The organism is Hymenobacter crusticola, assembly GCF_002154225.1.
GTDB classification, from domain to species: domain Bacteria; phylum Bacteroidota; class Bacteroidia; order Cytophagales; family Hymenobacteraceae; genus Hymenobacter; species Hymenobacter crusticola.
In genome coordinates this window covers 1-115,343 of the sequence record NZ_MTSE01000014.1, presented here as the reverse complement: position 1 = coordinate 115,343, position 115,343 = coordinate 1, and the positions used below count along the sequence as shown (strand labels likewise).

Below are 115,343 nucleotides of genomic sequence, written 5' to 3'. Positions count from 1 at the left end.
GTCGACCCTAGGGTACGGGTGTACGCGCCGGCCGGCCCCGACGTGCAGCTGCACCTCGACCGCATTGCGGCCTACAACACCCGCGCCGAGAGCCCTACGCGCTGGCAGGAGCAGGTGTACACCGGCCCCGATTTTTTTCAGAAGATGCTAGCCGAAAAGGCGGGCAACGTGGTCGTCATTGCAGGGAACAACCAAAAGAAAACCGAGTACATCGCCGGGGCGCTTCAGGCGGGCTTCAATGTGCTGGCGGATAAGCCCATGGCGATAAACGGCAAGGAATTTAAAACACTCGAAACAGCCTTCGCGACGGCCCAGCAGAAAAACTTGCTGCTGTATGACATCATGACGGAGCGGTTTGAGATAACCACCGTGCTGCAAAAGGAACTGTCCCGGCTGCCGCAGGTGTTTGGCACGCTCGAAAAAGGAACGCCCGAGAACCCGGCCGTCACGAAGGAGAGCGTACACTACTTTTATAAGTACGTGTCGGGAAACGTTCTGACCCGGCCGCCGTGGTTTATGGATGTGCGGCAGGAAGGGGAGGGCATCGTGGATGTGACGACGCACCTAGTGGATCTGGTGCAGTGGGAATGCTTTCCGGGGAGAGTTCTGGACTATAAGAAAGATATTCAGGTGCTGGCGGCCAAGCGCTGGACCACCGACATGAGCCTCGGTCAGTTCAATACCATCACTAAGCTGAACGGTTTTCCGGGTTATCTGAAGCGCGACCTAGCCAACGACACGCTGCTAAAGGTGTACAGCAACGGCTCGATTACCTATAAGCTGCTCGGGGTGCACGCCAAGGTGGCCGTAACGTGGGCCTATAAGGCGCCTGAAGGGGCCGGCGACACCCATTACTCCATCATGCGCGGTACGAAAGCTAACTTAGTTATTCGGCAAGGCGCTGAGCAACAGTATAAAACGGCGCTTTACGTAGAGCCTACGGTAAACAACCTAGCTTATGAAACCGCCTTGCAGAATGAGCTACTGAAGCTTCAGGCGAAGTACCCCGGCGTCGCGCTGAAAAAATCGGCGAAAGGCTGGGAGGTGTTGATTCCGGATAGCTACCGCGAGGGACACGAGGCGCATTTTGCCCGCGTAACGCAGCAGTTTTTGGAATACTTGCAAAAAGGCAATATGCCCAAGTGGGAAGTGCCCAACATGCTAGCGAAATATTACACTACTACCAAGGCTTTGGAGCTAGCTTCGCAAAGTTCAGGTGAATAACAAAACGTCGTGTCGACCAGCAGGAGATATGACGTTCTTGCAACGGTCCGCGAGACTCCTCGCTACGCTTAAATGACGTGTTAGTACTCTCCTACAAGTAAAATCTTCTTCCCCTCACCCAGTTGACTTCCCCCACTTTTCTATGAAAACGCCTTTGCTTACCGTTGGAGTTCTTGTTGTGTTTGGCTTTGGCTTTCAGACGGATACATTGTTGCCTTCCGCTGTTTATAGTGGCACTGCCCAGGCGGTGAAAAGGGATGGCGGGCGGGAAAGCCAGCAACTAGCCAAAGGCAGCACCCTCGACCTGGCGGAGCTAGCTATTCATACTTCCACGCTCGGGCCGGGGCAAACGAACCATCCGTTGCAAGCCTACAACGACGCGGAAGAACTCGTGGTGGTGAAAGAAGGCACCCTGACGGCCACAGTAAAAGACTCGACCAAGACCCTAGGTCCGGGTGGGCTAGCGCTGATTGTAGCGGGCGATAAGCAGAGCTTCAAAAACACGACGAAAGCGCCCGTAACGTATTATGTGCTAAAGTTTAAGGCGAAAGACCCCGTAGATATCCAACGCGGGCAAGCCGGTGGAGGCTCTTTTGTGAAGGACTGGAGCAAGTTCAAGATGACCAAGACGGACAAGGGCGAGACGCGTCCTGTGTTCGACCAACCCTCGTCGATGTTCAAGCGGTTTGATGTGCACGCAACGGTGCTTAATCCGGGGAAAGCTAGCCACCCGCCGCACACCCACCGCACCGAAGAAATCATCCTAATGACGAAAGGCAGCGGCGAGATGCTCATTGACAAAACCTCACACAAAGCCACCGTCGGGGATGTGATTCTGCTGCGGTCGAATGTGCCCCACGCTTTTACGAACACAGGTACTACCCCGTGTGGCTACTTCGCCATTCAATGGCACAGCAACGCCGAAAATAACGCGGCTCAGCACTAACGCCGTACGATGAGGTAGCATAATGCACTGATTTACAAATAAGTATTTGTCCTGTAGTGCCTAGCTTAGCCGGGTTGTTGGCGACGCTCTGGTTCATCAACCAGCTTCTCCGGGCGTAGGGGTAGCTCCCGCACGCGCTTGCCCGTGGCGCGGTACACCGCATTGGCCAGCGCGGCGGCCGTCGGACCTTGGGCCGCTTCGCCGGCGCCAAGAGGTGGCTTGTTGGGGTAGTCAAGCACCGTCACGCCCATGATGTAAGGCACTTCATCGAAGCGGTAGATGGGGTAGCTTTCCCACTGCCGACTGCGGACGCCGTGCGCATCGAAAACTACTTCTTCAGTGGTGGTCCAGCTAGCGGCTTGAATGAGGCCCCCTTCCGTTTGGTTTTTGATGCCGTCGAGGTTGATGACTTCGCCGGAGTCGATAACGGCCCAGAGTTGGGGGCGGTACACGGTACCTTCTTCCTTAATGCGCACTTTGGCGACTACCGCCACGTAGGCCGCCTTGTTTTTGTACTGGGCAAACGCACCACCTAGGCCTTCGCCCTCAGCTAGCTGTTGTTGGCTTGCAATTTCCTGCGCTTTTCGCACTACCGCTTTGGCGCGCTCATCCTGTAAGTGCGCTAGCCGGAACTCCCACGGGTCCTGCTTGGCTTTCTCGGCCAGCTCATCCATAAACGACTCAATGGCAAATACATTGGCGTAGGCACCTAGGCTCCGCAGGGCCGACACGCGCAACGGACCTTCAAAGAAATACGCATCGACTTTGAGATTCGGCACCACGTAAAGCGGCTCGGCGTTGCGGTAACCACCGGCGCTAAAGTCGGCGGCGCCGTCGTTCTTGGGCATCCGAGGCTGGGCTAGGTATTGGGTAGGCAGGAGCTTATCGGCCTGACCGTTAGGGCGGGAGCTGTGCGTATCAGTCCAGACCTGCTGCTGCCAGTGGGTGATGCGGCCACTTGGGTCGAGGCGGGCGCTGATGTCGATGACCATGGCGCTGCCGTAGGGCTCCCAGGCGTGCTCGTCTTCGCGGGCCCACTGCACGCGCACGTGGCGGCCAGGGGTGGCCACGGCAAGTAAGGCCGCGTCGGCGGCGGCATCGTCGGCGCCGTTGTGGCCGTAGCAGCCCGAGCCGGGCACGCCTTTCACGTGAATTGTTTCCATGGGCAACTTCAGCAAGTCGGCCAGCGATTCGCGTAGCGGGTACACGCCCTGGCTGTGCGTCCAAACGTGCAACTTGCCTTGGTCGAACAGCGCTACCGCGCAACTCGGCCCGATGGAGCCGTGCATGAGGTAGGGCTTGAAGTAGCTGGCTTGCAGCGTGGTAGCGCCTGCCGCGGGTGGCGTGTCGAAGCTGCCCTGGTTGGCTACTGGCTTAGGCGTGTTGGGTAGCTTGCGCAAGTAATCGGGGAGGGGCTGCCCAGTGGGCAGGGTGCGGCCGGGCGTCCATTGGGCGTGCAGCTTGGCGTAGTCCTGGGCTAACTTGGCGTGGTATTCCTGCTCGGCCAATAAGCCCACGAAACTGCCATCAATGTGCACTTTCAACAGGCCCGGCACGAGGCGCTTGAGCTCGGCCTCGTCGAGCTTCACGAGCTTCGACTCATAGTTAGCGGGACGTAACACGCGGGCATGCAGCATGTTCGGGAACCGCAGATCCTGCACGTACCATTCTTCGGCCCGCACCATACGCTCAATTTCTTGGCGGTGCACCGCCTTGCCAACGTAGCGGTACTGGTTTTTGGGCTTAAGCTTGATGGGCAGGCGCACCTCATCGGTGAGCTGGGCGCCGTTCAGCACTTGCGCGAACGTAAGCTGGCGCTTCTTGTCCTTGGTTTGAATGAGGCCGTCGGCCAAGGTCAGCTGCGTAAGCTTGGTACCTAGCTTCTGCGCCGCCAGCGTCAGCAGCTTCTGCCGGGCCGCCGCCGCTGCGTAGCGCACCGACATGGCGCTTTGCTCAATGGAGGCGCTGCCGGCGGTGTAGCGCTCGTCGGGCGTGCGGTCGGTTTCAGCAAGGGCTACTTCTACCTTATTCAGAGACATATCCAACTCCTCGGCCGCTACTTGCTGCACGGCTGTCCGGATGCCTTGGCCGAGTTCGATCTTGCCGGTGAGCACCCGCACCCGCCCGTCGCTCAGTACCTCCAACCACGCATTAATGCGGGGATTGTCTTGGAGGCTGCCAGGTAATTCATCCGCCAGCGGACCGCCGGTAGCTTCGGTAGCTAGGCCTAGCAGAGCAAAGCCAATAGTCAGACAGCCAGCGTTCTTGAGAAAATCACGGCGGGAAGTAGGAGGCAGAGAAAACACGAGGAAGCTAGGTTGTGGCACGAAGCGGAAGCTACGCGCATCGATGAATAGGTATTGTCGTTGCGGAGTTGATAGACGTCGTGCAACAGGAGCGTCGCGCTACACCTCTGAAGCCCGCTTAATGGCCTTGATAGCGCGACTATGCACGCTGCACCGGCACAGTACCCGGTAGAGGCTATTGCGAATCTCTTCTTCGTTGGGCTTCGCATCTTGGGCCAACAAGGCCGCCCCGCACATCACCATACCGTTGAGGCAGTAGCCACACTGCGGCACTTGCTCGTCGATAAAAGCCTGCTGCAAGGGATGCAAGGAGCCATCGGGGCGGGTAAGGCCTTCTAGGGTTGTCACGGTCATGTGCAATACTTCCGAAACGGGCAGCTGGCAGCTTGGCCACGCCAGGTTGCCGTTGAGCACCACCATGCAGGCGCCGCACTGTTGGAGGCCGCAGCCGAACTTGGGCCCGTTGAGCGCCAATTGGTTGCGCAGCACGTAAAGGAGCGGCGTGGCCGGGTCGACGCGCACGGCGTGCGGCTGCCCATTGACGTGCAAGGTGAGATCTGCTTCCATCGCGGTTGAGTTTAGAAGAACATACTCCGTAAGCTAGCAAAAGGATACTGCTTCTAGGCAGCTCGGCCGCCGAGCTTCGCAACCTAATCTGCCAGCGGGTACGTACCACCTAGCATCACCCGCAACCAACTCCTATGAATCCGACCCAACTGAGCGAAGAGCTCCGCTACAACCAAGACCCCAACATGAAACGTCGTCGCTGGATCATTGGCCTATCCCTGCTTGGGGTAGCCCTCGGCCAGATCGTGACGCTGTACCAAACCGGCATTATTCACCACCTGCCTGATCCGCCCGTAGGGCCCTTCGACTCGGATAAAGTCGACGCCTCCGACTATGGCTACAAGCGCCTCGATACCCCCGACGCGGTAGGCATGATTTCCACCTACGGCATCACCACGGCCCTGGCTGCGGCCGGTGGGGCAAATCGTGCTGTCGATAATCCTGCCTTGCCGATCAGTCTGCTTGCCAAAAGCTTGGGCGACGTGGCTACTAACCTGCTGCTGGCTAAAGAAGAATGGAAAGAGAATAAAGCCTTGTGTTTCTATTGCCAGACGGCCTCTGTTGTATCTATAGCTACTGTGGCACTGGCTGTGCCAGAGGCTGTTGCAGCTGTGAAGAATTTGCTAGGTAAGAAGAAAGAAGCTTAGGTCGAGAAGTGATAAACCAGACCGTCATGCTTCGACTAACTCAGCATAACGGTCTGGTTTAAGACCAATCTAACCTTACTTAAAAATAGCTTATTCTGCTAGTGCCGCATCTGCGGGCACGCCGACCACTGGCTGCGTATAGGTGGCCAACGACCGCATGGCTAGCCCCACGCTGATGAGAATCAGGATGGCGCCCGTCAGGAAAGCCGCACCAGGAAAATGTACGGGTGCTTTCGGGCCGGTGAAGAAGGAAAAGATATTGGTCATCAGTGGCGGCCCAATGATGGACGTGAGGCTAACCAAGCTTGTCAGCGCGCCCTGCAACTCGCCCTGCGCGTTTGGTGGCACCTGCCCCGCCATGATACCCTGTAGCGCTGGTCCCGCAATGCCACCTAGGCAGTACGGAATCAGGAAAACAAACATCATCCACCCTTCGGAAGCAAAGGCAAAAAGCAGAAAGCCAAACCCGTATAGAGCAAACCCGATGAGCACAGAGCGTTTGTTGCCTAGCTTGGGATTAAGGTAACGAATCAGCACGCCTTGCACCAACGCCGTGAGCAAACCAATAACACCCAACGAATAGCCCACATACGCCTCGCTCCAGCCAAAGCGGTACATCACGAAATACGACCAATTGCTCTGTACCGCGTGGGCCGCAATGTAGAGTAGCACCAGTGAACCGACCATACCCAGGATAACTGGGTAGCGCTGCAACTGCCGCAAAGACCCCACTGGGTTGGCTCGCTTCCAATCGAACTTGCGCCGGTTCTCTACCGGCAACGATTCTGGCAGAATAAAGAAGCCATAGAGCCAGTTAATGAGCGTGAGCCCGGCCGCCGCCAGAAATGGGACCCGTGGCCCGAATTGCCCGAGCAAGCCACCGATTACAGGGCCAATGATGAAACCTAGGCCAAACGCCGCCCCAATCATCCCGAAGTTCTGCGCCCGTTTCTCCGGCGTGCTGATGTCTGCAATGTAGGCCGAGGCCGTCGTGAAGCTAGCCCCCGTGATGCCAGCAATAATGCGTCCCACGAACAGCCACGCCACTGTGGGCGCAAATGCGACAAACAGATAATCAAGCCCAAAGCCAAAAAGCGCAAACAGCAGCACCGGCCGCCGCCCGTACTGGTCGCTCAGGTTGCCGAGCACCGGCGAAAACAGAAACTGCATGCTGGCAAACGCAAACCCCAACCAGCCGCCGTACTTAGCGGCATCGCTCATGCCCTCCCCAGTAAGCTGACCAATGAGCTTCGGAACGACGGGAATGATGATGCCAAATCCAATGACATCCAGCAACAACGTGATGAAGATGAAGCCGAGCGCGGCCTGGCGTTTATCAGACATAGTCCTCCGTTTTTAAGTGACGTGAACAAAGACGTTGGCAGCGGTAAATGTATTATTTTTTCTAAATAAGTTAGTATGTGGCTAAGATAATTAGATGTTATGTGCGTTCATACCACTACAAAGGCCCCACCGGATGACTTCCTACCAAAAACCAGTTGCCATAGAAGCAAATGATTATGAGCGCGTAGAGACACTTAGGTAGCTCAGCTCAACAAAATGGGGAGATAACTCTACCAGATTCTGTTTTTGGATACGAGCGCAAACGGGCTAGAACGTAATCACTTCCTCTGTTCCAAAATAGTATAGCACGCACTGCACATCCGTATACCCTAGCTGCCGAAACAAGTTCGCGTATTGCTGCAACTGCCGCCGGTGCTGCTGCTCAGGCGGCGGAATTTTAAAATCGAGCAGCGTAACGCGGCCGGGCGCTTCGCCCACATTCGGCTCGAACATGATGCGGTCGGGTTTATAGTCCTGGCGACGGGTGCCGCCCACCAGAATTTCCCGCTCGGTTTCGGCCTCCACGGCTTGGCTGAAGTAGTGCGCCATGTGTGGATTTTCGACTACTTGGTGCAGCTTCTCAACCAGTTCCGCTCGTTCGCGGGAACTCACTAACCCCTCCGACACCAGCTGCGCCGCCACCCGATCAACCTCAATAGCTAGGATGGTGCGGCGCAGGGCGTAGTGGAGCTTGCGGTTCCATTCGCCCTGGGCTTGTTGGTCGCTAAAGTCGAAGAGGGTGTTGGCGTGGCGACGTAGGCGCAGGCGCTCTTCCCAGGGCGTGCTAGCTAGGTTGGTAAGCTGCCAGTTGCCGGTGGCTTGTTGCTGGCTTTTGAGAACCGGAATTTTGTTGCGGGCGTCGGCTAAGATGTAGGCCGTGCGCTCATCGTCCCACTGGCCAGTGGCCAACAAGTAACGGTGCAGCAGCTCCGCTACCGTCTTAGCTTGCTCCGTGGCGGCTGTGGCGTCGATTTCTTTCGTGACTTTGCTCGCTTTCGGTCGTCGGCTGATCACGTAGAGGCGGTGGCGCGGGCGCGTGAAGGCCACGTAGAGCATGTTGAGGCCTTCCAGGAAGGTTTTTTCCAACTCCTCCGTGTATTGGTCCGCCAAGGGCGTGCGGGTAAGCGCCTGCGTCTGGTTGACGACGGCCACGGCAGGCATTTCTGCTATCGGCTTCTCCGCGTCGGCCAAACGGCCCCACAGCAAGGTGCCGCGGTAGGGCGTCAGCGACCAATCAGCAAAGGGCACAATGACTACTCCGTAAGCTAGGCCCTTGGCCTTGTGTACGGTCGTGATGGTAATAGCGTCGCGGCCAGCAGGGGCGTTGATGCTCAGGTTGCTCTTCTTTTGTTGCCAGTAAGCGAGGAAGTTGTTGAGGTTGTTGCCGAAGCGCAGGCTGTACTCTAGGGTTAGGTCGAGGAAGCGAAAAAGGTATTCGCTTTCCGCATTGCGACCCAGCAGCCCGAAGGTGCCAATGAGGCGCTCAGTGAGTTCGTACAGACCTAAGTTACCGGTTTCGCGCTCTTGCACGTCGTAGCCAAGGGCGCGTAGTTCATCGAAGAAGGGAAGGGCCAGGGCATCGTTCGCTAGCTCGGCAATGCGACGGGCGCGGTCGGGGGCAGGAGCCACGCGGCGCACAACTTTATCTACCAGCAGCAGGGCCTCGGCGCGGGCCAGGGTATCGGCGGGCTGATTGAGCACCCGAAACACGGCCACCAGCAGGTTGACCACCTCTGCAAACTCCAACGACAGCGAATCGGCCGAAATAATGGTGTAGCCGCGCTCCTTTAGAAACTTTGCCACGCGCCGGCTACTGTCGCGGCGCCGGCACAGCACAGCAATATCTTGCAGCCGGAAACCGTTGTGCACGGCCTGCTCCACGAGTTGCAGCGTGAGGTAAAGCGTGCTTTCGTCGTAGTCGAGAACGTGCGTAGGGGGTAGCCCAGGAAGAGGATCTTCGGTATATACACCAAGAGTTGGGTCGTAGCGAAGGGCTGGGGCGTCATCTTCAGTAAAGAGCAGCTCAACGTGGCCGGTGGAAGCTCCATTTTTGGGAGTGGAAGCCGCAAGAAGGGTGCTAGGTACTTCCTGCTTAAAGTCTTCATCAAAAATCCCTTGCACCAGCGGCAGCTGCGGGTGCGACTGACTCACCTGTCCAAAGAAGTCATTATTGAACCCGATGATCTCCGCTGCCGAGCGGTAGTTTACGTTCAGGTTGGCCGGCTCCAGCGCTTGATCTAGGGTGAAGTAGCGGCCTTCCAGCAACTCCCGCAATTCTTCATCCGCCACGCGGCCATAGAGATATTGCGTTTCATTCTGATAGAGACGTAGAATTTGCTCCATCTCGCCGCCGCGCCACCGGTAAATGGCTTGTTTGGCGTCGCCCACGGCTAGGGATAAGCCGCCGTTAGAAACGGCGTTTTCGACCAGCGGCAGCAGGTTGTTCCATTGTAGCACCGACGTATCCTGAAACTCGTCGATGAGCAGGTGGCGGTACCGCTCGCCCATGCGCTCGTACAGAAACGGCACCGGCTCGCGTAATACAATCTGGGCGATGCGGCGGTTGAACTCGGCAATGAGTACCACGCCCCGTTCCCGGCTAAGCAGGTCCACCGACTTGCTCAGCTCACTCAGCAACGATACGTGGAAGAGGTACGGCAGCATGCCCGTCACCAGCAGGTAGTCGGGTAAAAGGGTAGTGCGTAAGGTCTCTAGCTCAAGGTATGCTTCTGTTACGTCAGGCTTCACGGCATCTACGCGCTGCTTGTCGGCAGCTGTTTTTACCTTGCCGCTGTACCATTTGTCCTGTTCGATAGTAGCGCGCACGTAGCTGTTGGCATCCTTGTCGGGCAGCAGGCGCTCCTCCCACTTCGTGAAGTAGCCCATAATGCCGCTTTTTCCCTGGTAGAGGTCGGCTTCCGTCACGTTAGCCGCCTCCAGAGCACCTAGAGCCCGTTCAGCTATGGTCCGAAACGTCTGCTCTATCTCTTCTTTGCGCTTCTTTAGGGTCTCGTGCAAGCGGCGATAGTCCTGCAACGACATCTTCTGAAGCTGGGCCACCGCCTCGTGCACCGGCTCCGAGAGCAGGAAGCGCCCAAACTGCACCAGCTCATCGGCGAGGTTATTCCAGCTGCGGCCTTCGTCGGCTTTACTCAGAGCATAATCGGCCAGAGAGCGGGAGAGGAGCTTACTGTTTGGGTCGCGGTTTACTTTGTCGAGTAACAGAGCCACAGCGTTTTGCAGCACCGTATCACTATCGAGCTCTACCTCGAACGTAGCCGGCAGACCTAGCTCCCGCGTGAACGCCTGCACGATACGCTGCACAAACGAATCGATGGTGCTGACGGCAAAATCGGCGTAGTGGTAGAGTACCAGCCGAAACGTAGCTGCCGCCCGTCGTCGCAGCTCTTGTTGTTTTTCTTCAGGCGTTTGGGCGTGGCGTGGGAGTAGGCCGTCTTCGGCCAATTCCTCTGCAATGTCGCATAGCAGTGGGTCGTCCTGCACTTGTGTGGCCTCTGGGTACGCAAACCGGCGCAATGCTCCAATAATGCGCTCCTTCATCTCCCCGGCCGCATCGTTGGTGAACGTAATAGCTAGGATACTTTTGAAATACGCCGGATCTTCCGCACCCAAAGCTAGCTTCAGGTATTCCTTGGTGAGCTGGTACGTTTTGCCGGAGCCGGCGGAAGAAGAGTAGATGCGGAAGGTAGAGGACATGAAACTTAGATAGCAGTCTACAAAAGTAACGTGGAAGTAGTGGCAATGCAGTTTGGTGAAGTAGGTTACTGCAACGCTTTTCAAGCAGCAACGTGCTTCTTTGCAAGGCCTACTAAACTAAAAGCCTCTTACTACGCAAAATAATAGTCTACATGAATGCTGAAATAGTAATAGATCTAGCTAAGATCTTCTTTGATAAGGGTGTACTAGCAATGGCTCTGCTAGTAGCAGGATATATTGTTACAAAATCAATAGAGAAAATAAAAAGTAATGAGGCTTTCAGAAATGAAATAAATAAAAAACGCGTTGAACGTATCTCAAAATTTTATGACTTATTCTCTGAGTATGAGCACTGGGTGAATAGATTAGCAAACCATTTTTACTGCAAACTTGAAGAGAATAAAGTGTATTTAACGGCAGAAGAGTTTGATGAAGCCAAAAAGAAGTCTGATGAGATCGGGAAAACGATAGGATTCGAATTGAATCAGATGAGGTTCTGGATTAATGACGATATATACTATCATACTGTCGCCCAATTAGAGCTATTTAAAAAGATAAGTATAGAAGTTTTATTGAACAATAATTTTGAACGCATCAAAGAGTATAGACTTGAGCTTGATACAATAAGGATGAATATTGATAAGCTTGCTATGTATTTGAAACAGGATCAAAATTTAAAATTAATGAAATACGATAGGAAATTTATGTATAAGTAAATGGTAGATTTTGAAACGATTAATCAAGTATGTTTTCTATAAGTAGGTTACTGTTATCTGTAGATGATAGATTTCAACCTGCGCAGTTAGGTAAACTGTACTTTTTCACCCCACTGGTCCCCAAAGCCGCTTTACTACTGCTTCCTCAATCCGCTTGGGCCGTTGCGACTTAGGGTCCAGTAGTACCCATTGCGTTTCCGCCTCGCACAGCAGCACACCATCCGACACCCGCTCGATGCGCACAAAACGCTGGCATTGCGCCCCGCGGATTTCGCCAATCCAAGTGATGCCGCGCAATTCCTCACCCGCAAAGCTAGGTCGATGGTAGCGGACGCGGTGTTCTAGCACCACCCAGATATAGGCTTCCCGCTCGCCAAGCGGGTAGGCCGTAAGCCAGTGGGCACCGGCCGTGTCCTGCACCCAGCGCACGTATTGCACGTTATTGGCGTGGCCTAGCTCATCGATGTCGGCCTCGGTAACGGTGAAGGTGCGGGAGAAGCGAAAGGCAGGCGTAGAATTATTTTCCATCAAGAAGTAAATAGTTGCGGAGGGTGTTTTGTTGCGAATACAGCATCTAAAGCGTGTTTCTTGTACGTAAGCTCAACCGTAAATAGGAGTAGGCAAGCTAGAAGCTAGCTAGGTCACGACAACTCCTAACATAATAAGTCGTACCATTGCTTAAGTTTAAGAGAATGTGTCTCAGCCCGCTTTAGCATTACCGATACTATTTCGTGTGACCACTTAGCTTAAATGACATCCGTATAAACGCTATCATGCAGACAGGAACAGTAAAATTTTTCAATGAAACCAAGGGTTTCGGTTTCATCAAGAACGACCAAACCGGCCAAGACATCTTCGTGCACGTAAGTGACTTAGTGGACGAAATCCGCGAGAATGACAAGGTGCAGTTTGACGTTGCGCAAGGCAAGAAAGGCCTGAACGCCGTTAAAGTGTCGCTTGTATAGTTCAAGCCTCACTTCTCAAGTGAAGCAAAAAAGACTTGCCAATCGGCAGGTCTTTTTTGTTTATACCCATATCTGCGTGGAACGATTTAGAGGGCCACATTGTAGGTAAGTAGCTAGCCCAAAGAGCCTGATAACAACCTACTACAGCAGTTTCTGGTGAGCCCTGCAACGACCCGTGTGAGACGCTACCTCTCAGCACGATGGGCTTTGGATAGCCGCTTACTCCTTGAGTGGGCGACTGGCTGGCAGGAGGGCCAAACCGGCTTTCTAGCTTCCTAATAATGTTTTTAGCTTCTTGCCTTCATTAGCAAATACAAAATACTCTTTGTACCTTTGCACCCGCATTTGAGAACGGCCATGTTCTGCGCAGCGCTAGGCTGCCGTCATTTGTAATCGTCATCGATTGGCCTCCTGTTTCCCGTTTGTTGCTTCCGTCACTTGTCGTCGTTGTAGAGTGGGAGAAGTACGTCGCTGAATCTGCTGTTTTCAGAGCTTTTGTTCTCCCATTCCTAAATCCGACATGGAAAAAGTAAAATTTGAAGAGCTGCACCTCTCCGAGGAAATGCAGCGCGCTATCAGCGACCTTGGCTACGAGGAAGCTTCCCCTATCCAGACTGCTGCTATTCCCGTATTGATGGAAGGCCGCGACGTAATCGGTCAGGCTCAAACCGGTACCGGTAAAACCGCCGCCTTCGGCATTCCCGCTATCGAAGGCCTTGACCTCGACAGCCGCGCCGTACAGGTACTGATCTTGTGCCCCACGCGCGAACTAGCCGTGCAGGTATCGGGCGAAATCCAAAAGCTAGGTAAGTACAAGCGTGGCTTGGCCGTCGTGCCAATCTATGGTGGCTCCAGCTACGAGCGTCAGTTTCAGGCGCTTGAGCGCGGTGTACAGATCGTAATCGGAACGCCCGGTCGCGTGATGGACCACTTGGAGCGCGGCACGCTGAAGCTCGACAAGGTGACAAAAATCATCCTTGACGAAGCCGACGAAATGCTCGACATGGGCTTCCGCGACGACATCGAAACGGTGCTGGCCAAAATGCCTGAAGAACGCCAGACGGTATTTTTCTCGGCTACCATGAGTAAGCCCATCATGGAGCTTACCAAGAAGTACCAGAAAAACCCGCAGGTGGTAAAGGTCAATCATCAGGAGATGACCGTTACCAACATCGAGCAGATGTACTACGAGGTGCGCAACCCTATGAAAAAAGAGGTGTTGTCGCGTATCATTGATATGTACAATTTGAAGTCGACTATCGTGTTTGCCAACACCAAGCGCATGGTTGATGAAATTGTGACTGACCTACAGGCCCGTGGCTACTTCGCCGATGGTCTGCACGGCGATATGGGCCAGGCTCAGCGCCAGAACACCCTCGACAAATTCCGCAAGAGCACACTCGAAATCCTGGTGGCTACCGACGTGGCAGCCCGCGGTATCGACGTGGAAAATGTGGAAGCCGTTGTAAACTACGATCTGCCTGCCGACGAAGAGTACTATGTACACCGCATCGGTCGTACGGGTCGCGCTGGCAAGCTAGGCAAGGCCTTCACCTTCGTTTCGGGGCGCGACATCTATAAGCTGCGCGACATCATGCGCTTCACCAAGGCGACGATCAAGCAAGAGCGTATCCCGTCGTTTGAGGACGTATCGGAGGTGAAAACCACGTTGTTCCTGAGCCAGATCAAGGAAATGATCGAGAAGGGCAACTTGGAGAAATACGTAGGCCGCGTACAGCGTCTGCTCGACCAGGAAGAAGAAATCACTTCGCTCGACGTTGCGGCGGCACTGCTCAAAATGACGATGAAGGAAGACAAGCAGGCCGAGAAAAGCTTGGAAGCTGGTCGGGAGCGGGGTGCCGCTCGCCCAGGCTTCACCCGTCTCTTCGTCACGATTGGCAAGAAGGACCGCGTGCATCCACGCGATATTGTGGACACCATCGCCGAGAATACCTCGCTGACGGGCAGCAAAGTGGGCGACATTGCCCTCTACGATAAGTTCAGCTTCGTGGAAGTACCGAACGAGTTCGTAGAAGAAATTACGAGCAAGCTAGGTCGCACGACGATTGCAGGCCGTCCCGTAGCGTTCAACATTGCGACGCCCCGCCAGGAAGGCGATGCGCAACAGGAAGGTGGCAGCCGCGAACGTGGCTTCAGCGCCGACGAAAATCGCCCTGCTCGCCGGAGCTTCGGCGGCAACCGTGAAGGTGGCTTCGGTGGTAACCGGGGTGGCTACGGTGGCGGCAGCCGCGAAGGTGGTAACCGGGGTGGCTATGGCGGTGGTAGCCGCGGTGGCAGCAGCTACGGTGGTGGCTACAAAGGCAACCGCGATGGTGGTGGCAGCAGCTACGGCAACCGCAGCGGTGGTAGCTACGGTGGCGGTAACCGCGAGCGGGAAGGCGGCTTCCGTGCCCCGCGCCGCGACAATCAAAGCTTCGACGAGTAGGCCGGAACCACGGATTCCAGCGGATTTTTCGAATTCCACGGCTTTTGTGGTCGACAAGCTCTGAAAAATTTCAGCCCAACAACAAAAAAGGCGCTCTATTTAGAGCGCCTTTTTTGTTGTTGGATTATTGCTAACCTAGGGGTTAGCAGCATCTTTGAGCTACCAGAAGGTTGGCGTTTTTGCTAGTCTGAGCAACGTTAGTAGATCTATTTATTGCTAGGGTTAGGCAAAGCGGAGAATAAAAGCGCGTAAGCATTCCATTACCTAGGATGCTGTTCGGCTGTTTTATTAGAGAGCAGCTGCACTTTTTGAACGTATCACCATGAAGTTAGTTAGGCGTTTTGTCCTGCGGAGGTTCAGCCCCATCTCCTGCTCTACAGATTTCAATAATACTTCCGGCTTGCTATTATCGTAATCAAAGTTGTAGTCATAATTGCCGCTGAGGTTAGTTGCATTCACAACAGGTGTGGCTAGCACATCTTGCAAGGTTTTAGCCAGTACATCTACGGATACATTGCTACCTGCCAGAGTTCTGTCCTCTGAACTTTGATGGCTAGCCCTTTCGTTGGCATCCGCTTTTCTCAAGCGCTGCTCAGCCGCCGGCGATACAGTTAGCTCATACACCTCTACTTCCTTGTTTTCGGGCTGCACCATAATTCCCCATACATCTTGCAGCATCTGCTGTAGCTGTGCACGCCATGCCCATTCGGGCGAATCTTTCGTTGGGTTGGTTGCTACAACGTCGAATCTTCCTTCTGGCAACGGAGCAGTGATTTCAATCGGTTTCAGCGTAGCGTCAAAAGCAACTTTCAGCACATCCAAGGCAGAAGCACCTGTTGTTTTATAAAAAGTTGTGCTTGTTATGATAAGCGTTTCTTTGCCGGTTGAGGGACGTATGCTTAGCTCATAAATAGGTTTTGTCGCCTCAGGATTAGCAGGGCTAGCCGCGACTTTATCCGATAAAACGGAAGGCGCTGATAGCTTTTTGCCGGCTAGTACTTGCTCTAGCATTGCCTCCGACAGCTTACTGCCTTCCGAGTAGCCTGCTACCAAGCCGTCGGCGCCAATTATGACAGTAAACGGGATAGTAGTGACTTCATAGGCTTTGTACATCGTTCTATCGGTATCGAGGCCTACCCAGCCGGTTATGGCTCGCTTCTTCAGAAACAGCTTTGCCTTGGTTGCCTCCTGATCGGTGATCGAGATAAACTGGACCCCTCGGCTCTTATATTTTTCTGATAGGCTGTTCAGGTGGGGCATCGCTGCAACGCAGGGCGCGCACCACGTAGCCCAAAACTCAAGAACTAGCACTTTCCCCTGCAGGGATTGTATACTTTGGTCCATTTTTCCTGCTGTTTGCAGCAGGCCTGTCAGCTTTAGTTGGGGAGCTGCTTCACCAATTTTTGGCGCGGCTGCCCTAACGTTGTGTAGCTGGGAAAAGAATAACAAGAACGCGGCTAGCAGAATCTTACTCATGATTTTTTAGGGAGCTAGGATTGATAACACGGACAATTATTTCTATTGTAATATGCAGAAAAGCAAGACATTAATTGAAGAAGATTATGGCTTTGTCTTCCTAAACTTTAGTAGCTACCTAGGTGACAAATAGATTCATAAACAAGAAGGCCCCTCCAATTCTGAAGGGGCCTTCTTGTTTATATGCAGAAGCCTGGTGGGAGGTCTAAGCAATTACTTGCTTGAATCGCGCAGGGCTTTGATTTCGTCGTGGCCTTGTGTGATGCCAGCGGCTTGCTTCTCAATAACGGCTTTCAAGTCAGCGGGAAGATCTTGGATTTTCTGCGCTGTTTCGTATGCTTTCTTGGCGTAGTCTTCGCCACGCTCGCACTCGGCGAGGATGCTATGACGATCTTTGCCCGTTACTAGGCCTTTCAGGTTAATGAAGGCGCGGTGCACCGTACCTGTGATAGAAGACTCTTCGTCGGGCTTCAGGTCCAGCTTGAACATCTGGTCTTCCAGCTCGGTGATATAGCTAGCACGCTGAGCAGCGTATTTTTTAAAAATGTCCTTCAGATCGGCATCTTCTACGTCAGTCATTGCCTCGGCGTAGCCTTTCTGGCCGTCTTTCAGGGTTTCGATCAATTCGTTAAGGCCGGCCTGTGTGGTTTTGGCGTCCATGAGAGGTAGTAGTTAGTGTTAAGGGAAAGAATTGTGCTTCCGTTTACTAGCTATTTGCTCCTAGGGTTGCGGCGTCAATTAACATTTATCACTGACCAGCTTACTTAGACCACTGCGTAGCGCCTCTGTTAAAACCAACAATAATATTCGGTAGCTCGCATTAGCACAGTAGGCCTAGCTTACAACAGATATTATGGCTTAGGAGTTATAAAGTTCTTGCCATGGCCCGGCCAGCTAGGTAGCCGGTTGTCCAGGCGGCTTGGAAATTGAAACCACCGGTGATGCCGTCAATGTCGAGCACCTCGCCGGCAAAGTAAAGGCCGGGCACGCGCCGGCTTTCCATGGTTTGCATATTTACTTCGCCGAGGACTACGCCGCCGCACGTCACAAATTCTTCCTTAAAGGTAGTTTTGCCGCGCACAGGTAAGGCTGTACGCAAAAGGCTTTCGATGAGCTTGTTCTGCGCTTTGGCAGGCAGCTCACTCCAGCGTATCTCGGCGCCGATACTAGCTTGTTCGGTAAGCGTGCGCCACAACCGCTGGGGCAAGCCAAAAAGTGGATTGCTTGTTACCACCTTGCGGCCGTTTTGGGCTCGAAACTCGTGCAGCCACTGGCGCAACGATTCTTCTGTGTGGGCTGGCACCCAACTCACAAGTGCCGTGCTTTGGTAATGTAAGTCGTGCAAACGGCGGGCGCCCCAGGCCGATAGCTTGAGTACTGCCGGTCCGCTTACGCCCCAGTGCGTGACGAGCACCGGGCCTTCGTACTCTAGCTTTTCGCCGGCCACGCGCACGCGGGCATTGGGCACGCTCACGCCCGGCAACTCGCGCAGCGGCGACTCCGGCACGTTGAAGGTAAACAATGACGGCACCGGCTCCGCAATGGTATGACCCAGGGTGCGCAGCCACTGATAATTCTCCGACTTAGGCGCACCGCCGGTAGCAATTAGCAGCCGGTCGACGTGCATTTCCTGGGCATGAGCACCAGTCAGCAGGAGGCGGAATCCACCCGGTGCCAACGGCTCGATTTTTTCGGCGGCGGTGTTGGTCAGAATCTTAACGCCTGCTTGCCGGGCAGCCTCCAGTAAGCATTGGGCAATGGTTTCACTGGAGTCAGTAGTGGGAAACATGCGCCCGTCGGGCTCGGTCTTGAGTGCTACGCCACGATCGGCAAACCAGCGCACAGTGTCGGTCGCCGCAAACTGACGGAAGGCTTCTTTAAGTGGTTTGCTGCCGCGCGGATAGTGCTGCGCTAGCTGGGTGGGCGAGTCGCAGGCGTGGGTTACGTTGCAGCGGCCGCCGCCCGAAACGCGCACCTTGCTCAGCAACTTGCCCGTTTTTTCGAGGAGATAAACCGTGAGGTGCGGATTGGCTTGGGCGCAGCTAATGGCACCAAAAAAGCCCGCTGCGCCGCCGCCCAGCACGGCTACGGTGGAAGTAAGTGGATTCACGCGGTAAAGGTACGGAGGAGCAGTAGGAACACACTGCGGCCGCTTCTCGTTCGCGCGGACCTAATAACCTAGGTCTCTCGCTCCTAGTATAGGGGTCGGGTGCGTGAGTGCCCAACTGATAGTTACGGATTGAATAGCCGGAACAACGTTGCGTTCCTAGCTTGCACTACTAGCCAAATGCTTGTGCAGCAGCTTACATAGGACCAAGGCAAGCTTTTTTTAAAGCGCAGCTAGTAAATCGTCGTGCTGGAACTGGTACGCTACTTTCTCCCGCAGCAGCTGGCTATCAATGCGCTTGCCGCTGGTGGTGTCGGCAGCTCGAAATGCTGGCGGCGCTACTTGCAGTTGCTGGGCGGCGAGGATATAAAACTCTTGGCGGCTAGGGTGTTGCGCCGCGCAGGCGTTGAACGTGTAGCCCCACACTTGCTGGCGGATAATGCTGGTAAGCACCCCAATGCAGTCGGTGAGGTGAATCAGGTTGACGGGCGCATTTGGCTGCGCTACGTCTTGCTTGCCGGCCAAAAAGCGGCCCGGCAATCGGCCGGGCCCAAACAACCCACCAAGCCGCACAACTGTGGTTTGCCAGGGCTTGAGGGACGACGTAAACAGGGCTTCCGCCCGCAGCAGCGAAGAGCTAGCTTCGGCCGAAGCCAGCGCATCCTGCTCCTGCATGGGGCGGGGCTCATCAGGGTAAACGCCAGTGGAGCTGACAAACAGTACCATCGACACGCCGCACGCTTCGGCGGCATCGCACACCGGCTGCAAAAGGGCTGCGTAGTCGGGGCTGGTGGCGGAACGGCGCGGGGGCACGTTTAAAATAAGCACCTCGACGCCGGTGAGCATTGCCTGGAGCGTGTCGGCGTCGGTAGCGGTGAGGGTGGGAGCTAGGCGCAGCAAAAACGGCATAATGCCAGCGTCGCGCAAGGCAAGGAGTTGGCTGGGTGTGGTCGTGGAGCCCACCACGGCGTAACCCTGCGCTACAAGTGTCTTTGCCAGAGGCAAGCCAAGCCAGCCGCAGCCGAGCACGGCTACCGTTGGGAGAGAGGAATATGTTGGGAGAGAGTCCGTCATGCCGGCTGCATGTTAATGGTTTTTTAGAAATTGCCGGCAACAGTGGCTCCATCAAGCCCAAATTAAGGTGCTCTGCTGAACCTAGGTCCGACCTAGGTCATTCGATTTATTTTCACCCACACAACGCCCACCCATATGCCCGCTTATTCTCAACCCATGCTCCGCGACAACGCGCTTCAAGGCAAAACCATCGTCGTGACGGGCGGAGGCACGGGCCTAGGTCGCGCCATGACCACGTACTTTCTGCAACTAGGGGCCAACGTTGCCATCAGCAGCCGCAAGCTGGACGTGCTGGAAAAAACCGCCGAGGAGCTGCGTCAGCAAACCGGGGGCCGGGTGCTAGCCGTGCCGTGCGATGTGCGCAAGTACGACGAAGTAGAGAACCTGCTTCAGCGCACCATCACCGAATTTGGGGGCGTTGATGTGCTGCTTAATAACGCCGCCGGCAACTTCATCTCGCCTACTGAGCGCCTGAGCCACAAGGCATTCGATGTAATCGTTGATATTGTGCTGAAGGGAAGCTACAACTGCACTCTCGCTTTTGGCAAGCGGTGGATAGCCGACAAAAAGCCCGGCACCATCCTGAACATCGTGACTACCTACGCCTCGGTGGGCTCCGCCTACGTGGTGCCTTCGGCGGCGGCCAAAGCGGGCGTGCTCGCGCTAACACGCTCCTTGGCCGTGGAATGGGCCAAATACGGCATTCGTTCCAACGCCATTGCGCCCGGCCCTTTCCCGACGGAAGGAGCCTGGAGCCGGTTGTTCCCCGAACCGTTGGCTCAGAAGCTCGATCCAGCGGCTAGTGTGCCGCTGAAGCGCGTGGGCGAGCACCAGGAGCTAGCAAACCTAGCCGCCTACCTCGTATCCGATTTTTCGGCGTACATGAATGGTGAAGTAGTGACGATCGACGGGGGTGAATGGCTAAACGGCGCCGGTGAGTTCAACAAGCTCGAGGTGATTCCGGGTCCGATGTGGGATGAAATCGAGAAAACCATGCGTCGCTGAACCACGGATTCGGGCGGATTTATCGGATTTATCGGATTTTGTAGCCGGCACTTTCACTACCATCTAGCGGATCGGTCCCTCCAACGCGATACTTTTAAATCCTAGGTTCTTCGATTACTTCTACCGCTTTTGTGGCCGATCATCGACCTAGGTTCTGATCGATAAAAAGAAAAGCCTTCCCAGCAGTGGGAAGGCTTTTCTTTTGGCATTAGCTAGAAAAGAACGAAAGCGAATCGGCCACAAAATCCGATAAATCCGATAAATCCGCCCGAATCCGTGGTCTAGGATTACAGCTTATAGCCTTTGTAGTCTTTAGTGAATTCCTCGGGCGCGATGGTCTGGTTGGCAACTACGTCGGAAAACTCATACTTCTCAAACAAGCCCTTATCATCGGCCACGTACACGAGGAGCGGCAGTAGCAGCTTCTGATCGATGCAAAGCACTGTGTGGCGGCCATAGGCATTCGGAACTTGCAGCGTTTTACCCTCCGTAATGGCCTGGCCAGGTGTGAGACCGTTGCGTTCAAGCACGCGAAATTCACCGCATCCAAACCGGTCGGCCACGCGAGCGGGCGTGTCGCCTTTTACCGCCTTATAGGACACGTAGCGGAACGGCGTATAATTCGACTCCAGCAAGTAGCAGGGACGATTCTGCACGGTGGTGTCGCCGGTGTAGCGAAAGCTGCGCTCGAAGCTGTGGTCTTGGCGCAGCGGCGAGCCATGAATAATATCAGCCACCACGCCGTAGCCCGCATCGAGCACGCTATGGTGCTGGTTGCGCCGCATGAGCGTACCATTGGGGTCGAGGCTGAGCGTGACGTACGGAAAGCTGTTCGGGTAAACCCAGGCGTCGCCATCATTTTGCCCCGTCACCCAGAGTACCTCAATGCCTTTCTTGTTGCGCATGTACACGCGTTGCGGATTATAGGCTAGCTTCAGCGTGGTTTGATTGGGCTGGTAGGCAGTGCCAATGCGTTCCTGCGCCTTAATCGTACAGCGCAAGGTTTTGAGGTTCTCAATAGCGGCCGCCAGGCGGGCAACAACTTGTTCGGTAGTAACTTTATCGGGGTGGGCCGGCGAAACGGCAGCCATTACAGTCCAGGTGGCTACCACAAGAACCGAAAACCGGAAAAAACGAGTCATGCGGGAAAGCGTGCTGGGGAACTAGGGAATGGATGAAACAGGGCAAAGAGGGCCGTAGCTCACCGCGTTGCTAGTTTACTAATTAAGACTAATACGGGGAAGACGCGTCGCGACACTATCAAAAAGAAATAGCTCGTCAATCTCGATGTTGCTGAGGAAGTCGTAAAGCGGGAACTGCTCAACCACAGCCCGGACTTCGGCGGCATCCTCGCCGTTCATGGTAATCCATCCCCGCGAGCGGTCGGCGCTGATGGCGTACGTTTCCACGACGTTTTCGGCAATCAGGTGATTGATGAAGGCGCGATGACGCGGAATGAGTTCCATGAAGGCATCATCGAAAACATCAGGTAGGTGAAGGGAGACATGAAATCGTGCCATAGATGGGAGAGGAACTAGCAGCCCTAACGACGGGCTGGTAGAGAAAGTTAGGTCGTGTGGGTAGGAAGGCAACTTTTTAGCCGAAAAACCAGAATAGGCGGGTATGCATTTTTCTATCATCACTCCTAGCCACAACCGGCGGCAGTATCTGCCCGAAGCAGTTGCCAGCGTCCGTGCGACCGTAAGCGCCCCCCTCGACTTTTCTTACGAACATTTGATCTACGAAAATGGCTCCACTGATGGATCGGCCGAGTGGCTCAAGAACCTAGGGCAAGATGGCCCGCCTTTGCGCTACTGGACCCACGCGGAGCGCGTGCTCGCGGGCCCGGCCCGCAACCGGCTCGTGCAAGAAGCGCCCGTTGATACGTGGATCGTGCCCCTCGACGACGACGACATTATGCTCCAGCGCACCTTGTTCCACTACGGCGCCCTCATCGAGCAACACCCCGCGCAACCGTGGTTTGTTGCCGATTTCTTGCGCATGGATGAGGACCGCCGCTATCTGCCCAACGAAGACTACTACGCCTGGAAGTTCGAGACGCCCACCGAGATGCTCCACGCTATCTTCAAAGCCGAGCACTTTATCCAGGGTAACGTGTGCTATAGTCGGGCCCTATTCGATGAAGTAGGCGGCTACGACGAAGAAATTGAAATGGCCGAGGACCTAGACCTGTACGTGCGCTTCCTCCTCGCCGGGCACTTGCCAGTGCTAGCGCCCCACATCAGCCATTTGCATCGTTTCCACACCAACAACGTCAGCATCGGGGTGGATGCGGACAAGCACAACGAAGACCTGCGCATCATCTACGATAAGTACGCGGAGGCATTGAAGAAGCTAGGTGTCGAGCGGCCATAGACGAGCCGCTGAGCCGCTGGGTATCTCCATTAAACGTCATACTCAGCGGCTCAGTTTCTCAGTTGCTCCCTTATAGACCACACCGCCTTTCATCACGAGCTGCACCTGCCGCAGGGAGCTGACCTCCTGGGTAGGGTCGCCTTGCACGGCGATGAGGTCGGCGAGTAGGCCGGGGGCAACATGGCCGCGGTCGGCTAGGTGAAATACGGTCGCGTTGCCACTGGTGGCTTGTTGGAGCACTTCCAACGGCGTGAAGCCGTACTCACGAACGAGTAGCTCCATTTCGCGGGCATTGTCGCCGTGGGGGAACACGCCCACGTCGCCGCCCATTGCGAACGTGACGCCGGCTTTGCGGGCCGCTTCTACGCTCGCTCGTTTTTCCTGCACGCGGGCGGGCTCGGGCGCTTGACCTTTGCGCCAACCTTGGTATTGCAAAATAGCGTCGCCGGCCGCTACGGTGGGGCAGAGCGCCACGTGGTGCTGCTTCATGAGCTTGAAGATTTCGGGCGTGCCATTGTCGCCGTGCTCGATGGTTTCGACGCCGGCCAGAATAGCACGCCGCATGCCCTCGGGCGTAGAGGCGTGGGCCACAACCGGACGGCCAGCGGCTTTGGCGGTTTGCACGATCACCGTTAGCTCTTCCTGCGAAAAGGTGGGATGCGAGGGCTCCCCCTTGCCCCAGCGGTAATCAGCGTAAACCTTCACCACATCAGCGCCCTTGCCCATCTGCTCCCGCGTGGCACGTGCCACGCCTTCGGCACCATCCGCCTCCTGGGCGCCCTGCGGCAGCACCACGTCGGGCGAAAACTTGGGGCCATAGCTGCCCGTGGCTACCAAAGCGCGGGTGGCAATGAGCAGGCGCGGGCCCGGTACGATTCCTTGGTCGATGGCTTGCTTCAGGCCCACGTCGGCATAGCCGGCGCCTTCGGTACCGAGGTCGCGGGCAGTGGTGAAGCCGGCCAGCAGCGTCCGTTGGGCGTGCACCGTGGCGCGGGCCACCCGCAGGGCCTGCGACTCAGTAAGTACTTGATCGTTCCAGGTGGTTTCGTTGTAGGGGTGCAGCAGCAGGTGGGAGTGTCCTTCGATCAAGCCGGGCAGTAAGGTTTGGTTGGCTAGGTCGAGGATGCGAGTGCCCGCGGGGGCTGCCACCTGCGCCGCGGGGCCTACGGCCGTGATTTTGCTGCCACTAACCAGCACCACCCACCCAGCGTGTAGCACTTGCCCATCGAAGACAGCTGCGGGCCGCAACAGCGTCGCGCTCGGGACCGACGGTGCGGAAGGTAATTGCGCTAAGGCAGTGAAAGAAGCACCTACTAGCAGCAAACCAGCGAGGCAGCGAGGAAAAAAACGTTGGGGAAAAAGCAGCATGCGGGCAAATAGTAACACTTGGGAATAAGGAACAATACAACTCTAGGTAAAGACCAATAAAAAGCCCTGGCAGCTGCTGCCAGGGCTTTTTATATAAAGCAAGACGCGAAAACCTTATGAATGGCCAAGCTCGGCAACGGCCGGCAAGCTGCGGTCGGACCTAGCGGGAGCTGGGGCCGTGCCAGATGCCGACGCGGCTGAGCTAGCTTCCCACTGCCGGAAACGCGCAATTTCCTCGGCAAACTTGCTGATAAACCAGCTGATCAGCGCGACATCATCTAGCAAACCCACTACCGGAATGAAATCGGGTACCAAATCTAGCGGCGACAGGAAGTACAACAGCACGGCTAGGCCAGCAATGATGGTGCTGGTGTCAATCTGACGGTAAGAGCCCGTGATGTAAGCACTAACCAACGCTACCAGCGTACGGCCCATGTCGACGAGCTGCTGGATAGCACCTTTGTTGCTATTTTTATCGTCGAGCTTGGCGGCCACTTCCCGCAGCACAACGGCTACGCGAAAAGGCTTGCCTAGGAGCTTGCCGGCGCGCTGAAGAAAGGCGCTGAAAATGAGGTTTTTAGAAATTTGAAGACCTCTTTGAACGAGAGAAGACATGAGTAGGCAAGTGCTAAAATGAAGGGAGAGATTGCCTGTATCTACGTACCTAGACCGCGCTGCGTTCTGCTAAGATGGGACAGGGCCGCTGATCAACAGAATTAAGTTCTGTGCAGTAGCGGAGGCCGGCCACAACCCTAGGTAGCGCCGAGCGGCTTGCTGCGCTACAGATTTCTGCCAATGCCTGCAACAAAAAAAGCCCACCTAGGCAGGTGGGCTTTTAGAGATAAAGCTAAAGTTGTGGGTTATTGCTTCACAAAGCGCTTCACGTACGACTGCTTCTCGCCGGTCAGCTTGAGGATGTACATACCCGAGCTGAGGCCGGTGAGGCGCTGGTTAATTTTCTCGTTCAGCTGCTCGAGCGAGCCAGTGGTGCTTAGCACAACGCGGCCATCGGTGGTGCTTACCTGCAAGCGCAGCGACTTGCCTAGCTCCGGAGCACTCAGGCGCAGCGTATTGGCCACGGGATTGGGGTACACCTGCAGCTGGTCGTTGGCCAGGGCGCTCTTGTTGGCCGTCACGTTGCTGAACAAGTAGCGCGTGAGGATGGGGTAGTGGTCGGTGGTGGTATTGCCGTAGTTGGTTACCAAGCTAGCCGCGTTGGTCAGCACGGCGGCCGAGCCGGGGATGTAGTAGGTGTTCATCTCGTTCGAGACTACCACGTGGTCGATCATGTCGTTGTAGCTCACCGTCGACTTTTTGCCGGCGAGGCTCAAGGGCAGCGTCAGGGCGGGGTAGTTGGCTGCGTCGGAGGTGAAGGAGCTGTACGAAGTAGCCGTGGTGCCCGCGTCAGAGGTGATGGTCACATCCAGGTCATCGTTGAAGTCACCCAGAATAACGATGTTCTCCGATCCGTAATGGGCGTCTAGCTCCGCTTTCAGCTGATCGGCGGCAGCTTTGCGGCGCTGGTAGGAAGTAGCGGTAGGGGCGGTGTTTGCCTTGGCGTGAATCACAACAAACTTGATGCGTTTTGTAATGCCGTTCAGCGTTACGTCGGCATCCATCACGTAGGGAAAACGGCCACCTGACCATGGGTTGTAGCCTGGGCACGATTCGGCTTCGGAGCAGCGGAACAGCGACGAAATCGTAACGTTGCTGAGCATACCCGTTTTGTACACGAAAGCTAGCTTTTGCGCGCCGGCGTAGTCAGGGTCGGTGGGGTTGTCGGCGTAGGAGCCGTAGCGCGACACTTTGTAGGTGTAAGGACCGCCGGGCAGCTGACTGACAACGTTGGCTAAGCGCACCGTATCGACCACTTCCACGAAGGCGTACACATCGGCCTTGATGGAGTTGAGGATGGTCTGCACGTTGGCTTGCTGCTGGTTTTTGTTGCTAGGGCCGTTCTGCGTGGAGCCGAACCATTCCAGGTTCCAGTTCACCACTTCCAGGGTGTTGTCGGTGTTGTACGTATTGCCCGAAACCGGAATCGTCAAGCTCGTTGCGTTGGCGGTTACGGCGGTCAGAGTACCGGTGAAGTTGCGGTTGGCTTGCGTTGGGGCAAACCGCACCGTAATGTTTTTGGTGGTGCCACTGGCTTCGGCTACCGTGTAGGTTAGGGTTGAGCTGAAAGTCGTACCATCCTTCGAGAGCAGAAAAGCCGGATCAGACGACGTGATGGTAGCCGGCCCAGTCAGGTTGTTGAAGGTGAGGCTTAGCGTTTGATTGGCGGTGGTGTTGGCGGCTACGTAGTTGAAGTCGAGGCCACTAGCAGCATTGCTGAACAAGGCGGGTGGGGGCGGGGTGCTGGAGTTGAGTAGGCTAATGTCGTCCAGCGTCCAGCGGGCTCCGTCTTCGGTGCTAGAGGTATACACAAAAGCTAGGTACACCTTCTGGCCTTTATAAGCGCTCAGGTCGATGTTGCCCGTCTGCGTCCAGGTATCAGAGGCTTGGCTGGGGAACTGGGCCGGAATATCCGTCCAAGCAACGCCGCTAGCCGTGGGGCTGCCCGTACCCGAGTAGTTCGTGGAGATGCGTAGTTGCAACGGGTCGCCGGTAAAGGCCACCCGGCTCCAGAAAGAGAACAGTGGGAAGTTGTAGCCGCTCGTTAGGTCGTAAGCGGGCGAGATCAGCCAATCTTCGTTCGTGTTGTTGGTGCTGTTGGCGTAGCCATTAATCTGTACGCCATTAGGCTTTGACGCTTTGCCGGTTGGGTCGGAAGCGTCGCGACCAAACGCGGTGCAAGCCCAGGTTTGGGCTCCCGATACGCTAAACTGCGACCAGCCATCGGAAAGCGAGGTAGTGCAGTTATCAAAGGCCGACAGCAAATTGCTCGGATCGACGCCGTTGCCCGTCACCGTTACGTTGCGGGAAGTAGCGCCGGCGCTCACGTTGGTGATGGTACCCGTGGCCGTGCCTTGCGCAGTAGGCGTGAAGCGCACCGCTACCGCCCGGGCCATGGTTAGCTCGGCGGGCGAATAGGTTAGCGTCGAGGTGAAGTCGGTGCCGTTCTTCGAGATGGTAAAGCGCGCCGGAGCCGTCACCGTAACGTTGCCGGTGAGGTTAGCGGCCGAAAGCGTGTAGTTCTTGGTCGCAGAAGTTGTGTTAATGTTCTGGTTGCCAAAGTCGAGGGTGGCGGGCGCTACGGTCAGCGCGGGCGTGTTGCCCGTTGGCGTCGACCAGGCCAGCGTGAAGTCGTCGATGGCCGAAGTTGGCCGGTTGCCCGAGCCAGTGCTGGCGGATGTCGTGACGATACGAATCCAAACCGGACCTGTCACGTTATCGAGCTGCGAGCCAAAATCGACGGTAATGGGCTTGTTGGTGAAAGCCGAGCCCCCCGTCGTGTTGCCGGTGCTTACCGTCGTGAACGTGCTGGGCGTGTCGCCGGTGCCGTAGTCGACCTGCCAGTTTGCGGTGCGCGGCGAGGAGGGATCAAGGGACTGAAGCAGGAACGTAAGCTTGAAGTCTGTGCGGCCGTTGGTGTTAGCCACCTGAAAGACAAAGGCCGCGCCGGGGTCACCTACCGTGCCCGTTTGCCGCACGCCTAGGGCGCGGTTTGTCGAAGCGTCTTGCTCGGCCGTGGTAGAGGTAGCCGTGAGGCCGGTGGCAGAAGCTAGGTTTTTGAAGGCGCCGCTGGTGTTGTTCCAGGCCGTTTTGGCCGTGGTCAGGCTGGCGGTGGTGCCTAGCGCAGTGGCTGTCGCCGCCGTACGAACGGTGAAGCCCGTCGGCAAGCCACCGCCGATGCCGTCGAACGTTTCGACGTATGGGCTCGTGGCCAGTGTCACCTGCGCCCAAGCGCTAGTCGCTGTAAGCAGCGAAAGCGCGCATCCCGTCAGTAAACGAGAAAAGGGTAAACGGTTTTTCATGGAATAGGTGCTATGGGAAAAGTGAAGCAAAAGTACCAGGGCAAAGGAATAGGAATGCTACTATTATATTATAAAAAGACAATACAATCTGCCTATTGTTGCATTAAAAATTGCCTGAGTTGTAGACCTAGCTAGTAGGTGAGCTAAGCCGATAGGGTAGAAATAAGCTTTATGTGCGTGCTAAATACTTACAGTCGAGCTAGTTTGGCTTATACGCAAAAGGCACGGGTTCAGACGATCATAATCGCCGAACCCGTGCCTTTTTGTATTATTTTTTCTTTAAATAATGTAGCTACTACTCAAACAAGCAGACCGTGCCACCCACCCAATCCTTATTCTTATTGAAGTTTACCCCAATCATAGCGCCGCGGCTCAGCCGACCTAGGTTGGTAATGAGCATGGGCCGGGCTGCCTGTTCGTGCCAGATGTAAAGCATCCGAATCTCACACTTCACCAGTCCATCGGGTGACTGAATGACCGGCTCGTACTGCACTTTACGCTGAAGCAAATAGTTGTGCCGGTCCGTTATGGCGTCTAAGTCAGCAGCCGTCACGTCGAGTTGCACGCCACTGCCGGCAAAGGAAAACAAGGGCTTGAGCACGTAGTTTTCCAGGTCGGCGGGGTAGGAAGCTAGGTCGCTCAAGTAGTGGCTCGGCGGCACGAAAGCATGGTGCAGCAGCGGCATGGTATACTTGCTGATACGGAAAAACCAGTTGGGGTGACCTACCCATTTCACGTCCACATCGTCGGTCAGGCGAAACTCGGTTTTAAGATCCGGGTGTTGCTCCAACTCGTCAAATATCAACCGGTTGTAAATGCGCTTGATGGGAATCTGACGGCCCTCCTTCTCATAATATAGCTGACGGCCGTTCTTGCGCACCTTCGTTAGGCACACCGCCTCAACTCCAATACCCCGGTGGGTCAGTTCAAAGTCGAGGCGAGTTTTCTGCTTCTCCGGAAATAGCTCCAGCAGAATGACGTTCTCCGGGTTTTCATCCGCCACGATGAGCTGCCGGAGTTGCTCAAAGTAATCAGTCGAATTGCTGACGTTGAAGAGCTGCGATACCGCATCGGAGATAGGATAGAACTGCCGAAACTTGCCCGGTAAATAATCCTGAAAGGCGTAGAGCGACGGAAAGCCTTGCAGTTCAATGAGCTGCGGCTCTAGCTCGCCGTCGGTGTTGCGGCATATCGCGTAATCGATGGCCAAAAAAGCGGTGTGCGCATCCTCATGCGGCACGCGCTGGTGCGGCGGTACGGCTCCTTCCGTTAGCTCCTTAAAATTAGCCGCCGTCAGCACATCAATGATGCTTTCCCCCGCGCTGATCAGCTTATCGCGCAATGCCGCTGGCACAAAAATGGGCGTTTCGGCAATCCGAAAGTCCAGCAAACCCGGCAGATCTTCCGCCATCGAGGCTAACATTTCTTGGTAACGCTCCGGGCTAAATGCCTCATTGAACGTGGCGCGGTGGTTCGGAATCATAAGGGCTTGGGCGTAAGAGTAGGCAGAAGGAAAGCGAAGCTCCCCTTCTGGGAAAAGGAGAGGAGCTTCACCGTTAACCCTAGTTCTTTAGCTATTTACGCTGAACTCAGCGGGAGCTTGTTGTTCCAGCAACGATTGAATAGATGTACGCAGGAAAGTCGGCAAAATCGTGGCCTCGGTTAGCTCGATGGCATTCGGGTCTTGCAGCAGTTCTACCATTTGATAGTACTTCTCCTCGCCATAGTTTGCAATAACGGACTGTCGTTTCTCCTCCGTTTGCATGTAGCGTAGCATGCCTTCCCCATCGGCCTCGGGATGAAACTGAGTGCCAAATACTTCCTCCGTGAAGCGAATAGCCATCAGGGCTTGCTCCAGAGGAACGTGGGGGCGCTCTTTCTCCAGCGCCAACACCTGTATACCTAGCTTCGCAATGCGCTCGGCGGCGGGCTGCGTCACCTGGTAGTCGCGCGAGTCGAGCACGTAGAAGGGGTTCGGTAGCGTACGCAAAAATGGATCTTCTTGCCCAGCTTCGGTCATTGGAATGGGGAAAATACCCAGCGAAGTCGACTTCCGCTTGCTGAGCACGCCAATACCTAGGTGCTGGCTCAGCAGCTGGAAGGAATGACAGATGGCAAACAGATATTTCTTGCGCTCGTGCGTCTGGTTCCAGCGCAGAATGTCGTCGAGTAGGGCGAAGAAAGGCGCTTCCCATGCTTCACCAGAAGGAAACGGGCTGCCTGGTCCGCCGCTGGAAATGTAAATGTCGTAGCTCAGGTCAGGTACTTCTAGCTTGGCCCGTACATCGAACACGTCGAATGTAAGCGCAAGGGGACTTTCGGCCTGCGCACGGCGAACTTGCTGCACAATGCAACGCATGCCTTCGTTGGGCGCGTTGTCGTACAGGTCGAGAATAGCAACTTTTAGTGGTTTCATGCAAAGAGGCCGCCGCTGAGTGGCGACGAAATGAAGGAAAAAGCCAACGTGCCACAAAGGTCGTACCGACCTAGGTGCTTGGCTCCGTGAGTTATAGAAAAGCACACGCTAACGACGGTCGCCGGCGTGTGCTTCTGGGTATAACAGCCTAGAGCCCGTGGTGGGTTTCCGAAATGATGTAATCAACCACTTTCTTCAGGTCGCCCGTCTCGCGGAATACGGCCAGTTGGCGGTCGGCGCCGGTACCAAATTCCATCATTTTGAGAATGTATTCCACCTCGTGGCGGCTGCCTAGCTCGTCAAGCACGTCGTCCACAAAGTCGAGGAGCTCGTGGATGAGGGCGCGGGTAGGTACTTCCTCTTGCTTCCCAAAGTCGATCAGCTTGCCGTCGATACCGTAGCGGGCGGCGCGCCACTTGTTCTCGTTGATGAGCGCTTTGCGGTAGAGCCGAAAGTTCAAATTCTGCAACTTCAGCTTGTAAATCTTCGCTACCAGCGCCTGCATAACGGCTGCCACGGCTACCACTTCGTCCACGCGCATCATCATGTCGCAGATGCGGTATTCGATGGTGTTGAAGAAGGGATGCAGGCGCAAATCCCACCAGATTTTTTTGCCGTTGTCGATGCAGCCCGTTTTTACGAGCTGCTCGATGTACTCGTCGTATTCGCTGGCGCTACCGAAGTAATCAGGGATGCCAGTACGCGGAAAACGCTCGAATACTTTGGTGCGAAACGACTTATAGCCCGTTTCGCGCCCTTCCCAAAACGGCGAGTTGGTGCTTAGCGCAAACAAGTGGGGTAGAAAATACCGCAGCGAGTTCATCATGTACACCCCTATGTCGCGGTTTTCGAGCCCGATGTGCACGTGCATGCCAAACACCAAGTTGGAGCGGGCAGCATCCTGCAGTTCCTCCACGATTTTGTCGTAGCGGGCGTCGGGCGTAATGGGTTGGTCCTGCCAGCGCGAAAATGGGTGCGTGCCCGCGGCGGCAATCTGCAAGCCCACGTTGCCGGCTAGGTCAATCACCTGTCGGCGCAGGTGCATCACCTGCTCGCGCGCCTCGTGGATGTTGTGGCAAATGGTCGTGCCAACCTCCACCACCGATTGGTGCATTTCGGCTTTCACTTGCTCTTGCAACACCATTTTGCCCCCTTCCACAATCTGCGACATGTGCGAACGAAGGTCGCGCGTGGTGGGGTCAATCGTTTGAAACTCTTCCTCGATTCCGAGCGTGAAAACCGGCATTGCCATAACAGATACTTATAAGAGGTAATGAGGGGAGGATGCAGGTAAAGAACCTAGCTCTCCTTCTGTAAAAGGAGAGCTAGGAACAACGCGTTACTCTTTGGCTTTCTTTGCCTTCGGCGCAGCTGCCTTCTTCGGGGCAGCTTCCTTTTTAGGAGCAGCTTCTTTCTTCGGGGCCGCTGCCTTCTTCGCGGGTGCAGCCGCCGGAGCCGTGACAATGCCAGCTGCCGCCGACGAGCGCTGCACATAAGTGCCCCACGTCAGGTTGTCTTTGCCGGGCTGCTGGGCCTGGGCCCGCTCAATGGCGAAGTTCGCGGCGGTTTCTACCACCCACTCAAAGTTCTCTTGTCCAACGGAGTGGATATCAGCATCAGGAGCGGGGTTGCCGAAGTCGATGGCCAGCGGAATACCGTCGCGCACCGCAAATTCTACGGTATTGAAATCATAACCTAGGCCTTGGTTCAGCTTCAGCACATAGTCGGTCATGGTAGCGAGCAGCTTTTCGCCGGCCGGGCCTGTCGTCTTCATTTCCGTGGCGTAGCGCTGGTGGAACTCATTGCGGGGCTCGTAGGGCATGATGCGCACTTCTTTGCCGCCGATGCAGTAGCAGCGGAAGTAATCAGTAAAGTCTACGGCTTCCTGGAACAGCATCACCAGTTGAGCCGTTTGGTCGTAGGCCCGGAAGAACTGCTCGGGGTTATCGAGCTTGTACACGCTCTTCCAGCCCCCGCCCGAGTGCGGTTTCATGAAGGCCGGGAAACCGATCTTAGCGAAAATGGCGTCCCAGTTCGTCCACTCTAGGTTGCGGAAGGAGTTGTGGTTCGTGTCGTCGGGACGCTCCTTGGAGGGCAGCAGCACCGTACGCGGCACCGGCACGCCAAGCTGCACGGCGAGGGCGTTGTTGAAAAACTTCTCGTCGGCACTCCACCAGAAGGGGTTGTTAATCACGGCAGTACCCGTGAGGGCGGCGTTCTTGAGGAAGGCGCGGTAGAAGGGCACGTCCTGCGAAATCCGGTCGATGATAACTGCGTAGTCGGTGGGAACCGCTTGCTCGACCACGTCGATTTTCACGAACTCGGCAGTGATGCCGCTGGGCGCTTTCTCGTTGATGCGGTCGATGAAGGCTTGAGGGAAAGTGTTTTCCTGGCCGAAAAGAATACCGATTTTTTTCATGAGCGTAGTACGGCGTAATAGTCCGTAGGAGAGGATGAAAATGATGTAGGAAACAAGCCGACGAGCTAGCCGGCGGCTCTAAGTACTTAAATCTGCGACAAATAATGCGGGAACATGTCGCGCCACACCGGCCAGTCGTGCGAGCCAGGCCGGATATCGAGCCAGTGGCGGATGCCTTTGTGGTTCAGAATGTCGGACATTTGCAGCGTGGAAGGCTTGCAGAAATCGTGTTCGGCCGTCCCTAGCACGATGTTCATTTGGTAGAAATGATCATTCTGCGCGTTGGGCATGTAGTCGGGCGGGTTGTTATAATAAAAGTTCTCGTCGTAGTAGCCGTCCATAAACTGACGCATGTCGTAGGCGGCGCCCATGGCGAAAAGGTAGGCTACCTGATCGGGGTGGCGGAAGGCGAAATTCAGGGCTTGGTAGCCGCCGAAGCTACACCCAGCCACGCCAATTTTGTCGACGCTGCACTCGCGCTGCAACATAGGCACGAGTTCCTGGCTGATCATGGCGTCGTAGCGCATGTGGTTTTGCACGCGCTCGGCGGGGTGTAGGTGCTTGGCATACCACGTATGCGCATCCACGCTGTCGATGCAGTACAGTTTGATCTTTTTGTTCTCGATGAACCACTGCACCGACTCAACGAGCTTGAAATCTTTGGCTTCGTAGTAGCGGCCCCGCGAGGTCGGAAAAACCACGATAGGGTAGCCCCAGTCGCCAAAAACCAGCATCTCCACGTCGTGGCCTAGCTGGTGGGAGTAAAACGGACGGTAGGTTTCCTGCAAGATCGTAGGGTTTGGTGAGCGGGTAAAGAAAGGAGAACCGAGCGAAAACACCTCATGCAAGACGTATAATGCTGGCTAGAGGCGGAAAAAAGTATCTTCTTGCAGTCGCAAAGTCATGTAGAATGCTGTCATTCCGGGCACAGCGCGGGAGCTGGTTTTTTCGCTGGCAAGACCTCGGTTCAGCTTCCGCGCTGTGCCTGGAATGACAGGTTTTACTTTATTTAGATAATGAGTCAGTACTTTTCAACCCAGCGCCAGACCGTTACCGTCGTTCGCAATCAGTCGTTAGACTCGGTTCCTCTAGAACGTACGGTCCGGCTTGACATAGTGTTACCTCCACATTACGACCCAGCTGCGGGGCCCTACCCGGTGCTCTACCTGAATGACGGGCAGGACCTTAACCGGCTGCGGCTGCCGGCTACGCTCAACGGATTGTACCGGCGCCAAGCGTTGCGGCCATTTGTGCTGGTGGCCATCCACGCCGGCGAGCGAATTCGCGAGTACGGCACGGCCGCCCGCCCCGATTTTTTGAACCGGGGCGAGAAAGCCGGGCTCTACACGGAATTTATGCTGCGCGAGCTGCTGCCGAGCGTGCAGGCGCAGTACCACGTCAGCGCCGACCCTCGCCAAGTGGTGGTGGCAGGCTTCTCACTCAGCGGGTTGTCGGCTTTTGATCTGGTGTGGCATCACCCGGAAGCGGCGCGGCGGGCGGGCGTGTTTTCGGGCTCCTTCTGGTGGCGAAGCCGCGCCCTGAGCGAAGGCTACACCGATGCCGACCGCATCATGCACAACTTGGTGCGCCACGGGCAGCCCCATGCCGAGCACCAGTTTTGGCTGCAAACCGGCACCCAGGACGAAACCAACGACCGTAACCACAACGGCATCATCGACTCCATCGAAGACACCCTGGATATCATGGCGACCCTCGCCCGGGTGGGGTTGCCTGAGCCCTCGGTACGCTACGTGGAGGTGGTCGATGGGCGCCATAATCAGCACACGTGGGCGCACGTCATGCCCGATTTCTTGCAGTGGGCTTTCGGCGTTGATGCTAGGTCGGGCTGGCAGATCAGCCGCCCGCCGATGAAGGCGATTCCGTCGCATCACTGGGAAAGCACCCGCCGCATGCTTAATCGCCGTCATCCGCGCGTGCGAAAAAGGAATAATAGCCGTTACTTAACGGCTGCACCCGCTTCCTCTGCTCCCATGAACCCCATTACAACGCGCCCCGCCCCCGGTGAATACCTAGCTTACTACCAAACCTATATCAGCTACATTCCGGAACACGCCGACCCAATTGCGCAACTTCAGACCCAGTTCTGGCAAGTGCAGCAGCTCACCAACATGCTCACCGATGAGCAGGCAAACCTAGCTTACGCGCCCGGCAAGTGGACCATCAAGGAAGTGCTGCTGCATATTCTGGACACGGAGCGCATTATGGCCTACCGTGCCCTGCGCTTTGCCCGCAGCGACCAGCAAAATTTGCCCGGTTTCGAGCAGGATGACTACGTGCCGAATTCCGGCGCCAACGACCGGCCGTTGCCCGACATCATGGCTGAGTATGCGGCCACGCGCGCCGCCACGGTGGCGTTGTTTCGCACGTTCACGCCCACGCAGCTCGATCGGGCCGGCACCGCCAACAATGGCCCGGCAAGTGTGCGCGCCCTCACGTATATTGTGCCCGGCCACGAAGCGCATCACTTAGCGGTGCTGCGCGAACGGTACTTACCGCTGCTAGCACACTGAGGGGGAATGTTGCGCGCCCATTCGAAGAGTGCACAACACCACCTAGCTTCCCTGCGTTAGAGAATTTCCTTATTCACACCCCCTACTAGTTTACAACAATGGCAAAAGCACAAGACGCCCGAAAGGAAAAGAAAAAGGAGCCTGTTAAGACCACCAAGGAAAAAAAGGCTGCCAAAGAGGAAAAAAAACAAGCCCGCGCCCGCAAGCAAGACTAGCTGCGCGCGAGTGACTGAGCGGCTGCGTGACTGAGTGGATGTTCGAATGACAACACTCAGTCACGCAGCCGCTCAGTCGCTTTATAGGGTGTAATAGGGCTCCTGCTCTTTGTCGTGGTGGCGAATGTAGCCGTGGAGCGTGAGTTTAATGAGGGTGCGGTAGGCCCGACGCTGACCTAGGTTCAGGAGCTTCATGTACTGGGCCAGGGTGATGCGCGGATTTTTACGCAGATAGTCCAGCACCGCTAACTCTTCTTTGTTGAGCGGAATTTTTTCGAACTGTGGTTCGGAGCGCTCCAGCACTTTCTCGGTCAGGCTGCTGGTTTGCACGCTTTCGTCGCGCACGCGCACGTAGCCTCGCCAGTCGCCGGGCGCCACTTGGGCGCGGTGCGGCTTCTGGCTGCTTTCCTGCACCGTCACGATGAGCACGGTGCGGCCGTCTTCCTCTACCTCCTTGAAACCTAGGCGCAACGGCGGCTCTACGTAGTGTTCGGCGGCTTCGCGCAACACGTATATTTCCTCTTCCGTGTCGCGCACGCCCACGATGCGGCCGTCATCATCGACGCCCACCAGCACCCGCCCACCGCGCGTGTTGGCCAGCGAAGCTAGGGTGCGGGAAATGCGCGTCGGGTGAGTGGTTTTCTTTTTGAATTCCAACCGTTCGCCTTCCCCTTGCCGAATTAATTCCTGGAGGTCTGTCATCTGCTATGCTAGCAAAATACGTCTGTTATCCTGCCCATTCGGCGTCTCAGGCAACAGCAGAGCAGGAGCGAGGCGCCGAATGGGCAAGGATGCTAGGTAGATTATTTATAACTGCCCAAGCCCTGTTTCCTCTTCCGAAATGCGCCACAGCCGGCTAGCTTCCGCCCGATTCTGGGCGCGGCTGGAGCAACGGCCGGGCTTGTTGTGCTTGAAGTACTGTCCCGTAACTTTATCCACCTCTGACGAGCTAGCTAGGTAAATGCTGGTTTGGGCGCCTTGCTCGGGCGAAATCATGAAGGGCCGGGCCAACCACCACAAAGCCTTAATCAGCCGGGAGCTGTTTGGGTTCACCAAGCCGGTATCCACGATGCCGGGATGCAGGCAGTTGGCCGTCACGCCAGTAAGATCGAGGCGGTGAGCTAGCTCGTTGGTAAAGAGAATGTTCGCCAGTTTGGTGTCGCAGTACGCGGTGAGGGAGCTGTACTTCTCCGGGTCGTTGCGGGCTTCCTGGGAAGCTTCTATTTCGCCCAGCCAATGTGCATCCGAAGCTAGCGTGACAATGCGCGCTTTCTCGGCGGCCGTTAGCTTCGGCAGCAGGAGATTGGTGAGCAGAAAAGGCGCCAGGTGGTTCGTTACCCAGCTCAGCTCGTGGCCCTCGCTCGTGATGGTGAGCGGGCCCGGCACGATGCCTACATTATTGATAAGCACGTCAATTTTTTCGTAGCGCCGGTCAATTTCGGCGGCTAGCTCCCGCACGTTGGCGAGCAAAGAAAAGTCGCAGAGCAGCACGTCGGGGTCGGAGCCGGGCGCGACAAACTGCACGGCGGCGCGAGCACCAGCGGCGCGGTCGGGGTGGCGGCACACCAGCACGAGGTGAGCCCCACGGCGGGCTAGCTCCCGAGCCGTTACCAGCCCGATGCCGCCCGAGGCACCCGTTATCAGCACCGTCTTGCCACGGAGTACTTGTTGATCAAAAGAGCCAACCATGCGAGGGGAGAGAAGCTAGGGGTGCTCTACAAAACGGACAACCCTAGGGGATGTTGCAAACGCAATAAACGACAAAAGGCGGTGGGTGGCTTCGGAAGGGGCAGAATTAAGCAGTGCCTCGTTAGAAAAGATGCGCCTAGGTCGTGCTGCGCTTACCGAAGCAACGCACGTGCAATGGCAGATCTGACATAAGAACGAAGCGGTAGTAGTGCGCCGAGCAGCGCAGTCGCAGTATCTGCCGAGCCGAGTTTTCAAACAATCTTAAAGTAAACCAGCAAGTCAAACCGTCTTAAAACTATTGACTGTACTGTTTGCTTTTCCCTTCATGAGTTTACTTACCTCGCTAGCCCGTCAGGTGACGCAGCAGGCTACCATTGTCGCCGCGCAACGTATTGCCGCTCACGCCTATCAACTCACGTTAGCTAGCCCAGCCTTCGTCGATTGGACCTATACGCCTGGGCAGACGTTGAACGTATTTTTCGGCCTGAGTGCCCGCGGCGGGGCGGCTACCTTACGCAAGCGCACCTATTCGGTGTGGGACTACAATCCGCACACGGCACAACTAGAGCTGGCTGTGTGCACCTTCTCCGATGGGCCCGGTGCCCGCTGGGCCGCGCAGTGCCGGGCTGGCGACGAAGTGAGTTTCTATGGTCCCGGTGGTAAGTTCGTGCTAGCCCCGAATGCTGTTGGCTACGCGCTGCTCGGGGATGTATCGTGCCTGTCACACTTCTACGCGTTACGCCGGCAAATCCCCACTGACGTTCCCGTCATCAGCGTCATTCACGCCCAGCACACCGACGACTGCTTCCCTGACCTAGATGGCAGCTTACCACTGCACTTTGTAGTGGCTGATACGCTGTCCGCGGAGCAATTCCTAGCTGCTGCGGAAGCGCAAGGCTTGCGGTCGGTGCCGGAAACACTCGTGTACTGGGGCGGACCGCAAACTACCTGTGTTGCCGGGCACCGTGTACTTCAGCGCGAGTGGCAGTGGCCTGATCAGCTGTTAAAAACGAAGCCATTTTGGAAGTAAAACCGTAACGCGGTTAATTGTCTCAATGACTCAGGCTACGTAATTGGTTTAAGTTGCAGTAGCGGGGGCAAGAGACCAGTAGTAAGAGGCAGGATTTGAATATTCCGAAGCCCCAGCGGGACGGCACTTATCTTGAGTGTAGCTCCGTTGGGGCGTTGCTTTGGTAGTGTTGGGCTAGGTGCTGCCAATGTGTCGTCCTGCTGGGGCTAGGATAGGACATAATTTGGGGCGAAAACAAAAAAGCCGCTCTCTGTCGAGAGCGGCTTTTTTCAAAAGGAAAAAACAAACTATGCTTAGAAAGGCAGATCGTTGTCGTCGTCGCTGGCGATAGGTGCAGCGGGTTGAGCGCGCAAGTTCGGGTTTTGGTTGGCAGCGGGGCGGGGAGCCGGAGCAGCTTGCTGGGAGTAGCCACCACCAGTGCTAGCCGGAGCAGCGCCACCAGCAGCCGACTCGATGCGCCATGCTTCGAGGTTGGTGAAGTACAGCATCTGGCCGTTTTTGTTGAAACCACGGCCACGCAGGTTAAACGTAACCTTTACTTCGTCACCAATTTTGTAAGGGTCGATGAGGGCTGTTTTGTCCTGCACCATTTGGAACTTGATATGCTCAGGGTACTGGCCATCCTGAACTTCCAGCACGAACTCGCGCTTGCGGAATTTCTCGCTCACCTGTTGTTCATCGAAGATTTCGTGCAGGCGGCCGGTAGCTTCGTAAGCCATAAAAAAAGATATTGAGAGTGAGATTAGTCAGTCAAATATACGAACAAAAACCCGCTTTGGCTAGGTAGCTCGGCCAAAACCACACCCCGCCAACTGCGTACGTGAAGAAAGCTAGGTCGCAAAATCGGGGGCATTTACGCTCTAAAGGCACCTTTACAAGCGGCTTATCTTTACCAAAATTCTCACGTTTTTGTTCCTCCTTTACGCATGGATTTTCCTCTTGCTTTGGCCGTGCACGGTGGTGCTGGTACCATCTCCCGCGACCAAATGACGCCCGAACTCGAGCGCCAGTACCGCGACGCATTGCAACAGATCATTGAAACCGGCTACGATGTGCTGCGCCACGGTGGCCTAGCCCTCGATGCTGTGGAAGCCGCTGTGCGTGCCCTCGAAGACTGCCCCATGTTCAACGCGGGCAAGGGCGCAGTATTCACTCACGACGGGCGCCACGAAATGGATGCCGCCCTGATGGACGGCCGCGACCGGTCGGCGGGAGCGGTAGCGGGCGTGCGCAACATCCAGAACCCGATCGGCCTGTGTCGCCTCGTCATGGAGAAGTCGGACCACGTACTGCTGGCTTGGCCCGGCGCTGAGGAGTTTGCCCGCGAGCACAACGTGCCCATGCAGCCTGACGACTACTTCTTCACTCAGCAGCGCTACGATCAACTTCAAGGCGCCCTGAAGAGTGGAAAGGTGCAGCTCGACCACAGCCACAACGATTCCCCGAAGGAAAACCCCAAAAGCAAGATTGGGACGGTGGGCGCCGTGGCTCGCGACCGGCACGGCAACCTAGCTGCCGCCACCAGCACCGGCGGCATGACCAACAAGCGCTATTCCCGCATCGGCGACTCGCCCGTAATTGGCAGCGGCACTTTCGCCGACAACCACACCTGCGCCGTCAGCTGCACCGGCACCGGCGAATTTTTCCTGCGGGCCGTGGCGGCCTATGACGTGGCCTGCCTCATCGAGTACCGCGGCCTGAGTCTAGCCGAAGCCTGCAACATTGTGGTGCACGACAAGCTAGCTCCCGTTGGTGGCGATGGTGGACTGATAGCCGTTGACACGGCCGGCAACCTAGCTTTGCCCTTCAACTCGGAAGGCATGTACCGCGGTACACTCACCTCCGAAACGCCTTTGTACATCGGCATTTTCAAGGAGTAGAAGGAGTGACTTTTGCGCAGCCTATATAATAAGGAGTAAGCACAGCAGGAATAACTCCTCAAAAAAGAAGCAGCGCCCGGAACGGGCGCTGCTTCTTTTTTGGCAAGGCAAAGGGGCTTGCACGTGAAATTGGCGGCTGGTCGAGATGAAAGCAGCCAAGGAATTTACCATTCGTCGTGCTGCACGGTGGCTTGATCAAGCACGTACTGTGCCCCCGGCGCAGTCGTGTTATCGATCTGGATAGACTTGCGCAACACGTCGTCTACTAAAATGTCAGCCTTCAGGTACGCACCACGTGGGGCCCGAGTCCCGGCTTTCACTTGTTTGAAGGCTAGTGTAACGTAATAGTCCTTGCTGGTCGGAACCTTATATGATCGAATGGTACCCTGCACCGATGCGTCGGCGATGTCGCTATTCATATTGGTTGCGGTGCCGGAGCCATCTTCCTTATTGCAGCCGGCGTTGACGTAAGCACCTAGGCCGCTGAGCTTAGCACCGGTGTAGCGCACTTTTACATCGTGCATCGTAGGTGCGGGGCCGTCTGTTCTGACATTATCGTCTGCGCAGCTCAGCAGCGGCAAGACCATCACAAAGAGGAGATAGGGGCGGGGGGCTAGCTTCTTCATGGTATTAATATAGAGTATTCTAAATAATATGTATAAGTCATTTTCGTATAAGTACTCGCCCGCTGCCTAGCTAAATTGGGCAACAGGCAAATACTTATTATTGAGGATGCTGTAACCAGCTTATGCAGTTAAGCATCACAAAGCTAACAGGCCGCGGCGGGCTTATTATCTAGCCAGATACGGCCGTATTATTTTGGTCCACAGGGCGTAGCCGGCGGGCGTCATGTGCAGGCCGTCGGATTGGAAAAGCTCAGGGCGGGGCTTGCCGTCGGCGCCGAGCATGGCCGGCCCCACATCGACAAACTGTGCCCAGCGGTGCGTTTTGGTGTACTGCTGAATTTGCTTGTTGGCCGCTTGCATTTTCTCGTACTGCGCAAAGCGGGCTAAGCTAGGTTTGATCGAGATGAAAAGCAGACGGCTGCCAGGAAGCTCCCGGTGGAAGCGTTCGGCAAATGTGCGAAACTCCTCCGTTACTTTTTCGGGCGAAACCCCAGCATTAATGTCGTTGTCGCCGGCGTAGAGCACCACCTGCCGCGGATGGTAAGGCGTCACCAGCCGGTCGAAGTAGCGGTTTGCATCACTGAGCTGCGAGCCACCAAAGCCACGGTTCAGAACCGGGCGGCTGGGAAAGTCGGTCGTCAGAGTTTTCCACATGCGGATGGAAGAACTGCCTGTGAATACGATGCTGCGCGCCGGGGGCGCAAGCAGGCTATCTTGGTGAGCAAAAGCGGCGATTTCTTCCGCAAATGGTTCGGCAAGTGTTTGCGCATGCAGGCAATTAAATGCAAACCAGACGAAGAGGAGCGTCAGCCAGCTACGCTTGAAGGAAATGGTAAATGAGCTCATTTGGGTAAAAACAATAAAAGGTGGAGTACGAGCGAAAGCCGTTAAGGCAGGAGGGATGCCTCTTTACTGCAATGCTAGCTATATTTAAAAAACTACAACCTAGCCTGCATGAAAAGAGCGTTACTCCTGAGCATTGTTGCTGGTGGCCTGTTTGCCTTCACCAGCCCTGCTACTACGCCGCCTGCCCGCGTGGCACCCAAAACTCTGGCGAGCTTGTTCGATCAATACTGGGAGGAGCAGGCCAAGCTCTATCCGCTGCAAGCTACCTCGCAGGGCGACAACCGCTACAACGACCAGCTTCCCAACGACCAAACCCGTGCCTTCCGCCGGCAGCTTCAAACGTTCTACCAAACCTACCTGACGGAACTGAAGAAGTACGACCGCAGCAAGCTGCCCGCTACCGACCAGACCAGCTACGACATCTTTCAGTTTGAGATGGAACGGCAGCTAAGCAACCTGAAGCAACGTACGTGGATGATGCCCTTCGCGCAGACCGGTGGCCTACCGAGCGCCATGGCCCAACTCGGCGCCGGCACCGGCGCGCAACCCTTCAAAACCTCGAAAGACTACGACGACTGGCTGGCGCGCGTGCACGGCTTCACCGCGTGGAGCGACTCGGCCATTGCCAACTTTCGCCAGGGAATGGCGACGGGCATCGTGTTGCCGAAGGCGTTGGTGGTAAAAATGATACCACAGCTAGATGCTATGGTTGTCGCGGACCCGGCCAAGAGTATGTTCTACGGCCCTATCACGAACTTGCCCGCTACCGTTTCTGCCGCCGACAAAGCGCGCCTGACTACGGCCTACCAGCAAGCCATTCTGACGGAGGTGGTACCTAGCTACCAGAAGTTAAGTGCGTTTCTGAAAACCGAGTACTTACCGAAGGCGCGTGCAACGAGCGGTGTTAACGCGTTGGCGGGCGGGAAGGAAATTTACGCCAACGCCGTGCGGTACTACACCACCACGACCACGGCGCCCGCGCAGATTCACGAAATAGGGGTGCGCGAAGTAAAGCGCATCCGGACCGAAATGGAACAGGTACAGCAACAAGTTGGTTTTTCGGGCGACCTCAACGCGTTTTTCGAGTACATGCGCACCGAGCCGAAGTTCATGCCGTTCAAAACGCCCGAGGAAGTGTTGGCGGTGTACCGCGGCGTGCAAGCGCGCATCACCCCTAGCTTACCTAAGATGTTTGGGCGCACCCCGAAAGCGCCGTTTGAAATTCGGCAGACGGAGGCCTTCCGCGCCGCTTCGGCCAGTGCCCAGTACAACCGCGCCTCCCCCGATGGCTCGCGGCCGGGCATTTTCTACGTTCCCATTGTCGACGCGACGAAGTACAACGTGACGCGGGGCATGGACGCGCTTTTCCTGCATGAAGCCATTCCGGGCCACCACTACCAGATTGCCTTGCAACAGGAAAACACCGATTTGCCGAAGTTCCGCCGCTTTGCTTCGTACTCGGCCTTCAGCGAAGGGTGGGGCCTCTACGCAGAATCCTTGGGCAAAGAGCTAGGTGTGTACACCGATCCGTATCAGTACATGGGCGCGCTGGGAACGGAGATTCACCGCGCCGTTCGGCTGGTGGTGGATGTGGGCCTGCACACCGGCGAGCTGACCCGCGAGCAGGCCATCAAGTACATGATGGACAATGAGCCGATCAATGAGCAAGCGGCCACGGCTGAGATTGAGCGCTACATGGCGACGCCGGGTCAGGCGCTGTCCTACAAGATGGGCTCCCTCAAAATTCAGGAGTTGCGCGCCCGCTATGAGAAACAGCTAGGTAATAAATTCAATCTGCGCGAGTTTCACGACGAACTCCTGCGAGACGGTTCTATGCCGCTAGCCGTGTTAGACAAAAAAATGGACGCGTGGGCTGCCAAGCAGAAGCAAACACAATAGCTAGGTGCCTGTGCTCCGGTCAGATCTCCTAGATGTCTATCTGTTCCTTGTCATAAGAGCAAGTTATCAGAACAACGCAAGCTCGATCGGCGGAACAGGTAGTAAGCCTCATAACTAGCAAGGGCCTCCTCTCGCAGAAGCCGCAAGTTTTCTACTTGCGGCTTCTGCGAGAGGAGGCCCTTGCCATTGTAGCGTTGAATGCGCCGGTAGGTCACGCTTCCGTTGTGGCCGGCGCTAACGCTTCTTTGCTCAAGTAAAACTTCCGCTCCTTTATATTATACACGTTGCCTTTTATCATCACGTGCATGGTCATGTTCTCAATGGAAATGGCCGCGCCCTTTTTGGCGGCGGCGGCATTGTTATGCTGTAAGCCGTGCCCATCCATGATGACGACCAGATTGGAGCCGATGGTCTCGACCAAGTTGCCTTCGGTGATAAGCACGCCGGTATCCTCTCCTAGCCCGATGCCGATCAGCTTGGGGTGGAGGGCCACGGCCTCGATGAGCCGGCCGAACCGGCCGCGCTTCACGAAGTGCGAATCAATCACGGCCGTGTCGAGCAGCCGCAGACCTAGGCCAAGCTGCACAGCTCCTTTCATGAGAGCACCCGGCACGCTGCCGCCCTTGATCATGATGTGCGACATGGCCATGGCCCCAGCGCTGGTACCGGCTATCACGAAGTTGGGCTCCTGATAGTAGCGCGTTGTGAGCCGGTCAAGAAACTCGCTTTCCCCGAACATCTCCCGCAGGCGCGACTGGTTGCCGCCGCTCATCATTACCACGTCGGCGGCGAGCAAGCGCTCCAGGTACTCGGGCTTGCGCGCGTCTTCCGGGATGCGAATGTCCATGATGCCCACGTTCAGGCAGTTCAGCATAGCAAACGACGACACGTAGATTTTTCCCACTTCCTCCGGAATCATAGAAGCCGTGGTAATCACTTCAATGCGCGGATCGTCTTTGCCAGATTCCGTAACGATACGCTTCAGAATACCTAGCTCAAAAAAATTGAGGTAGTATTTCTTTTTGGTGCGGGGGTTAGGATAGGTGCCTTTATCTTCATTGCCACCGATGGCAATTAGCTTACCGAGGGGTTTTTGATTTTTCAACGCAAACAATCAACTGGTTCAACACAAAAGATAGAAACGAAACGCAGTGGCAAGCAAGCTTTAGGCCACCATGTTTGCATTTTTAGGGTTCAGCCTAGCCCAACTAGTGCATCAAGCGTGCTCGTGGCTACGGCGTGATAGTTGGGCCGGGCTTCGGCATAAAGGGCCTGCGCCCGCGCTAGCCCGTTTGGCGTAGCTAACAATGCCTTGTAGAGCGGCACCAGAAATTTGCGCCGGCCTACTCTCGTTAGGAACTGGTGCAAGGCGGCATCGGCTGCGTAGTAGCCAGCGGCTAGGGTCAGTGGAAACCAGGCAGCGAGCAGCTCGGCATTGTGGGAGTGCGTAAACCCAAAGACAACATCAAGCTCAGCAAGTTGTTCGGAGGTGAGGGGCTGAGGCAAGCCGTGCAGGAAGTGCAACCACTCGTGGCTGCTCCAATGGGTAGTAGCTAGGTGGGCGGCTGGGGTGCCGTGCTGCCACTGTGCCAGTGCTTCCTCCACTGCGGCAAACCGCTCTGACACAACCGGCGGCGCTACCTGTGGAATACCCGGTCCGTTGATCCAAGCATCGAGTTGCAGGCGTTCTTCCAACGTCGGCTCCTGATCGAGCAGTTCCCGGCGAAGATAAGCCACGAACGAAGCCGTGTCCATCGACTGGAAGCTATGACGGGTGAAGTACTCCTTAATAAAGGTGTCTAGCCGCGCCCGACCCACTAAATGTTCCAGCGTGAGGAGGAGGTAATCGCCTTTCTCGTAGGCAATGTCGGTGAGGCCTTCGTCGGGGTTGCGGCCGGCTAGGTTGAGGTGCAGGTGGGTATCGGAGCTAGTCGGCCCTATCTCGTCGATGGTGGCAAGCAAGTCGGAGTAGCCAAGCACTTGCAGCATATCGGCGTAGAAGCGACCGTACAGCTTTTCCATAATACGCCGCTCAAAGTATACCGTGAAGCCTTCGTTCAGCCAGAAGTCATTCCAAGTGGCGTTCGTTACGAGGTTACCCGACCAAGAATGAGCTAACTCATGCGCTATCAAACTGGTAAGGCTTCGGTCACCAGTGATAATTGTGGGTGTTACAAATGTTAAACGCGGATTTTCCATGCCGCCGAAGGGAAAACTCGGCGGGAGCACTAGCAAGTCGTACCGTTCCCAGCGATAGGGACCGTAAAGTTCCTCTGCCGTCGCAACCATTTTCTCTAGGTCGATGAACTCACTAGCCGACCTAGGTAGCGTTACCGGTTCGGCATACACACCGGTGCGGCCGCTGATAGGAGTGAAGCCTAGGTCGCCGACAGCCAACGCCATGAGGTAAGCTGGAATAGGCTGCTCCATGGAAAAGTTATATTCGCCGAGCGCATTGCGAGACTGTGGATTTGTAGCGCTCATTAGGGCTAGCAGCGCCGCTGGCACGCGCACCCGCGCCTCATACGTGAAGCGCACACCAGGCGAGTCCTGGCAGGGTATCCAGGTACGGGCAAGAATGGCTTGCGACTGCGTGAACAGAAATGGATGCATGCGCTCGGCCGTTTGCTCGGGTGCCAGCCATTGCAGCGCTGCTGCCTCCGGCGAGGTGCGGTAGCGAATCGTGACGGAGTCGGTGTCGGGGTGGAGGTCGATGCGCAGCGGCTGCCCAAGTACTGGGTCGTTGGGACCTAGGTTGAAGGTCGTTGGGGTACCTTCACTACCACCGACCACTACGGTTTCGATAAGTAACCCACGAGCGTCGAGCAACAGCTCCGTTGTGCCCTCGCTGCGGTCGAGCTGCCAGGTGGCCAGACCAGCTAGCGTGCGAGTGGTAAAGTCAACGGTGAGGTCGAGTGCCAGGTGGCGGACCCTCGCTTCCGCGGGGCGTGCATAGCTATGCGGATCGGGCGTGAGGGAAGGCAGGGGAGTAGACATGAGCAGAGCAGAAGAAGCCTTATGACTAGTAGTAGATATGAAATAAAAGTAACCGAACCGATTGCTACAGCCAGGCAGAGGTTCGTACGAGGATCCGAGGAAAAGCACTAACTTGCGCCTATCGATGTATAGAGATAGTAGACAACCTGGCCGGGCAATATGCAGTAAAATGCGCAACCGGTAAAGAATGGTTGAGGTTAGCATGTGGCTACTCTCGTCCTTGTTGACCTGCTCTTTTTGTACTTCGTTTTCCTATTTGCATGAACCTCGCTATTCGTCCTTCTTTCCTGACCACGCTCCTGTTCTGGGTGTTGAGCCTTACGCTCCTCACCTCGACCACGTCGTGCAGCCAAGATCAGAAGGCTAAAATACAGAACGCCATTCCTGGCGCGCTCACCAAAGAACGCGGCCCGCAGCCTACGCTCGACAGCGTGTACGTGGTGCGGGCCATGACCGCCGAGCCGGCCTTTAAAGGGCAGCTAGTGTGGGCTAAGAAATTCTACCGGGAACGGGGCTTCAAGCTCGGCTGGTTCCACGATCATGAGGTGGTGCCCCAGGCCAAGACCATGCTTGAGGTCATTAACAAGGCCGCAGATGAAGGGCTGAATCCAAAGGATTATAAGATTAAGGACTTTGATAAGCTCTTTGCGGAGCTAGATAAGGCACAGTCTGATACAACCAAGCGTAATGCTTTGGAAAAAGAGATTGATGTCTCACTATCAGGTACTTACTTCAAATGGGCTTCCGATTTTTATCGGGGTATTGTAGACCCGCGTCAAGTCAAAGACATTGACTGGAACGTAAAGCGCAACAAAATCAAGCTTCACAAGGCGTTAATGACGATCTTGAAGGAGCGCGACAGCACGTATCCTTATTACCAGTTCGAGCCGCTCCATCCAGAATACGAACGTTTGAAAAAGGCTTTAGCCGAGTACCGTTCGATTCAGCGCAACGGTAGCTGGCCAGTCTTGCCTGCTACTACCAAGCTTAAACCTGGTGATGTGAGCCCCGTGGTGGCGCTCCTACGTAAGCGGTTGCTAGGTGATAAAGCGGCTCCTGCTCCGGCTGCTAATCCGACGGAGACGCCAGCGGTAGCAGTCTCTAATACACCAGTTGGCACTGCTCCTGCCGCCGCGCCAGCTGAGAAATATGACGCTGAATTGGCCAATGCTGTGAAGGCATTTCAGCAGCAAAACGGGCTTGCTTCTAATGGCATTGTAAGCGGCGAAACTTTGAAAGTGCTCAACGTTCCAGTGGATCACCGCATCAACCAGATCATCGTCAACATGGAGCGGTGGCGTTGGATTCCGAAGCGTTTCGAACCAAATTATTTGCTCGTCAATATTCCTGATTATACGCTTCATGTCGTTGAAGACAACAAGGAAGCGTTCAACATGCGCGTTATTGTTGGCAAGACCCTAAACGCAACTCCGGTGTTCAGCGACAAGATGGAGTACGTCGTGTTAGCTCCCTATTGGAACGTGCCGATGAGCATTATTCAAAAGGAATTGCGACCAAAACTAATAGCCGATCCGGTGGGTACGTTGAACCGATTGGACATGGAAGTGGTGAAAGGTTGGGGTCGGAAAGCCACGCCCATAGACCCTACTACCATCGACTGGGCTAATGTAGATCAGAGCAATTTTAAGTATACGGTACGCCGGCGACCGGGCCCTAAAAACGACCTTGGAGATGCAAAATTCATCTTCCCAAATTCCCAGGATATCTACCTTCATGATACGCCCCACGATGAGCTTTTCAGCCAGGGTAAACGCGGCTTTAGCCACGGGTGCGTGCGCGTGCAGGACCCCATCAAGCTAGCTGAGTACTTGCTGCGCGACCGTCCTGAATGGGACCGGCAAACTATCTTGGACACCATTGCTACCCACCGGGAGAAATACATTACGCTTAAGGAGAAACTCCCTGTGTACCTTGTCTACTTCACGGCCTGGGCTGATGAGAACGGCACTATGCATTTTCGTGAGGATATCTACGGGCACGATAAAGCACTAGCTAAAGAGTACTTTGATTAGCACAAACACAAATTAGCATACGGTAGGGGTAGTTTTCCTACCTAGCCTAGCTTTACTAGAGTGCAATTTAAGAGGCCTATCGATTACGATCGATAGGCCTCTTTTTTAGGTTGGTGCACGAGTAACACTGCCATAACTGATTGCTACAACTACAGCCAGAAGGTCAAAGCAAGGCCACCGCAGTGCTAACCAAAGCAGTCAAAAGGCCTAGGTTTGGGTAATAAAATGAGACTTATCTCTAAGTGACAAAACTAGGAGTGAAACTCAAATCTGGGGGTACACTATAACGCTACATAGATAGATTTGTAAACACTAACTTTAATGTTTACAAATCTATTGAGAAGTAAGAAGCCCTATTTACTATTGTTTACGCATGTAAATGAAGGCTAGAATTGCTTGTGGTGTTTTCTAAGCTCGTACATTTGTAATCACCTTATCAAGGCTAGCTACGAACAATGGTCGAACGCATTCGGCAGCTTTTAGAAACCCGGCAATTAACTCCTACGCAGTTTGCGGATGCTATTGGAGTAGCGCGCCCAATTATCAGCCATATCCTGAGCGGCCGCAACAAGCCTAGCTTAGAAGTCGTGCAGAAAATTATTGGGGCCTTTCCTGATTTGTCTTTGTCATGGCTGCTAAGTGGCACCGGTGAGATGGTAGCCGCCATTCCACTGCCTAATACAACTGCTCTCAAAGACCAAGCCTTGCCTTTCAGTTCCGATAAAGCTGCTAGAGACGCTAACAAGGCTCGCAAAGCATCCGAAGTAGCAACAGAGGCATTACGTGCTCCTGAGGAGCCAATAACACCCTTATTCAGCTCACCTAGTCAGCTAGTAGAACCCGTAGTAGCACCAAGGCCTGATAATTTAGTGGTAGCTAATGTGCAAAGTGCCCCTGTCGTGCCCCCTGCGCAAGTCGCGCCGGCTATAGTAGCCCCGCCGATCGCTACTACCGCTGATCTAAGCGAGCCAGGCCCAATGCCACAGGGGCCATCAAAAGGAGTTGTAGCATCAAAGCCCGATTCAGCTGCTCTGGCTTTTGCTGAGCCCAATAAAGCTATTCGGCGGATTGTCATCTTCTACCAGGATGGCACCTTTACCGACTACAGACCAGAAGCTAGTTGAAGCATTAGAAGGACGCTACTAACCCGCGTACTGGTTGAGTATTTCAACCATTGTAAGTGCCCCTCCAGCGTGCATTTAAAGCACAACTACCTGTAAAGCAAGAAATAGGTATAGTAGTTGTTTAGCTATATTCTATTGCTGTTAGGGAGGTAACGCATGTACGTCTTTCTACTATGGTCAGCCTATAACGGCGCATTGTTTTACCCCACAAATCAGCATCCTAGTTAGACTCTAGGAAACTAAGTGATGTGTGTGACTTACACTATCCTCTGGGCCTAAATTAATCATACGATAAACAGTGTATCTGATTGTGTTTCGCAATGTTACAGTGTAAAAATACAATTTTAGAGCTTGAAATGTCAAAATGAAAAGTGTTGCTAGTTGCGCCTAACTTATTATAATTAAGCTTGCTATAAGGGTTGTCTGTGTCATGATTTAGTTATACTAAAATCTAGTGTTGTATATATGTTATGTATTTATAATATATTGTTTGTTAAAATACACTATATCTGTAAGTTATGTGATGATAATTTAAGCTTAAGTTAAAACGAAAAGGGCGTTTCTTGGCAGTCCCTAATTTGTGAGATTAGTGAAAATAAACTTGTAAAAAAGTGTTCGATTGTTACAGTCGCATTTATAAGTATACTTGCTAAAGTAGTTGACACGAAGCTGCATAGGAATAATACTCAATATTGACCTGTAGTGTTGTCTAAGTCTATTAGCTAGGCAACAGAACGACTACGGCGGATAAGGAGATAAAAGCAGAGAACGGCCTCTTCTTACTGCTTCGTTATTTTTATACTACTAATAACTTTGAACTACGCATAATAGGGGATAGCAAGTAGCTAGAATTGTTGTTACTCGGCGCACTATAGTAGTTTGACGGGCCTACCTTCTCTAGTTGTTATAATTGTAAATAGAGCTGAAAAGTATAGCTTTCGAATTCATACTGCAGCACTGTATTGTAGTGCTTGGCAATTTTAGGGGTGGTGCTTACCTTTGGGTATGAAAAAATTTCGTCTGCTCTCCCTTCTATTCGCCGCTGGCGCCTCGTTTTATCTAACGTCCTGCACGCCGCCACCTGACGCCGAGAAAGACCCTAGCGCTGATGCTGCCTATAAGCGCGCTCATCGTCCCGAAGGATATCGGGAAGCCCAAAGCAGTCATCCCTCTGTTAATAAACAGTAAAGACTGGTTCTGGAGGTAGACCACCTTGCTTAGCCTCTTCCAAGAAGCCTGCTAGCTGTCAGGCTTACTTAATTAGCTGATAAACCAAAACAGGCATAGGCCCCACTGATTTGTTCAGTGGGGCCTATGCCTGTTTTGTTGTGGCTGTCCTCTATATGGTGCTGGCTAGTGGCGTGCACTAGCTAAGTTAATGGAGGCTTAGGCGCTTACGGCTTGGTGTTGGTTGGCAACCGATGCTGCGATGGAGGCAGTAGCTGGCGTAAGATCAGGCAGCTGAATGCCCGCTAATAGGGTAGCTTCTAACAAGTCGGCCCAAGTGCGAAGGTAGAGCACTACGTCGTCGCGCTGGTTGTGGCGGAGTGTGTTGCGGCGCTCGAAAGGAATCGATGCTAGAATAGTGGGGTCGTTGAGGCGCTCAAGGTGGGTAAGATCCGAGCGGGTGAAACCTAGGGCGAGCATTTCATCAATGGTTTCATCGATGGGCAGGCCACTAGTGGGGCAGTAATCGAGTAGTTGCCGCTCCCAGTCGCCGTAGCGCTGCATGGCGCGGGAGTGAATCTCGCCCTTCGTGAGGTGAGTGATAGTCTGGGCTAGGTGGCCGCAGTTGCAGCTGCCCATGTGGCCCCATTGGTAAGGTGCCTGGGTCGCGAGACGCTGAGCCGTATCGCGCAAGGCCTGAATAACGGGAAGAGTGCTCTTTGCCATAACAAGGGGTGTTAAAAGATTAGCATCAGCTAATTAAAACAACATTCGTCTTTATAAGTGAGGCTAGCCAAAATTTGTTTCTAATAATCCGCAAGGTCTATCAAGAAGCTAAGTAAGGGCCGGCCTTCACAACAAAAAACCGTCTGGCGCACGCGGCGCCAGACGGTTGATAGAGTTGCTTGGCAACGGGAATGATCGTTAAACCTAACTTATCTAGCGCTCATTGCTGCGGTTGCCCCGGTAACGCCGGCGGCTCTGCCCATTGCCATTATCTTGTGTGCTTGGTCCTGCTGAGCGGGCAGAGGTGGCTCGCTCTGAGCGCTGGCCTCCCCCGGTACGAGGAGCGGGCTGACTGGAGCGGCTCGATGAATCGGTGGCAGCACGAGGTGCCCGCGGTTCGCGGCCTGGCCGAGCAGGCCGACCAGCTGGTCCTTTCGGGCGCTGAATCGGCCCACCGCCGAGAAGAACAGGCGCTACAGCGTTCGTGGTGTAAGGATGGTCGGCTACAACATCGATCTGTCGGCGAATGAGCTTTTGAATGTCCTGCAGGTAAGCACGCTCCTCATCTTCGCAGAAGGAAAGCGCAATGCCTGAAGCCCCTGCCCGCCCAGTGCGCCCAATGCGGTGCACGTAGGTTTCAGGTTCGTTGGGTAGTTCGTAGTTCACAACGTGGGTGAGTTCCTCCACGTCGATACCACGAGCGGCGATGTCGGTTGCAACGAGCACGCGGGTGTTGCCCGCTTTAAAGTTGGACAGCGCCCGCTGCCGGTGATTCTGCGACTTATTGCCGTGGATCGCTTCGGCGGGGATGTTGGCCTTGGCTAGGGTCTTTACCACGCGGTCGGCACCGTGCTTGGTGCGCGCGAATACCAGCACACGGCGGATATTCTTGTCGGCCAGAATATGCTCTAAGAGTGCAGGCTTATCATTCTTGTCGACCAAGTACACAGCTTGTTTCACCGTATCGGCGGTGCTCGACACAGGCGTCACGGCCACCTTCACCGGGTTAGGGCGCAGGATGGAATCAGCTAGCTGCTGAATCTGAGCCGGCATAGTAGCCGAGAAGAACAGGGTCTGACGCTTGACAGGCAGTTTCGGTAAGATGCGCTTGATATCATGAATGAAGCCCATGTCCAGCATGCGGTCGGCCTCATCCAGCACAAACACTTCGAGATGACGCAGGTCAACGAAACCTTGGTTCATGAGGTCGAGTAAGCGGCCGGGCGTAGCGATGAGCACATCGACGCCGCGCTTCAGGGCGTTGGTTTGGGGCAACTGGCCCACGCCACCGAAAATAACTGTGTGACGCAGCCCTAGGTGACGACCATAGGCGGTGAAGCTCTCCCCAATCTGAATAGCTAGCTCACGGGTTGGCGTAAGCACGAGGCAACGAATACGACCGGCGGGCTGGTGTTGGAGCTTAGAACGTTGGCTAAGAACCTGCAAGATTGGCACCGTGAAGGCGGCCGTCTTGCCCGTACCCGTTTGAGCAACCCCTAGCAAGTCATGGCCTTCTAGGACGTGCGGAATTGCTTGCTGCTGAATGGGTGTGGGGGAAGTGTATCCCTCCTCGTGCAAAGCCCGAAGAATAGGATCAATAAGATTGAGTTCGTCGAAAGACATTAGAAAATAAAAAGGCAGCCAAACAGCGGCTGCAGCTGCGTGACTGGCTCACTGATCCAGTCAAAAAAAAGAAAAAACGCTCCTGAAGAAGGAAAAAGCGTGAGCAAATGCGAGCGAGAAAACGTATAGTCAAACAAAATGCCGTGCAAGATGCCGGTTTATTGCGAGATAATAACGAATAACACCATTCTTCGACCTATGAACATCAAGGACCGCAAAATCCTTCATAACGGCCATTATAAACTTGCTGAACTTACGGTTGATGCTGACGGTAAGGAACTTAAGCGCGAGCGTTTCGAGCCTGGACACGCTGTGGCGGCCCTAGTTTATGACACTTTGCAGCAGCGTTACTTATTTGCGCGGCAGTACCGCGTTGGGGCGGAATCGGAGATACTGGAGGTGGCAGCAGGTATGCTCGATAAGGAGGGAGAAAGCTCTGATGACGCAATTCGTCGCGAAATAGAGGAGGAGCTAGGCTATGCCGTCGACCTCCTAGAGCCAATCGCTGGGTTTTATCCGTCGCCAGGTGCTAGCGCCGAACACATTCAGCTTTATTATGCGGAAGTAAGCCAAAAAACCAGCGAAGGCGGAGGGGCCGCCGATGAAGACGAAAACATCAAGGTGGTCGCCTTTACTCAGGACGAGCTAACTCGTGCGGAGTTTAAAGATGCTAAAACGCTCATTGCTGTGCAGTGGCTACAGCTGCGTAAAAACCAGAAATAACTGCTTGTTGCATTTGGGTTAACAAAGAATAAGCTGTTTATCGAGAACAGCTTATTCTTTGTTAATCCAAATCTATATGAATTTGTAAATTATTGAGGATTAACTACATATTCAAAGTTTTGCTTCAGCTTCGAATCTGTAATTGTGACGGCAACGGGCTGTACCTGCTCTGTTTTAACAAATGGAATAATACGCTGACTCATGTATTGATCACGGTTCCAAAAGCGGCCATTGCCAGCCGCGAGCGTTTGGTTGAATAGCTCCTTGCCTGCTTCGTCCTTGCCCAGTACCGTAAGCGCCGAAGGGTCGGCATTTTTGGCACCCTGCCGGTACATGGTCACGACGAGCACCCCACCAGGCGGCAGCGCGCTGAAGCGACGCTGGTAGGTGGTATCGGCCCAATTGTTCATTTTGCGCAGTGCATCAATTTCGGTGAGCAGTTCCGCATAGGGGCGATAAGCTAGGCGCGTAAGCGTACCGTTCTGATCGGAATCTTCGTCGGTGTTCTTGGTGACGTTCTGCACGTAGGCGCAGTCTTTATCTTTTTGAGGACGCAAGTAGCGTTTGCGAGGGGTACCGGGAAGAGGGGTGGGAGCTTGCGCAGCGGCTGTTAAGGAAGTAAACAGCGCCAGGAAGAGGAGAGGTTGTTTCATGAAATAAGAAGGATACGATTGCTGTCGTATGGCCTAGGAAGGAATTAAAGTTGGACAAAGCCGATAAACAGCCGCTTAGCTAAAATCGGGCCCGGAACGAATGCCGTAGCCAGTAGCAGCGCCATAGCCAAAGGTGACGTAAGGGTAACCTAGGCATAATAGCTGAGTCACAGTAGGGTTAGATATTTGTCTAGAACCATTTAGGCCGAACCCGATGCATGATCCGAACATGATGCCGCTTCTGCGTAGCCTAGTGCACTGGCTAGCTTACGCGCTGTTCCAATTCGCCCTCGTGCTAGCCTATCTGCTGCACTCGGCTGCAGCCCTACAGTCGCCTTTTCGGGCCAGCGAGGAACTACACTCATCCCCCCGCACCCGCCGTATCCAGCCGCAGCCCCGGTTGTGGTCGAGCCCAGTAACGGGATGACGGTGAAAGTGCCGAAGCGCCGCCGTGTGGAAGTAGCGGTTATCTCCGACGTGCACCTAGGTACCTACGGCTGCCACGCGCCGGAGCTGCTCCGTTATTTAAAGAGTATCAAGCCTAAAGTGCTGGTCCTCAATGGCGACATCGTCGATATTTGGCAGTTCAGCAAAAGCTACTGGCCACCGGCCCACATGCGAGTGGTGCGGCATGTGGTGGGGCTGCTGACCAAGGGCACGCGCATCCATTACCTAACCGGCAACCACGACGAACTGCTGCGCAAGTTTGCCGGCACTCGGCTTGGGGCTTTAACCATTGCCAACAAACTAGTGTTAGACCTACCCGACGGCAAAGCCTGGTTTTTTCACGGGGATGTGTTCGATGTGACCATGCGCCACTCACGCTGGCTGGCCAAACTCGGTGCCCAAGGCTACGACCTGCTCATCCTGCTGAACCGCTTAGTCAACTTCGGGCTCCAGAAGCTAGGTCGGCCGCGCGTGGCGCTGTCGAAAGCGGTGAAGGATCGGGTGAAGGGTGCCGTAAGCCTCATCAGCGATTTTGAGCAAACGGCGGCCGGCATTGCTGCCGAAGAAGGTTACCGCTACGTGGCCTGCGGCCATATTCACCAGCCCGAAATAAAGGTTGTTTTAACGCCGCAGGGTGAGGTAACCTATTTAAATTCGGGTGATTGGGTTGAGAATCTGACCGCGCTAGAATACACCACAGCTACTGGCTGGCAACTCTATCGCTACGCTCTCGATCCGCGCATGCAGCAGCCCATTGAACCAGAAGAGCCCGATACGGCCGACGCAACGCTGCTAGCCAACTTGCTGGCGGAGTTTAAGCTAGGTCAAAAACCAGCAGGGAAAGAAGAAGTAAAAAACTAGCAGCCTGCTATTGGGCCTCGGCCTGTGTGCAACAGCAGCTAGGAGTACAGTCATCACCAGAAAATCTTTCGAATGCCCCGAGTTCTTTATGCCATCCAAGGTACCGGCAACGGTCACCTGAGCCGTGCCCTGGATATAGTACCTCTGTTACAACAACGTGTCAGCCAGTTAGACGTGTTGATAAGCGGACCGCCCGCCGACCTCACGTTGCCATTTCCGGTGCGCTACCACTGCCACGGCCTCGGCTTTATCTTCGGGAAGAAGGGCGGCATCAACTTCGTGAAGACGTTCTGGCAACTTAACTCAGCCGCTTTTGTGCGCGAGATGCGCCAGCTGCCTGTCGAGAACTACGACTTGGTTATCAGTGACTTTGAGCCTGTGTCGGCCTGGGCGTGCCGTTTGCGGCAGGTGCCGTGCGTCGCTCTCAGCCACCAAAGTGCCGTGCTGAGCGAATACGCCCCGCGCCCCCATACCGACGATGCCGTTGGCCGAGCTGTATTGCGGCACTATGCACCGGCAACGGCACACTATGGATTTCACTTTGCGCGCTACGAGCCCGGCATGCACACCCCCGTTATCCGGCAGCAAGTGCGGGCGCTGACTCCGCAGAACGAGGGTCATTACACCGTTTACCTGCCCGCCTTCGATGAAGAAACGTTGGTAAAACGCCTGCGCTACCTAAGTCGAACTACGCGCTGGGAAGTGTTTAGCAAGCATAGCCAAAAAGAGTCGGAGCACGGCAACGTACGCGTGCGGCCGGTGAGCGGGTCGGCCTTCACTGATAGCCTAGCGCGTAGCGCTGGCGTACTCTGCGGCGCGGGGTTCGAAACGCCCGCAGAAGCGCTGTTTCTGCGTAAAAAGCTTTTCGTCATCCCCATGAAAAACCAATATGAGCAGACATGCAACGCGGCGGCACTAGCTCATCTGGGTGTGCCGGTCGTGAACAATTTAAAAGATAAGCATCTCGCTACCCTCGACCACTGGCTACAAAACGGCCGGGCTATCCCGGTAGATTACCCCGACGAAACCGCCCAGGTTGTGAACAAGCTCCTGCTTGAGCAACTCCCGGCGGGTGTGCGCCCAACCTCTTTGCTGTCGTAATTGAAAGCTCGCCTTCGTTATAACGGCAAACACGTAGTGGGGTAACCCGCGGCAGCACCAAATAATAAAGCAAGCATTGATCTAGCTCACGCCTTCCTGTAATACTAATAGCGTAAGACCTAGCCTGGCTAGCTTCCGTGAAGTTTTCTTCAATGACTCCATTACCTGCGGCGTTCTTTCCGCCTAGCACACCTGCCACTTACACCCGCGCCGACTTTGGTCCTGATTTTCACTGGGGCACCTCGACGGCGGCTTACCAGATAGAAGGAGCCTGGAACCTCGATGGGAAGGGACCTAGCATTTGGGATGCTTTCGTGCGAAGACGCCGGACTATCAAGCACAGAGAAAACGCTGACATAACATGTGATTTTTACCATTTGTATAAAGAGGATTTGGGCTTGTTGAAGCAAATGGGTATAAAGGATTTTCGCTTTTCTACGTCTTGGTCGCGCATTTTGCCCGATGGGGTGGGTACTGTAAATGAGAAAGGACTCGACTTTTACGATCGGCTGGTAGATGGCTGTCTGGAGCGGGGTATTACTCCCTGGCTAACGCTTTATCACTGGGACCTGCCGTTGGCGTTGCAGCGGCGTGGCGGCTGGACCAACCGGGCCATTGTGGGCTGGTTTACCGAGTTTGCGCAGCTAATCGCCAATCGCCTTGGCGACCGGGTGCGACACTGGATGGTGCTCAACGAGCCCATGGTGTTCGTTGGCGCCGGGCATATGCTCGGTATTCACGCGCCGGGGCGCCGTGGGCTAGGTTCCTTTCTAGCTGCTACCCACCACGCGGCCCTGGCCCAGGCGGAAGGCGGTCGGGCGCTGCGGGCTACGCTGCCCGCCACGGCCAGCATCGGGACTACCTATTCCTGCTCGTATGTAACGCCCTGGCGCCCTGGCTTGCCTCGCGACGAACGCGCCACTCGCAGGGCCGATGCCTTGCTCAACCGCCTTTTCGTGGAGCCTGCCCTAGGTCTCGGCTATCCCGTGGCCGACTTACCAATCTTGAATTGGCTGGACTACTACGTGCGGCCCGGCGACGAAGCATTGCTGCCTTTTAAATTCGATTTTTTAGGTGTTCAGAATTACACGCGTGAGGTAGTACGTCATTCGCCCTACGTGCCTCTGCTATGGGCTACGCTGGTTGGTGCGAAAGCGCGCGGCATGCCTTATACTCAAATGGGTTGGGAGGTGTATCCAGAGAGTATTTACCATATGTTAAAACAATTTAGCTCGTATTCAGCGGCGCCTCCTTTGCTCGTTACCGAGAATGGTGCGGCCTTTCCTGACGAGGTTGTGGCAGGCCGCGTGCCCGACTATGCCCGGCAAGCGTATTTGCGCGCTTGCATTGGGCAGGTACTGCGTGCCCGCCGCGAAGGCATACCAGTGGAAGGGTATTTTGTGTGGTCTTTCACCGACAACTTTGAGTGGGCCGAAGGCTACGAGCCACGCTTTGGCCTGGTGCGCGTCGATTACGACACCCAACAACGCACCATAAAAGATTCGGGTTGGTGGTACCGTGACCTGCTGGCGGGCAACGTGTGCTAAGATGCTTCGTTCATAATTCTATAACGCGATGGTAATGCTGCGGTAACAGGTTGCCGGTAGCTTTGGCGCTTTCAACCCCCAACTCGTTGCGACGCTAAGTGACTGGTTGCCAAGCCACCTATTTATGCCCAAAAACTACTCTTGCCTACCTAGCGCCTTATTGCTGCTAGGTCTTACTGTTGGGGCTGCGCAAGCCCAAACCATCAGCCGGACGGCCGCCACAGCCATTGTGAATGAAAATGCTGGCTCGGTGAGCTTGTCGTTTAGCATTCAAAATCCAGGGGCAACAGCCAGTACGGTAGAAGCCGTGGTGCAAGGAATCAGCACGGCAGTAGCCGGGCAGGATTTTACTTTCACTTCGGCCCAAACCATCACGTTCCCGGCGGGGAGTACTGCTGCGCAAACGCTGACCATTCCCGTGCTCGATGATGCCACAGTGGAAGAAACGGAGTACTTCACGGTACGCCTGCAAAACCCCACGAACGCAACCCTAGCTTCCGGCGCCGCTGAAATGCTAGTGTATATAAAAGACAACGACACGTCCGCGCCGGTCCCAGCTCGCAACCTAACTCTGAGCCTGTTGCAGAGCTACCAAACCGCAACGCCTTTTAGCGGCAGCACGCAAATCAACTCGGCGGAGATTGTGGCTTACGATCCTAGCACCAAGCGGCTGTACGTGGCCAACTCGGTGGGGGGGAAACTCGACATCTTGAACTTCACGAATCCCGCGGCCATTACGGCAGTGGCGTCCATTGATATCAAACCCTATGGCGGGATCAACTCTGTGGCCGTTCGCAATGGCATCGTGGCCTGCGCGCTGGAGAACACAAATCCGCAGGCCAACGGCAGCGTAGTGTTCTTTGACCAAAACGGCACGTTCCTCAAGCAGGTAACTGTAGGCGCCATGCCCGACATGATTACCTTCTCGCCCAACGGGAATTATGTGCTGACTGCCAACGAAGGCGAGCCCAAAGCGGACTACACGGTAGATCCGGAAGGTAGCGTCTCGGTGGTTGATGTGACGGGCGGGGTTGCTAGCCTGACGCAAGCTAACGTGACGACGGCCACCTTTACGAGCTACAACAACCAAGCGGTGCAGCTGCGGGCCCAAGGAATTCGTATTTATGGTGGGCTAGCTTCCGCTCCGGCTACGGTAGCGCAGGATTTGGAACCCGAGTATGTGGCCGTGAGTCCTGATTCGCGCACGGCCTACATCACCTTGCAAGAGAACAACGCCATTGCCGTGCTGGACCTCGCCACTAAGCAAATCACGGCCATTCGTCCGGTGGGTTACAGCGACTTGCGCCAGCCAGGGCGCGGTATTGATGCCTCCGACCAGAGCGGCGACGTGCTCATTGCCAACTGGCCTATCAAAGGCATGCGCCAGCCCGATGCTATTGCCGCCTTTGAGGTCAGTGGCACGCCTTACCTGCTGACTGCTAACGAAGGCGATGCACGCGACTACTCAGCCTTTAGCGAACAAGTACGGCTCAGCGGCAACAGCTACGTGCTCGACCCCACGCTTTTCCCCAATGCCGCGCTGCTTAAAAACAACAGCGTGCTAGGGCGCTTGAACGTGACCAACAAAACCGGCGACACCGACGGAGACGGAGATTTTGATGAAATCTATGCCTATGGTGGTCGTTCCTTTAGCATCTACAACGCCGCGAGTGGTGCCGAAACGTACGACAGCGGCAATCTATTGGAGCGCATCACATCCACGGATGCTACGTATGGCTCCGTTTTCAACGCCAGCAACAGCTTCGGCGAGGTGCCCACGCGGAAGAACCGCTCCGACGACAAAGGTCCTGAGCCCGAAGGCGTAACAACGGGGCAGATCGGCAACAACCTGTATGCATTCGTTTCGCTGGAGCGAATAGGGGGCGTGATGGTCTTTAATATAAACAACCCAGCTAGCCCTGTACTAGAATCCTACGTTAATAATCGCAGCCTCACGGCGGGCACTGGCGACCTAGGGCCGGAGGGTATCGTGTTTGTGGCGGCCGCCAATAGTCCGACGGGGCAGCCCCTGCTAATCTTGGCTAATGAAGTCAGCAGCACGGTGGCCGTATATGCGATTCAGTCGCCGGTGCTAGCTACTACTTCGGCGCGCACAGCGGCCCCGCTGGCGTTGTATCCCAATCCGGCACAAGGCACAACGGTGCACCTGAGCCGCCCCGTATCTGGCACGCTGACTGACTTACTGGGCCGGCCGGTACGGCAGTTACTAGCCGCCGATCATTTTGAAACCACTGGATTGGGAGCGGGTGTGTACATGCTACGCGCCACCGACGGCGCTACATCCAAGTTGATAGTGCGGTAATAGGCCTAGCTTATTCCACAAAAAAGGGGCGCCGGTAATTACCGGCGCCCCTTTTTTGTGGAATAAGCTAGGCCTAAAACAGGCCGAACAGCCGATGCTTCCTCTTATGGCCCTTGTAGACCTTGTAATTCGGGCGGTGTACCGTAGGCCGGCTGTAGAGGATGCGCGGAGTAAGCGAAATCTTGGCGACGGCGCCCGTCGTTAGCGGACTTGCTACTGCTTGGCTAGCTCCCGCAAATGTTAGCAAGCCAAATAGAAGTAAGAAAATGCTTTTCATGCTAGAACAGTTTTGGTTGGGTGAGGTTGGATGCGTTGGCTTATAAAGGGAAGATAGGGATATTTAGAGAGTATTTGCAAGAAATAGCACTAAATCTTATATGTATAGTTACATTATAATAATTATATTGATGAAGATGAGCCGTGTTCTGATATCATCAGAAGCGCGCTTAAGCTGATAAACATCAACGAAATTCACCCGAATACAAACCAAAGAAGCTAGCTTTCAAAAGGTGCTCGTACGGCGCCGATTAGTGATTGATCGGCGCCTCAATAATCAGGAACTCACTTTCTGTTTCGCAGTGAATGCGAACCAATTCCGCTTCCCAAATGCCAATTGAATCTCGGGCATTGAGTTCCTGGTCTGCTAGCGTTAGCTTTCCACTGATGCAGAAGACGAATAAGCACTTGTTGAGCGGCTTAAAGGCATATTCTATCGTTTGGCCTGCCTCAAAGTAACCCAACGACAGCTTGGCATTCTGGTTTATCCAGCAATGTGCCGTACCCTCCTCGTTGCTTATAATGGTGACAAGCTGGTTGTGGCGTTTCTCCCGCGGAAACTGACGGCGCTGGTAGCGGGGCGTTACATTTTGCAGCTTTGGCTCAATCCAGATTTGCAAAAAGTTGACCTGTTCATCGCCTACGTTGTATTCTTCATGGCGCAAGCCGCTTCCTGCACTCATAATTTGCACGCCACCAGGAGTAATCACCTCCGAGTATCCGAGCGAATCTTTGTGGTTCATACTCCCCGCCAGTAGCACCGAAATAATTTCCATGTTGGCGTGTGCGTGCAAGCCAAACCCTTGACCAGTAGCAACGAAGTCATCGTTGAACACGCGCACCAGGCCAAAGCCGGCACGCACGGGATTGGCATAAGATGAGAAGCTCAACGAGAAATTGCTCTGCAGCCAGCCAATGTCTTTAAGGCCGCGGTCTTGAGCGCGGGTAAGGTAGGTATTCATAGGAGGTGTGTGGATGTGAATATGATGCTAAACAATAGAGACAAACAAAGTGGCCCGAGAAAGTACTACAATCCTTCGGTAGAAAGCACTTGTGCATGGCATGACCTAGCTACTTGAGCAACAATAGAAGTTGCCGCGGCCCAAGAAAGGCGCTTCAGGGCTAAGATATTCTTTTCGCTTGGCTATTAGAATAATTCTATAAATATAGCACAAGTATTATATAACAAATAATTGAATCGCTTAGTGCTTTCAAAGTATAACTATTCAATAAATTTATTATAAGCTTAATGGAAAAGTTATAATATAAGCCTTAAAAATCGCAGGCGGCCTAGTTTATGTTATAGTATTATTATAGCTGGCGAATGTGACCCATCGTCCTGTAAGTCTGTATTAATTGTACTTGTAAGAACTAGCAGTTGCTAATTAATAGGGACGCTAGTTGTTAGCTATAGCAGATTAATACAAATTCAAGGCAGCTTAACACCTCCTGCTGAAAAGAGGTGAAGCGTTGGTTCCTTTCGCGGCTATTCTTCTACTCTTTGGCAAAATAGTAGGATCAAGCCCGACGCAGCTTGGCACTACGCAAGTGTACAACGCGAATGAAATTTCTTCTTCCTCTTTCTGTTTCGTTATTGCTATTCGGTGGGCGTGTACAGGCACAGGTGCCTAATATATCCTACGCCGAACCAATCGTTATCACCAAAGGTGGCGTCTATACGGGCAATTACCGCAGCGGGAGTTCTTCAACGCCCTGCGTACTCGTCGTCACGAACGAGCCCGTGGTACTGGAGAACTGCACGTTGGTAGGCGCTGGCGACTTGGTGCAGGCCGGCGGCGGCTCCAACCTGACGGTGCGCAAGTGCCGCGGCTATGGCTTAGAGCCTACCGAAAATAATCGTCCGCGCGGCCGTTTCGTAGATGCCTACCAAGCTAAGCAGTTGGTAGTGGAGCATAACTACCTGGAACACACCACCGGGATCTTGGCTAACCGGTGGAGCGGTGATGGCTCGGCCCAACAAACCCTCATCATTCGCTACAACCAAGGTCTGAACTGCGATGGGCGCTTCCGTAATGGTGGCAAAGAGCACCGCAGCTTCGTGCAACTCAATACGGTGCAAAACCTGGCAGGCATCGACATCAGTTTCAATGAATTTCGCAACGAACCCAACGAAAGCGCCGTGGAGGATAACATCAACTTCTACAACTCGTCGGGTACGCCGCAGAGCCCGGCCAAGGTGCACGATAACTACGTGCAGGGCGCTTATCCGTACCCGGCCACCGAGAGCTACTTTAGTGGCACGGGCATGACTACCGACGGCGACGGTGCCACGGCGGCCACCACGACGGCCTACCTAGAAGCCTACAGCAACCAGTTTGTGAGCACCTGCAACGCCGCCATGAACATCGCCGCTGGCCACGACGTGACTTTTCACGACAACCGCATCGTGACGAGTGGTATGCTAGCTGATGGCACGCGCCTAAATGCTACCTACGCTGCTACAGCTATTTTTAATGGCTACAACAAGCCCGGATCGGTATTCTTTGGCAACAAGATCGAAAACAATGTTATTGGCTACGTGAAAGGGGGCTACAACTTTCCCTATACCAACCGCCACGACCAAGATGTGGTAACCGGCAGCAACGTCATGCCTACAACAGGTAACACGCACATGCCCAACATGCCCATTACGGTGCAAACGGAGCAGAATGAATGGTCGCTGTGGAAGCAGAAGCTGCAAAGCCAAGGCCTTTATGTCGGTCCGCAAGCAGCCATCGCCTTGCCTGTGCAGCTAAGTTCTGTTGCCACTGCAAAACCCGTTGCGCAGGAGCTTTACACCCTCATGGGCAAGCTGGTGTGGCAGCGCCCTTACCAAGAGCAGCTTGACTGGAACCAAATGCGGCCCGGCCTATATGTACTCCGTACGCGCCGACAGGATGGGAGCGCCTCTAGCACCAAAGTTTTAGTTGAATAGTAGCAAGCTAGTACGCACCGGCCGTTAAACGAACACGCCCCCAGCTACCTTCGCTGGGGGCGTGTTCGTTTAACGGCCGGTCCGTACTAGCTTGCAGGAAGTTGCACTTCGACAAACCAACGATGACCTCACACATTCTACTTATTAATTGTCCGGATGAACGCGGGCTCGTCTATAAAATCACTGGCGTTTTAGTAAAATATAACCTTAATATTATCCGGAACGGCGAATTCGTGGAAAGGGATTTCAATCACTTTTTTATGCGCACAGAGTTCTCGGGAGAAGTTGATCCAGAAACTTTACTACGCGATGTAAAGGAGGCGTTACCAGCAGCGGCCGATATAAAATTAACTGACAGGAGGAAAAAAGATATTGTTATTCTCGTTACCAAAGAGCACCATTGCCTCAGTGACCTGCTGATCAGGCATGCTTTTCAGGAACTCAACGCGCGTATTCTCGCGGTAATCAGCAACCACGATGTGCTGGCCGATCTGACGCAAAAGTTTGCTATTCCCTTTCATTATATCAGCCACGAAGGCAAGAGCCGCGAAGTCCACGAAGCGGAAGTGACGCAAGCTATTCAGCAGTACCAGCCTGACTTTGTGGTGCTAGCCAAATACATGCGTATTCTATCGCCAGAATTTGTGGCCCCATATGCCAACCGGCTCATCAATATTCACCATTCTTTCTTACCGGCCTTCGTAGGTGCTAATCCATATGCCCAGGCCTACGAGCGAGGTGTGAAAATTATTGGAGCTACCGCGCATTTCGTAAATGAACAGCTCGATCAGGGGCCGATCATCGCGCAAAATGTGATACCCGTAGATCACACGCAAAGCGCAAAAGAAATGGCCCAAGCTGGACGCGACGTAGAAAAGATCGTCCTCGCTAAATCATTGAAGATGGTGTTTGACGAGCAGGTATTTGTATATCGGAACAAGACAATTTTACTTAATTAAGTAGCTGCGTTAAAAGAAGGCATAAATAGTAGAAAATATACGGGTCTGCTTATTGACAAAAGAACCACTACAAAGGAGTAGCCGTGCTTTTGTTGATACCAAGAGGACAAGGAGAGGTGGGCGGAACTACTGGTAGTTCGTAAGCTCGACCTAACTAATCAACCTAGGCGGTCGTAAGGCTTGTTATTCACAAACCTATTTCCTTATGAATCAGCCTAAAACATCTCCGCAGAATAATCCTGATAAATCTGGTGCCTTACTCGACCAAGCTCAACAGTTGTTGGACCAGGGTTCTGTAACGGACTTGCTAAATAAAGTGCCGCAGTCGGTGAAAGGGCTAGGTACCAACGTGACCAACAGCTACAACAAACTCAGCACGACGCAGAAAGTTGTTGGCGGTACGTTGCTTGCCCTAGGTCTCGGGTATTTACTGCTCAATAACAACAAGTCCGACGGCAAAAACGGCACGAGCGATGAGCAGACGGATGCACTGCACGAACTCTTACTTTTCGTGAACGACCGAATTGAGGGCTACCAGCGGGCAGTAGAGGAAAGTCAAGATCCGAAGCTCAGCGGGTACTATAAGCAGCTAGTTAGCCAGAGCCAGCGCTTTTCTAATGAGCTGAATAATTACCTGCGCCAACAAAATGGCGATCAGGAAACTTCTACTACGCTCAAAGGCAAGCTCTACCGCGCTTGGATGGATACTAAAGCGGCCATCACAGGCGCCGATGAAGAAGCTATCCTAGGTTCTAATATTTACGGGGAGGAGTGGGCTTTGAAAGCATACAAAGATGCGCTCAGTGACAATAATCTACCGGGTGCACTACGCGTGGAAGTAGAACGCCAGTATGCTCAGTCGAAAAAGACATACAAGGATCTGAAAAAGTTGAAAAACAAAGTCGCTGAGTAAGCGGACGTCGCTAATAAGGAGCTGATTTTATGAAAGCTCAAAAAAGAAAAAGCCTCTCAGCATATTGCTGAGAGGCTTTTTGCGGTCCGGACGGGACTCGAACCCGCGACCTCCGCCGTGACAGGGCGGCATTCTAACCAACTGAACTACCGAACCATTTACTCTAACTACTGTGAAAAGCCGTGTGCGTTTCCGTTAAAGTGCTGCAAAAGTAAGGCGAAAATCAGCACTTGCAAGAAAAAAATAGCTTCAATAGCTCAAAATTGCTGTTTTTCTAGTGCCTATTACTGAAAGAATAAAATAGAAATCAAAAACAGAAAGCTCAGTATGAGACGCTTAAATGCTGTGTTTGGGCTTTTGATCTTCTGATTTACTGTGCGTAATTTTTTGCCTTTGAATATGATTTGCTCACCGCCTGTAGCGCGCGAACGACTTAGTAGGCCTAATATGAGGTTGACAGGACCTAGGTCGATATTTACTAGTGGCGGAAGTCTGCTGCCTTATGCTATTCCTAACATGACCACGGGCGACAGAAGTCGCTGAAATAAAAAAGGCCCTTGTAAGATCTAGCTTACAAGGGCCTTGCAGTATTACCTGCGGTCCGGACGGGACTCGAACCCGCGACCTCCGCCGTGACAGGGCGGCATTCTAACCAACTGAACTACCGAACCATTTACTCTAACTACTGTGAAAAGCCGTGTGCGTTTCCGTTAAAGTGCTGCAAAGGTAGAAGGAGGTTTCAGACTACACAATACTGTGCTTGTTTTTTCTGCCCTAAAAAGATGGTTTAGACTGTTTGTGACTGTTTCTCAGGGAGATTGTTTTTTGCAAAATCATTCCTAAAGCTGCTTTGCCACAGATGGAGAGGTTTCGCTTACCTTTGCCTCCTGCTTTTTTCGCAACCTGACCCAACCCCTCGGTGATGCTCCTCGATTTTGAACAACCTATCGCGGCCTTAGAAGGCAAACTCCGTGAAATGCAGCAATTGGCGCTCGATAGCCAGGTTGACGTATCGGAGGCGGTAGCGGCCCTGGAAACCAAAATTAAGACCCTTAAAAAGGAAACGTACGCCAATCTTACCCGTTGGCAGCGAGTGCAGCTCTCGCGTCATCCTGAGCGCCCGTACACGCTCGACTATATTGAGGGCATGACCTCGAAGTTCGTGGAGCTGCACGGCGACCGAACCGTCGCCGACGATAAAGCAATGGTTGGCGGCTTTGCCGAGCTAGACGGCCGCACCGTTATGTTTATTGGCCAGCAAAAAGGCCGCAACACCAAACAGCGGCAATTCCGCAACTTCGGCATGCCTAACCCAGAGGGTTACCGCAAAGCGTTGCGTCTGATGAAGCTAGCAGAGAAATTCAACAAGCCCATCGTTACGCTAATTGATACGCCGGGCGCTTTCCCTGGCTTAGAGGCAGAGGAGCGAGGACAGGGCGAGGCTATCGCCCGCAACCTGAAGGAAATGTTTTTGCTGAAAGTACCCGTTATCTGTGTGGTAATTGGGGAAGGCGCATCGGGTGGTGCTTTGGGAATCGGGATCGGCGACCGAGTGCTAATGCTGGAAAATACTTGGTACTCTGTGATTTCGCCCGAATCGTGCTCCAGCATCTTGTGGCGCAGCTGGGATTACAAAGAACAGGCTGCCGAAGCACTCAAGCTGACGGCCAAAGATATGATGGACGCTCGGCTCGTAGATAGCATTGTGAAGGAGCCGCTAGGTGGGGCCCACACAGCTCCGCAAAAGATAATTGACACACTCAAGAAAACGCTTCTCAAAACGTTGGATGAGCTAGAAGCGCTGCCTGCGGAAGAACGTATAAGTCAGCGTATTGATAAGTTTGCGGCAATGGGCGTAGTGCTCGAGTAGAAGCTAACGGAAGCCAAACAGCATCGGAAAGAAACACCGCCGCGCAGGTAGGAGAAATTCTGCTTGCGCGGCGGTGTTTCTTTCCGATGCTGTTCTTTTTTGTTTCTTCGCTACTCTTCTACGCTAACCACCCCTTCCGAATGACGCTTCACACAATTGATACAGGACTGTTCAAACTCGACGGCGGCGCTATGTTTGGCGTGGTACCCAAGAGCTTATGGCAAAAACTGAACCCCGCCGATGCGAACAACATGTGCACGTGGGCTATGCGCTGCTTGTTGATAGAAGATGGCAACCGGCTTATCCTGATTGATAACGGGATCGGCGAGAAGCAAGACGCCAAGTTTCGCGGACATTTCTACCTGCACGGCGACGATACGGTGGAAAAATCGTTGCGCAAGCTAGGTTTCACGGCGTCGGATATTACTGATGTATTCCTGACGCACCTGCATTTTGATCATTGCGGTGGCTCAGTCGTGCGGACTCCCGACGATAAGTTAGTGCTAGCATTTTCAAACGCTGCCTACTGGAGCAATGAATCGCACTGGGAATGGGCCGTACAGCCTAACGCCCGCGAAAAAGCGAGCTTTTTGAAAGAGAACATTCTTCCTATTCAGGAAAGTGGTCATTTGCAATTTGTCGATCCGACAAGTGGCGTGCCGGCGGCATTGTCGCAATTCTCCGAGATTATCTTTGCCGATGGCCATACCGAGAAGATGATGGTACCAGTGTTGCGCTACAAAGGCCGTACGCTCGCTTTTATGGCTGATTTGCTGCCTTCCACAGGTCACATTCCGCTGCCCTACGTAATGAGCTACGACGTGCGCCCGCTGGTAACGCTCAGTGAGAAGGAGGCTGTGCTGCGCCGCGCCGCCGAAGAAAATTGGGTGTTGTTGTTGGAGCACGATCCGCACGTAGCGGCCTGTACCGTGCAACTCACTGATAGAGGAGTACGCCTCGCCGAGACGCTGCGATTAGAGGATTTATAGCATTTAGTAGCAGGTACTTATGCTGAAAATTAGTTTTTGAAGAGCTAGGGTTAGGTTTCCTGAGGACCTTCTTCAAACAAGCTAGTACCACTTTTAAGCACCAAGCACCAAGCACCAAGCACCAATGATCGGACTGGCCTTATCGGGTGGAGGCGCGCGTGGAATTGCCCACCTAGGTGTATTGACGGCCCTAGATGAGTTGCGAATTCCAGTAACCCGGCTAGCGGGAGTAAGCTCCGGGGCCATTGCCGGTACTTTTTACGCCGCGGGCTTTCCGCCTCGCGAGATTCTACGGCTGTTCCAGGAAGTGAATATCACGCGGCTCACGCGCATTGCTATGAGTCGTTATGGGCTGTTCCGGATTGATGCCGTTGGGACGCTGTTTGAGCGGTACCTAGGTGTAGACAGCACGTTTGAGCAGCTTCGCTTACCGCTGACGCTCGTCGCGACGGATCTGATAGAGGGCACGTCGGTGCGGTTTTCCAGTGGGCCATTAGTGCCGCCATTGCTGGCCTCTGCTGCGGTTCCCATCTTATACCGGCCGGTAGAGTACCAAGGTCGACAATTGGTAGATGGTGGTTTGCTCAACAACTTGCCGGTGGAAGCGCTACTAGAACACGGGCAGCCGAATTTGCGCGTCGTAGGGGTGCACTGCAACCCGCCCAACCCGGAAGCGCAGTTCAATAATATACGGGGCGTCATTGAGCGTACACTTAACCTCGCTATCGGCGGCAATACCGTGCTCAGCAAACAGCAGTGTGATCTGCTCTTAGAACCACCCGAACTGCGGCGATACCGTACCATGAGCTACCGCCTAGCGCCCGAACTGTTCGAGATTGGCTACCGCTACACCCTGAGCAAAGCCGCCGAGTTGGAAGCTTTGTTGTAGAATCCGTAGGCCGCAGCTTGGCGGCTTACCTGACATTTACCTAGTTTTGATGCTCCAGCAGCGCTTCTCACCGGCTGCTTTCTTTTCGCATGGCTCGCAAAACCTCTACTTTTTGGTATCTCTTTTCTCGATTTTGGTTCTGGATAACGGGCTGGCACCTAGGTCCGCGCGTGCCGCCAGGCATCCCGAAAAGCATGATGATTGCCGCGCCCCACACCAGTAACTGGGACTTTATGTACGCGCGGGCGGCTTTCTTCCTGATGGACGTAGACGTGAAGCTCACCATCAAGAAGGAGTGGACGACCATTCCGGTGCTAGGTGCGTTGGTACGGTCATTGGGCGGCCTAGCCGTTGACCGCAGTAAAAACAACAGCCTCGTGGATGGCATGATCCAGCTCTTCAACGAGCGCGACGAGCTGGTGATTCTCATCACGCCCGAAGGCACGCGCAAGTACCAGCCGAAGTGGCGTAAAGGCTTTTACCACGCCGCTGTAGGCGCAGGCGTGCCCATTTTGCTCGGTTACCTTGATTACAAAAACAAAGAAGCGGGCGTCGGGCCACCCTTTTACCCAACGGGCGACTACGACGCCGATCTGGAAAAAATCAAGGATTTCTACCGCACCAAGCAGGGTCGCTTCCCAGAGCAGGGTGTGCGCTGAGGCGTTTCTGGCTTGGCTTTGTGTATCTTCGGCGTGCTATCAGAAAATAGAAGCCTACTATGCCCGAAAAGCTCCAAACGCTCCTCGTCATCTTTATCGGGCTCTTGGCCCTGGTAGTGCGGTGGTGGAAAAAAGCCCAAGAAACGACCCAGCGCGAGCGGCAGGAGCGGCGCATCACGCGGCCTGACAGCACTGGCCAGCCACGTCCGGTAGCGCCTGGGCTGCCGGCTACGTCGTTTGGAGAGCTGCTCAAGCAGATGCAGGCGCAAAACCAACAGGGTGCCGCACCTAGGTCCCCCGCTCCGCCAGTAGCAACGACCGTCGAAACCACGCCGGGGGGGCGGCCGTTGCCGCGCGAAAAAGCTAGGTCTACCCGCAGCCTAGAACGGACTGAGGTGCGGCCAGTCTCTTTGGAAGCGCCAGCCACGGCGCGTCCGCTCGACGCCGCACCGCCGGTGCGGCAGCGCGCCGCGGCGTTGCCACGCGCTACGGCACCACGCCCCGAAGATTATTGGAGCAGGCAGGCGGCTCCCACAGTACCTAGTCGCGTCGATACGCGCCGGCACGTAACGGACTTGTTGCGCAGTCCCGCAGACATACGGGCAGCATTTGTCTTGGGCGAAATCTTTAAGCGGAAGTACGAATAAACGCTTTTTGATAAGCCGCGCTTAGTCCTGCGTTAAGGCGTAGGCTACTAAGTTGGCGCCCATGCGCAGGGCTGCTTCGTGTACAGCAGGCGTGTCTTCGGGGTAGGTGCCTAGGTCTTCCCAACCATTGCCTAGGTCACACTCAAACGTGTAAAAGCACACCAAGCGGCCTTTATACAGGATACCGAAGCCCTGCGGCCGTTTACCGTCGTGCTCGTGCACTTTGGGCAAGCCTTTGGGGAAGGCAAACTTCTGGTGGTAAATCGGATGAGAGTAAGGCAACTCCACAAACTCTAGCTCCGGAAACACCTTCTTCATCTCAGGACGGATGAACTTGTCGAGGCCGTAATTATCATCAATATGCAGAAAACCGCCGCCGATCAGGTAGCGCCGCAGGTTTTTGGCTTCGGCGTCGGTGAACGAGACGTTGCCGTGGCCAGTCATGTGCACGAAAGGGTAGGTGAACAACTCCGGTGAGTCCAGCTCTACAGTGGCTTCGTCAGGCGCAATATTCGTTTTCAGCGTCTGGTTGCAGAACTGAATAAGGTTTGGGAGCGAGGTTTTGTTGGCATACCAGTCGCCGCCTCCGCCATAGTGCAGCTTAGCAATGCGGAAGCTAGGTGCCACGGGCGCGGCCGCTGCCGTGATAAAGAGGAAGAAGCTGAGAAGAAAAGTCTTGAGCATGGATCTAAGAAAAATTTCCCGCGAAAGGGTGCTGAGGTAACGCCAAGGCCTGCGGGGGACGTTCAATCAACCGTTATTTCGCCTTCAGCAAGTTAACAACATGCACTGTATGCACCGCCGCCAGTGCCGCCGTTTCGGTGCGTAGGCGGGTAAGTCCGAGGGCCACGGGCCGGATGCCGCGCTGACGCGCCGCACTAATTTCCTCCGGCGTAAAGTCGCCTTCGGGGCCAATTAGCACGCAGCAGCTAGGTCCGTTGGCCACTTGGGCTAGTTCCGTGCGCTCGTCGTCGGCGAGGTGCGCAATGAAGGTGGTATCTGGGTCGAGGTTTTTGAGGAAGGTGTTATAGTCCAGTAGCTCATCGAGCTGCGGCAGCCACGCTTGCCCCGATTGCTTCAATGCACTGACAGCAATCTTTTCCAACCTTTCCAGCTTCAGCTCACGGCGCTCGGAGCGGGCGCAGCGCAGAAAGCTGATGCGGTCTACTCCGATTTCGGTGGCTTTTTCCACGAACCATTCCATGCGGTCGAGGTTTTTGGTGGGCGCTACAGCTACGTGCACATCATAAGGGCGGCGCGGCACTTGTTGCTCGTGGGTGATGCGCAACTGGCAGCGCTTGGCGTCGGCCTGCGCCACCTCCGCCTGGTACACGCTGCCGCGGCCATTGACTAGTTCTACTGAGTCGCCGGCGCGCAGGCGTAAGACACGCACGGCGTGCTTGCTTTCCTCTTCGGATAAGGTGTAGGTTAAGGCAGTCAGGTCGGGCGTGTAGAACGTAGGCATAAGCGCAAAAGTATGCAGCAGGCGCAGGGCACCCGGCAGTAGCAAGTAGCAAGTAGCAAAGCTAGGTTGGGGAAATCAGAACTGCGGCTTTTTACGCTATAAGGGCAGGTAAAACCAAGAAGATTTCTTACTTAGGCTCAAAGTGTACGTTTTATGAACCTCATCATCCGTAAAGCGCAATCAAGCGACTCCGCTCAATTGGCAAAAATCTTTCTGGAAAGCCGCCGGTCAGGTTTCTACTGGCTGGACCCCGAGCGTTTTCAACTAGATGACTTCGAGCGACAAACGCAAGGGGAAATCGTGTGGGTGGCGGAGTGGAACGGGGAGCTGGCTGGTTTTATTTCCGTGGAGGAAGAAGATGCTTTCATTCATCACTTATTTGTGGCGCCGGGGTATCAGCGGCTAGGCATCGGCCGGCGTCTGTTGCAAAGCCTGCGAACGTGGCTGCCCACACCGTATACCCTCAAGTGCCTGACGAAGAATAAGAAAGCACAAGCTTTTTACAAGAAGAACAACTGGCGAATCGTTGGGGAAGGACGCAGTGGCACCGGCGCTTACCTGGTACTAGCGTTTGGTTCTGTGGTGCCGAAGGCTAGGCAAAACTCCACGTCGGCGCGGGGTGAGGCCTAGGGAAAGTTTTGTAGCTTTACAAATCACGCCTGTTTGTATTGCAGGCGGGTACCCGCATCTTATTCCTATCACTTCTAATCACCTTCCATGCAAAGTGCTTCTGCCGTGCGAGAGCAAGTTCCCGTAGCGGCCCAAACCAGCCATCCGCGGGGCTTGTATCTGCTGTTCGCGACCGAAATGTGGGAGCGGTTCAGCTACTACGGCATGCGTGCCATCTTGGTGCTTTTTCTCACCAAGGCCATGATGATGGACAAGGCCTTCGCCTCCAAATTCTACGGCGGCTACACGAGCCTGATCTATCTGACTCCCTTGATTGGCGGCTATATCTCGGACCGGTACTGGGGTAACCGCCGCTCTATCGTGACGGGCGGCCTGCTGATGGCGTTGGGTCAATTCACACTCTTTATTTCAGCGTCTAACTATGGTCCCGCTGAGGGACATGCACTTAGCCACCAACTGCTATACCTAGGTTTGGGCTGCATGATCATCGGCAACGGCTTCTTCAAGCCGAATATCTCGTCGATGGTGGGTACACTCTACTCGCCGACTGACTCGCGTAAGGATGCTGCCTACACCATTTTTTACATGGGCATTAACCTAGGTTCGTTCTTTGGCAATACCATCACCAGCCTTGTCGGCGACACAGGAAAACCTGGTGACTTTCGTTGGGCGTTTCTGGCCTGCGGTATTGCGATGATACTCGGCACGATAGTGTTTAATTGGGGTAAAACGAAATACCTGCACACCCCCGAAGGCGAGCAAGTAGGCACCACACCCGCTAGTTCACCCGGTGTGAAAGGCATCTTCATGTTATTACCCGTGCTGCTGGCTGTAGCGCTCGGCATTCTGTGGCTCGATTCAACCAGACTGAACGTGATTATGCCGTTGCTAATTATTAGCACGCTAGGTATCGCCACGCTGATTTTGTCGGACAAGTCATTGACCTCCGGCGACCGGCAGCGCGTGTGGGTAATCTTCGCGGTATCCTTCTTTGTGGTGTTCTTCTGGGCTGCGTTTGAACAGGCGCCGGCGTCGCTCACGTTCTTCGCCGATGAGCAAATGGACCGCACGATTTTCGGCATTACGTTGCCACCTAGTTTGTTTCAAAACCTGAATGGTTTCTTCGTCGTGGTGGGCGCTCCGCTCATGGCCATGCTCTGGACGGCTCTCGGCCGGCGCGGCGCTGAGCCGCCGTCGCCGATGAAAATGGCCATTGGCCTAGGTTTGCTGGCGCTCGGCTACCTCGTTATGTGCTTTGGCGTGAAGGACATCCAACCGGGCGTGAAGGTGAGTATGTTCTTCCTAGTGGGCCTTTACTTTCTACATTCCATGGGCGAGTTGTGCTTGTCGCCAATTGGCTTGTCGTTGGTTAATAAACTCTCGCCAATCAAATTCAGCTCTTTGCTTATGGCAGTATGGTTTCTGGCCAACGCTGCCGCTAATTACCTCGCGGGCTTCATGAGCGGCTTGTACCCAGAAGCGGGCAAACCAGCGCCGCATCTGCTCGGCTTCGAAATCACTGGCATCTATGAGTTCTTCATGATCTTCGTTGTGTCGGCCGCTACGGCAGCAGTTATTCTGTTCCTCTTCAGCCGTAAGCTGGTGAAAATGATGAACACAATAGGGTAAATCCGAACCTATCTTATCAATAAAAAGCGCTGCTGGTTAAATACCGGCAGCGCTTTTTTGTGTCAGGACGCATGCAATAAGCTCAGTAGAAGCGGAAACGCATGTAGCAGGGTGCCCAAGAAGAAAATAAGTGCTAGACTATACACGGGTCGAGTGTTAATAGGCAGAAAAACAAACTGTTCAATCAGCCGTCCCAGCCAGAAGACAGCCATGCTGCCCAGTATAAAGTGGCCCAGCGAAGCCGATAGTAACTCCGCTGGATAAGCCAAACAAAGCGCGCCGAATACGCCTAGCACGTATATCAGCCGCAGATTGAGAATTTGCACGATGGCGCGATTGTACGTTTTAAGCTTGCGTAGCTGCTTATGCCATTTGAATAACCGCCAGAACAGCGCATGAAACACCACAAACAGCAGGTTATAAACGCCGCAGGCATAAAGTAGGAGTTCTGGTAAGTTTTGACGCATGAGGTAGAACAGGAGCAGGCTACTGCCCTATACGTTAAGCAAAGTAGCTGAAGCCAGAGAAGCGTAGTGCCGCTTTTGTGATTCGTGCCGGAGCCAGCACCAACGCACACTACATGGCCCACGCTACATCTTACAAACAAAAAGCCTCCGGAACCTAGGTCCCAGAGGCTTTTCAAAACACAGCTAGGTTAGCTGCGCGGCTGATCTTACATCATGCCGCCCATGCCACCCATGCCGCCAGGCATACCGCCACCAGCAGGAGCTTTCTCATCTTCCGGCTCGTCCGAAATAACAGCTTCCGTGGTCAGGAGCAGGCCAGCGATGCTAGCAGCATTCTCCAGCGCCAGGCGCGTTACTTTGGTCGGGTCGAGGATACCAGCAGCCACGAGGTTTTCGTAGCGGTCTTCGCGGGCGTTGTAACCGTAGTCACCTTTGCCTTCGCGAACTTTCTGTACGACTACCGAGCCTTCGCCACCAGCGTTAGCTACGATGGTACGCAGGGGAGCCTCCAGAGCTGTGCGGATGATGTTCACGCCCGTACGCTCGTCGCTGTTGATGGTGTCAACGGCTTCCAGCGAATCCAAGGCACGAACTAGCGCAACACCACCACCGGGTACTACACCTTCTTCAACGGCGGCGCGAGTAGCGTGCAGCGCATCGTCTACGCGGTCTTTCTTCTCTTTCATCTCTACTTCCGTGCTAGCACCGATGTAGAGGATAGCCACACCACCCGACAGTTTGGCCAGGCGCTCTTGCAGCTTCTCCTTGTCGTAGTCAGAAGTAGTGGTGCCGATTTGGGCTTTGATCTCGTTTACGCGAGCCGTAATACCTTCTTTGTCACCGCGGCCATTGACAATCGTCGTGTTGTCTTTGTCGATGATGATTTTCTCAGCTTGGCCTAGGTATTCGATGGTAGCGCTGTCGAGCTTGTAGCCGCGCTCTTCCGAAATCACGGTACCGCCCGTCAATACAGCGATGTCTTCTAGCATTGCCTTGCGACGGTCGCCGAAGCCAGGAGCTTTTACAGCGGCAATCTTCAGCGAGCCACGTAGTTTGTTAACTACAAGCGTAGCAAGCGCTTCGCCGTCAACATCTTCAGAGATGATAACCAGCGGCTTACCCGTCTGAACTACTTGCTCCAATACGGGCAGCAGCTCTTTCATGGTGCTCACTTTCTTGTCGTAGATCAGCACGAAAGGGTTGTCGAACTCAGCTTCCATCTTCTCCGGGTTCGTTACGAAGTAAGGAGAGAGGTAGCCACGGTCGAACTGCATGCCTTCTACCGTTTTTACTTCGGTTTCGGTGCCGCGCGCTTCTTCAACGGTGATAACGCCTTCTTTGCCAACTTTATCCATGGCATCGGCAATCATTTTACCGATTTCAGCATCGTTGTTGGCCGAGATGGTACCTACCTGCGCGATTTCCGAAGAGTTTTCAATTTTCTTCGACTGCGCCTTCAGGTTAGCCACAACAGCTTGTACCGCCTTGTCGATGCCGCGCTTCAGGTCCATGGGGTTAGCACCAGCCGCTACGTTCTTCGAACCAGCCGTGTAGATGGCCTGCGCCAATACGGTAGCGGTAGTCGTACCGTCACCAGCTTGGTCAGCGGTTTTAGAAGCAACTTCTTTTACCAGCTGAGCACCCATGTTTTCAACGGGGTCAGATAGCTCGATTTCTTTGGCAACGGTTACACCGTCTTTGGTAATCGTAGGAGCACCGAACTTCTTGTCAATAACCACGTTGCGGCCTTTTGGACCTAGGGTTACCTTCACAGCATTCGCTAGTTTGTCTACGCCGCGTTTCAGCTTGTCGCGACCGTCGGTGTCGAATTGGATGTTTTTAGCCATCTTATTTAAAGAGGTTTAGAGCAGATAAGGGGGGAGGGGAAACTACTACAGTACGGCAAAAATGTCCGACTCCTTCATGATGAGGTAGTCCTGGCCATCAACGGTGATTTCGGTGCCGGCATACTTGCCATACAGCACTTGGTCACCAACGCTCACCTGGGGCTTAATAGCTGTGCCGTTGTCGGCTACTTTGCCTTCGCCCACGGCTACCACTTCGCCGCGCTGGGGCTTTTCTTTAGCCGTGTCGGGGATGATAATACCCGATTTGGTTTTTTCCTCGGCGGCAGCTGGCGCAATGATGATGCGGTCGGCCAGCGGTTTAATGCTAAGTGCCATATTGTACGTTTTGGTTGAAAGGAGTTAAACGATATTCTGGGAACTAAACCCGTGCCCGCCAATGCACACTTCTTGTGCCATCCCGACAAACCTGACAGAATGGACGCGGCTAGTGCCATACACGACACCTAGGTCCGTCAGAAGCTGCCAAACCTGTCAGTAGCAAACTGACAGAGGCGGGGCTAAGGGCGGGCAAATCTGCACAAAAAAAACCGGTGCCTCCTACTTAGAAGAGGCACCGGTTGGCAGAAGTCGGGTACAAAATTATGGGTTCTACTGTGCTGACGGCGTAGTAGGCGTGGTAGCAGGAGCAGGTGGCGTATCGGTGCGCGGCTGCGCAGCCTGGCCTGGGGCTGGTGCGGCAGGGGCCGCCGGACCCGTCGGAATACGCGTTTCTAAAGCACGTTGCTGGTTCACGCTGCGAGCGGGCCCGCCAGCGGTAGCAGATCCTTGCAGAACGTGTGTGCCCAGAGCCAATACGATCAAGCCAATAGCAAAGCCCCAGGTAAGTTTCTCTAGCAAGTCGCCGGTGCGCTTTACGCCCATCAGGTTTGCGGCACCGCCTGCGCCAAACTGGCTCGATAGGCCGCCGCCTTTGGGGTTTTGTGCCAACACAATCAGGCCTAGCAACACACAAACAAGAATAATCAAGGTGATGATAGCAATGTACATCTACTCCGAAAGTTTCAGTTTTTGAATTTGGTCTGCAAAATACGCCATTTTTTCCGGCTGGCGCACCATAAGTCGTTCATATATTTCGATAGCCCGGTCGCTTTTGCCCTGCCGCACCATAATGAGAGCCAAACTTTCGGAGGCTAAATCCGGCTCGGCACGGGTGCTCTTTACGGACAAATCGGCCTGCTCATCAGCCGGGGGAAGCGTCGGCGCCGGCGATTTTAGCCGAGGCTTATTACGCAGGAACTGCGAGATTATGTCGATGGAAGTACGGGTAGGCGCTGCTGGCTGATGGCTTGCTAGGTGCGCCAAAATCAGGGCATCGGGCTCGAAGCTACCCATTGGTACCTTGAACATCAACTCGTTCAGCGTCAACTCATCAGAACTTTGCACACAATAACCTAGGCGGCTACCTGCGCCCAGCGCGTAGCCTAGGTCAGCAGCCCCGAAGAAAGCGGGTGCGGTTACAGCTATGTGTTCAGCATCAGATGCTGCCTCAAGCTCATCCGCTTCCAACAACTCATAGACAGGCGCCACAATAGATGTCGACTCCGTTAGCCCAAACTCAAACTGAGAAGAGCCAGCTTCGAGTGGCGGACGGACGGGTGGTGCCACAGCGGGTAATAGCTCCTCCGTTGACGGAACTGGCGGCTCAGCTACTTCAGGCGAAGGTTCTTCAAAAGCTAGTACATCTTCCTGCGAAAAGGCCGGTGTTTCTGCTACTGGCTCCGAAAGAGAGGCTAGCACTGTTTCAGAGTTGTCTACTACCTCCGCGCTTGCGGCAACGGGCAGGGTATCTAGCGCTTCCTCTGCCGTAGCGGTGAGCGGCACTGTTGGCTCGCTAGCGGCGGCTGAGCTAGGTTCTACCGCTTGCAGTGTTGTAGCATCTTGCTCGTGCTCGTCAGGTACTGCATCAACTTCAACCGTCGCTTCAGGTGCCGCTGCGTCCGAAGTCATTTCACCAGTAGCGGCGGTAGGAGTAGCATCCAGCGTAAGCACCGCTGGGTTATCGGCAACGGGCGCAGGCGGTACGGCAAGCGTGGTTGCATGATCTGAAGTGCTATGGTAATCAGCTGCTTGCAGCTCGCTTGTTGGTGCCAGAACGAAGGGCGTAGCCTCAATGAGCTGACGCAGAAGCTGCCGGTCGGTGGCGTAGGTAGCGGCCCGCCGTAAGCGCTGGCTTGCTAGCATGCTGTCCCGGTCGTGCGCGGCCTTGGCTAACAGGATATGCGCCGTCTGGCAGTACGGGAACGTAGTTGCGAGCTGCTCTAGCTCCCGGACTTCAGCGTCGGAAATCTCGCTTAGATGGTCCAGAACATGTAGCAGCGACGCACGGGTCATAATAGGAGTGTTGAGTTTTGAGGGTTATGTTTTTAGTGCAAAGATTCTTTGCAGGGAAACCTAGGTGTTAAGCCATGATGGGGCAAAATTCAAAACTTAACCCTCAAAACTCAACATTTCTACTTTACCAGTTGGCTACCGACTTATTAAACACGTCGGTGATGATGTTGCGTAGCACGTCGCGAGTGGCCGTGGGGTCACTGTTAATGCTGGCAATGTCGCGGCTAGCGGGAAAGTCGGCGTTGCTTTGGAATGTCTGCTCAAAGTCCTGCTTCGGGTCGCGGGCGTTGGTGAAGCGCACGCGCACTTGTACCGTTAGACGGTTCACGCCGGCCTGGTCTACGTTGCCTTCCCGAGTAATAGCAGCTGGTGCAAAATCATAGGCAACGATCTGCCCTTCAAACTGTAAGTCGCCATCACGGGGCAGTAGCTTCAGCGTAGTGTTGCGCTGGAAGTAGTCCTTAAAGTTTTCCGTAAAGCTCTGCGCCAAGGCCGACGGACCATTGTTGGCGTTGTTCTGGAACGTTTGAATGGAAATGGTTTTGACAGCTGGGTCAATGTTGGTTCCTGAGAAGGAATAGATCTTACAGCCCCCCAGCACGGGCAGCAGCACTACGCATAGCCAGCCGATAAGACGCTGACTACAATTGTTCCAAGTCATACTGCTTCAATTTACGGTAGAGCGTGCGCTCCGAAATACCTAGGTCGTGAGCGGCGTACTTGCGCTTGTTGTGGTGTTTCTTGAGCGCCTTCATAATCATTTCCTTTTCCTTGGCTTCGAGCGACAGGGTTTCCTCTTCGGTTTCGTGCGGAATATCCTCCACGCGCTGCGCTTCGTCCTCGAAGTCTTCCGCTTCATCAACGGCTAGGTCGGGAATAAAGTATTCGGATGCGGCATCCGGCGGCGCCGGTCGGTTCAGGCGGGCGCCATCATAAGGCGCGACGTTGAGGTTGGTGAACAAATGACTATTCTGCCGCAGCAATTCCTGCGCCTCCGCTGGGCGCTGCCCGGCGGCTAGGTCGAGTACAAGCTTCTTCAGGTCCGTCATATCGCGCCGCATGTCGAACAGCACTTTATAGAGCAAGTCGCGCTCGGAGTAGGCGCTACCACTCAGGCTGTCTGCCGCCCCGCTAGAACCTAGCAGCATAGGCAGACTGCTGCTTTGTTGGGCGGGTAAATACTGGTGCAAGCGGTTGGCGTCTACCTCGCGCTCCGTTTCCAGCACCGACATCTGTTCGGCAATATTCTTTAGCTGCCGAATGTTACCTGGGAAGCGGAAGCGTTGCAACTCTACCACTGCATCGGTCATCAAACTGATGGGCTTGACGTGGTAACGCTCAGCAAAATCGGTCGCGAACTTGCGGAAGAGTAAGTAAATATCGTCGCCACGTTCCCGTAATGGTGGAACCGTAATCGGTACCGTATTCAGGCGGTAGTATAGGTCTTCCCGAAACCGACTATCGCGCACGGCATCCAGCAGATTCACGTTGGTAGCGGCCACCACACGCACGTCCGTCTTCTGAATTTTCGACGAACCCACTCGGATGAACTCGCCATTCTCTAGCACGCGCAGCAACCTAGCCTGCGTGCCCAGCGGCATTTCCCCAATTTCATCGAGGAAGATGGTACCGCCGTTGGTTACTTCAAAGTAGCCCTTGCGCGCCTCGTTGGCGCCGGTGAAAGAGCCTTTCTCGTGGCCAAAAAGCTCCGAATCAATAGTGCCTTCAGGGATGGCGCCGCAGTTGATAGCTATAAATTGGCCGTGCTTGCGCGGCGAGAGGGCATGAATAATCTTGGAAAACGACTCTTTCCCCGAGCCGCTTTCCCCAGTAATCAGCACCGTCATGTCGGTGGGCGCAACTTGCGCAGCCACCTGAATGGCGTAGTTCAGCGTGGGCGCATTGCCAATAATGCCGAAGCGCTGTTTGATGCTTTGTATTTCGGAAGGTGTCAAGTCTGGTTTTGGGTTTTCGTGAAGTAGACGAAAAACGAAGCAGTTTACTTTACCTGAGCCACTGGTAACGCTTCATTACCGTGCTACGCTATTGGTCAACTACAGTACAGAAAAGTCGTTGTTGCTTGTCTGCGCCCACAAGATCAATGTCTAGTTCTTCAGGAGTGTGGTTACCAGAAAAACCAGCGAGCTTTAGTTGATCAACAGTAGTCTGGCCTTCAAAAAGGAGAAGGTATTGAGTTGGGCCAACCGAGCTTTCGTGAATAATTAATTTATTCAGAGGTACACAAAACGCTTTTTTAGTGCCTTTGAATAAGCTAGGGAGGTAGTTGTCGATTAACAGCGTACAGGAACATGCGATTGTTTGCATGTTCCTGTACGCTGTTGATTTGGAGAAGCCTACAGGAAAATTTTGTTTACCGATTACCCGACAGCTTCACCCAACAGTGCTGCTCCAGTCGTGCTGGTAGCTAGCACATTTACGTAGTCACCCTTTTGAAAATTACCCTTAGGGAAAATAACTACTTGGTTCTGGCTGTTGCGGCCACTCAGGTAGTCCTGGCTACGCTTCGATGTGCCTTCTACTAGTACCTGATGCACCCGGCCCACCATGCGCGCGTAGCGGGCGCGGGCATGCAACTGCTGCCGATCGATGATTTCCTGCAAGCGGCGCTTTTTTACTTCCAACGGAATATCGTCCTCTAGCTTGCGAGCGGCTAGCGTGCCAGGGCGCTCCGAGTAGAAGAAGTTGTAGCCCATATCGTACTGCGCGAAATCGAGTAGGCTGAGGCTATCTTGGTGCTCCTCTTCAGTTTCGGAGCAAAAGCCCGAAATCATGTCGGTGCTGATGGCACAGTCGTCGCCGAGAATGCGGCGGATGGCTTGCACACGCTCCTCGTACCAAGGCCGGTCGTAGGTGCGGTTCATTAGCTTGAGAACCCGCGAGTTACCACTTTGGGCTGGCAAGTGAATGTACTTGCAGATGTTATCGTGGCGCGCCATCGTGTGTAACACCTCATCGGTGATATCCTTGGGGTGCGAGGTAGAAAAGCGCACTCGCAACGCGGGGCTTACCAGTGCCACGCGCTCTAGCAGCTGCGCAAAGTTGACATACTCAGTGCCATCTTCAGAAGCCCACTTATAGCTATCTACGTTCTGACCTAGCAAGGTAACTTCTTTATAGCCAGCTACTACCAGATCCTGGCACTCGCGCACGATGCTGTGTGCATCGCGGCTGCGCTCTCGGCCGCGGGTGAACGGCACCACGCAGAAGGAGCACATGTTGTCGCAGCCGCGCATGATGCTCACGAAGGCCGCCACACCATTTGAGTTCAGACGCACGGGCGTGATGTCGGCGTACGTTTCCTCGCGGGAAAGCAGCACGTTCACTGCCTTCTGGCCGCCATCTACCTCGCTGATAAGGCGGGGCAGGTCGCGGTAGGCATCGGGACCTACGACAAGGTCCACGATCTTTTCTTCTTCTAAAAACTTGGTTTTCAGACGTTCGGCCATGCAGCCTAGCACGCCAACCAATAGGCCGGGGTGACGCTTTTTGTGACCGTTAATCTGCTTGAGGCGCATGCGCACCGTTTGCTCGGCCTTTTCGCGAATGGAACAGGTATTGAGCAACACGAGGTCGGCGTCGGCGAGCTGCTCGGTGGTATCAAAGCCTTCCTCAAAGAGGATGGAAGAGACAATTTCAGAGTCGGAGAAATTCATCTGACAACCATAGCTCTCAATGTAGAGCTTGCGCTGGCGGCCCGTGCGGGTAGCGGGGCTTACGCGCACGGCTTCGGCCGGCTGGGCGTCGGCGGCTACTGGTGCAGGGGATGAATCAAGAAAATCTAGGGTGATGAGTGGCTGCGACATATCATTCAAACACAGAAGGACGGCAAAGGTATGCTTTTAGCCTGAAAAATGACAGAATGGCAGAAACGGAATTGTGTTGTAGGAACGCGCCAGGGCACATTCGACATCTGAGCCGTTTGTGTAAATGGTTGTGCAACGCGGAATGTGCCCTAGCGCGTTCTTATAACACCTTAGTGCCAAGCACTTCCAGCAGCGCCCTCGCTTTTAGCAGACACTCTTCGTACTCACGCTCTGGCACCGAGTCGTAAGTAATGGCGCTGCCGACCTGAAAGCTAAGGTAACCCGTGGCGGCGTGGTACTGTAGCGAACGGATGACCACGTTGAAATCGAAGTTGCCGTTGGGCCAGATGTACCCTAGGCTACCGCTGTAGAGGCCACGACGGGTGCGCTCGTACTGTTCAATGAGCTGCATCGCCCGTATTTTCGGCGCGCCGGTCATGGAGCCCATGGGGAAGGTGGCACGTAGCGTATCAACGAAGTCGCAGCTAGGTTGCCGGCGGGCTTGCACGGTTGAAATCATCTGCCATACGTGCCGGAAGCTGTAGAGGCCGAACAGCTCGGGTACTTGCACGGTGCCAGTGCGAGCCACGCGCGCTAGGTCATTGCGCACTAAGTCGACGATCATCAGGTTCTCGGCGCGCTCTTTTTCGTCGTGAAACAACTTCGCACGTAACTGTTCGTCTTCGTCGGGGGTGGCGCCGCGCCGAATGGTGCCCTTGATTGGTTGCGAAAGAAGCAGGTCGGCATCCTGACGTAAAAAACGTTCGGGAGAAGCGCAGAGCAGGTATCGGTCGTGCCACTTGTAGAAACCTGCGAAAGGTGTTGGCGAAACTTGGTTCAGCTTCCAAAACGTACTCACGGGCTCCAGCACCACTTTTTCGGCGTAGAATTCCTGACAAAGATTGAGTTCGTACACTTCCCCGTTCAGGATATCTTCGCGGATGTTGTTTACCGCCGTCAGGTAGTCCGACTTCGGCAGTCGGGCTTGCATGGTCTGCACGTGGGGGGGCGGCGCTTCCGCTGAGTTGAAAGCTAGGATCTCGCTTAAAACCGTGGTGGGGCCGTGAATTTCTACTGCAGCTCCGCGCCAATGAAGCCAAATCTCAGGCTCGAAGAAATGGAGCGCCGGAAAACCTAGCCCATCGAAATGACTGCTGCTAAGGTCTTCCACCTCATTTTTGAGATCATACGTGAGAAAGCCACACCGTGGAGCGGCTGTAGGTTGTTGGAGCCAGGTACGTAGCTCGGCCAGCGACGCAGGCGCAGTAGCTTCCGTGTGTCTTACGGCCAGTAACTGCTCAAATGGGCTCCGCGGGTACGCTAAGCCGCTAGGTTCGTAATAGGCGCAATACCGAAACTGGGCAGCCCAATGCAGCGCTCGTCTCCGGAATTCGGTAGGCGATATGGGGAGAGAAGCAAGAGTAACAAGAGCTGCCAAAGAAGCAGATTTATAGGGGGAAAGCTAAGTTTAGCTAAGGAATTACTTTAGACTAGCCAATGCAATTTTAGCTTTGGCATCTGTGCTATTCTTGTACTCATGTTTGGGCGAGTCTAGCGCCTTTTGAAAGTAGACCCGGGCCAGGTTTACTTGCCCATCGGTTTGACAAAGATAGCCCATTTGCAATGCAGCTTGAGGCGCAAAATAATAGGGGGCTCGCCCCGCAAGCGCAATGGTTTGGCTGTAAAACAGTCGTGCCGAATCTAAGCGGCCTAGGCCGTGGTAGGCGCGGGCGCGCCGATAGGGCCATTCGAGCTGGTCGCGTAGCGGCATGGCGCCCCCTGGGGAAAAGGCGCGCAAAGTTGCTAGTGCCTCGCGGTAATAACCACCATCAATTTGCAGCCGGGCGCGGGTGAGCACCCGATTTAGGGGCAGTTGGTCCTCGTAGAAGCGTTGGGCATAGGCATCTTCTTCCACGGCGGTGCGGCCTGCACTCTGGATCTGCTGACGGTAGCGATTTGCTGCGGCTGCATCGCCAGCCAGCCAGGAAGCTAGGTAGAGCTTGAAGGCCGCATCTTTTCGGTAGTGCTGACCGTGGTACTGCTGTAAAAACAACAGGTTGGCGTGCTCAGCAGCGGCATATTTACCTTGGTAAAGCAGTAAGTCGGCAGCCATGTGATGGAGATACGGAACAGGCAGGTAGCCAGTAGCTTCCGGACGCGTACGATATGCAGCCAAAGCCTGCTCCGTTTGGTGCTGACGTTTGTTTAAGCTGATAAGCAAGTAGGTGTACAACAAATTATCGGGCTGCTGCGCTGCCAGACGCGTGAGCACTTGGGTAGCCTCAACTGGCCGTTTGTAATACGATTCTTGGATAAGCGCCAGCAGAATTTGGGCCTCTGGTTGGAAGTCGTTGGGGCGCTGGGCGGCCAAACCTAGGTTCCGCAGGCCAGCATCGGTGCTGCCGCTTAGGCCTAGCAGTTTTAGAAACCAGCGGTAGCCTGGCGGCAGTGCCCCGATAAAGAACTGGCAAAGGCCTAGCGTTTTGCGTGCAGGCAAGAAGTAGGGGTAGCGCTGCACCACCGCTTGCAACTGCAAATAGGCCTGTCGCAAATTCCAGGCGCCCTGCACCTCATGGCCAAAGGTCACTTGACTAGCCGCCTGATGTAGCCGAATTTCGGCAGCGGCGTAAGCGGGTAGTGGGCCCCGTTCGGCAGACTTGGCCAGAAGCTCTAGCCGCCGTTCCCGAACGGCGGTTGCCTTGTCATAGCGGGTCGCTTCCTGGCTGATCATCAGCTCCGTAAAGTCGGCGCAGTCGGCCACTAATATAGTACTGGCGGCAGTTGGCGATGCAAAGCGGAGGATGGCTCTAGCTAGTTCAGGGCGCAGCTTCAGCACCTCCGCATAGGCTTGGCGTGCTTCGGGTGTAAGTTGGCCGTCGCGGACTACTAGCGGCGCTTGCGCGGAGTTCCGTAGCGGTGCGCAGCGAGTTTCGCTGGGAGGCGTAGAGGTCATGATGCATACAAGCATAACCATGCTCTGTGTCCTTCTGCAAAATCCTCTGCGTACCTCTGCGGGAACCTTCATAAACTTCAACAAAAAAGGAACGACCAAAGCCGTTCCTTTTCTTTTACAAGAGCTATCAGCGCGAAACCTAGGCTGCTTTCAAGTCAACGTCGGCGAGCACGCGGCCGCAGTGCTCGCACACGATGATTTTCTTGTGCGAAATGATATCTGCCTGACGCTGCGGGGGAACAGTGTTGAAGCAGCCGCCACATGCATCGCGCTTTACCGTTACCACGGCTAGGCCGTTGCGCACGTTGCCGCGGATGCGGGTATATGCCATCAGCAAACGATCCTCAATGGGCTGCGTGGCTTTGCCGCGCTCATCCATGAGGGTTTTTTCTTCCGTTTCGCTTTCGGCAACGATGGTTTCTAGCTCGCCTTTCTTGTTGGTGAGGTCTTTCTTCCGCTCTTCCAGGCGCTGCTTGGTACCAGCGATTTCCGTGTTTTTCAGATCAATTTGGTACTGCGCCTCTTTGATCTTTTTCTCAGAAATTTGAATTTCCAGCTTTTGCAGCTCAATTTCTTTAGCAATAGCCTCGTACTCACGGTTGTTGCGTACGTTTTGCTGCTGCTCCTCATATTTCTTGATGAGGCCTTCCGCATCTTTGGCGGCTTGCTTACGCTGTTTGATCTGATCGTTCAGACCAGAAATTTCCTCGTCGAACTTGCTAACGCGTACTTCGTAGCCGGCAATCTCATCTTCCAGGTCGCGAACTTCTTCGGGCAGGTCGCCGCGCACGCGCCGGATTTCGTCAAGCTGCGAGTCGATGCGCTGCAGGTTCAGAAGGGCTTCCAGCTTACTGGCAACTGGGGTATCCGTGGAAGGATTAGAAATCATATCGGACAGGGTTTGTGGGGGTCTCAGCGATTAAGACCGCAAAATTACTTGTAAAGTTCGCGGTAAGCAAATCTTGAAATAGCTCGCTGGTAAATTGCTCACTTTCAAAATGGCCGACGTCGCACAGCATCAGGTGGCCTTCCGCGGCGAAAAACTCGTGGTACTTTAAGTCTGCCGTCACGTAAGCATCAGCGCCGACAGCACGCGCTTTACCAGTTAGGAAGCTGCCTGCACCGCCGCACAAGGCTACTTTCTTGATGGGCTTTTCGAAGGTAGTGTGTTTGACTACCGGTACCCGCAGCGCCTGCCGCAACCTAGCCCGGAACTCGCTAGGGCTGAGTGCTTCAGGTAACTCGCCGATCATGCCAGAGCCAACTTCCTGGTGCTCATTTTCCAGGCGGATTAGATCATAGGCTACTTCCTCGTACGGGTGAGCAGCACGCATAGCACTCAAAATAGCGCGTTGGCGATGCAACGGCAGCAGTACTTCCACCCGTACTTCGTCGGTTCGCTCCGGTTTGCCCGGCTCGCCTAGGAACGGGTTAGTATTGGGTCCCGGCGTGAAGGTGCCTAGGCCCGGAAAGCGGAAGCTACAATCCGAGTAGTTACCAATCTGCCCGGCCCCGGCAGCGTAGAGCGCGGCGAGCAGCGGCTCGGCGTATTCGGGCGGGGTGTATACAGCCAGCTTGGCGAGTAGCCCGCTTTTGGGGTCCAGAACGCGCAGGTTTTCCAATCCTAGCGTTTGGGCTAGCTTGCGGTTCACGCCGGCTGTCACGTTGTCGAGGTTGGTGTGCGCGGCGTAAATGGCCACGTCCTTTTTGATGGCCATGATGAGAGTCTGCTCAACTTCGTTGGCGCCGGTCAGGCGTTTTAGGGGCTTGAACACAACTGGGTGATGCGCCACGACCACGTTGCAGCCGCGCCGAATAGCTTCAGCTACCACGGCAGGCGTACAATCCAGACTGATCAGGACGCCCGTGATTTCCGCGCGCGGGTCGCCGCACTGCAGGCCGGCGTTGTCATACGATTCTTGGTAGGCGAGGGGCGCGGCAGCTTCGAGCACGCGAGCTAGGTCGGCGACGGTTGTCATCTTATCTAAAAGAAATGGAAGAGCGGATGGGAGCAGCTTCGTCCTTGGGGGCTGCGTTGAGCGGGGAAAGTTAGGATACTTTGGTTTTTACGGCGTCCAGTACCTCCACGTAGCGTGCTACGTTCTCCGCCAGGGCCCGGCGTTTGTACTGCATCAGGTAGCGCGGGTGGTCGAGCACAATGATTTGATCAAACAAGCCTAGCTCCTGATTTAATTGCAGCAAGTACTTTCCATTACGGCGGCCTAAGCAGATAGCCGCGTGGCGGGCCAGGCCAACCTCGGCCACTTGCCGGCGCAAGGAATCCTGGATGGTGGGCCAGAGCGCGGCCGTCACGGCCGGGGAATCATAGAAGTTATAGTTGAGTCCGCGGCGCAGCAGCACGAGTGGGTAGAGGGAGCCAAGGAAAAAATTTTGGTAAAAAGCCTGCGGGCCTCCCATGGCGAGCACCACTTCTTGTACAAACTCGCTCGACGGCTCGCGGCGGCGCGGCAAATCGTTGGCAATACCCCAGGCGGCTAGCGCGGCCGGGTCGGTGAAGGCCACGCCGGTGCGGCCGTTGCCCAGGCGACCCGGGTTGATGCCCAGCAACGCCACCCGGGGCTGGTTATCGGCGTAGTAGCGCGCCGCAAATTGGGTAAATAACGCCCGCGGCGTCGGTTGCTGATAGGGGCTCACGGCTTCCACTTCTTCCGGCAAGGTAGCCGGGAGCGGAAAGCTGGTGAGGAAGTGCAGGAGGCGGTCGGCGAAGGTAGACATGCTGATGAGTCGGTGAGTGCTAGAGGTATCGTACGGCCCGCTCGCCTCAGGGTAACAAGCGCGCCATTTTGCAACTCGCCCTCTCACTATTTCACCACCTCATCATATTCCCTGTATTTTTGCTGCTCTGCTACTTGTCTTATTTTAGTTGATGCCGCTGCTGTCCTTCTTTCTGCTGCCTTTCGCCTGGCTTTACGCTGGCGTCATGGCTGTGCGTAACTGGCTGTACGACAACGGTATGAAAGCATCAGCTAGCTTCGCAGTACCGGTTATCAGCGTGGGCAACTTACGGGTGGGCGGCACGGGCAAAACGCCTCATGTGGCCTGGGTGGTGCGCGAGCTGCTGGCTCAAGGGGCAAAACCTGCTGTGCTGAGTCGCGGCTACGGGCGCCGCACGCGTGGCTACCGCCTGGCGGCTGCCACAGATACCGCTGCCACGCTCGGCGACGAACCTTTGCAGCACTACCAGGATTTCGGTGCGGTCGTGCCCGTGGCCGTGAGCGAAGACCGCCGGGTTGGGATTACGACCCTTGCTCAGCAGCAACCTAGCCTCACAACGGTGGTGCTGGACGATGCCTACCAGCACCGGCGCGTCCGCCCGACGCTGAGCATCTTGCTTACGGAACAACAGCGCCCTTTTTACACCGACCACGTGCTGCCCGCCGGCCGCTTGCGCGAGAGCCGAAGCGGCGCGCAGCGCGCCGACGTGGTTATCGTGACGAAGTGCGCGGCTGGCTTGCCTGCGAGCGTGCAGCACTCGATAGCTGCCCACGTTAGGCGTTATACCCGGCCAGGCGTGCCCGTGCTGTTTTCCACGTATCGCTATGGGCTGCCGGTGCCCATTACGGCGAATGCAACGCGCCCCGGCACGGATGTCGTGCTGCTCACGGGTATCGCGCACCCCGAGCCCCTACGTGACCATTTGCAAGCGGTGGGCTACCATATTACGCATCACGCGGCCTTTGCCGACCACCACGCGTTTTCGGCGGCGGATATTGCTGGCGTCGTTGCGCAATGTCGGGCCGGGCAATGCGTTTTCACTACGCAAAAAGATGCTGCGCGCTTGCTAGCTCCCGAGCTGGCGACGGTGGTAGCCGCTCTACCTATTTTTTATATTCCGATTGACGTGCAGTTTCTAAGTGACGGGGCAGCTTGCCTCCAGCAGATGCTCACGTCGTTATTTCAGCCCCAAGCTGTTGTCTAACTCACTGTTGCCTTCGACTTTTTTTGCGCCGTTGCGCTTGTTTCACGTTTGCCTGCGCAAGCTAGCCTGCGGCGCGCAGTGGCCTAGCCTGTTGCTGGTTGGTGTGCTGAGCCTGTTTTTGCTACGGCCTACGGCCAGCCGGGCGCAGATCCTGGACGACTCCACCAAGACGCTATACGGCCCCAAAACCACTCTGATTCTGCGCGAAGCCGATATCCTGCGCGAAAATTACAAGGGCGTGATGGTCGATACCTCCATCACCGATATTCAGCAGCAACGCTATTGGACCCACGACAGCACCTACCAGCAGGACCTAGGTAACATGGGCACAGCTTCGCGCCCGTTGCTGTGGCAGTTTACCCCGCAAATTGGAGCGCGTCTGGGACGCGACGTGTTCAACCGTTACTTCCGCGACGCGACAACCATCCCATACTACGATACCCGCTCGCCCTACACGTTTATCCGGTATATTCAGAGCAGTGCCGGCGAGCAGGTATTTGAGATTTCGTATGCGCGCAGCCTAGGCAAGAATTTCAACGTGGGCGTGGCCTATGAGCGCATTGCGGGCAATAAAGCGCTAGATGTACTGCGTAAGTCTGGCTTGACGGAACAGTCTAACATCTCGCTGTTTACGCGTTATCAAACAGAGGATGGGCGTTACCACTTAGTAGCTAATCTCACTACTGGTCGGTATGTCGGAGCAGAGCAAGGGGGGATTCGGCGGCAAGTGCAGGATACGACGTGGTTCAACTACAGACGGGCCAGAGTGTGGTTGACTAATGCGACCAATCGTGACGACCGCGACGAGTTACACTTCTCGCACACGTACCAATTGCTCGGACGTGGCCTAACGGCCTTCCACACATTCGATTGGCGGCGGCAGACCCTCAAGTATGTAGATCCTGTTGACACCTCTAGTTTTTACCCAGCCCAGCGCTACGAATTTACACTGGCTGACGACCGAGCTGACTACCGGCAATTTGAGAATACAGTTGGGGTGCTAGGTCACAGTGACGTCGTGGATTATCGCCTGTACGCGCGCAGCCGCAACGGTAGGCTGACAACCCGCACGCTCTTTCCAACCCGAACACTTGGTGTAACAATAACGGATAGTTTAGGCCAGGCTACTGCTAAGCGAGTTGTTAACCAGGTTTTTCTGGGAGGCACCGCTGCATTCCGCTACAAGATTTTTGCTATTGAAACGGCCGGCGAATTTTTGCCGATAGGCACCACCGGCAATAGCACCTTGGGGGAGTACTGGTTTCGGGGCGTGGCGCGGGTAGGGCCGCTTAGTGGCGAGATTGCCAGCAGCTCGTATGCTCCCACACTCACGCAGGATGAGTTTTTTGGGGCGCACTACAGCTGGAACCACCTAGGTTCCAACGATGAGCGAGCCGAGAACCGTCGGTTTGATAATACCACCGTGCTTCAGTTCACGGGGCGCCTCAATCAAACCATAGGAGTTCATCACCTAGAGGCTTCGGTGGCGGCGGCTAACATTGCGAACCTCGTTTATTACGACCGCAATTCCACACCTCAAGAGCTCGACCAAGCCAAGCAGCTACTGATCGTTGGGGCGCGGTATCGCTTCAATGTAGGAAAGATATTCCTGGACAATGAGGGCACTTACACTGCGGGCGGCGACGGAGAAGGCCTGCGCATTCCGGCCCTCGTTACCAACTCCAAAATCTACTACCAAGGCTCCGTGTTCAAAAGTGCCGTATTTGGCCAGATCGGGGCGGAGGTGTACTACCAATCGCGCTTCCGGGGCTACGAATACAATCCGAACGCACAGCAGTTCTACGTGCAGGATCACTTTACCATTCGCAACTATGCCATCGGCGACGTGTTCCTGAACGCAGACATCAAAACGGTGTCCATTTTTCTCAAAATTGCCTACGTGAACCAAGGGCTGTACCGCACTGGCTACTTCACCACGCCTTACTACAGCGGCCTACCCCGGCGTATGCAATTCGGTATCAAGTGGCAGTTTTTCAATTAGATGGCTGAGTGGTTAAATAGTTGAGTGGTTAAATGGTTGCTTGTTATGGAAGACGATGCTAATCAATCTCATAACCATGTAGTCATCCATGATTTATCTTTATGAAAGAAAAAACCATCCTGAAGCTGAAGCTCAACACCGACCCCCGGTGGGTAGATATTGCCAGCAAAAACATTGAAGATATTCTCGTTGATCATGCCTACTGCGAGCAGAAAGCAGCCAGCACAGGCATCAGCTTGATTGTAAAGTATCCGGAGAAAACTCGCCTCGTGGATGAGCTGATGGGCCTCGTGGCTGAGGAGTGGGAGCACTTCGAGCGGGTGGTGCGGGAGTTGCGCAAGCGGGGCTTCGAGCTCGGAAAGCCGCGGCGCGACGAGTATGTGGTGCAGCTTATGAGCCATGTGCGCAAGGGTGGCGCCCGCGAGCGGCAGCTCATGGACCAATTACTCGTGTCGGCGCTTATCGAAGCTAGGTCGTGTGAGCGATTTAAGCTGCTGTGGAAACATATTCCCGACCCCGACCTGAGCCAGTTCTACTACGAGTTGATGGCCTCCGAAGCCGGCCATTTTGTGGCTTACGTTGACTTGGCCAAAGAATACTGCGACGCCCAAGAAGTAGATGCGCGCTTGCAGGAACTGCTCAAAATTGAAGGCGAAATTGTGACCAACCTGCCCGTGCGCGACGACCGCATGCACTAGGCTTACGAAGAAGACTGGTATCCTAGGCTAGCCCGGTTGCGTATGCGACCGGGCTAGCCGCTTTATACGCCAAGTGCTGTCGTCATTCAATACGTGATTGGCAGTGGTGGTAACACCCGAAAACAACGGTATGCCAACCTCACCTAATTACGACGCCAACGTCCACACCGTGGATGATAATATGCTGTTTATGCGCTGGATGTACGATTTGCCCACGTGGCTGCTTGGCTTACTAATTATCGGATTGTTTGTGGGCCTGTCGGTGGTGGCTCTGCGCTACTTTCACCGGCGCCTGCACCGCAGTGCCATTGCCACGCTCATCGACAACGGAACTGTGGGGTGGTTTTTCTCCGGCGTAACGTTGCTGTATGGCCTCACCCTCGGTTTGCTGACGGTGGCCACGTGGGGCAACTACACCCAGTCAGCGGCTATTGCTTCCCAGGAGGCGGCGGCCATTGCCGCACTCTACCGCGACCTAGCTGGTTACCCGATAGGGCAGCAAGCCGTTTTGAAAGCCGAGCTGCGGGATTACGCCCGCTTTATTATTGAGAAATCGTGGCCAGCTCAGCGCAAAGGGCTGATCAATGAGAATGAAAACTTGGTGTTGGAAACCTTCCAGAACGAGCTGCTGACGACAGACCTAGCCAACAACGAGCACCAAGCCTTGCACGCCGAAGCGTTACGCATGTTCAATAACATGGTAGAACTGCGCCGGCAGCGCATCGAATCCATTGGGGGCAGCGTGCCCGGCGTGCTATGGAGTGTGGTGCTGCTGGGAGCCATAGCAACCCTAGGTTTTTCTTACTTATTCTCGGTCAAGAGTTTTCGACTGCACGCTACCATGACCGGGTTGCTGGCGGCGATGGTTGGCTTGCTGATTTTCCTCATCGTCGCCCTCGATCATCCGTACTGGGGCGAGGTCAGCGTAACGCCGGAAGCGTACCAACGGGTGCTGAGCAAGGTGATGGTTCGGTAAAAAAATACTGCCTAGCCCAGCGCTTTGAGCCCTGAGCTAGGCAGTATCCAGAAGCAAAACGATTAGCAAGATCAGCCCTGTGCTGCTGCTTCACCGCCTATTGTGGGTTGCTCCACGGGGCCCGAAGCTAGCAAGCCCGCCGGCACGTCCAGCTTGCCGGTCTGCGGGTCAATGATGCCATTGCGCTCATCTTCAATGTTGGTGGCTTGCGTGTACACGTCGCCGGCAATGGGACGGGCGCGCAGTTCACGCTTAAACTGGCGAATACGCTCGGCGCGCTCCTCGTTATCGGCTGGGCCGCCGTAGTCGGGGAAGCCAAAGCCGCCCCACTCGCTCACGATCAGTGGTACTTGGTGGCGGTAGAAGAACGGGTCACCTACCACCAAGGGGAAGGCGGCGGTACCTTCCATTTCGCCGTGTACCAGCCGGTCGAGCAGCTCGCGCCACCGACCTAGGTCGGGGGTGTACAGGTGAGCCGTGAGCAGATCCGATTTCAGGCGGCCCGTGTAGGAAATGTGGTGCCAGCCGTCGTTATCAACTACTAGGAACTGCGGGTGGGCCAGCTGCATATAGTGGTACGTATCAACGATGTAGCGCTGGGTTTTCTCGTTGGTCGCAATGTCCTGCACGCCCCAGTCTTCATTATAAAGACTCCAGATGATGATGGACGGGTGCGTTTCGATGAGCGCCAGCATGCGCAACAACTCGGCCCGGTGGTTGCGGCGGCTGCGGGCATTGGAGCTGTGCGGGCTCGGCACTTCCACCCACAAAAGCAAACCTAGCTCATCAGCTAGGTTGTAGATGCGCGGGTCGATGCCGGCAATGTGCACTCGCACCAGGTTGCAGCCTAGTTCTTTCATAGCGTACATGTGGCGCTGCATCTCGGCAAACGTAGCCGTACCTGGTTGGTACAGAATGCCATCCAGATAAATCCGCTGGTTGTTGAGGTACACGTGGCAGCCCCGCGCCTCGATCTTGCGCAGGCCGAAGTACGCCTCAATTTGCGCCTCGTAGCCTTCACTGTCAATAAGTTGAGCTACTAGGCGGTAAAGCGTGGGCGACTCCGGCGACCAAAGCCCGGCGTTGGGTACTTCCATCACCAAGCGCTGCTGCTTCTGGCCGGCCTCTAGGCGCATGGGGAAGTCGGAAACGGAGAGAGGCTCGGCGTCAGGGGAGTCGCGGGCAAACACCTTGAGCCGCACAATGTAGTTGCCGGGGTCGTGAATGCGCATCGTCACGTTGAAGCGCACGAGCTGGTCTTCCACAATGCTGACGACACCTAGGCGGGAGCGGAGGCGGTTGCGCTCTACCATTTCCAGCCACACGCTGCGCACCGCGCCGGTGTAGGTTTGGTACCAAATGCCGCCGCGCTTATACACGTGCGACTCCTGCTTGCCGCGGGGCAAGTCGGCGTCCATGGTGTCTACAATGCGCACTGTGAGGCGGTTACCTAGGTGCAAAATCTCCTCGGGTATCTCGTAGGAAAACGAGGTGTACTCCCCGTAGTGCACTTCCTCGCCCTCAATGGTGCGCAGCAAATGGCCATTGATCCACACCCGTGTTTCGTAGCCGCAGGCCCCAAATGTGAGCTGAAACATGGACCGCGATTGAGGCTCGCCCCGCTCCGGCATCATAAATTCTCGCTCGTACCAGGCTACCACTTTGTCTTGCCAGGCAACGGGATTCGCCTGGCCCTTGGCCTGGGCCATGTGCATTTCCACCGAGCCAGGCCAGTTGGCAGTGTGCTCGTAGTTGTGGCCTAGGTACCAGCCTTCGCGCAGACCACTATCGTCGACGTCGATGGCAAATTTCCATTCCCCGTCGAGCAGCTGGTGGTTATTGAGCCGCAAGACGGCACGGGGCAGGGGGTTTTCTTCTTCTTCGGGGCGCTCTTCCTCACGGCTGGCCGTGAGACCTAGGTTGGTGTGGTTCAGATCCATGGGCGTTTGCTAGTAACGAAAATATAACCACCGATAGCGCCCAAATGATTGCGAATAATGGAAGCTGGACGTTGGCGGTTAGGTAGAGTGATACGGGGCACGCGCGTTTTTGGCTGAGGTATACGCCACCTACTCGCAGCTAGCATGAGGTAAAAACCAGTTAATCTGCTAAGATTGCTACGCGCATTGCCGTGGCTAAACGCGGCGCACCAGATTTGAACGTTGATCCTTGTAACGACCTACCCACCCACTTCCCATAGCCTTATGAAAGCCTTCGCACTCGGTACTGGCCTAGCTATTTCTTCCTTGTTCAACTGCTCGTCGAAAGCGGAACCCGACGCGGCCGTGGCGCCCGCGTCGACAGTTTTGGTGTTCTACAAAACCAGCGGATTCCACCATGCTTCCATTCCGGCGGGGCTGAAGGCCATTCAGCAGCTCGGCAAGGAGCATAGAGTGGGCGTGGATACTACCAACAACGCGGCCGTATTCACCAACAAGGCACTGAAGAAATACGCTGCCGTTATCTTTCTGAGCACCACGCAGGACGTACTCAATGCCACGCAGCAAACGGCTTTTGAGCAATATATCCGGTCGGGTAAAGGGTTTGTGGGGGTGCACGCCGCCACCGACACCGAGTACGACTGGCCGTGGTACAATGGGTTGGTAGGGGCGTATTTCTCCAACCATCCGGCCGTACAGAAAGCTACGGTGCAGGTAGTTGACAAAAAACATGCGTCTACTTCTATGCTGCCAAGCACGTGGGAGCGCACCGATGAGTGGTATAATTTCAAAAGCATTCAGCCCGGCCTAAAGGTGGTAGCTACCTTGGATGAGAGCAGCTACACCGGCGGCACCAACGGGGCGAATCACCCAATAGCCTGGTACCACGCCTACGATGGCGGCCGCGCGTTTTATACGGCCTGTGGTCACACCGATGAAAGCTACAGCGAGCCGTTGTTCTTGCAACATCTTTGGGGCGGCATCACCTACGCCATTGGAAAGTAACTGTAGGGCGCCAAACTTCGAGAACGGCTATCTTTTGCTGATGATTATAAAAAAACTGACCACTTGGCTCTCGCCGTTGGTACTCACCCTGCTGACATTGCGCTGCTTTTCGCTTTCTGCGGTTGCCCAACAAGCCCCTGCACCAAGAGATACGTCCTTCACCACGTACAGCGCTTTTGTGAAGGCCAAGAAAACCTATCCCAATATCACCGTGGCTAGGCCGGCGGTACCTACTACCATTCAGTCGAAAACGAACGTAACGTACTGCACTCTCGGCAGCCGCGCCTTGCAGCTGGATGTTTTCTACCCAAAGGCTAAGCGCAAAAAAGGCTACCCCGCCGTGTTGTTCATCTACGGCGGGGGCTGGCGCTCCGGTAACCGGTCGCAGCATGTGCCTATGGCCCAGCAACTGGCCGCCAAAGGCTATGTCACGGTCACGGCCGACTATCGGCTTTCCACCGAAGCCCTGTACCCGGCCGCTGTGCACGATCTGAAAGCGGCTATTCGCTGGCTGCGCGCCAACGCTAAGCAGTACCCCATCGATACCACCAAGATTGCTGTGTGGGGTTTTTCGGCCGGCGGGCAGCTAGCTTCCCTCATCGGGACGACCAACGGTGAGGCGCAGTTTGAGGGAGAATCGTGTCATAAAAGCCACTCCAGCAGCGTGCAGGCTATCGTGGATGTGGATGGCACCCTTGCGTTCATCCATCCCGAATCGGGTGAGGGCAACGACAGCAAAGGCCCGTCGGCGGCTACTTACTGGTTTGGTGCATCCAAGACCGAAAAGCCCGACCTCTGGCACCAAGCTGGCGCCCTGAACCACGTGACGGCCAAAACGCCCCCCATCGTCTTCATCAATAGCTCCGTAGAGCGGATGCACGCCGGCCGCGAGGACATGATTAAAAAGCTGGATACCTATCACATCTACCACGAAACCCACGCCTTCCCCGATACGCCCCACCCGTTTCCGCTGTTTAACCCGTGGTTCGAGCCGACGCTGAACTACACGGCAGCCTTCCTAGATAAGGTGTTCAACGCGAAGTAGAACGCTAGGCTTTGTGTAAACGACAAGTAAGCGACTGGTTACTTGTCGTTTACGTAAAACGGAATATTGGCCGTCGCGACGTTGTCATGACCGTCGTAGGCGTAAATAAACAACCGGTAAGCCCCGGCCTTTGCGGGCGCGGTAAGAGTGGTTTGAGCCTTGGCATTGGCTGGCAATGAGCCCCGAATAGGAGCGGGGCGGCTTTCCCGGTCGCCGCCAGTTTTCAAGTCGGTGCTTTCTGGGAGCAGTTCGTAGCGGTACGTCAGCGGGTCCTGATCAGGGTCGGCGACATTCGCCACAACGGGGTAGCGCTGGCCCGCCCGCAAGTAGATGTTGTCGGTGGCCTGCTTGCTGTTTAGCTGAAAGGTAGCTAGGTGCGGTGCGCGATTCTGAGGCCACTGCCCACTCCACAAGTACTGCATCACGTCTACCACCTCCGATTCTTTGCCATCTTCCGTGAAGATGCCGTACCAAGTGGGCGTGCGCTCCTGCTTCTGACCCCACAAAAACACGTAGGTACCTAGGCACTGCGTCTTGTCTATGGCCACCGAGGCTTCGTAGCGGCTCTGGTACACAGCGGCTTTCTGGCTGCTGGTTTCCTCCACCGAGGCTTTCCAGGGCGTAACCGGGCTTTCCCAGTGCCCCGTGGGGCCCCACTCGGCCACCACGTAGGGCCCAGCCCAGCCCGCGGCGCGCACTTGCTGCGGAATAGCCGCCAGCCCCGCATAGGTGTTAATGCTCAAAATGTCGACGGCCGGGCACCTCGCTTTGATATAGTCCACTTCCTTCTGATTGCAGCCGGCTAGCACGGTGCTGGTTGGGTGGTTGGGGTCAACTTCGTGGATCATCTGGGCAATCTGCTGCACAGCATCCCACACCTTCGGGTTGGTGTATTCTAGGTTCAGCTCGTTGCCGATGCCCCAAAACAACACGGCGGGGTCGTCTTTGTACTTCAGCACTTCGGCGCGCACTTTTTGCAGCTGCGTGGCTACGGCTTGCGGGTTGTTGTAGTCGAAGCCGTGCCGCTCGCGGGCCACATCGAGCCCTAGCATCACGGTGAGGCCGTTCTTGCTGGCTTCAGCTAGCACCTTGTCGGCGTTGCTGGTGCCCCATGTCCGAATGGAGTTACCCCCATAGGCCTTGATGCGCTCCGGAAATTGCCCACCCCCCGCTCCTTTGATAAAGTAAGGCTGTCCGCCGCGCAGCAGTTCGTAGCGCCCCGCTGTTTGCTTAACTTCAACTTTAACATACCCCGTTTGGGCGTGGACAGCGGTGGCAAGAGCGACTAATGCAAGGCAAAGAAGGGACTTCATTGGGCGGATTGTGAGGCGGTGGGAATGGCATTTTACGGAAATGCCGCGACTTTATGTTCATAAGCGCCGTCGTGGAAACGGGCGTACGTACCACGCAGGCTTTAGAAGCTGAGTGGGGGCTAGGTGGTGTTGCGGCGTTCGAAGCTACCGAGGTGGTGTTCTATAGGGGCTAGGTCGTATTACGCCGCCCCCTGCATTTTGCAGTCCGTGTGATGACAATAGTAGCTAGCGCGGATTATCAAGTTTGCGTTAGGCCGTAAAGCTATAAGCCAAATAACCGCTGCGCTGACTATGCTTTGTTACGCGGCAGCGTTTATTGCTGACTTAGTTGCAAGTCGTGCGCGGGGGCTAGGTGCTTGCCACCGCTTGCGGAAGCGGGTAAATAAAAGGGCGCCCGGCAGCATCACCGTCGTCGACGACAGGCTCGCTACCTCCCAAAAGCTCATGCCCGGCCTGCGCACCAGCACTTCCGCCACCAGCGCCACGTATAGCTCCAGCACCGACAGATACATAAAGCTGTAGTGCCATTGCCGCCAGGAGTGCACAGGTTTCTTTCGCAACATCGGCACCATGCCCGCACTCAACGTAACGGAGCTCAGCAGCGCCGCTACATGAAAAATCCCAAATCCGTGAAACTGTCGGTAAATGGTAAACGAGGTGGCAAGCATCACTGCCATACTGCCTACGTAGCTGTAGCCTAGCCGCTTGTGGCGCTTGCCGCCCTTCGATAGTGCCAGCACAATGGTGCCCAGAAGCAACGAAGCTGTCGCCGCGATTAGGTGCAGCAATCCCCAATGGCTATAAACTAACTTGGGCATGCGGTACGTCTCGTCGTCGGCAGCCATTGCAGGCCGCTTGGCCGGGGCTTGCGGAAGCTAGCTGATCGGCTTTGGTAGCAAAACAGGCGGGATGCGCCATTGTTCGGCTCGCTTGGCGTAGGAAATTTCAGCCGTCGAGGTTAACCATACGACTTCAACTCACGTTATATAGCTCATTCACCATTTCCTTTGTCAATCATGGGCATCTTCGGTTCTAATAATCAACAAAGTGGTACTATGGGCGGCTTGATTTCGGGCCTGCTGCGGACTTTCACCGGTGGTAATTCCGGCAATAGCGACAATGCTAATGTTAGCAGAGGCGGTGGCTTCAACCGCAAGCTAGCTGGTGGCGCGCTGCTAGCCGCTGGTGCTGCTTACCTATACAACCGCTCCAAAAATAAAGGCGCTAATGTGCCTACCCTCAATATTAACCGCTAGGCTTCTGCTTAACGGCTAAATAAAAAGCCCCACTCATTCAGCTTAATAGCTTGATGAGTGGGGCTTTTTTGTTTTCTTAACTAGCACTAGTTAGAAATTGGGTGGTACTCAACCAGCTCTTCTAAAACGGCGTTTGACAAACTTCCATGTTTTTTTGGAAGAGTTATAGGCATATACGTTCATATTTTCTCCCAGAGCATTAGCATGCACATAATTAATGAGCCTGTGTCGCTTTGCATCTATTTCCGTTGGGAAGTACATCATTTGCTCAGTTAAGAAATTATCCAGCTTGAAAATGCTCTGATCTGTATGAATATAGTAGTTGTATTGTGGGCCACCATTGCCTCCTGAACTGTACTTTACCGCTAGATCTTCTCGGCTATCAAAATTGAAATCAGCAACAATTACATCGCCATAATCATTATCCATTGCATCATCTTCAGCATTATAGCCAGTTATGTAAGAGCGTGCTGCTTCGCAATTACTGTACACATCGTCGAATAAATATTCGGCGTCGATACATAACTGTTGAATTTGCTGGTTGGTAGTCTGGTCAATTATTTTAACTATGATAGTGGAAGCAAGCCGTAGACTATCCGCATTAGAAATTCGAGTTGCTGTTACTTGGAAGGCGTAACGTTTAGATAAGCTCGTATAGTAGCATTCTTGAGCCTTTACTTTCGATACCAGTACAATAATTAGTGTAGCTAGCAGCAAATATTTATTCATAATAGATTAAGGTTTCGCCGCCATCGTAAACGTCAGCTCGCCGCCGTTCATAATATCTTGGTGGTTCAAGAAGGGCCGCGTGAGTTTCTGGCCGTTGAGCCTAGCTTCCTTCACGTACACGTTTTTGTCGCTCTGGTTTTTGACGTTGACGCGGAAGGTTTTGCCATTCTCCAAGTTCAACGTAGCGCCGTGCACGGCGGGACTGCCGAGGGCGTACTCCGGCGAGCCAGGCGCCACAGGGTAGAAGCCGAGAGCCGAGAAGATGTACCAAGCGCTCATCTGCCCGCAGTCGTCGTTGCCACCGAGGCCGTCGGGAGTGGGGCGGTACATTTTGGGCAGTATCATGCGCACGCGGGCCTGGGTTTTCCAGGGCTGGTCGGTCCAGTTGTAGAGGTAGGCAACGTGGTGGGCGGGCTCGTTGCCGTGCACGTAGTTGCCGATGATACCGTCGCGGGTAATGTCCTCGGTTTCAGCGAAGAACTTATCGGGCAGATGCATCGTGAACAGCGAATCGAGGTGGGGCACGAAACGCTTCTGGCCACCCATGATCTGGATCAGCGCGGCGGGGTCCTGGGGCACGTAGAGGCTGTAGTTCCAGGCATTGCCCTCGATGAAGCCTTGGTCGTTGGTGCTCAACACGTCGAAGCGCGGACGGAAAGTGCCGTCGGCCATTTTGGGACGCATGAAGCCGATGCGCTGGTCGTACACGTTGCGCCAGTTCTGGGCGCGTTTGTTGAACTCTTGGTAAATGTCTTGACGACCTAGCTTCTGGGCCATCTGGGCGATGCACCAGTCGTCGTAGGCGTATTCCAGCGTTTTCGACACCGACGAACCGCTTTTGTCTTCGGGCACGTAGCCGAGCTGCACGTAGTAGCCGATGCCGTCGTAGCGGGCTTGGCGGGCGGTGGTCACACAAGCATCAAGGGCTTTGTTGGCGTCGAAGGGCGCGTTGCCTTTCATCACGGCGTCGGCAATGACGGGCACCGAGTGGTAGCCGATCATGCACCAGTTTTCGTTGGCGTAGTGGCTCCACACGGGCAGCATGCGCTCCACGCTTTGGTCGAAGTGGGCCAGCATCGACTGCACCATGTCGGCGTTGCGCTTGGGTTGCAGCACGTTAAAAAGCGGATGTAGGGCGCGGTAGGTATCCCAGAGCGAGAAGGTGGTGTAGTTGGTGAAGCCGTCGGCCTTGTGGTTGTTCTGGTCGAGGCCGCGGTACTGGCCGTCGGCGTCCATGTAGGTCGTCGGGCTCAGGAAGGCGTGGTACATGGCCGTGTAGAAGTTCTCCTTATCCACCTTCTTCGGCGACTCAATGACCACTTTGCTGAGCTCCTGCTGCCACTGCTGTTGGGCCTGGCCTTTCACCTTGTCGAAGTCCCAGCCGGGCGCTTCGGTGCGCAGATTTTGAAGGGCGCTGGCGGTACTCGTGGGCGAGAGGGCAAACTTCACTTTCAGCTTCTCGTTGGCCGTCGTCTTGAAGTTGAAGAACATCCGCAGCTGCTCGCCGGCTAGGTCGGGGAAGTTCTTGGTCTGGTCGAACTTGCCCCAGAAGCCACGGTACACCTGCCGCTTGGCGAAGTTGCGGCTGCCGTAGTCGGTGAACGGCTTCGAAAACGTCATGGCGAAGTACACCGTGCGGGTGCGCGCCCAGCCGTTGGTTTGGCGGTAGCCGGTCACGAGCGTGTCGTTCTCTACCCGCACGAAGGTCCACACGTTCTTATCGGGGTAGTTGTAGATGCCCGCCATCAAATCCAGAATCAGGTGCGCCTGGTCCGACTGCGGGAAGGTGTACTGGTGCATGCCCACCCGGTTGGTAGCGGTCAGCTCGGCCAGGATGTTGTGGTCGTCGAGCTTCACGCGGTAGTAACCGGGCTCGGCCACCTCGGTGGCGTGGGAGAAGGTGGAGCGGAAGCCGCTCTGGGGCTTGTCGGCCGTGCCAGGGTTGAGTTGGAGCGGGCCCGTGGTGGGCATGATCAGGAAGTCTCCTAGGTCAGAGTGGCCCGTGCCGCTGAAGTGCGTGTGGCTGAAGCCAACGATGGTCTTGTCGCTGTACTGGTAGCCCGCGCAGTACTTGTACATGTCGGGGTTGTACTTGCCGTTCAGCTCGTAGCTGAGCGTGTCGGTATCGGGCGAGAGCTGCACCATGCCGAAGGGCACCGTGGCCCCCGGAAACGTGTGCCCCATCTTCGCCGTCCCGACAATGGGGTGGGCGTACTGGACGAGGTTTTCGGCAGGTTTGGATTTCTGGGCTAGGCTAGGTAAGGAGGCGAGGAGTAGGGCGGCAAGCGAAAGTTGTTTCATCAGCTTCGGTAGGGGTTGAAGCTGGAAAGGTAGGAAGCTGGGCGGAAAGGATGGTACTTTTTATGGCCGTTTGTGGGCCAAGTGACTGCAAGGGCATCTACCGCCCTGCGCATCACCAAAGGCCATAATAATTACTTCACCTACCCGCCACAACATTCGTTAGAAAGCAGAAGTCAACCGAGCTTGCACTGACTCTGGGCTAGGGTGAAGCAAAGTTAGGTTGTATAGCAAGTGCTAATCTAAAAGGATAGGATCATGGAAACAGTGGAAGCAAACCCCATTACGCGACCAACCTACGACGTTGCCCAGATTATGGGTGGGCTCTACGGCGACGGCATCATCGGCTTGAAAGGCGCCTTTAGCCGCGAGTGGGCGCAGCAGCTCGGCGAGGATATTACTCGCTTATACGAAGAAGCCCTAAAGCGCCCCGGCGGCGCCCTAGGTCGGGGCCCTAAGCGGCACTACGTCGAGATTCACCCTGAAGACATTCGTGGCTTTGTGGACCTCGCTACCCACCCCTGGGTAATAGCCGTGTGCGAGGCCGTGCTCGGACCAGAGTACAAAATCGTGGAAATTGGCTTCGATGTGCCCAATCCTGGCGCCGTGAACCAGCCTTGGCACCGCGACTTCCCGGCCCCCGACGACACCATCGTCGGGCGGCGGCTTAACTCCTTGGCCTTCAACCTTACCACGATAGATGTGACCGAGGATATGGGGCCCTTTGAAGTAGCGCCCGGCACCCAGTGGGATCTGCCCATCGGCTTCCAGTATGGCATGTTCCCGCCAAAGTCGAACAGCCCGCGCTACGAACAACGGGCCCAGCGCAAGATGCCTCAGTTAGGCGACATCTCCGCTCGTTCGGCCCTGACCATTCACCGTGGCACGGCCAACTATTCCGACAAACCTAGGCCGGCGCTAGTGCTCGGGGTAGATGCCCCCACCGCTAACAACGCCGAGCGCCACGATCTGCAAATCACGCGAGCCTTCTACGAAACGCTGCCCGAAAACTTGACGCAGCACCTCACGTGTCGCTTGGTTGATGAGCTAGAGCCCATCGTGCAAGGGCACACTATTGAGGGCCTGATGATGGGAGAGGCGTAGCAGTTGCCAGCGCGTTAGGCTGACGCAGAAAGCTATTCGCCTTCAAAGCAATAGAAGTTCATTAGGGCAATGATTGCGTGCGAATGACTTTCTGCGTCAGTATAATGTTCTTTCTAATCAATAAAGAAGAAATCAACCTAGGTTTTCCTCCAACTACCAGAAAGCGACTTCGCACAGGCTAGGTACAAATCATTGTTTTCTACCCGTCTTCCAGCCCTGGCTTCCGTTGCTGAATCAGTAAACAAGCATGCACATTCCCGACGACCACATCTACCAGGAAGCGCAACTAGCGCCTATGACGGTGGCGGAAATAAATGAACTAACCCAGCGAGCCCGCGCGCTGTCACCCAGCGGCGACCAAACGCACGTGCTAGTGCCCGATGGGGAAGATCCTTGGGTTATTTCCCACGAAGGACAGTTGTATTACTGCACCGTCGATCGGCTGAAGCAGAAGATAATGGTCGGCAAGTTTGCCAGCTTGGCCGAAATGGCTTCGGCCGAACTTGTGCAAGTTTGGCCAGGAACGCAGGGCACTACACCCGATTTTGTGGAAATATGGGCGCCGGAGTTGCAGCTAATTAACGGTCAGTGGTACGTCTACTTTGCGCTCTACAATGCCAAAAATGGCGAAGAGCGACTCTACACGTTGCAAGGCACCTCCGCCGATCCACTGGGTGAATACGAATTTAAAGGCAAACTCGAAATCCCGACTGACCGCTGGGCCATCGACGGTACCGTGCTACCCATGGACGACGGACAGCTGTATTTTCTGTGGTCGGGGTGGGAAAGATTCACTAACACCAGCCAAAATATCTACATCGCCCGCATGAGCAACCCGTGGACCATTGCTTCTGACCGGGTGTGTATTTCGAGGCCAGAATACAACTGGGAAAAGCACGGCTACCCACACGTAAATGAGGGGCCGCAAGTGCTGACACGCAATGGCCGCATCTTCATTATCTATTCCGCCAGCGGCAGCTGGACCGATGACTATTGCCTAGGCCAGCTCACCTACCTAGGTGGCGACGCGCTCGACCCGGCCTCGTGGCGTAAAGAACCACAACCGGTATTCTCGAAAACCGATACCATCTTCGGTCCTGGTCACGCCTCTTTCGTGCAGATTGAGGAGCAGGATTATATCATTTACCACGCTGCCCGCAGCAGCAAAGCCGGTTGGGCGCGGCAAATTAGAGTGAAGCCTTTCACCTGGAATGAGGACGGCTCACCGAATTTTGGCGAGCCGTGCTAAACAGGATAATGATTCAGCGAAATGCATGGTCATCGGTACTAAGCTCGACCATTGTTTTGCTGACGCTAAAGGTCTTGGCCTAGGTCTTCTGCTTCTTTTTCTTCGCCGCGGGGAAGAGGATGTTATTCAAAATCAGGCGGTAACCCGGCGAGTTGGGGTGCAGCGACAAGTCCGTGGGTTCTTCCTCTACCAAGTGCTGGTAGTCTTCGGGGTCGTGGCCACCGTAGAACGTCCAGGTGCCTTTGCCGAGGGTGCCATGCATGTAGCGTACTTCGCCAGAGGCTTTGTTTTCACCCATCACCACCACATCGGGCTTGATGAGGCTCTTGCGGAACGCCGTGGTTTGACCCATGAAGCCCTTGATGGTTTTCTCGTGGTCTTGGGTGAGCATGGTGGGCACCGGGTCGTACTTGGCCGAGAAGGTGAAGAGCTGGAAGTAGTCGTTGTCCTCGTACACGCCGCGCTCGAAGGGCTGCATATCAATATTGGAGTACTCGTACTGAATCGGGTTGCGCTCCAGCGTAAAGTCTTTGAAAGCTAGGGTACGGTTGAAGTTCAGTTTGCTTTGCGCGGCGGGGTCGGCGGGGTCGCCGTCGTACATGCTTTCCACCATATCGATACCTAGGCCGGCCAAGGCAATATCATACGAGTCGGTGGCTGAGCACATGGCAAACATGAAGCCCCCGCCCGCGATGAACTCCTGCATCTTGGTAGCTACGGCGCCCTTCATCACGCTCACCTTCGAAAAGCCGTTGCGCTTGGCCGTTGCTTCTGAGTCGCGCTGCTGCTGCTGGTACCAGGGGCGGTTGCGGTAGCTAGCGAAGAACTTTCCATACTGACCCGTAAAATCCTCGTGGTGCAGGTGCAGCCAGTCGTACTTAGGTAGGTCGCCGTGCAGTACTTCGTCGTCGTAGATCTGGGTGTAGGGAATTTCGGCGTAGGTCAGGACCATCGTCACGGCGTCGTCCCAGGGCTGCTTGCCTTTGGGCGTGTACACCGCAATTTTGGGCACCTTCTCCAACTTCATCACGTCCATGTTGGCGTTCGGGTCGGCAATTTCCTGGAGGATGCTGTTGTATTGCGCGTCGCTAATGACCTGGTAGGTTACGCCGCGCACCGCTAGCTCGTTTTCGGCGCCAGCAGCGCTAGGGAAGGCAAAAGCGCCCCCTCGGTAATTCAGCAGCCAATCAACTTCTACCTGTTTGCCGAGCAGCCAGTAGGTTGCGCCGTAGGCTTTCAGGTGTTCTTTCTGGGTTTCGTCCATTGGAATCAGGACGTGGTTGGCCCAGGCCGCAAGAGGTACGCTCAACCAAGCAGCCAGGAGCAGGAATAAAGACAAGATTCGCTTCAACACCATCACGTTCGGCTAGAGGAAAGGAAGGGGAAATAAAGGTAAGATACGAAAGAGTGCAGACGGCAGGGAATAGGGGCTGATAATTTGTTCGCTGAAAAAAGAAGGTAGGCCGGCATCAGAAGTACCGTGCGTGTACTCATTGCAACGTCATGCCGACCAGTAGGAGGCATAACGCGTGCGCACGCAATTCCTCTACTAATACTAAGCTCGGAATAACGTTCTGCCGTCAGCATGATGATACAACCAACTCCTTAGGTTTTCACGTCTATCACCGTCCAGAGTTCAGCTGAAACCCTTTACCTTGCACGAGTAGCTACTACCACTATGCATCTGTTAGAAAACATCAAGGAAGCTTTCCGTTCCATTGGTAGCAATCTGCTCCGCACGATCCTGACGGCGCTCATTGTCAGCATCGGAATTATGGCGCTAGTGGGTATTCTCACGGCCATCGATACGATGAAGTACAAGCTGAATTCCACCTTTGCCACCTTAGGGGCCAACTCGTTCGAGATGCGCGCCAAGGGCTACAACAACGGCCGGCGACGGCAGGGAGTAATCGAGAAAACGTACCCGGCCATCACGTACTTGCAAGCCAAGCAGTACAAACAGCAAATTGGCGATGAGGCTACCGTGGGCCTGTCTGCCCAGGTAACGGGCGCCGCCGAGGTGAAGGCCAACGGGCAAAAAACCAACCCGAACACCCAAGTAGTAGCCGGGGATGAAAACTACCTTCAAATTCAAAGCTATAACCTGTCGGCCGGGCGCACATTCTCCCAAGCCGAACTTGATAACGGTGCCAACGTCGCCATCATTGGCTTGGAGCTGAAAGACAAGTTGTTTGCCAACGAGAATCCCATGGGCAAGTACATCTACCTGCTCGGGCGGCGCTTTACCGTGGTCGGACAGCTCGAGAAAAGCGGTAGTGACCTAGGCGGCGGTGGCGCCGACCGTCTCGTGCTCATCCCGCTCGAAACCGGCAACCAGTTGCCTCGGCAGCGCGCCCTCACGTTCAACGTAAAAACGGCCGTCACCCAGGCCGAAAACCTAGCCTACGTAACCGGCCAGGCCACCGGCATTATGCGCGCCGTGCGCCACGACCCTCTGGGGCAGGAAGATTCCTTCGAGGTTGATAGCAGCGAGTCGCTTACCGGCAAGCTCGACTCCATGACCAGCACCTTGCGCTCGGGCGGCTTCCTGGTGGGCTTTATTACGCTGCTCGGGGCTAGCATTGCCCTCATGAACATCATGATGGTGTCTGTTACAGAGCGCACCCGCGAAATCGGCATTCGCAAAGCCCTCGGCGCAACGGCCGTGCAAATTCGCCAGCAGTTCCTCATCGAGGCTATTGTCATCTGCGTGCTCGGCGGGGTACTCGGCATTGTGCTCGGCGTGGCCATGGGCAATTCTATTGCGCTGCTTATTCCGGGGGGCGGTACCTTCTTCGTGCCGTGGCTCTGGATGATCCTCGGCCTGATCATCTGCGTGACGGTAGGGCTAGCTTCGGGGTATTATCCCGCCAGCAAAGCCTCGCGTCTTGATCCCATTGAGTCGCTGCGCTATGAGTAGGAGGGAAGAACCAACCCACGGCATAAGGCCACGCTCGCGCCCGACCTAGGTCATAACTGCGAAGCACACAACAAGCCCCGGCAAGACGACATCAGTACAATGAGGTTGCTTTGCTGGGGCTTGGTGCTTTCAGGGAACTCAAAATGAGTAAGGTGGATTAAACAAATGAGTATATATTTGCGTTGAAAAGCGATACACTCATTTGTTTATGATAATGGCAACGCAAACAGTAGGGCAGCGTATTAGTCTGTTGGTATCCCATCTGGGTATATCAAAAAATGCTTTTGCTGCGTCGCTTGACAAGACCGCAACCGTTATTCAACATCTTGTTGACGAGCGCAATAAGCCAGGGTTTGATCTTTTGTGTAAGATCTTTGAGGTGTACCCAAATGTATCAAAAGACTGGCTAATGCAAGGCAGCGGTTCTATGCTCATAGGGACAGAGCCTAGTGAGCCAGAACCAGCAGAAGCAGTGCCTATAACAGCATCAGTTGCTGCTGAGGAAAGACCGGCCGCTCCTGCACCAGCGCCCCCCCAACCAGTAGTTGCGCCCGCCGCCCCCGCGCCAAGCGTGGCTTCCTTTGAAAACGTAGCTCCTCCAGCCGCGCCGACACCAGTTGCTCCAAGTGTTGCAACGGCGCCCACACTGCCAGCGCCAACCCCTGCCCCGGTAGCTGACCCGACGGCTAGCCTACAAGCGGCCCTTTATGCCCAACAACTCTCGCATCAGCTGGCTTTAGCCGAAATGCGCAACCAGCATCTGCAGGAACAACAGCGCATGATGCAGCAGATGATGGAAATGATGCAGCGGCAACTGAGTCGGTAACACCATTGGTTATGCTATCAAACAGGCTGTAACACCAAGCGGCCCGTAGCACTCCTGCTACGGGCCGCTTGGTGTTACAGCCTGTTTGATAGGCTCAGTGCTGAAACACTTCGATACCTAGCTCCTCGGCTTCCATGTGTCCTTGCGCATTAACATTCGTCAGGCGCAGACGCTTCCGCTCACCCACGAGCAGCGGGTCGTACTTGGCCGTCACGCGGATGTAGTTGGGCGTGAAGCCTTCCATTTGGCCGTTGGTCACGTCGTCTTCGAAGAGCACTTCAGTTTCCAGACCTAGGTGCTGCTCGTAGAAGTAGCGCTTTTTCTTTTCCGACAACGAGCGCAGCATCGTGGTGCGACGGTGCCGCTCGCCGTCGTGCACGCGGCCCGGGAGATTAGGTGCTAAAGTGTTGGCGCGCTCCGAGTACGGAAACACATGAAAGTAGCTTATATCTAGCTCGTTGAGGAAGTAGTAAGTTTCCAGAAAATCTTCCTCAGTTTCGCCGGGAAAGCCCACAATCACGTCCACGCCGATGCAGGCGTGCGGCATTACCTCCTTGATGAGCGCCACGCGGCTAGCGTAGAGCGCCCGGCGGTAGCGGCGGCGCATCAGCCCGAGAATCTTGTCTGAGCCGCTTTGCAGTGGAATATGGAAGTGCGGCATGAAACGCTGAGAGCCCGCCACGAAGCGAATAATCTCGTCGGTAAGCAGGTTGGGCTCGCAGGAGGAGATGCGGAAGCGGTTGATGCCCTCTACCTCATCCAGCGCGCGCACCAAGTCACCGAAATCTTCGCGCCGCTCCCGGTCAGGGCCTTGCAGCCCAAAGTCGCCGAGGTTGACACCCGTTAGCACAATTTCCTGCACGCCCGTACCAGCGAGCTTTTGCACACGCTCTACTACGCTCTGCACACTATCGGAGCGGCTTTTGCCGCGGGCCAACGGAATGGTGCAGAAGGAGCACGAGTAATCACAGCCGTCCTGCACTTTCAGAAACGTGCGGGTCCGGTCGCCGAACGAATGCGCCGCGTGGAACTCCGTGGCTTCGCTGATAGGACTGGCATACACCTGGCCTTTGCCGCCGGCGGGCTTCTCAAATCCGGCCAGAATATCCACTAGCTGAAACTTCTCGGCGGCCCCTAGCACGGCGTGCACCCCCGGAATCTCTGCAATTTCCTGGGGCTTAAGCTGGGCATAGCAACCCACAATCGTCACGAAGGCGTCGGGGTTGTGCTTCAGCGCTTCCTTCACCACCTTGCGGCACTTGCGGTCGGCATGGTCGGTGACGGAGCACGTATTAATGACGTAAATATCAGCGGCCTCCTCGAAGGCTACTTTCTGGAAGCCGCGCTCCTCAAACTGTCGCCCGATGGCCGACGTTTCCGAGAAATTGAGCTTGCAGCCCAGCGTGTAAAAAGCAACTTTTCTGGTGTTCATAAGAGTATCATGCCTCAAAACCTTTTCTGAGCTTATGTAATCGGTTTTGAAACGCAAATCGGTCCTAGCTTTCGGCGAATCGGTGCAGACTTCATTGTCGGTATTGTAGTCTGGCACCCTGCCGTAGCATGTCCCGTACTTGCTTTGTTCTTCGTCCCGCTGACGCACTAAACAAGCGCCCCACGACGATTTGAAATAGCGACAAAGGTAACGATTTTACGAAAGCCAATAGGAGGCTGCGCTACCATACGAGAGAACTAACGGCAGCTAGTTGCTCCCAAACGACGCCCACCTCAACACAACCATCCGCAAAATGGTGTCTCCTGAAAAAGCAGCTTCGGCAAATTGTGCAAGTATTAGAATGAAGCCAACGCCTTAGAAGCTGGTTGCTATCTTTTTTGAGACTTTAAGAACTGGCCCAGCGGCACTCGTAATGAACAGAGCGGAACCGGGGCGGGCGCCGGCCAGGGGCTTGGCTAAGTGCACCCTCAAGGTGGCAGGTGCCTTTGCCGGGAAGTCAAGCTGCGCAACTTTGCCCGGCACCGTAGCGGAGGAACTAGTGGCTAGCTGAACGTAGAGGTTATCATGAGCGTGGAAGTGGGATACTGATGCAGGGGAGCTAGGTTTGAGGCGTACATGCAGTTGCGTTGGGTCGGCAAGCGTAAGGATGGGTTTGGCGACGGGCCACAGCTCCCGTATGCGCGCATAAAAGTGAGTGATGACCCCATCTTTGGGTGCGCTAACGTATTCCTGCCCGTTGGCGGCCCGGACCCACAGCTTAACTAATACCTGTCCTTTGTGCACAAATTGGCCCTCGTAGAAATAGGTTTCGAGGACAATGCCGGTCACGGGTGCCATTACTGGGGTGGAAACAAAGCCGATGAGTTCACCCGCCAGAACCGGCCCAGCTAGGTCCTGGTGAGAAGGTATAACGGAAGTTGCTTTTGCCGTGGATAGGGGTTCCTGCACTGGTAACCACAGTGGAAAGGCGGTACCAACAACCAGGAAAAGAAAAAAAGAGAGAGTAGCCAAGAGTTTCATGCGAGAAGGCAGATTCAGTAATATCCTCCTGCCGCAGTGCGGCAGGGCAGAGGTGCGCGGCGCCCGAGTGACTGCCGCGGCAAGACTTGCTGAATACTGTGACGTTCTACCTTGAAAGAAACTTTATTGCGCGCCAAAAAAAAGCTAGGATAACGCGTAAGTAGGCCCGCTGTTGCGCCACAACTATGTCGTAGCTCTCATAAAGCGCAGCTATGTTTTGCGGCCGGAGAGAAAGGTTTGGCAGCAAGAAGACTCGGTTTTCGGCACGAGGAATGGAATAAGGCTGTGCCGGCGTGAAAACGCAAGTGGTCTAGTTGTAACGTCCGTCGATGCTTCCTCCGCTGGAGCAGCACAGTTTGAGCATACTGGTGCGCTTAAACGCGTGTAGCTAATTATGCGAGGGTGGACAGACGGGTCCGGATAAGCTGCATCAAAGAAGCTAGGTTGGCCTGATCAAATTCCTCTTTTGACACGAGCAACTGCCACTCGCCAGTGGTATTTTGCCCAAAGGCCGCTGGGAGTGGCTGCTGGCGCAGGGTTGGGAACTCCCGGATAAACTCCGGGCGGTGCAGGAACCGGCAGGGCAACCCTAGCTCTTGCACAAACTGCTTCCACTCCGAGCGCATGTGCACCGCGCCGTACGTCAGACGGCACAGCGAACAGGCGTAAGTTTGGGGAGAGAGGGTCTTGTGCAGGGTGTCCAGCAGCCCCTGTAGCGCACCCGCTTCCGCATTATAAACAAAGAGCAATTGCGGCATCAGAAGCAATTATTTGTGCAAAAAGTCGGCGTAGGAGGCTTGCTCGTATGCCTGCCCTTTTACTAGTTGGGTGTCGGGCACGCTGTCGGGGGCCTTCCACATCATCTGGCGGGCCACGTTGTCGAAGGTAACGGTGCCGGCCGGCGTGACCATGCCAAACCCATTATTAAAGCAATAAAAGGCAAATGGATTGGCAGTAGCCTGCAAAAGATTGCGGCTCCAAACATACTCTTTTGCGGGAAGCTGAAGCTGGGCGAGTAGCGTGGCCGCTAGGTCCGTTTGCGCACCAAATGCCGGAACAACGCGTCCGCGTACTTCCGGGCGCAGTGCGCCACCTGCCAATAGTAAGGGAATGTGAAACTTGCTAGGGTTCTCGTTGGAATCGTTGTTAGGTAACGGGTGACCGTGGTCTGCCACCAGCACAACTAACGTATTATCCCACCAGGGCTGGGTGCGCGCTGCTCGTAGAAAGCGGCCCAGGGCCCAATCGGTGTAGTACACAGAGTTGCGAAAATGAGCTGCTTCGTCCGTCCCGGGAAACTTGGCCGGGATTGGAATATCAAATGGCTCGTGGCTGCTCAGCGTGAAGGCCGTAACAAAAAATGGTTGCCGCTGGCTAGGTAAGTCCTTGAGCATGCGGTCGAACAGAATGTGGTCGTGGGCACCCCACTTAGAGTTCTGTTGCGCCGGGGTAAAGTCGGCGCGCTCCGTAAAACGCTCGTAGCCAGCCGTTACGAGGTAGCTTTTCATATTGGCAAAAGCTAGCTCGCCACCATAATAGTAGTGGGAGCTATATCCCACTGTCTTCAGCGACTGACACAAGTGCGGAAGGTGTTCAGTTTTGCGCGGATACTTGATAATGCTGGTGGTGGGCTGATTGGGGTAGCCGCTCAGCAAGGATACTAACCCCTTTTGGCTACGGTCGCCGCTGGCGTAAAAGTTAGTGAACAGTACCCCCGTGCGCGCCAAACTATCTAGGGTAGGTGTCACGCCTACTTCTCCTCCCACGCTACCTACCAGCTTCGCAGTAAAGCTCTCTAGGATAATAAATAGTACATTGGGCCGCGGCTGCCGCAGCAAGCGTGCGCTGGCCGTGTCAGGTGCCGACGTCTCGGTGGCAAAAAGGTGGCTCACGGTTCGGCTCGCCGTGCTATCAGCCATAAACTGGTACGGATTAGGCCCTCCGTTTTGCAGGAATAAGGAGTTTGCTACGTTCCAGGGCACATTAATAGCCGCGTGGTTGGCGTAAGGCTGACTGGAAAAGTAAACGTCACTCTGATTGACTGGAATTTGCTGCACGCCCCCCCGCAGGGGTACTACTAGCAAGATCATTTCCAAAACCCCCACCAAAGCGGCCCGCCCACGGCCGAACTTCAGGGGCAAGGCCGGCAAGCGACCTACTACCTTTTGGTAGAGTGCCCAACCGAATAGCAACAGTCCCAAAAACAGCGATACTAGTAAGACAACCGGTGCATTACCCGCCGAAGCGGCCATTTCAGCGGGCGAAGCTAGGTATTGCAGCGGCGTGGCATCTAGCCGAAAGCCCCAAGCGCGATAAAGCTCCAAGTCGGTGACGGTGAGCAGCGCTACGAGCAGAACGGCCACGGCCGTGTACAAACGGATAAGCCGGTCAGTGGGAAAACGCGCGCCAGCTAGGCTGCCTACGACAAACAGCAAGTAAGCGGGCAGACATACATAGGCGGTACTGGAGGCATCAAGGCGCAGACCATAAACAAAGATGCGTGCTATGGTCCTGGCCGACAACGCAGCCGTGGGAGCCGCGTGATAAACTAGGAATAAAGCTTTCGCAGCTAAAAATAAGGCCAGCCAAAACAGAAAATACAGCGGCTGGAACGCAAAGCGGTTTCTCACGAGGCAAAGGTAGGGCGAAAGTGACGCCCAACCTTTGCTTGAGGTTGCGTTGCTTTAGGAATAAAAAAGCAAGAGTAATAAGTATGAAATAAGACTGCGACGATGTAGTTATTTTTCGGGCAAAATCAGAAAATAGCTAGCGTTTAATCAGATACTAGCTTGCTATTTGGGGTAGATGCGTCATAAAGAGGTGGATTTTCACAAAAAGTGGCCATTTTTTCGAGGAGCTTTGGAAAAACGGTTTGTTCTCTTCTATTTTGCTTGCACTAAGTAATACCTAAACGTTCTTCATGTCTATTCTGCGCTTTAAAGCTCTTGAATTAGTTGACCGACGCGAACCAGTATCGGTACCCACCACTACTGAGCGTCGCTCGGATAGTTTTGGTAAAAATGTATTCAACCTGGAGGCCATGCGGGCCACCATGCCAGGGGAATACTTCAAAAAGTTGCAAGCTGCAATTAAGCAGGGCACGCCGGTGGAGCGGTCAGTAGCCGACGCGGTGGCTTCGGCCATGAAGACGTGGGCCATGGCTAAAGGCGCCACCCACTACACCCACT

Annotated in this window: 100 protein-coding genes and 2 tRNA genes (1 of these 102 running past the window's edge); 43 read left to right on the top strand and 59 right to left on the bottom strand. The window is 54.9% G+C overall.

Features of this window, described 5'->3' with window-relative positions; all coding sequences use genetic code 11:
• Together BXP70_RS20925 and BXP70_RS20920 are read left to right on the top strand one after the other, a co-directional pair.
• Positions 1-1,224, top strand: partial view of a putative oxidoreductase C-terminal domain-containing protein gene (locus BXP70_RS20925; protein ID WP_086596072.1) — the 3' portion only. 156 nt of this gene lie to the left of the window's left edge; 1,224 of the gene's 1,380 nt are visible here — the last part of the coding sequence; its start codon lies off the left edge, out of view; its stop codon occupies positions 1,222-1,224.
• A gap of 142 nt (positions 1,225-1,366) precedes the next feature.
• Positions 1,367-2,170, top strand: coding sequence for a cupin domain-containing protein (locus BXP70_RS20920; RefSeq protein ID WP_086596071.1), 804 nt, complete (start codon positions 1,367-1,369; stop codon positions 2,168-2,170).
• 65 nt (positions 2,171-2,235) lie between these two features.
• Here the strand turns inward: BXP70_RS20920 and BXP70_RS20915 are convergent, their stop codons facing one another.
• Positions 2,236-4,476 carry a xanthine dehydrogenase family protein molybdopterin-binding subunit gene (locus tag BXP70_RS20915; RefSeq protein WP_086596070.1) on the bottom strand — a complete coding sequence of 747 codons (2,241 nt, stop codon included), beginning with the start codon at positions 4,474-4,476 and terminating at the stop codon, positions 2,236-2,238.
• A gap of 99 nt (positions 4,477-4,575) precedes the next feature.
• A complete protein-coding gene (locus tag BXP70_RS20910; protein ID WP_086596069.1) occupies positions 4,576-5,043 on the bottom strand; it encodes a (2Fe-2S)-binding protein in 468 nt (155 codons plus the stop codon).
• A 134-nt stretch (positions 5,044-5,177) separates the two neighbouring features.
• Between BXP70_RS20910 and BXP70_RS20905 the strand changes: the two genes are divergently transcribed.
• Positions 5,178-5,690 carry a vitamin K epoxide reductase family protein gene (locus BXP70_RS20905; protein ID WP_086596068.1) on the top strand — a complete coding sequence of 171 codons (513 nt, stop codon included), beginning with the start codon at positions 5,178-5,180 and terminating at the stop codon, positions 5,688-5,690.
• 90 nt (positions 5,691-5,780) lie between these two features.
• Here BXP70_RS20905 and BXP70_RS20900 read toward each other — a convergent pair whose 3' ends face one another.
• Both BXP70_RS20900 and BXP70_RS20895 read right to left on the bottom strand, forming a co-directional pair.
• Positions 5,781-7,034 carry a TCR/Tet family MFS transporter gene (locus tag BXP70_RS20900; protein ID WP_086596067.1) on the bottom strand — a complete coding sequence of 418 codons (1,254 nt, stop codon included), beginning with the start codon at positions 7,032-7,034 and terminating at the stop codon, positions 5,781-5,783.
• A gap of 267 nt (positions 7,035-7,301) precedes the next feature.
• Positions 7,302-10,751 (bottom strand): UvrD-helicase domain-containing protein, encoded by a 3,450-nt coding sequence (locus BXP70_RS20895; RefSeq protein WP_143436604.1) that lies wholly within the window; start codon positions 10,749-10,751, stop codon positions 7,302-7,304.
• A 152-nt stretch (positions 10,752-10,903) separates the two neighbouring features.
• Here BXP70_RS20895 and BXP70_RS20890 point away from each other — a divergent pair, with 152 nt between their 5' ends.
• Positions 10,904-11,467: a hypothetical protein gene (locus tag BXP70_RS20890; RefSeq protein ID WP_086596065.1), complete on the top strand. Its 564-nt coding sequence runs from the start codon at positions 10,904-10,906 to the stop codon at positions 11,465-11,467.
• Between the two features lie 105 nt (positions 11,468-11,572).
• Here the strand turns inward: BXP70_RS20890 and BXP70_RS20885 are convergent, their stop codons facing one another.
• Positions 11,573-11,995, bottom strand: a complete 423-nt coding sequence (locus tag BXP70_RS20885) for an acyl-CoA thioesterase (protein WP_086596064.1) — start codon at positions 11,993-11,995, stop codon at positions 11,573-11,575.
• A 245-nt stretch (positions 11,996-12,240) separates the two neighbouring features.
• Here BXP70_RS20885 and BXP70_RS20880 point away from each other — a divergent pair, with 245 nt between their 5' ends.
• Together BXP70_RS20880 and BXP70_RS20875 are read left to right on the top strand one after the other, a co-directional pair.
• Positions 12,241-12,432 (top strand): cold-shock protein, encoded by a 192-nt coding sequence (locus BXP70_RS20880; protein ID WP_086596063.1) that lies wholly within the window; start codon positions 12,241-12,243, stop codon positions 12,430-12,432.
• Positions 12,433-12,952: 520 nt separating this feature from the next.
• Positions 12,953-14,878 carry a DEAD/DEAH box helicase gene (locus BXP70_RS20875; protein WP_086596062.1) on the top strand — a complete coding sequence of 642 codons (1,926 nt, stop codon included), beginning with the start codon at positions 12,953-12,955 and terminating at the stop codon, positions 14,876-14,878.
• A gap of 288 nt (positions 14,879-15,166) precedes the next feature.
• Here BXP70_RS20875 and BXP70_RS20870 read toward each other — a convergent pair whose 3' ends face one another.
• The 4 genes from BXP70_RS20870 to BXP70_RS20855 all read right to left on the bottom strand — a co-directional run bounded on the left by BXP70_RS20870 (position 15,167) and on the right by BXP70_RS20855 (position 19,535).
• Positions 15,167-16,354 carry a TIGR03435 family protein gene (locus BXP70_RS20870; protein ID WP_086596061.1) on the bottom strand — a complete coding sequence of 396 codons (1,188 nt, stop codon included), beginning with the start codon at positions 16,352-16,354 and terminating at the stop codon, positions 15,167-15,169.
• Positions 16,355-16,567: 213 nt separating this feature from the next.
• Complete coding sequence (locus tag BXP70_RS20865) at positions 16,568-17,014, bottom strand: PA2169 family four-helix-bundle protein (protein ID WP_086596060.1); 447 nt, start codon at positions 17,012-17,014, stop codon at positions 16,568-16,570.
• 205 nt (positions 17,015-17,219) lie between these two features.
• A complete protein-coding gene (locus BXP70_RS20860; RefSeq protein WP_245849703.1) occupies positions 17,220-18,464 on the bottom strand; it encodes a BaiN/RdsA family NAD(P)/FAD-dependent oxidoreductase in 1,245 nt (414 codons plus the stop codon).
• 219 nt (positions 18,465-18,683) lie between these two features.
• On the bottom strand, positions 18,684-19,535 hold the full coding sequence (locus tag BXP70_RS20855) for an NAD(P)H-binding protein (RefSeq protein ID WP_086596059.1): 852 nt from the start codon (positions 19,533-19,535) through the stop codon (positions 18,684-18,686).
• Positions 19,536-19,670: 135 nt separating this feature from the next.
• Between BXP70_RS20855 and BXP70_RS20850 the strand changes: the two genes are divergently transcribed.
• Positions 19,671-20,540, top strand: a complete 870-nt coding sequence (locus BXP70_RS20850; RefSeq protein WP_086596058.1) for an SDR family oxidoreductase — start codon at positions 19,671-19,673, stop codon at positions 20,538-20,540.
• Positions 20,541-20,827: 287 nt separating this feature from the next.
• Here BXP70_RS20850 and BXP70_RS20845 read toward each other — a convergent pair whose 3' ends face one another.
• Positions 20,828-21,682: a LysM peptidoglycan-binding domain-containing protein gene (locus tag BXP70_RS20845; protein WP_086596057.1), complete on the bottom strand. Its 855-nt coding sequence runs from the start codon at positions 21,680-21,682 to the stop codon at positions 20,828-20,830.
• A 78-nt stretch (positions 21,683-21,760) separates the two neighbouring features.
• Complete coding sequence (locus tag BXP70_RS20840) at positions 21,761-22,060, bottom strand: hypothetical protein (RefSeq protein WP_086596056.1); 300 nt, start codon at positions 22,058-22,060, stop codon at positions 21,761-21,763.
• Between the two features lie 103 nt (positions 22,061-22,163).
• Between BXP70_RS20840 and BXP70_RS20835 the strand changes: the two genes are divergently transcribed.
• Positions 22,164-22,916 carry a glycosyltransferase family 2 protein gene (locus BXP70_RS20835; RefSeq protein ID WP_086596055.1) on the top strand — a complete coding sequence of 251 codons (753 nt, stop codon included), beginning with the start codon at positions 22,164-22,166 and terminating at the stop codon, positions 22,914-22,916.
• 42 nt (positions 22,917-22,958) lie between these two features.
• On the opposite strand, the gene BXP70_RS20830 is transcribed toward BXP70_RS20835, so the two are convergent.
• The 8 genes from BXP70_RS20830 to BXP70_RS20795 form a co-directional block, all read right to left on the bottom strand.
• Positions 22,959-24,284, bottom strand: coding sequence for a metal-dependent hydrolase family protein (locus BXP70_RS20830; RefSeq protein ID WP_086596054.1), 1,326 nt, complete (start codon positions 24,282-24,284; stop codon positions 22,959-22,961).
• A gap of 114 nt (positions 24,285-24,398) precedes the next feature.
• A complete protein-coding gene (locus BXP70_RS20825; protein WP_086596053.1) occupies positions 24,399-24,899 on the bottom strand; it encodes a YkvA family protein in 501 nt (166 codons plus the stop codon).
• 245 nt (positions 24,900-25,144) lie between these two features.
• Positions 25,145-28,201, bottom strand: a complete 3,057-nt coding sequence (locus BXP70_RS20820; protein ID WP_086596052.1) for a T9SS-dependent choice-of-anchor J family protein — start codon at positions 28,199-28,201, stop codon at positions 25,145-25,147.
• A 295-nt stretch (positions 28,202-28,496) separates the two neighbouring features.
• Positions 28,497-29,684, bottom strand: coding sequence for a hypothetical protein (locus BXP70_RS20815; protein ID WP_086596051.1), 1,188 nt, complete (start codon positions 29,682-29,684; stop codon positions 28,497-28,499).
• Between the two features lie 87 nt (positions 29,685-29,771).
• Complete coding sequence (locus BXP70_RS20810) at positions 29,772-30,617, bottom strand: type 1 glutamine amidotransferase (RefSeq protein WP_086596050.1); 846 nt, start codon at positions 30,615-30,617, stop codon at positions 29,772-29,774.
• A gap of 148 nt (positions 30,618-30,765) precedes the next feature.
• The gene (locus BXP70_RS20805) at positions 30,766-31,863 is read right to left on the bottom strand and encodes a carboxylate-amine ligase (protein ID WP_086596049.1); all 1,098 of its coding nucleotides are present in this window, start codon (positions 31,861-31,863) and stop codon (positions 30,766-30,768) included.
• Positions 31,864-31,956: 93 nt separating this feature from the next.
• The gene (locus tag BXP70_RS20800) at positions 31,957-33,036 is read right to left on the bottom strand and encodes an ATP-grasp domain-containing protein (protein WP_086596048.1); all 1,080 of its coding nucleotides are present in this window, start codon (positions 33,034-33,036) and stop codon (positions 31,957-31,959) included.
• Positions 33,037-33,122: 86 nt separating this feature from the next.
• Positions 33,123-33,824 carry an esterase family protein gene (locus BXP70_RS20795; RefSeq protein WP_086596100.1) on the bottom strand — a complete coding sequence of 234 codons (702 nt, stop codon included), beginning with the start codon at positions 33,822-33,824 and terminating at the stop codon, positions 33,123-33,125.
• Between the two features lie 228 nt (positions 33,825-34,052).
• Here BXP70_RS20795 and BXP70_RS30590 point away from each other — a divergent pair, with 228 nt between their 5' ends.
• Positions 34,053-35,567 (top strand): alpha/beta hydrolase-fold protein, encoded by a 1,515-nt coding sequence (locus BXP70_RS30590; protein ID WP_245849702.1) that lies wholly within the window; start codon positions 34,053-34,055, stop codon positions 35,565-35,567.
• Positions 35,568-35,863: 296 nt separating this feature from the next.
• On the opposite strand, the gene BXP70_RS20780 is transcribed toward BXP70_RS30590, so the two are convergent.
• Together BXP70_RS20780 and BXP70_RS20775 are read right to left on the bottom strand one after the other, a co-directional pair.
• Positions 35,864-36,484, bottom strand: coding sequence for an AlbA family DNA-binding domain-containing protein (locus BXP70_RS20780; protein WP_086596047.1), 621 nt, complete (start codon positions 36,482-36,484; stop codon positions 35,864-35,866).
• A 105-nt stretch (positions 36,485-36,589) separates the two neighbouring features.
• On the bottom strand, positions 36,590-37,471 hold the full coding sequence (locus BXP70_RS20775; RefSeq protein WP_086596046.1) for an SDR family NAD(P)-dependent oxidoreductase: 882 nt from the start codon (positions 37,469-37,471) through the stop codon (positions 36,590-36,592).
• Positions 37,472-37,796: 325 nt separating this feature from the next.
• On the opposite strand from BXP70_RS20775, the gene BXP70_RS20770 reads away from it, so the two are divergent.
• Complete coding sequence (locus BXP70_RS20770; protein WP_143436603.1) at positions 37,797-38,501, top strand: siderophore-interacting protein; 705 nt, start codon at positions 37,797-37,799, stop codon at positions 38,499-38,501.
• Positions 38,502-38,794: 293 nt separating this feature from the next.
• On the opposite strand, the gene BXP70_RS20765 is transcribed toward BXP70_RS20770, so the two are convergent.
• Positions 38,795-39,220 (bottom strand): DUF3127 domain-containing protein, encoded by a 426-nt coding sequence (locus BXP70_RS20765; RefSeq protein WP_086596044.1) that lies wholly within the window; start codon positions 39,218-39,220, stop codon positions 38,795-38,797.
• Between the two features lie 207 nt (positions 39,221-39,427).
• Between BXP70_RS20765 and BXP70_RS20760 the strand changes: the two genes are divergently transcribed.
• Positions 39,428-40,381 (top strand): isoaspartyl peptidase/L-asparaginase family protein, encoded by a 954-nt coding sequence (locus tag BXP70_RS20760; RefSeq protein WP_086596043.1) that lies wholly within the window; start codon positions 39,428-39,430, stop codon positions 40,379-40,381.
• Positions 40,382-40,545: 164 nt separating this feature from the next.
• Here BXP70_RS20760 and BXP70_RS20755 read toward each other — a convergent pair whose 3' ends face one another.
• Entirely contained in the window at positions 40,546-41,007 is a 462-nt protein-coding gene (locus BXP70_RS20755; protein WP_086596042.1) for a hypothetical protein, read from the bottom strand.
• 165 nt (positions 41,008-41,172) lie between these two features.
• Positions 41,173-41,853, bottom strand: coding sequence for an SGNH/GDSL hydrolase family protein (locus BXP70_RS20750; protein WP_086596041.1), 681 nt, complete (start codon positions 41,851-41,853; stop codon positions 41,173-41,175).
• Between the two features lie 108 nt (positions 41,854-41,961).
• On the opposite strand from BXP70_RS20750, the gene BXP70_RS20745 reads away from it, so the two are divergent.
• Positions 41,962-43,752 carry a DUF885 domain-containing protein gene (locus BXP70_RS20745; RefSeq protein ID WP_086596040.1) on the top strand — a complete coding sequence of 597 codons (1,791 nt, stop codon included), beginning with the start codon at positions 41,962-41,964 and terminating at the stop codon, positions 43,750-43,752.
• A 211-nt stretch (positions 43,753-43,963) separates the two neighbouring features.
• On the opposite strand, the gene BXP70_RS20740 is transcribed toward BXP70_RS20745, so the two are convergent.
• Positions 43,964-44,857 carry a cyanophycinase gene (locus tag BXP70_RS20740; protein WP_086596098.1) on the bottom strand — a complete coding sequence of 298 codons (894 nt, stop codon included), beginning with the start codon at positions 44,855-44,857 and terminating at the stop codon, positions 43,964-43,966.
• 89 nt (positions 44,858-44,946) lie between these two features.
• Positions 44,947-46,749, bottom strand: a complete 1,803-nt coding sequence (locus BXP70_RS20735) for a M1 family metallopeptidase (protein WP_086596039.1) — start codon at positions 46,747-46,749, stop codon at positions 44,947-44,949.
• A 260-nt stretch (positions 46,750-47,009) separates the two neighbouring features.
• Here BXP70_RS20735 and BXP70_RS20730 point away from each other — a divergent pair, with 260 nt between their 5' ends.
• The 3 genes from BXP70_RS20730 to BXP70_RS29555 all read left to right on the top strand — a co-directional run bounded on the left by BXP70_RS20730 (position 47,010) and on the right by BXP70_RS29555 (position 51,094).
• A complete protein-coding gene (locus BXP70_RS20730; protein ID WP_086596038.1) occupies positions 47,010-48,782 on the top strand; it encodes a L,D-transpeptidase family protein in 1,773 nt (590 codons plus the stop codon).
• A gap of 455 nt (positions 48,783-49,237) precedes the next feature.
• On the top strand, positions 49,238-49,906 hold the full coding sequence (locus BXP70_RS20725; RefSeq protein ID WP_086596037.1) for a helix-turn-helix domain-containing protein: 669 nt from the start codon (positions 49,238-49,240) through the stop codon (positions 49,904-49,906).
• 1,005 nt (positions 49,907-50,911) lie between these two features.
• Positions 50,912-51,094: a hypothetical protein gene (locus BXP70_RS29555; protein ID WP_143436602.1), complete on the top strand. Its 183-nt coding sequence runs from the start codon at positions 50,912-50,914 to the stop codon at positions 51,092-51,094.
• 198 nt (positions 51,095-51,292) lie between these two features.
• Here BXP70_RS29555 and BXP70_RS20720 read toward each other — a convergent pair whose 3' ends face one another.
• Complete coding sequence (locus BXP70_RS20720) at positions 51,293-51,799, bottom strand: hypothetical protein (RefSeq protein ID WP_086596036.1); 507 nt, start codon at positions 51,797-51,799, stop codon at positions 51,293-51,295.
• 213 nt (positions 51,800-52,012) lie between these two features.
• A complete protein-coding gene (locus BXP70_RS20715; RefSeq protein WP_086596035.1) occupies positions 52,013-53,422 on the bottom strand; it encodes a DEAD/DEAH box helicase in 1,410 nt (469 codons plus the stop codon).
• 198 nt (positions 53,423-53,620) lie between these two features.
• On the opposite strand from BXP70_RS20715, the gene BXP70_RS20710 reads away from it, so the two are divergent.
• On the top strand, positions 53,621-54,145 hold the full coding sequence (locus BXP70_RS20710; protein WP_086596097.1) for an NUDIX domain-containing protein: 525 nt from the start codon (positions 53,621-53,623) through the stop codon (positions 54,143-54,145).
• Positions 54,146-54,234: 89 nt separating this feature from the next.
• Here the strand turns inward: BXP70_RS20710 and BXP70_RS20705 are convergent, their stop codons facing one another.
• The gene (locus BXP70_RS20705; RefSeq protein WP_086596034.1) at positions 54,235-54,798 is read right to left on the bottom strand and encodes a hypothetical protein; all 564 of its coding nucleotides are present in this window, start codon (positions 54,796-54,798) and stop codon (positions 54,235-54,237) included.
• Positions 54,799-55,012: 214 nt separating this feature from the next.
• Between BXP70_RS20705 and BXP70_RS20700 the strand changes: the two genes are divergently transcribed.
• The 5 genes from BXP70_RS20700 to BXP70_RS20680 all read left to right on the top strand — a co-directional run bounded on the left by BXP70_RS20700 (position 55,013) and on the right by BXP70_RS20680 (position 61,077).
• The gene (locus tag BXP70_RS20700; protein WP_143436601.1) at positions 55,013-55,225 is read left to right on the top strand and encodes a hypothetical protein; all 213 of its coding nucleotides are present in this window, start codon (positions 55,013-55,015) and stop codon (positions 55,223-55,225) included.
• Positions 55,201-56,106 (top strand): UDP-2,3-diacylglucosamine diphosphatase, encoded by a 906-nt coding sequence (locus tag BXP70_RS20695; RefSeq protein WP_245849701.1) that lies wholly within the window; start codon positions 55,201-55,203, stop codon positions 56,104-56,106. The genes BXP70_RS20700 and BXP70_RS20695 overlap by 25 nt, the downstream gene beginning before the upstream one ends.
• Positions 56,107-56,178: 72 nt before the next feature.
• Positions 56,179-57,207 carry a glycosyltransferase family protein gene (locus BXP70_RS20690; RefSeq protein ID WP_086596031.1) on the top strand — a complete coding sequence of 343 codons (1,029 nt, stop codon included), beginning with the start codon at positions 56,179-56,181 and terminating at the stop codon, positions 57,205-57,207.
• Positions 57,208-57,359: 152 nt separating this feature from the next.
• The gene (locus BXP70_RS20685) at positions 57,360-58,754 is read left to right on the top strand and encodes a GH1 family beta-glucosidase (protein WP_086596030.1); all 1,395 of its coding nucleotides are present in this window, start codon (positions 57,360-57,362) and stop codon (positions 58,752-58,754) included.
• Between the two features lie 124 nt (positions 58,755-58,878).
• Positions 58,879-61,077 (top strand): choice-of-anchor I family protein, encoded by a 2,199-nt coding sequence (locus tag BXP70_RS20680; RefSeq protein ID WP_086596029.1) that lies wholly within the window; start codon positions 58,879-58,881, stop codon positions 61,075-61,077.
• A gap of 73 nt (positions 61,078-61,150) precedes the next feature.
• On the opposite strand, the gene BXP70_RS20675 is transcribed toward BXP70_RS20680, so the two are convergent.
• Together BXP70_RS20675 and BXP70_RS20670 are read right to left on the bottom strand one after the other, a co-directional pair.
• On the bottom strand, positions 61,151-61,354 hold the full coding sequence (locus BXP70_RS20675; RefSeq protein WP_086596028.1) for a hypothetical protein: 204 nt from the start codon (positions 61,352-61,354) through the stop codon (positions 61,151-61,153).
• Positions 61,355-61,604: 250 nt separating this feature from the next.
• Positions 61,605-62,315 carry a pirin family protein gene (locus tag BXP70_RS20670; protein ID WP_086596027.1) on the bottom strand — a complete coding sequence of 237 codons (711 nt, stop codon included), beginning with the start codon at positions 62,313-62,315 and terminating at the stop codon, positions 61,605-61,607.
• 599 nt (positions 62,316-62,914) lie between these two features.
• Between BXP70_RS20670 and BXP70_RS20665 the strand changes: the two genes are divergently transcribed.
• The 3 genes from BXP70_RS20665 to BXP70_RS20655 all read left to right on the top strand — a co-directional run bounded on the left by BXP70_RS20665 (position 62,915) and on the right by BXP70_RS20655 (position 66,160).
• Entirely contained in the window at positions 62,915-64,288 is a 1,374-nt protein-coding gene (locus BXP70_RS20665) for a hypothetical protein (RefSeq protein WP_143436600.1), read from the top strand.
• Positions 64,289-64,410: 122 nt separating this feature from the next.
• Entirely contained in the window at positions 64,411-65,247 is an 837-nt protein-coding gene (gene purU, locus BXP70_RS20660) for a formyltetrahydrofolate deformylase (RefSeq protein ID WP_086596025.1), read from the top strand.
• Positions 65,248-65,452: 205 nt separating this feature from the next.
• Positions 65,453-66,160, top strand: a complete 708-nt coding sequence (locus tag BXP70_RS20655) for a ferritin-like domain-containing protein (protein ID WP_086596024.1) — start codon at positions 65,453-65,455, stop codon at positions 66,158-66,160.
• Between the two features lie 82 nt (positions 66,161-66,242).
• Here BXP70_RS20655 and BXP70_RS20650 read toward each other — a convergent pair.
• Both BXP70_RS20650 and BXP70_RS20645 read right to left on the bottom strand, forming a co-directional pair.
• Positions 66,243-66,316: transfer RNA gene (locus tag BXP70_RS20650), tRNA-Asp, on the bottom strand.
• A gap of 441 nt (positions 66,317-66,757) precedes the next feature.
• A tRNA-Asp gene (locus BXP70_RS20645) sits at positions 66,758-66,831 on the bottom strand.
• 251 nt (positions 66,832-67,082) lie between these two features.
• On the opposite strand from BXP70_RS20645, the gene BXP70_RS20640 reads away from it, so the two are divergent.
• The 5 genes from BXP70_RS20640 to BXP70_RS20620 all read left to right on the top strand — a co-directional run bounded on the left by BXP70_RS20640 (position 67,083) and on the right by BXP70_RS20620 (position 71,214).
• Positions 67,083-68,030, top strand: coding sequence for an acetyl-CoA carboxylase carboxyltransferase subunit alpha (locus BXP70_RS20640; RefSeq protein WP_086596023.1), 948 nt, complete (start codon positions 67,083-67,085; stop codon positions 68,028-68,030).
• A gap of 140 nt (positions 68,031-68,170) precedes the next feature.
• On the top strand, positions 68,171-69,019 hold the full coding sequence (locus BXP70_RS20635) for an MBL fold metallo-hydrolase (protein WP_086596022.1): 849 nt from the start codon (positions 68,171-68,173) through the stop codon (positions 69,017-69,019).
• Positions 69,020-69,143: 124 nt separating this feature from the next.
• Positions 69,144-69,908 carry a patatin-like phospholipase family protein gene (locus tag BXP70_RS20630; RefSeq protein WP_086596021.1) on the top strand — a complete coding sequence of 255 codons (765 nt, stop codon included), beginning with the start codon at positions 69,144-69,146 and terminating at the stop codon, positions 69,906-69,908.
• An 89-nt stretch (positions 69,909-69,997) separates the two neighbouring features.
• Complete coding sequence (locus BXP70_RS20625) at positions 69,998-70,567, top strand: 1-acyl-sn-glycerol-3-phosphate acyltransferase (RefSeq protein ID WP_086596020.1); 570 nt, start codon at positions 69,998-70,000, stop codon at positions 70,565-70,567.
• Between the two features lie 59 nt (positions 70,568-70,626).
• Positions 70,627-71,214, top strand: a complete 588-nt coding sequence (locus BXP70_RS20620) for a flagellar biosynthesis protein FlhF (RefSeq protein ID WP_086596019.1) — start codon at positions 70,627-70,629, stop codon at positions 71,212-71,214.
• A gap of 21 nt (positions 71,215-71,235) precedes the next feature.
• Here the strand turns inward: BXP70_RS20620 and BXP70_RS20615 are convergent, their stop codons facing one another.
• Positions 71,236-71,898 (bottom strand): DUF4159 domain-containing protein, encoded by a 663-nt coding sequence (locus BXP70_RS20615; RefSeq protein ID WP_086596018.1) that lies wholly within the window; start codon positions 71,896-71,898, stop codon positions 71,236-71,238.
• Between the two features lie 73 nt (positions 71,899-71,971).
• The gene (locus tag BXP70_RS20610; protein ID WP_086596096.1) at positions 71,972-72,679 is read right to left on the bottom strand and encodes a 16S rRNA (uracil(1498)-N(3))-methyltransferase; all 708 of its coding nucleotides are present in this window, start codon (positions 72,677-72,679) and stop codon (positions 71,972-71,974) included.
• Between the two features lie 153 nt (positions 72,680-72,832).
• On the opposite strand from BXP70_RS20610, the gene BXP70_RS20605 reads away from it, so the two are divergent.
• Together BXP70_RS20605 and BXP70_RS20600 are read left to right on the top strand one after the other, a co-directional pair.
• Entirely contained in the window at positions 72,833-73,309 is a 477-nt protein-coding gene (locus BXP70_RS20605) for a GNAT family N-acetyltransferase (RefSeq protein ID WP_086596017.1), read from the top strand.
• 87 nt (positions 73,310-73,396) lie between these two features.
• A complete protein-coding gene (locus BXP70_RS20600) occupies positions 73,397-74,938 on the top strand; it encodes a peptide MFS transporter (protein WP_086596016.1) in 1,542 nt (513 codons plus the stop codon).
• Between the two features lie 62 nt (positions 74,939-75,000).
• Here the strand turns inward: BXP70_RS20600 and BXP70_RS20595 are convergent, their stop codons facing one another.
• The 14 genes from BXP70_RS20595 to BXP70_RS20530 form a co-directional block, all read right to left on the bottom strand.
• Complete coding sequence (locus BXP70_RS20595) at positions 75,001-75,405, bottom strand: hypothetical protein (protein ID WP_086596015.1); 405 nt, start codon at positions 75,403-75,405, stop codon at positions 75,001-75,003.
• A gap of 206 nt (positions 75,406-75,611) precedes the next feature.
• Positions 75,612-77,252 (bottom strand): chaperonin GroEL, encoded by a 1,641-nt coding sequence (groL, locus tag BXP70_RS20590; RefSeq protein ID WP_086596014.1) that lies wholly within the window; start codon positions 77,250-77,252, stop codon positions 75,612-75,614.
• Positions 77,253-77,297: 45 nt separating this feature from the next.
• Entirely contained in the window at positions 77,298-77,588 is a 291-nt protein-coding gene (gene groES / locus BXP70_RS20585) for a co-chaperone GroES (protein ID WP_086596013.1), read from the bottom strand.
• 273 nt (positions 77,589-77,861) lie between these two features.
• Positions 77,862-78,260 carry a preprotein translocase subunit SecG gene (gene secG, locus BXP70_RS20580; protein WP_086596012.1) on the bottom strand — a complete coding sequence of 133 codons (399 nt, stop codon included), beginning with the start codon at positions 78,258-78,260 and terminating at the stop codon, positions 77,862-77,864.
• The gene (locus BXP70_RS20575) at positions 78,261-79,604 is read right to left on the bottom strand and encodes a hypothetical protein (RefSeq protein ID WP_086596011.1); all 1,344 of its coding nucleotides are present in this window, start codon (positions 79,602-79,604) and stop codon (positions 78,261-78,263) included.
• Between the two features lie 124 nt (positions 79,605-79,728).
• The gene (locus BXP70_RS20570) at positions 79,729-80,265 is read right to left on the bottom strand and encodes an LptE family protein (RefSeq protein WP_086596010.1); all 537 of its coding nucleotides are present in this window, start codon (positions 80,263-80,265) and stop codon (positions 79,729-79,731) included.
• Positions 80,246-81,559, bottom strand: coding sequence for a sigma-54 interaction domain-containing protein (locus BXP70_RS20565; RefSeq protein ID WP_086596009.1), 1,314 nt, complete (start codon positions 81,557-81,559; stop codon positions 80,246-80,248). The genes BXP70_RS20570 and BXP70_RS20565 overlap by 20 nt, the downstream gene beginning before the upstream one ends.
• Before the next feature lie 88 nt (positions 81,560-81,647).
• The gene (locus tag BXP70_RS20560; protein ID WP_086596008.1) at positions 81,648-81,929 is read right to left on the bottom strand and encodes a hypothetical protein; all 282 of its coding nucleotides are present in this window, start codon (positions 81,927-81,929) and stop codon (positions 81,648-81,650) included.
• 53 nt (positions 81,930-81,982) lie between these two features.
• Positions 81,983-83,428 (bottom strand): tRNA (N6-isopentenyl adenosine(37)-C2)-methylthiotransferase MiaB, encoded by a 1,446-nt coding sequence (gene miaB / locus BXP70_RS20555; RefSeq protein WP_086596007.1) that lies wholly within the window; start codon positions 83,426-83,428, stop codon positions 81,983-81,985.
• 160 nt (positions 83,429-83,588) lie between these two features.
• The gene (locus tag BXP70_RS20550) at positions 83,589-84,866 is read right to left on the bottom strand and encodes an anthranilate synthase component I family protein (protein WP_245849700.1); all 1,278 of its coding nucleotides are present in this window, start codon (positions 84,864-84,866) and stop codon (positions 83,589-83,591) included.
• A 42-nt stretch (positions 84,867-84,908) separates the two neighbouring features.
• On the bottom strand, positions 84,909-86,381 hold the full coding sequence (locus BXP70_RS20545) for a tetratricopeptide repeat protein (RefSeq protein WP_086596006.1): 1,473 nt from the start codon (positions 86,379-86,381) through the stop codon (positions 84,909-84,911).
• A 139-nt stretch (positions 86,382-86,520) separates the two neighbouring features.
• Positions 86,521-87,270: a zinc ribbon domain-containing protein gene (locus BXP70_RS20540; protein ID WP_086596005.1), complete on the bottom strand. Its 750-nt coding sequence runs from the start codon at positions 87,268-87,270 to the stop codon at positions 86,521-86,523.
• Entirely contained in the window at positions 87,260-88,360 is a 1,101-nt protein-coding gene (locus BXP70_RS20535) for a Nif3-like dinuclear metal center hexameric protein (RefSeq protein WP_086596004.1), read from the bottom strand. Before BXP70_RS20535 ends, BXP70_RS20540 begins: the two co-directional genes overlap by 11 nt.
• Before the next feature lie 70 nt (positions 88,361-88,430).
• Positions 88,431-89,117 (bottom strand): uracil-DNA glycosylase family protein, encoded by a 687-nt coding sequence (locus BXP70_RS20530; protein ID WP_086596003.1) that lies wholly within the window; start codon positions 89,115-89,117, stop codon positions 88,431-88,433.
• 151 nt (positions 89,118-89,268) lie between these two features.
• On the opposite strand from BXP70_RS20530, the gene lpxK reads away from it, so the two are divergent.
• From lpxK to BXP70_RS20510, 4 genes are all read left to right on the top strand, one after another.
• Complete coding sequence (gene lpxK / locus BXP70_RS20525) at positions 89,269-90,321, top strand: tetraacyldisaccharide 4'-kinase (RefSeq protein ID WP_086596002.1); 1,053 nt, start codon at positions 89,269-89,271, stop codon at positions 90,319-90,321.
• A gap of 7 nt (positions 90,322-90,328) precedes the next feature.
• Complete coding sequence (locus tag BXP70_RS20520) at positions 90,329-92,323, top strand: putative porin (RefSeq protein ID WP_086596001.1); 1,995 nt, start codon at positions 90,329-90,331, stop codon at positions 92,321-92,323.
• Positions 92,324-92,424: 101 nt separating this feature from the next.
• The gene (gene miaE / locus BXP70_RS20515; RefSeq protein ID WP_086596000.1) at positions 92,425-93,021 is read left to right on the top strand and encodes a tRNA-(ms[2]io[6]A)-hydroxylase; all 597 of its coding nucleotides are present in this window, start codon (positions 92,425-92,427) and stop codon (positions 93,019-93,021) included.
• Between the two features lie 130 nt (positions 93,022-93,151).
• On the top strand, positions 93,152-93,997 hold the full coding sequence (locus BXP70_RS20510) for a bestrophin-like domain (protein ID WP_143436599.1): 846 nt from the start codon (positions 93,152-93,154) through the stop codon (positions 93,995-93,997).
• A 71-nt stretch (positions 93,998-94,068) separates the two neighbouring features.
• Here the strand turns inward: BXP70_RS20510 and BXP70_RS20505 are convergent, their stop codons facing one another.
• A complete protein-coding gene (locus BXP70_RS20505; protein WP_086595998.1) occupies positions 94,069-95,937 on the bottom strand; it encodes a glycoside hydrolase family 2 protein in 1,869 nt (622 codons plus the stop codon).
• Positions 95,938-96,201: 264 nt separating this feature from the next.
• Here BXP70_RS20505 and BXP70_RS20500 point away from each other — a divergent pair, with 264 nt between their 5' ends.
• Together BXP70_RS20500 and BXP70_RS20495 are read left to right on the top strand one after the other, a co-directional pair.
• Positions 96,202-96,942: a ThuA domain-containing protein gene (locus BXP70_RS20500; RefSeq protein WP_086595997.1), complete on the top strand. Its 741-nt coding sequence runs from the start codon at positions 96,202-96,204 to the stop codon at positions 96,940-96,942.
• Positions 96,943-96,982: 40 nt separating this feature from the next.
• A complete protein-coding gene (locus tag BXP70_RS20495) occupies positions 96,983-97,987 on the top strand; it encodes an alpha/beta hydrolase (protein ID WP_086595996.1) in 1,005 nt (334 codons plus the stop codon).
• A 38-nt stretch (positions 97,988-98,025) separates the two neighbouring features.
• Here the strand turns inward: BXP70_RS20495 and BXP70_RS20490 are convergent, their stop codons facing one another.
• Both BXP70_RS20490 and BXP70_RS20485 read right to left on the bottom strand, forming a co-directional pair.
• Entirely contained in the window at positions 98,026-99,300 is a 1,275-nt protein-coding gene (locus tag BXP70_RS20490) for a glycoside hydrolase family 2 TIM barrel-domain containing protein (RefSeq protein ID WP_086595995.1), read from the bottom strand.
• 299 nt (positions 99,301-99,599) lie between these two features.
• Complete coding sequence (locus tag BXP70_RS20485; protein WP_086595994.1) at positions 99,600-100,145, bottom strand: DUF2306 domain-containing protein; 546 nt, start codon at positions 100,143-100,145, stop codon at positions 99,600-99,602.
• A gap of 171 nt (positions 100,146-100,316) precedes the next feature.
• Here BXP70_RS20485 and BXP70_RS20480 point away from each other — a divergent pair, with 171 nt between their 5' ends.
• Positions 100,317-100,556, top strand: coding sequence for a hypothetical protein (locus BXP70_RS20480; protein WP_086595993.1), 240 nt, complete (start codon positions 100,317-100,319; stop codon positions 100,554-100,556).
• Positions 100,557-100,664: 108 nt separating this feature from the next.
• Here the strand turns inward: BXP70_RS20480 and BXP70_RS20475 are convergent, their stop codons facing one another.
• The gene (locus BXP70_RS20475) at positions 100,665-101,285 is read right to left on the bottom strand and encodes an XAC2610-related protein (protein WP_086595992.1); all 621 of its coding nucleotides are present in this window, start codon (positions 101,283-101,285) and stop codon (positions 100,665-100,667) included.
• 6 nt (positions 101,286-101,291) lie between these two features.
• On the bottom strand, positions 101,292-103,586 hold the full coding sequence (locus tag BXP70_RS20470) for a GH92 family glycosyl hydrolase (protein WP_086595991.1): 2,295 nt from the start codon (positions 103,584-103,586) through the stop codon (positions 101,292-101,294).
• 255 nt (positions 103,587-103,841) lie between these two features.
• On the opposite strand from BXP70_RS20470, the gene BXP70_RS20465 reads away from it, so the two are divergent.
• Positions 103,842-104,687 (top strand): phytanoyl-CoA dioxygenase family protein, encoded by an 846-nt coding sequence (locus BXP70_RS20465; RefSeq protein WP_086595990.1) that lies wholly within the window; start codon positions 103,842-103,844, stop codon positions 104,685-104,687.
• Positions 104,688-104,934: 247 nt separating this feature from the next.
• On the top strand, positions 104,935-105,936 hold the full coding sequence (locus tag BXP70_RS20460) for a glycoside hydrolase family 43 protein (RefSeq protein ID WP_086595989.1): 1,002 nt from the start codon (positions 104,935-104,937) through the stop codon (positions 105,934-105,936).
• 79 nt (positions 105,937-106,015) lie between these two features.
• On the opposite strand, the gene BXP70_RS20455 is transcribed toward BXP70_RS20460, so the two are convergent.
• Positions 106,016-107,293 (bottom strand): asparagine synthetase B, encoded by a 1,278-nt coding sequence (locus BXP70_RS20455; RefSeq protein WP_086595988.1) that lies wholly within the window; start codon positions 107,291-107,293, stop codon positions 106,016-106,018.
• Between the two features lie 321 nt (positions 107,294-107,614).
• Between BXP70_RS20455 and BXP70_RS20450 the strand changes: the two genes are divergently transcribed.
• Together BXP70_RS20450 and BXP70_RS29550 are read left to right on the top strand one after the other, a co-directional pair.
• On the top strand, positions 107,615-108,856 hold the full coding sequence (locus BXP70_RS20450) for an ABC transporter permease (RefSeq protein WP_086595987.1): 1,242 nt from the start codon (positions 107,615-107,617) through the stop codon (positions 108,854-108,856).
• Positions 108,857-109,328: 472 nt separating this feature from the next.
• Positions 109,329-109,682 carry a hypothetical protein gene (locus BXP70_RS29550; protein ID WP_143436598.1) on the top strand — a complete coding sequence of 118 codons (354 nt, stop codon included), beginning with the start codon at positions 109,329-109,331 and terminating at the stop codon, positions 109,680-109,682.
• 94 nt (positions 109,683-109,776) lie between these two features.
• Here the strand turns inward: BXP70_RS29550 and mtaB are convergent, their stop codons facing one another.
• The 4 genes from mtaB to BXP70_RS20425 form a co-directional block, all read right to left on the bottom strand.
• A complete protein-coding gene (gene mtaB / locus BXP70_RS20440) occupies positions 109,777-111,114 on the bottom strand; it encodes a tRNA (N(6)-L-threonylcarbamoyladenosine(37)-C(2))-methylthiotransferase MtaB (protein ID WP_086595985.1) in 1,338 nt (445 codons plus the stop codon).
• A 375-nt stretch (positions 111,115-111,489) separates the two neighbouring features.
• Positions 111,490-112,155, bottom strand: coding sequence for an efflux RND transporter periplasmic adaptor subunit (locus BXP70_RS20435; protein ID WP_086595984.1), 666 nt, complete (start codon positions 112,153-112,155; stop codon positions 111,490-111,492).
• A 392-nt stretch (positions 112,156-112,547) separates the two neighbouring features.
• Complete coding sequence (locus BXP70_RS20430; RefSeq protein ID WP_143436597.1) at positions 112,548-112,913, bottom strand: hypothetical protein; 366 nt, start codon at positions 112,911-112,913, stop codon at positions 112,548-112,550.
• Between the two features lie 9 nt (positions 112,914-112,922).
• The gene (locus BXP70_RS20425; RefSeq protein ID WP_086595982.1) at positions 112,923-114,785 is read right to left on the bottom strand and encodes an LTA synthase family protein; all 1,863 of its coding nucleotides are present in this window, start codon (positions 114,783-114,785) and stop codon (positions 112,923-112,925) included.
• 290 nt (positions 114,786-115,075) lie between these two features.
• On the opposite strand from BXP70_RS20425, the gene BXP70_RS20420 reads away from it, so the two are divergent.
• Positions 115,076-115,343, top strand: a 268-nt coding sequence (locus BXP70_RS20420; protein WP_143436596.1) for a glutamine synthetase III, incomplete at its 3' end; no start/stop codon positions are given.

Coding starts and splice junctions, on each gene's coding strand:
- BXP70_RS20730 (WP_086596038.1), top strand. CDS start 47,010: ATGAACCTCGCTATTCGTCCTTCTTTCCTGACCACGCTCCTGTTCTGG.
- BXP70_RS20480 (WP_086595993.1), top strand. CDS start 100,317: ATGGGCATCTTCGGTTCTAATAATCAACAAAGTGGTACTATGGGCGGC.
- BXP70_RS20615 (WP_086596018.1), bottom strand. CDS start 71,898: ATGCTCAAGACTTTTCTTCTCAGCTTCTTCCTCTTTATCACGGCAGCG.
- BXP70_RS20810 (WP_086596050.1), bottom strand. CDS start 30,617: ATGAAACCACTAAAAGTTGCTATTCTCGACCTGTACGACAACGCGCCC.
- BXP70_RS20765 (WP_086596044.1), bottom strand. CDS start 39,220: ATGGCTTACGAAGCTACCGGCCGCCTGCACGAAATCTTCGATGAACAA.
- BXP70_RS20530 (WP_086596003.1), bottom strand. CDS start 89,117: ATGTCTACCTTCGCCGACCGCCTCCTGCACTTCCTCACCAGCTTTCCG.
- BXP70_RS20535 (WP_086596004.1), bottom strand. CDS start 88,360: ATGACAACCGTCGCCGACCTAGCTCGCGTGCTCGAAGCTGCCGCGCCC.
- BXP70_RS20685 (WP_086596030.1), top strand. CDS start 57,360: ATGACTCCATTACCTGCGGCGTTCTTTCCGCCTAGCACACCTGCCACT.
- BXP70_RS20455 (WP_086595988.1), bottom strand. CDS start 107,293: ATGGTGTTGAAGCGAATCTTGTCTTTATTCCTGCTCCTGGCTGCTTGG.
- BXP70_RS20460 (WP_086595989.1), top strand. CDS start 104,935: ATGCACATTCCCGACGACCACATCTACCAGGAAGCGCAACTAGCGCCT.
- BXP70_RS20820 (WP_086596052.1), bottom strand. CDS start 28,201: ATGAAAAACCGTTTACCCTTTTCTCGTTTACTGACGGGATGCGCGCTT.
- BXP70_RS29555 (WP_143436602.1), top strand. CDS start 50,912: ATGAAAAAATTTCGTCTGCTCTCCCTTCTATTCGCCGCTGGCGCCTCG.
- mtaB (WP_086595985.1), bottom strand. CDS start 111,114: ATGAACACCAGAAAAGTTGCTTTTTACACGCTGGGCTGCAAGCTCAAT.
- BXP70_RS20775 (WP_086596046.1), bottom strand. CDS start 37,471: ATGGTTGGCTCTTTTGATCAACAAGTACTCCGTGGCAAGACGGTGCTG.
- BXP70_RS20845 (WP_086596057.1), bottom strand. CDS start 21,682: ATGACTCGTTTTTTCCGGTTTTCGGTTCTTGTGGTAGCCACCTGGACT.
- BXP70_RS20475 (WP_086595992.1), bottom strand. CDS start 101,285: ATGAATAAATATTTGCTGCTAGCTACACTAATTATTGTACTGGTATCG.
- BXP70_RS20770 (WP_143436603.1), top strand. CDS start 37,797: ATGAGTTTACTTACCTCGCTAGCCCGTCAGGTGACGCAGCAGGCTACC.
- BXP70_RS20510 (WP_143436599.1), top strand. CDS start 93,152: ATGCCAACCTCACCTAATTACGACGCCAACGTCCACACCGTGGATGAT.
- groES (WP_086596013.1), bottom strand. CDS start 77,588: ATGGCACTTAGCATTAAACCGCTGGCCGACCGCATCATCATTGCGCCA.
- BXP70_RS20635 (WP_086596022.1), top strand. CDS start 68,171: ATGACGCTTCACACAATTGATACAGGACTGTTCAAACTCGACGGCGGC.
- BXP70_RS20895 (WP_143436604.1), bottom strand. CDS start 10,751: ATGTCCTCTACCTTCCGCATCTACTCTTCTTCCGCCGGCTCCGGCAAA.
- BXP70_RS20850 (WP_086596058.1), top strand. CDS start 19,671: ATGCCCGCTTATTCTCAACCCATGCTCCGCGACAACGCGCTTCAAGGC.
- BXP70_RS20815 (WP_086596051.1), bottom strand. CDS start 29,684: ATGATTCCGAACCACCGCGCCACGTTCAATGAGGCATTTAGCCCGGAG.
- BXP70_RS20710 (WP_086596097.1), top strand. CDS start 53,621: ATGAACATCAAGGACCGCAAAATCCTTCATAACGGCCATTATAAACTT.
- BXP70_RS20495 (WP_086595996.1), top strand. CDS start 96,983: ATGATTATAAAAAAACTGACCACTTGGCTCTCGCCGTTGGTACTCACC.
- miaE (WP_086596000.1), top strand. CDS start 92,425: ATGAAAGAAAAAACCATCCTGAAGCTGAAGCTCAACACCGACCCCCGG.
- BXP70_RS20725 (WP_086596037.1), top strand. CDS start 49,238: ATGGTCGAACGCATTCGGCAGCTTTTAGAAACCCGGCAATTAACTCCT.
- BXP70_RS20680 (WP_086596029.1), top strand. CDS start 58,879: ATGCCCAAAAACTACTCTTGCCTACCTAGCGCCTTATTGCTGCTAGGT.
- BXP70_RS20760 (WP_086596043.1), top strand. CDS start 39,428: ATGGATTTTCCTCTTGCTTTGGCCGTGCACGGTGGTGCTGGTACCATC.
- BXP70_RS20470 (WP_086595991.1), bottom strand. CDS start 103,586: ATGAAACAACTTTCGCTTGCCGCCCTACTCCTCGCCTCCTTACCTAGC.
- BXP70_RS20805 (WP_086596049.1), bottom strand. CDS start 31,863: ATGCCGGTTTTCACGCTCGGAATCGAGGAAGAGTTTCAAACGATTGAC.
- BXP70_RS20855 (WP_086596059.1), bottom strand. CDS start 19,535: ATGACGGACTCTCTCCCAACATATTCCTCTCTCCCAACGGTAGCCGTG.
- BXP70_RS20625 (WP_086596020.1), top strand. CDS start 69,998: ATGGCTCGCAAAACCTCTACTTTTTGGTATCTCTTTTCTCGATTTTGG.
- BXP70_RS30590 (WP_245849702.1), top strand. CDS start 34,053: ATGAGTCAGTACTTTTCAACCCAGCGCCAGACCGTTACCGTCGTTCGC.
- BXP70_RS20825 (WP_086596053.1), bottom strand. CDS start 24,899: ATGTCTTCTCTCGTTCAAAGAGGTCTTCAAATTTCTAAAAACCTCATT.
- purU (WP_086596025.1), top strand. CDS start 64,411: ATGACCTCACACATTCTACTTATTAATTGTCCGGATGAACGCGGGCTC.
- BXP70_RS20750 (WP_086596041.1), bottom strand. CDS start 41,853: ATGAGCTCATTTACCATTTCCTTCAAGCGTAGCTGGCTGACGCTCCTC.
- BXP70_RS20670 (WP_086596027.1), bottom strand. CDS start 62,315: ATGAATACCTACCTTACCCGCGCTCAAGACCGCGGCCTTAAAGACATT.
- BXP70_RS20575 (WP_086596011.1), bottom strand. CDS start 79,604: ATGACCCGTGCGTCGCTGCTACATGTTCTGGACCATCTAAGCGAGATT.
- BXP70_RS20705 (WP_086596034.1), bottom strand. CDS start 54,798: ATGAAACAACCTCTCCTCTTCCTGGCGCTGTTTACTTCCTTAACAGCC.
- BXP70_RS20735 (WP_086596039.1), bottom strand. CDS start 46,749: ATGTCTACTCCCCTGCCTTCCCTCACGCCCGATCCGCATAGCTATGCA.
- miaB (WP_086596007.1), bottom strand. CDS start 83,428: ATGTCGCAGCCACTCATCACCCTAGATTTTCTTGATTCATCCCCTGCA.
- BXP70_RS20430 (WP_143436597.1), bottom strand. CDS start 112,913: ATGCCGCAATTGCTCTTTGTTTATAATGCGGAAGCGGGTGCGCTACAG.
- BXP70_RS20605 (WP_086596017.1), top strand. CDS start 72,833: ATGAACCTCATCATCCGTAAAGCGCAATCAAGCGACTCCGCTCAATTG.
- BXP70_RS20870 (WP_086596061.1), bottom strand. CDS start 16,354: ATGAGTAAGATTCTGCTAGCCGCGTTCTTGTTATTCTTTTCCCAGCTA.
- BXP70_RS20655 (WP_086596024.1), top strand. CDS start 65,453: ATGAATCAGCCTAAAACATCTCCGCAGAATAATCCTGATAAATCTGGT.
- BXP70_RS20485 (WP_086595994.1), bottom strand. CDS start 100,145: ATGGCTGCCGACGACGAGACGTACCGCATGCCCAAGTTAGTTTATAGC.
- groL (WP_086596014.1), bottom strand. CDS start 77,252: ATGGCTAAAAACATCCAATTCGACACCGACGGTCGCGACAAGCTGAAA.
- BXP70_RS20640 (WP_086596023.1), top strand. CDS start 67,083: ATGCTCCTCGATTTTGAACAACCTATCGCGGCCTTAGAAGGCAAACTC.
- BXP70_RS20595 (WP_086596015.1), bottom strand. CDS start 75,405: ATGCGTCAAAACTTACCAGAACTCCTACTTTATGCCTGCGGCGTTTAT.
- BXP70_RS20920 (WP_086596071.1), top strand. CDS start 1,367: ATGAAAACGCCTTTGCTTACCGTTGGAGTTCTTGTTGTGTTTGGCTTT.
- BXP70_RS20675 (WP_086596028.1), bottom strand. CDS start 61,354: ATGAAAAGCATTTTCTTACTTCTATTTGGCTTGCTAACATTTGCGGGA.
- BXP70_RS20720 (WP_086596036.1), bottom strand. CDS start 51,799: ATGGCAAAGAGCACTCTTCCCGTTATTCAGGCCTTGCGCGATACGGCT.
- BXP70_RS20885 (WP_086596064.1), bottom strand. CDS start 11,995: ATGGAAAATAATTCTACGCCTGCCTTTCGCTTCTCCCGCACCTTCACC.
- BXP70_RS20450 (WP_086595987.1), top strand. CDS start 107,615: ATGCATCTGTTAGAAAACATCAAGGAAGCTTTCCGTTCCATTGGTAGC.
- BXP70_RS20755 (WP_086596042.1), bottom strand. CDS start 41,007: ATGAAGAAGCTAGCCCCCCGCCCCTATCTCCTCTTTGTGATGGTCTTG.
- BXP70_RS20560 (WP_086596008.1), bottom strand. CDS start 81,929: ATGCAAACAATCGCATGTTCCTGTACGCTGTTAATCGACAACTACCTC.
- BXP70_RS20800 (WP_086596048.1), bottom strand. CDS start 33,036: ATGAAAAAAATCGGTATTCTTTTCGGCCAGGAAAACACTTTCCCTCAA.
- BXP70_RS20700 (WP_143436601.1), top strand. CDS start 55,013: ATGCATGATCCGAACATGATGCCGCTTCTGCGTAGCCTAGTGCACTGG.
- BXP70_RS20910 (WP_086596069.1), bottom strand. CDS start 5,043: ATGGAAGCAGATCTCACCTTGCACGTCAATGGGCAGCCGCACGCCGTG.
- BXP70_RS20875 (WP_086596062.1), top strand. CDS start 12,953: ATGGAAAAAGTAAAATTTGAAGAGCTGCACCTCTCCGAGGAAATGCAG.
- BXP70_RS20830 (WP_086596054.1), bottom strand. CDS start 24,284: ATGCTGCTTTTTCCCCAACGTTTTTTTCCTCGCTGCCTCGCTGGTTTG.
- BXP70_RS20880 (WP_086596063.1), top strand. CDS start 12,241: ATGCAGACAGGAACAGTAAAATTTTTCAATGAAACCAAGGGTTTCGGT.
- BXP70_RS20900 (WP_086596067.1), bottom strand. CDS start 7,034: ATGTCTGATAAACGCCAGGCCGCGCTCGGCTTCATCTTCATCACGTTG.
- BXP70_RS20620 (WP_086596019.1), top strand. CDS start 70,627: ATGCCCGAAAAGCTCCAAACGCTCCTCGTCATCTTTATCGGGCTCTTG.
- lpxK (WP_086596002.1), top strand. CDS start 89,269: ATGCCGCTGCTGTCCTTCTTTCTGCTGCCTTTCGCCTGGCTTTACGCT.
- BXP70_RS20890 (WP_086596065.1), top strand. CDS start 10,904: ATGAATGCTGAAATAGTAATAGATCTAGCTAAGATCTTCTTTGATAAG.
- BXP70_RS20610 (WP_086596096.1), bottom strand. CDS start 72,679: ATGCCTACGTTCTACACGCCCGACCTGACTGCCTTAACCTACACCTTA.
- BXP70_RS20745 (WP_086596040.1), top strand. CDS start 41,962: ATGAAAAGAGCGTTACTCCTGAGCATTGTTGCTGGTGGCCTGTTTGCC.
- secG (WP_086596012.1), bottom strand. CDS start 78,260: ATGTACATTGCTATCATCACCTTGATTATTCTTGTTTGTGTGTTGCTA.
- BXP70_RS20500 (WP_086595997.1), top strand. CDS start 96,202: ATGAAAGCCTTCGCACTCGGTACTGGCCTAGCTATTTCTTCCTTGTTC.
- BXP70_RS20715 (WP_086596035.1), bottom strand. CDS start 53,422: ATGTCTTTCGACGAACTCAATCTTATTGATCCTATTCTTCGGGCTTTG.
- BXP70_RS20665 (WP_143436600.1), top strand. CDS start 62,915: ATGAAATTTCTTCTTCCTCTTTCTGTTTCGTTATTGCTATTCGGTGGG.
- BXP70_RS20600 (WP_086596016.1), top strand. CDS start 73,397: ATGCAAAGTGCTTCTGCCGTGCGAGAGCAAGTTCCCGTAGCGGCCCAA.
- BXP70_RS20780 (WP_086596047.1), bottom strand. CDS start 36,484: ATGACAGACCTCCAGGAATTAATTCGGCAAGGGGAAGGCGAACGGTTG.
- BXP70_RS20540 (WP_086596005.1), bottom strand. CDS start 87,270: ATGATTTCTAATCCTTCCACGGATACCCCAGTTGCCAGTAAGCTGGAA.
- BXP70_RS20570 (WP_086596010.1), bottom strand. CDS start 80,265: ATGACTTGGAACAATTGTAGTCAGCGTCTTATCGGCTGGCTATGCGTA.
- BXP70_RS20505 (WP_086595998.1), bottom strand. CDS start 95,937: ATGGATCTGAACCACACCAACCTAGGTCTCACGGCCAGCCGTGAGGAA.
- BXP70_RS20905 (WP_086596068.1), top strand. CDS start 5,178: ATGAATCCGACCCAACTGAGCGAAGAGCTCCGCTACAACCAAGACCCC.
- BXP70_RS20630 (WP_086596021.1), top strand. CDS start 69,144: ATGATCGGACTGGCCTTATCGGGTGGAGGCGCGCGTGGAATTGCCCAC.
- BXP70_RS20545 (WP_086596006.1), bottom strand. CDS start 86,381: ATGACCTCTACGCCTCCCAGCGAAACTCGCTGCGCACCGCTACGGAAC.
- BXP70_RS20490 (WP_086595995.1), bottom strand. CDS start 99,300: ATGAAGTCCCTTCTTTGCCTTGCATTAGTCGCTCTTGCCACCGCTGTC.
- BXP70_RS20690 (WP_086596031.1), top strand. CDS start 56,179: ATGCCCCGAGTTCTTTATGCCATCCAAGGTACCGGCAACGGTCACCTG.
- BXP70_RS20835 (WP_086596055.1), top strand. CDS start 22,164: ATGCATTTTTCTATCATCACTCCTAGCCACAACCGGCGGCAGTATCTG.
- BXP70_RS20865 (WP_086596060.1), bottom strand. CDS start 17,014: ATGGACGCCAAAACCACACAGGCCGGCCTTAACGAATTGATCGAAACC.
- BXP70_RS20840 (WP_086596056.1), bottom strand. CDS start 22,060: ATGGCACGATTTCATGTCTCCCTTCACCTACCTGATGTTTTCGATGAT.
- BXP70_RS20465 (WP_086595990.1), top strand. CDS start 103,842: ATGGAAACAGTGGAAGCAAACCCCATTACGCGACCAACCTACGACGTT.
- BXP70_RS20435 (WP_086595984.1), bottom strand. CDS start 112,155: ATGAAACTCTTGGCTACTCTCTCTTTTTTTCTTTTCCTGGTTGTTGGT.